Consider the following 83754-nt stretch of genomic DNA (forward strand, 5'->3'; position numbering starts at 1 on the left):
CGTGCTCGCCATGCTCGCCCTCGTCGGACTCCAGCTGATCGCTGTCCAGTACCTCCAGTTGGTGCTGCACCTGAGCCCGCTGGCGACCGGGCTGCGGATGCTGCCGCTGGTGTTCTCCGCGATGGCCGCCGGACTCACCGGCTCCAAGCTGTTGCAGGCCCTCGGCCCGCGGGTGATGGTCGTCGGCGGTTTCGCCCTCACCGCGATCGCGGTGGTCTCGCTGACCGCGCTGGGCAGCGAGGACCACTTCTGGCAGCTGTCCCTCGGCTTCGTGCTGCTCGGTTTCGGCTTCCAGTCCACGCTGTTCGGGGCGTACGAGTCGATGCTCAGCGAGGCGCCGGCCGCCCAGGCCGGCGGTGCGGCGGCGCTCGGCGAGACCGCCTACCAATTGGGCGCCGGGATCGGGGTGGCGCTGCTCGGCAGCGTGATGAACGCCGCCTACGCGCCGGGCCTGAACCGCGTCGCCGGGGTCTCCGACCGGGCCTCCCACTCGGCCTCGCACTCGCTCGGCGAGGCGTACAAGGTCGCCGCCGGCCTCGGGGAGCATGCCCGGCAGGCGCTCCGGGTGGCCGCCCGGGACGCCTTCATCCACGGCTTGCGGGTCACCCTCCTCGCCAGCGCGGTGCTGCTGCTGGTCGGTGCGGGGATCGCGTTGCGGCTGCCGCGCCGGGCCGCGGAGTCCGCGGAGCGGGCCGATGCCGAGGCCGCTTCCGAGGAGGGGGCTGCGGCTGCTTCCGAGGAGGGCGCTGTGGCCGCCGGGTGCGAGGGGGCGTCGGCCTCCGCGAGCACCGGTCGTTGATCCGGGGCGGGTTCGCGGTCCGTCGCCCGGCGGGGGACCCTTGCCCGGGCGGTGCCGGGACCGTACCGTCGGACGCGCGTAACTACCACTGCTAGTTTTTCGCGCGAGCGCTGAATCCGCCGGAGGACCCGCCATGCCCGCAACGCCGTCCCCGCTCCCGCCCTTCGACCCCGATGACCCGCTGGGCCTCGACGACCTGCTCACCGACGAGGACCGCGCGGTCCGCGCCACCGTCCGCCAATGGGCCGCCGACCGGGTCCTGCCGCACGTCGCCGACTGGTACGAGCGCGGCGAGCTCCCCGGTATCCGCGAACTCGCCCGGGAACTGGGCGCGCTCGGCGCCCTGGGCATGTCCCTGACCGGCTACGGCTGCGCCGGCGCCTCGCACGTCCAGTACGGACTCGCCTGCCTGGAACTGGAGGCCGCCGACTCCGGCATCCGCTCGCTGGTCTCCGTCCAGGGCTCGCTGGCCATGTACGCGATCTGGCGCTTCGGTTCGGAGGAGCAGAAGCAGCAGTGGCTGCCGCGGATGGCCTCCGGCGAGGTCATCGGCTGCTTCGGACTGACCGAGCCGGACCACGGCTCCGACCCGGCGAGCATGCGGACGTACGCCAAGCGGGACGGCTCCGACTGGGTGCTGACCGGCCGCAAGATGTGGATCACCAACGGGTCGGTGGCCGGCGTCGCGGTGGTCTGGGCCCGCACGGACGAAGGCGTCCGCGGCTTCGTCGTCCCCACCGACCGCCCCGGTTTCGCCGCCCCCGAGATCAAGCACAAGTGGTCGCTGCGTGCCTCGGTCACCAGCGAACTGGTCCTGGACGAGGTGCGGCTGCCCGCCGACGCGGTGCTGCCGGAGGCCCGCGGGCTGGGCGCCCCGCTGGCGTGCCTGGGGCAGGCCCGCTACGGGATCGTCTGGGGCTCGATGGGGGCGGCGCGCGCCTGCTTCGAGGCGGCGCTCGACTACGCGCGGACCCGCGAGCAGTTCGGCCGGCCCATCGGCGGCTTCCAGCTCACCCAGGCCAAACTGGCCGACATGGCGCTGGAGCTCCACAAGGGGCTGCTGCTCGCGCACCACCTGGGGCGGCGGTTCGACGCCCGCACCCTGCTGCCGGAGCAGATCAGCTTCGGCAAGCTCAACAACGTCCGCGAGGCGATCGACATCTGCCGCACCGCCCGGACCATTCTCGGCGCCAACGGGATCTCGCTCGAATACCCCGTCATGCGGCACGCCACCAACTTGGAGTCGGTGCTGACCTACGAGGGCACCGCGGAGATGCACCAGTTGGTGCTGGGCAAGGCGCTCACCGGACTGGATGCCTTCCGGTGAGCGGTCGACTCACCTCTGAGGGTCGCCGTCCCCGGGGGACGCGGTAACCGACTGCGGTTGCGCCGCGGGCCGGCCCCTGGTCGGAAGGGACGCCCGCGGCCCCCTCAACTCTGGTTGAAGAAGCCGCCGTTGCGTGGGCCGCGGGTCTCGCCGGTGACGACCTTGTAGTCGGCGGGGGTGAGCAGGAACACCCGGGTGGCGACCCGCTCGATGGAGCCGCGCAGGCCGAAGGTGAGGCCGGCGGCGAAGTCCACCACCCGCTTGGCGTCGGAGGACTCCATGGCCGTCAGGTTGACGATCACCGGGACGCCGTCCCGGAAGAGTTCGCCGATGCCGCGTGCGTCGCGGAAGGAGGCCGGGGTGATCGTGGCGATGCGGGTGCCCTGGTGCTCGGCGGCCTCGTCGGCTACCCGGACCCGGGGGTCGGTCACCCAGGGGTTGCCACCCGAGTCGGCGGACTCGGGCCCCTCGGCGTAGTCATCGTCGTAGTAGCGCTCGTCATCGTTGTCGTCGACGAGGCCCAGCCAGGCGCTCGCCTTGCGTACCGATCCCATTGACGCCTCCTCTCACCCGCGGCGTGTGCGTTCCGTTCGCCCTATCGTCGTCCATGAGGGCGAGGGTGTGCCAAGCGGATAGCGGCCGCACGGGGGGTTCGTGACATATCTGGTGCAAAGAGGGTGGTGCGCCGTCAGCCCGCGTGCCCTGGCGGTGAACTGACAGTACGAAAGGCATCACGGTCGGTACCCGTATCGGTGATGTCGACAAGTTGACGGCGTCGGAGGGATTCGACTGCGGAGTAGGTTCGGGCGTGGGACCAGGGCATATGTCCGGGGTCTGGGCAACGCTGCGCGATATAGCCCGATGATCGGGTGACTGACCCAACGGAGTGTCGTTGACACCGGAACAGAAAAACCTCTGTTCCTCTACATTCACTCCGAAAGATCAGCACGTGACTACACCGATCACGGAGGAGCGCATCCCGCGCCTCCGCAGGGCGTTCACGGCGACGGTCGTGGCGCCCCGCACCATCCGCGCCAAGCTCATCCGCATCCTCGCGGTGGCCCTGGTGATACTCCTGGCGCTCCTGGGCTACTCCGCCGCCCGACAGCTCGGCGACTACGAGAACGCCAGCACCACCGCAGCCGACGCCCACCTCTCCGACGCGCTCCAGGGCTTCATCCACGAACACCAGAAAGAGCGCGGCCTGACCACCGGCTACGTGGGCGGGATCGCCGAGTTCCACGACCGGATGCTGGCGCAACGCAAGCTCACCGACCAGGCGCTGGCCCAGGTGCAGCAGGAGTTGGCGGACCGCCAGGACAGCGCCGCCGAGGCTGTGCGCCAGGGCCTGGGCCGGGTCGACGCCCTCCAGGGCATCCGGACCGCGGCGGACCGCGGCACCGGGCAGGTCGAGCGCACCTACGACTACTTCACCGCCACCAACACCGCGCTGAACCGCATCGGGGCCGGGCTGGTCGAGGTCCGGGACGCCCAGCTGCGGGCCGACTACCAGGCGCTGCAAGTCCTCGGCACCGCCAAGGAGTTCACCGGCCAGGAGCGGGCCATCGTGCTCGGCTCGCTGCACGCCGGGCGGTTCATCGGCGACGACTACACCCGCTTCATGACCACCCGGTCCGGGCGGCTGGCCTCGCTGGAGGAGTTCCCGGAGTGGGCCAGTCCCCGCCAGGAGCGCCGGGTGCAGGACGCACTGGCGACGCCGTCCGCCCGGGAACTGTTCGGCTACGAGAAGCAGATCGTCGCCGGGCGGGGCACCCTGCCGAGGGACGGGCAGGTGCCGCCGGCCGCGTGGTACGACTCCGCCACCGCCACCATCAACGGGCTGCGCACCGTCCAGATCGCCCTCGGCGCGGACATCAAGGACCGCGCGACCGTATTGGAGAGCGACGCCGCAGGGACCCTGGCGCTGTTCGCGGCGCTCGCGGTCGGTTCGGTGCTCGCCCTGGGGACGCTGGCCGTGGGCGCGGCCCGTTCGGTCGCCGGGCCGCTGGGCTCGCTGACCCGGCAGGCCCGGGAGGTCGCCGGGGAGCGGCTGCCGGCCGCCGTGGCCCGGGTCCAGAACGAGTCCGGCAAGCCGGAGCCGCTGCGACCGCTGACCGTGCCGCGCGGCGCGGGCACCGAGGTCCAGCAGATGGCCGACGCCTTCGACCAGGTGCAGAGGGTCGCCTACGACCTCGCCACCGAGCAGGCCGTACTGCGCCGCAACGCCACCGAGTCGCTGGTCAACCTCGGCCGCCGCAACCAGAACCTGGTCCGCCGGCAGATCAGCTTCATCAACAAGCTGGAGCACGAGGACGCCGACCCGACGACGCTCGCCAACCTCTTCGAGCTGGACCACCTCGCCACCCGGATGCGGCGCAACGCCGAGAGCCTGCTGGTGCTCGCCGGCGAGGCCAGCCCGCGGACCTGGGCCACTCCGCTGTCCGTCACGGACGTGGTCCGGGCGGCGCTCTCCGAGGTCGAGGACTACCGCCGGGTCAAGCTGCGCCGGGTCGACGCCGCCTTCCTCAGCGGCACGGTGGTCTCGGAGATCTCCCACCTGCTCGCCGAGCTGATCGAGAACGCGCTGAGCTTCTCGCCGCCGGACACCGACGTGGAGGTCGAGGGCCGCCGCACCAGCGCCGGCTACCTCGTCGCGATCGTGGACCACGGCACCGGCATGGACGCCCAGGCGATGGCCGAGGCCAACGTCCGGCTCTCCGGGGCCGCCAGCTTCATGGCCGAACCCACCCGGTTCCTCGGCCACTTCGTGGTCGGCGCACTGGCCCGCAAGTGCGGGATCGAGGTCCGCCTCGGGGAGGCGCCGGCCGCCGGCACCGTCGCCCGGGTGCTCATCCCGGCCGCGCACCTCGCGGAGTCGGCCGCGGCGCCGGTGGTCCCCGCCGTACCGGAGAGGCCGGCGCGGGCCAAGGCGAAGGTGAAGGAGAAGGAGAGCGCGGTGCCGGACGAGCACGCCACGGCGGCGGACGGTGGTGCGGACGCCGCACGGCCGGACGCCGCACGGCCGGGTACTGCACGGCCCGTGGCGGGCGGCGAGCGGTCCGCGCCGCTGCCCCGGCCCCGGGAGGCGGGGGCGGAACGGGAGTCCGGGGCCGCCGCGCCGGCCGGGCCGCGCGGGGCCTCGGCGGCCCGCACCCGCAACGGACTGGTCAAGCGGGCCAAGCGCAGCGCCATCCAGTCGGCGGTCGAGGAGGCGGCGGCGCCGCGTTGGCAGCAGGAGGCCGCATCGACGCCGGACCGTTCGCCCGACGAGGTCTCCGGCATGCTCGCCACCCTCCGCAGCGCCCATATGCGCGGCGGGATCAGCGTGGAGAAGGAGCGCGAGCGGGCCACGGAGCGGGAGCGGGGGGCCGGCGGCCGGGGTGTGCCGGGCCGCGGGCAGGACGAGCAGGCGGAGCGGGCGGAGCAGGCCGCGACGAAGGGGGACCAGAAGTGAGCGTCGATCTCCACAACGATTCGCAGACCTTCAACTGGCTGCTGGCCAACTTCGTCCGCAAGACGGACGGGGTGCGGGACGCGGTGGCGGTCTCCTCGGACGGCCTGCTGGTCGCCGTGTCGGAGGGGCTGAACCGGACCGACGCGGACCATCTGGCCGCGGTGGTCTCGGGACTGTCGAGCCTGGCCCGCAGCGCCTCGCGGCGCTACGAGTTCGACGGCGTCAAGCTCATCATGATCGAGATGGGCCGCGGTTTCCTGCTGGTCTCGGCGATCCGGGACGGCAGCTGCCTGGGCGTGCTCGCCGACTCGACCGGTGAACTGGGGCTGGTCGGCTACGAGATGGCGGTCCTGGCCGAGCGGGCCGGGGATCTGCTGAACCCGACGCTGATCGCGGATCTGCGGCAGGTACTGCCGCGATGAGCGAGGAAGCCGAGGAGGACGCGCTGTTCGTCCGGCCGTTCATCATGACCGGTGGGCGGGCCGAGCCGATGCACGACGGCCTGCGGCTGGAGACGCTGGTCGTGGCGGTGCCCGAACCTCCGCCGGCGACGCTGGAGTTCGAGCGCCGTCGGATCGTGACGCTGTGCGCGCAGCCGACGACGGTGGCCGAGGTGGCCGCCGGGATCGGGGTGCCGCTGGGCGTCGCCAAGGTGCTCATCGCCGACCTCGTCGTCGGTGGACTGCTGGTCTGTCAACAACCCAAGGAGCTGCCGCTCCATGTCCTGGAGAGGATCAGGGACCATGTCAGGGCGCTCTGAGAAGGCCGCACCGCTCGCCGTGAAGATCGTCATCAGTGGTGGGCTGGGCGTCGGCAAGACGACGTTGATCGGTGCGATCTCCGAGATCGAGCCGCTGGACACCGAGGCCGCCATCACCCAGGTCTCGGTCGGGGTGGACTCGCTCGTCGGCGTGGAGAACAAGACCACCACCACGGTGGCGTTGGACTTCGGCCGGATCACCCTCGACCCGTCGATCGTGCTGTACCTCTTCGGTACGCCCGGCCAGGACCGTTTCTCGTTTCTCTGGGACGACCTGGTGGAGGGCGCGCTGGGGTCGATCGTGCTGGTCGACACCCGGCGCATCGAGGACTCCTTCCCGGCGCTGGACTTCTTCGAGGAGCGCGGGATGCCGTTCGTGCTGGCGGTCAACCACTTCGACGGTGCGCAGCAGTTCGCGCTGGAGGAGGTCCGGGAGGCGCTGGGCATCGACGGCGCGGTGCCGGTGATCGCCTGTGACGCCCGGGAGCGGGCGTCGGTGCGCGATGTGCTGGCGGCGTTGATGGATCAGGTCGTGCTGCGCCACGCGGCCGGCGGTGTGCCCCGGGTGGGGGCGCTGGCCCGCTGAGCGCTGGCGGGCCGTGCGGGGCGGGTGGGCGCGGAGGTCCCCCGGCTGACGGCCGGGGGAGGGCCGCCCGCCCCTTGGGTGTCCGTGGCCGGTGTGGCGGACCGTCCGGTCAGCGGATTTCCGGCGGGCTGATCCGGGAGGTCGCCAGGGCCGAGGGGCCGGTGCCCCACTTCTTCAGGATCCGGTCGTACGTCCCGTCCTTCTTCAGTCGGTTGACCGCGGCCTGGAAGGCGGGGGCCAGCGGTGTGCCCTTCTTGAAGGCGAAACCGACGTCCAGGCGTTTGAACTCATTGAGGAAGCGCAGCCCCGGCTGCTGAGTGACGGCGTAGCGCAGCCCGTTGATGGTGCTCATCACCACGTCGCTGCGGCCCTGTTGGAGCGAGATCCACAGGGCGCCCTGGTCGGCGTAGGTCTTGACGTCGTAGGGCTGCTTCCCGGCGTCCTTGCACAGGTGCGCCTTCTCCTCCAGCGTGGTCTCGAAGGTGGTGCCGGCGCCGGTGGCCACCGTCAGGCCGCACAGCTGGGTCAGTGCGGTGATCTTCTTCAGTGGGCTGTCCCGGCGGGCCGCGAAGCCCTGGCCGTCGTTGATGTAGGTGACGAAGTCGAGGGTCTTGCGGCGTTCGTCGGTGACGCCGAAGTTGCCGGTTCCCACGTCGTACTTGCCGCTGCCCAGCGCCGGCAGGATCGCCTCGAAGCTGGCCACCTCCCGGGTGAGTTTGAGGCCGAGGACCTTGCCGACCGCGTCCGCGAAGTCGATGTCCTGGCCGGCCAGGGTCTTGCCGTCGGGCAGGTAGGTGGCGCCGGGTGGGGTGCCGACGCTGCTGGCCAGGGCGAGGGTGCCGCGGGCGCGGACATCGGCGGGCAGCAGCCGGGCGGCGGCCGGGTCCTTCCGTACGGCGGAGACCACGTCGGTGGTGGGGACCTCGGCGTTCGCGGCCGGTCCGGCGTCCTGGGTGCCGGAGGCCGTGCCGTCCGCGCCGCAGCCGGTGACCGCCAGGGCCGCGGTGGCCAGGAGCGCGGCGGTGCGCAGCGCGGTGCGGGAGGTACGGGTGGTGGTCATGGGCGCGGGATCTCCAGGTGCTTCTCGAACGGCAGCGGGCCGATCGACTCCGGGTCGGCGGTCAGGTCGAACAGGGGGCGGTAACCCGCCGCGAGGTAGAGGTGTTTGGCCTCCGGCTGGCGGGGGCCGGTGGTGAGGTGGATCCGGGTGTAGCCGCGGCCGGCGGCGTGCTGCTCCAGGGCGGTCAGGACGCGGCGGGCCAGTCCGCGGCGTCGGTGCGCGTGGTGCGTCCAGATCCGTTTGAGCTCGGCGGTGTCCGGGGCGTAGCGGCGGTAGGCGCCGCCGGCGATCGGGCTGCCGTCCTCCAGGAGCAGCAGGAACGCGCCCCCGGGCGGGGCGAATTCCGCGGCCGGGTACTCCTGGTCGAGGTCGACGGGCCGGCCGTACCGGGTGGTGTATTCGTGGGTCAGCTCGTCCAACAGGGGGCGGGCGAGCGGGTCGGTGACGGTGGTGTGATGGATCGTCAGGCGGCCCGCACGGGGCGGCCGTGGCGCGGCGGTCATCGGGCGCCTCCGTGGTCAGTGGCAGCGCTCGACGGCGTACGAGCGTGCCGGATGAACAAAGGGGGGCGAAGACGGGGGAAAGGGTAGAGCGAGGGAGGGGTGCGCCGGGAGGCGGCGCGGGTGTGAAGGCGCGCGGCGGGAAGGAAGGAGAACCGCGGAATCGGCCCGGCCTGGAGCGGCGGGCCTCAGGGGCAGGGGGTCAGCTCAACAGGAGGACGACCACACGCGACCGAAGTCGATGTGGTCCCGGGTGACCAGCCGCTGCCATGGATGCATACGGCTAAGTGGAACAGGCATCCGTTTCCGCGTCAACCGCGAAGTGATCCATCGCTCAGAGTGCGACCGGCGGGCCGGACGCCCTTGACAGCGAGCCGTGTTGACCCCATAGCCTCAAGGGCCGGTCGTGCTGAGGGGCGCGGCCCGTATCTGCCTGTGTGAAGGCGCTCGACTCCCGTGATCGATCTGACGCGTATCCACGGAGCCTTCGCATGCCTTCCGACACCCTCGACGCCCCTGCCGTGTCCGCGGCGCCGCCCGCCGAGCCGGCGCCGCCCGCCCCGCGCATCGTGCCGCGCCGCCGCTTCGGCCAGTGGACGACCGCCGCCGTCCTCCTCGTCCTGCTGGTACTGGCCCTCGCCTCCGTCGTCCGCAACCGCGCCTTCCAATGGGACGTGGTCGCCGACTACTTCCTGACCTCCGCCGTACTGCGCGGCCTGGGCCTGACGCTCTGGCTGACCGTCGTGGTGATGGTGCTGGGCTTCGCGCTGGGCACCCTGCTCGCGGTCCTGCGGCTGTCCGGCAACCCCGTGCTGCGCGGCATCGGTTGGGGCTACGTCTGGCTGTTCCGGTCGATGCCGATCCTGGTGCAGCTGTTGTTCTGGTTCAACATCGGGGCGCTGTACCCGGTCGTCCTCGGCGTCAAGACCGTCAATCTGCTCTCGCCGGTCGCCGTCGCGGTCATCGGACTGACCCTGCACGAGGCCGCGTACGCCGCCGAGGTGGTTCGCGGCGGCATCCTCTCCGTCGACAAGGGCCAGTTGGAGGCCGCCCAGGCGCTGGGGCTGGGGGCCGGGCGGCGGTTGCGCCGGATCGTGCTGCCGCAGGCGATGCGGTCGATCGTGCCGCCGGCCGGGAACATGCTGATCGGCACCCTCAAGGGCACCTCCATCGTCAGCGTCATCGCCGTCCAGGACCTGCTCTACTCCGTCCAGTTGGTCTACCACCGCACCTACCAGGTCATCCCGCTGCTGCTGGTGGCGACCCTCTGGTACGTCCTGGTCACCTCGGTCCTCAGCGTCGGCCAGCACTTCATCGAGCGGCATTACGCCCGCGGGACGGCCGGTGCCCGGTGAGCCCGGCCGCGCGGAACCGGGTCCGGCCGTCCGTGGTCATCGTGGGCGCCGGCCCGCGGGGCACCGGAGTGCTGGAGCGGATCGCCGCCAACGCCCCCGAGCTGTACGGCGACGCGCCCCTCGACCTGCACCTGGTCGATCCGCATCCGCCCGGCGGCGGCCGGATCTGGCGCCGTGCGCAGTCCCCGCTGCTGTGGATGAACTCCATGGCCGAGGACGTCACCATGTTCACCGACGAGACCGTCGAACAGGCCGGTCCGGTGCGGCCCGGTCCCTCGCTCGCCGAGTGGGCCCGCGCGGTGCGGGACGGGCGGCTGGCCGCCCCGTCCGGTCTCGCCGACGACGTGGCGGCGCTGGGCCCGACGGACTTCGCCGGGCGGCGGCTCCAGAGCGGCTACCTCCGCTGGGTCTACGAGGACGCGGTGGCCGCGCTGCCGCCGCGGGTCACCGTGCACGAGCACCGGGGGACCGCGCTGCGGGTCTCCGGGCCGCGCGAGGGGCGGCAGCAGGTGTGGTTGGCGGGCCGCCCCGCACCGCTTCCGGCAGACCTGGTGGTGCTGACGTTGGGTCACCTGGAATCCCAACCGCGGTCGGAAGAAAGGGAGTTGACGGATTTCGCGGACCGGAGCGGGCTGACGTATCTGCCGCCGGCGTTCACCGCCGACAGCGACCTGAGCGCGCTGCGGCCCGGCGAACCGGTCCTGGTGCGCGGCTTCGGGCTGGCCTTCGTCGACCTGATGGTGCTGCTGACCGAGGGGCGCGGCGGGACGTACACCACCGGCGGCGACGGGGAGCTGACCTACCACCCCTCCGGCCGGGAACCGGTGCTGCACGTCGGGTCCCGGCGCGGCGTCCCCTACCACTCCAAGATCGGCTACCCGCCGTCCGGCGCACGGCCGCCGCTGCCGCGGTTCTTCGGCCCCGCCGAGGTCGACGCACTGCTCGCCCGGCCCGGGGGGATCGACTTCCAAAGGGACGTCCGGCCGCTGATCGACAAGGAGTTGGGCTTCGCCCACTACCACCGGCTGTTCACCGCGCACGCCGCGCGCACCCGGATGGCGTGGCCGGACTTCGAGGAGAAGTACGCCGCCGCCGACCCCGGCAGCGCCGCCCTCCAGGCCCTGGTCTCCGCCGCCGTCCCCGACCCGGCCGACCGGCTCGACCTGGAGGCGCTGGACCACCCGTTGGACGGGATCCGCTACGCCGACGGCGCGGCCCTCCAGGCGGGGCTGCGCGGCCATGTCGAGGCCGACCTGGCCCGCCGCCACGACCCCGCACACAGCCCCGACCTGGCGGTCTTCCTCGCGCTACTGTCGGTCTACGGCCAGCTGATCCGGCTCGGCGACCACGGGCCCTGGTGGCACGGCTTCTTCAGCTTCCTCGCCTCCGGGCCGCCCGGGCCCCGGCTGCGGCAGCTGCTGGCGCTCTCCCGGGCCGGGGTGGTGCGCTTCCTGGGCGCGGGGCTCACCGTCACCGCCGACGAGGCCCGCGGGGTGTTCCGGGCCGGGTCCGCCAGCCTGCCGGGGGAGTGGACCGAGGCCCGGGCCCTGGTGGAGGCGCGGTTGCCGGAACCGACCGTGGCCCGCACCCGGGACCGACTGCTCGCCGCGCTGCACGCCGACGGCGCCCGCGCCACGGCCGGCGGCCTGCTGGCCGTCGACCCCGCCGACGGCCGGATCCTGGACCTGGCCGGCCGCCCGCACCCGCGCCGGTTCGCCCTCGGCCCGTACACCGACGCCCGCGGCAGCGGTGCCTTCACCCGCCCCCGCACCAACGCGCCCGCCTTCCGGCAGAACGACGCGAGCGCGCGAGCCCTGCTCACCTTCCTCCGTGACCGCACCGCCCCACCGGTACCGGTCCCCGCACTCACCCCGAGGACTGACGATGCCGCTGACCAGTGATTCCGCCGTCACCCGTGAGCCCCCCGCCGGATCCGCCGCGGCCGGCCGCCCCGTCCCACAGGGCGCCGGACCACCGGAGGCGGACGACCCGACGGCCCTGAAGATCGTCCCGGTACGCCACCCCTGGCGCTGGGCGGGGGTCGCGGTGACCGCGGTGCTGCTCGCCCAGTTCGCGCACGGCCTGATCACCAACCCGGCATGGCAGTGGGGGGTGTTCGCGCGGTTCTTCGCCAACGGCACGATCCTGAAGGCGGTCTGGGTCACCCTCCAACTGACCGTCTACGGCACCGCCCTCGGCTTCGCGCTGGGCCTGGTGCTGGCCCTGATGCGGCTGTCCGCCAGCCCGTTCCTGCGCTGGGTGGCGTTCGGCTACATCTGGGCGTTCCGCTCCATCCCGCTCATCGTCCAGCTGCTGTTCTGGTTCAACCTCGCCTACCTCTACCGGCGGCTGGACTTCGGGATCCCGTTCGGCCCCGGCTTCTTCCACTTCGACACCATGGGACTGGTCGGTGCGATGGGCGCGGCGGTCCTCGGGCTGGCGCTGCACCAGGCCGCCTACGCCGCCGAGATCGTCCGGGCCGGCGTACAGGCCGTGGACGCCGGCCAGTTGGAGGCCGCCGCCGCGCTCGGGCTGCCCCGGCTGCGCCGACTCCGCCGGATCGTGCTGCCACAGGCGATGCGCTCGATCCTGCCGAACGCCACCAACGAGGTGATCTCGCTCTTCAAGGGCACCTCGATCGTCTCCGTGATGGCGATCGGCGAACTCTTCTACCAGGTCCAGGTCATCTACGGACGGAACGGCCAAGTGGTGCCCCTGCTGATGGTCGCCACCGCCTGGTACATCCTCCTCACCACCGTGCTCTCCGTCCTTCAGTACTACGTCGAACGTCACTACGCCAAGGGGGTCGCGCGATGAGCGCCATGGTGGAAATCCGGTCCGTCCACAAGAGTTTCGGCGCCACCGAGGTGCTGCGCGGCATCGATCTTCAGGTCGCGGCCGGCGAGGTGACGGTGGTGCTCGGGCCGTCCGGTTCGGGCAAGTCGACGCTGTTGCGCACCATCAACCACCTGGAGAAGGTCGACAGCGGCTGGATCAGCGTCGGCGGGGCGCTGGTGGGCTATCGGAGGTCCGGCGACCGGCTGTACGAGCTGCGGGAACGGGAGGTCCTCAAACAGCGCACCGGCATCGGCTTCGTCTTCCAGAACTTCAACCTCTTCCCGCACCTGACGGTGTTGGAGAACCTCGTCGAGGCCCCGATCGCCGTACAGCGCCGCCCGCGCAAGGAGGCCGAGGCCGCTGCCCGCCGCCTGCTCACCCGGGTCGGCCTGACGGAGAAGGCGGACGCCTACCCCAAGCAACTCTCCGGCGGCCAGCAGCAGCGGGTCGCCATCGCCCGGGCGCTGGCCCTGGAGCCCACCCTGCTGCTCTTCGACGAACCGACCTCGGCGCTCGACCCCGAGCTGGTCGGCGAAGTCCTCGACGTCATCCGGGACTTGGCGCACCAGGGCACCACCATGATCGTCGTCACCCATGAGATCGGCTTCGCCCGAGAGGTCGCCGACACCGTCGTCTTCATGGACGGCGGGCGGATCGTCGAGCAGGGCCCGCCCGGGCAGGTGCTCGACCACCCGCGCCACGAGCGCACCCGGTCCTTCCTCTCCAAGGTGCTGTGACCGTGCCCGCCGCGCCCACCGAGCGCCCTGGGTACGCCGCACCCGCCGCCCCCGCCATCCGCGTACCGCCCGTACCGCCCGTACCGCTGTCGAGGAGACACCCCGTGATCCGCCGTACGCTCGCCGCCGCCCTCGCCCTCGCCGCCGGCTCCGTCCTGCTCACCGCCTGCGGCTCCGGCGATGCGGCGAGCACGGAGGTCAGCGCCGGGAACCACGGCCCGAAGATCAATATCGGCCCCGAGCAGCACCGCATCCGCGGGACCAAGGACCCCAAGAGCGCCGCGCTGGTGCCCGCCCGGGTCCGGGAGACCGGCGAACTGCGGATCGGCGTGGGCGCCGAGAGCAGCCCCCCGCTGAGCTTCTACGCGACCGACGACAAGACCCTCATCGGCGTCGAGGAGGACCTGGCCACCCTCGTCGCCGACACCCTCGGACTGAAGCCGCACTTCGAGCCGCTGTCCTGGGAGAACCTCTTCGTCGGCCTGGACAGCGGCAAACTCGACGCGGTCTTCAGCAACGTCACCGTCACCGAGGAGCGCAAGGACAAGTACGACTTCGCCACCTACCGGCTCGACCAGCTGGGGATGGAGGTCAAGAAGGGCAGCGGCTGGAAGGTCCGCGGCGCCCAGGACGTCGCGGGGAAGACCATCGCGGTGAGCTCCGGCACCAACCAGGAGAAGATCCTGCTCGACTGGAGCAGGACGGACGAGAAGGCCGGCCGCAAACCGGTGGACATCAAGTACTTCCAGAAGCCCTCGGACGTCTACCTCGCGCTCCAATCGGGCCGGATCGACGGCTACTTCGGCCCCAACCCGTCCGTCGCCTACCACGTCGGCGTCGCCGGCCAGACCGAGATCGCCGGCACCTTCTCCGGTGGCGGCGCCCACCTCCAGGGCGAGATCGCCGCCACCACCCGGAAGGGCAGCGGCCTGGTCACGTCGTACGCCGCGGCCCTGACGAAGGTCATCGACGACGGCCGCTACGCCAAGGTGCTGGCCCGCTGGGGGCTGACCGGCGAGGCCGTCGCGACCTCGCGGATCAACCCGCCCGGCCTGCCCAGGACCGCCAACTGACCCGGCGCCCCGGCCCCGTACCGCACAGGAAGGCCCACCCCATGCCCGAACCCCACCACCCGCTGCGGCTGGCCGTCGCGCTGGACACCCCGCAGGTCCCGCCCCGCTACGACGCCGCCCACCACACCGCCCTCGCCCGGCTCGCCGAACGCGGCACCCTGGACTTCGTCACCCTCGGCGACCGCTTCGGCGGTCCCGGCCCGGACGCGCTCGCGGTGCTCGCCCGGATCGCGCCCGCCACCGAACGGATCGGGCTGGTCCCCACGGTGACCACCACCCACACCGAGCCGTTCCACGTCTCCACCGCCGTGGCCACCCTGGACTGGGTCAGCCGCGGCCGGGCCGGTTGGACGGTGGAGGTGTCCACCACCGAGGCCGAGGCCGCGCTCGTCGGGCGGCGTCCGGCCGCCCCGGCCGCCGAGGTCTGGCCCGAGGCCGATGAGGTCGCCGACGTCGCCGGGCGGCTGTGGGACAGCTGGGAGGACGACGCGGAGATCCGCGACCTGGCCACCGGCCGCTTCGTCGACCGCGACAAGCTGCACCACGTCGACTTCACCGGCCGCGCCTTCTCGGTCCGGGGGCCGTCCATCGTGCCCCGGCCGCCGCAGGGCCGTCCGGTGACCGTCGTCGAGGTGACCGGGGACACCGGCGAGCCGGACGACGGAGGTCCCCTCGGCCTCGGCGGAGCCGAGAAGGTGGCGGCGGCCCGCCGGGAGGTGGCCGCCGCCCGGGCCGATGTCGCACTGGTCCGGGCCGAGGACCCGCAGACCGCCGGCGCCGCCCGCGCCGAACTGCACGCCCGCGCCCTGGCCCACGGCCGCGACCCCGGCCGGCTGCTGGTGCTGGCCTCGCTGCCGGTCGAGCTGCACTCCCCGGCCGACGCGGCCGGACTCGCCGACCTGCTCGGCGACTGGTTCGCCCAGGGCGCGGCCGACGGTTTCCACCTGCGCCCCGCCGACCCCGACCGGGACCTGACCCGACTCGTCGAGGGCACCGTCCCGCTCCTGCGGGAACGCGGACTGCTCCGCCGCTCCTACGAGGGCACCACCCTGCGCGCGCACCTCGGTCTGCCGCGCCCCGCCAGCATCTACGCCCGCGCCCGGGAGGCCAGTCGATGAGCCCGGAACCCCGTCCCCGCAAGCAGATCCACCTCGCCGCGCACTTCCCCGGCGTCAACAACACCACCGTCTGGGCTGTCCCGCCCGCCAGCCCGACCACCACCCCTGGCCGAGACGCTGCGCGTCACCCCTCTCTCGGCAGCCAGATCGACTTCGCCTCCTTCGTGCACCTGGCGCGCACCGCGGAGCGCGGCCTGTTCGACTTCTTCTTCCTGGCCGAGGGGCTGCGGCTGCGCGAGCACAAGGGGCGGATCCACGACCTCGACGTGCTCGGCCGGCCCGAGTCGCTCACCGTGCTGAGCGCCCTGGCGGCGGTCACCGAACGCCTGGGCCTGGCCGGCACGGTCAGCGCCACCTTCAACGAGCCCTACGAACTCGCCCGCCGGCTCGCCTCGCTGGACCATCTCAGCGGCGGCCGGGCGGCCTGGAACGTCGTCACCACCTCCGACGCCTTCACCGGGGAGAACTTCCGGCGCGGCGGCTACCTCGACCGCGCCGACCGCTACACCCGCGCCGCCGAATTCCTCGCCACCGCACGGGAGTTGTGGGACTCCAGACCGATCGGCGAGCCACCGCGCCCGGTCGACCACCGCGGCCGGCACTTCACCGTCCGGGGCGAGTTCGGCGTCCCGCGCAGCCCGCAGGGCCACCCCGTCGTCATCCAGGCCGGGGACTCCGCCGAGGGACGGGAGTTCGCCGCCTCCGCCGCCGACGTGATCTTCACCCGGCACAGCGGACTGGAGGCCGGCCGGGCCTTCTACGCGGACGTCAAGCGCCGGCTCCCCGCGTACCGGCGGCGGCCCGCCGACCTCAAGATCATGCCGGGGGTCACCTTCGTCCTCGGCGACACCCCGGCCGAGGCCCAGGAGCAGGCCGCCGAGATCCGCCGGCAGCAGGTCTCCCCGCAGAGCGCACTGCTCGCGCTGGAGCAGGTGTGGGGAGTGGACCTGTCCTCCTACGACCCCGACGGGCCGCTGCCGGACATCGACCCGGACCCCGACGGCGAGCTGGCCCAGGGCCGGGTCCGGATCGCCGACCCGAAGGCGGTCGCCGACAGGTGGCGGGAACTCTCCCGCGCCAAGGGGCTGTCCATCCGGGAGACCGTCATCGAGACCACCGGGCGGCAGTCCTTCGTCGGCACCCCGGAGAGCGTCGCCCGCGAGATGGATGCCTTCGTGCAGAGCGACGCCGCCGACGGTTTCATCCTCGTGCCGCACCTCACGCCCGGCGGGCTCGACCCGTTCGTGGCGCGGGTCGTCCCGCTGCTCCAGGAGCGCGGCGTGTACCGCACGGAATACACCGGGAACACCCTGCGCTCCCATTTGGAACTGCCGGATCCGGTCCGCCCCACACGGAAGGACTGAGCTGACCAGCAGCACCCTCCCCAGCCGGACGCCGTCGAGGCGCGGCAGGAGTGGCCGGAGCGACCGGAGCGGCGCGGCGGGCACCGGGTCGTGGCCACCCGGCCGTCGTCACCTGACCGTGGTGACCGGGCCGTCGTCACCTGGCCGTGGTCACCCGGCCGTATGGTCCGCCCGCGCCAGGCCAGGGCGCGGGCGCCAACGGCGAAGGTCCCCTCCCCGTGCGGGGAGGGGACCTTCTGGTGGAGCGCCCGGCAGGCCTTGCACCTGCATTTCCCACCGGATGGTGGACGTCTTTCCATGATCATATCGGATCGGCGAGGCCGCTTCGCACACCTGACCACCGGGAGCGGGCCGGCTACGGTGCCGGGGCGCAGCCGACCGTCGAGTCCGGGTGCCCTGCCGCGATCTTGGCCAGGGCGTCCTTCTCGGCGCGGTCGGCGGTGAGGGCCCAGCGGAGTTTCGTCGAGGCCCGGTCGGTGGTGTAGGCGCAGGTGGCGTCCTTGGGGCGAGGGGGCCGGAGTTGACGGTGGCGAGAAGGACCGCCGGAGTGCGGACACGGCGTCCACCGCGCTGAAGTCGCCGACCATCTCGCCCTACCGCCAAAGGTGTCCTCGCCCGAAGCAGCCACGGCGCGCCCTGCGCGAGACGCACGCGTATGCACTACCTCATGTCGCATGGACCTCACAGCCCTGGCAGAGATCACCCACGACGCCGACCGCAAGCGCCCGGCCCCGGGAGCTTCCACGGATCGCCGTCGCGTTCTTCGACTCGTTGCGGTTCCCCTGATGGCCGCCCTGTTCTCGCTCGGAGCGACCTCCGTTGCCTCCGCGGACACCGGCGCCGACCAAGGCGGGGGCTACGAAACGAACCTTGGCGCCTTGGTCGGGATCGGGATCTGAAAGAGCCTCAGCTCAGTCAGCTCGGTCGGCGCCATCGGTGGAACCGTTCTGCCGGTGCGTCGCCGAACTACCGCCACAATCCGGTCCGTTCCTCCCTGTGGGCCGGTCGCGCCTCCGTGCTAAGTGGGGAAGGGCGAGGGGACTGGGGCGGCGCGTCGGGGGCGCGCGGCGGGGTGGTGTGCGGGGTGTGGGATCGGGGCGGCCCTCTTGCGCCGCGGGGGTCGGGCGCCGGACACTCCCGCTCAGCGAGCGTTTGTCAGGGGCACGCAAAGACCGCGGGGGGTCTCCCCGCATGCGCCCGCGTGCCCTTCGGCTGCGCCTCACGGGCCGCCCGCCGGCGGCCCCCGATCCCCCTCGGAGGAATCAGTGAGGAACGAGCGCACCACCCCCCGTAGCGGCGTGGCGAGACGCACCCGGCTGATCGCCGTGGCGTCCGGACTGGTGGCCGTCGGCGCCATCGCCCTCCCGACCGCCGCCGGCGCCCAGACCCCCGCCCCCGTCACGACGTTCAGCGCCGCCCAGCTCACCGCCGCGGGCAACGCGGTCCGCACCGCGGACGTCGCGGGCACCGCCTGGCGGGTCGACCCGGCGACCCACACCCTGGTCGTCACCGCCGACAGCACCGTCTCCAAGGCCCAGATCGCCAAGATCCAGCAGGCCGCGGGGAGCAACGCCGGCGCGGTCCGGATCGAGCGCACCGCGGGCAGGATCCGCAAGCTGATCTCCGGCGGCGACGCCATCTACGCGCCCAGCTGGCGTTGTTCGCTCGGCTTCAACGTGCGCAGCGGCAGCACCTATTACTTCCTGACGGCCGGTCACTGCACCGAAGGCAAGCCGCCCTGGTACACCAACTCCTCCGACACCACCAGCATCGGGCCGACCACCGGCTCCAGCTTCCCCGGCAACGACTACGGCATCGTGAAGTACACCAACGCCTCGGTGGCGCACGCCGGTACGGTCGGCAGCCAGGACATCACCAGCGCCGGGAACCCCACGGTCGGCCAGACGGTCACCCGTCGCGGCTCCACCACCGGCACCCACAGCGGCAAGGTCACCGCCCTGAACGCCACGGTGAACTACGGCAGCGGCGACATCGTCTCCGGCCTCATCCGGACCACGGTCTGCGCCGAGCCCGGTGACAGCGGCGGTCCCCTCTACGCGGGCACCAAGGCGCTGGGCCTGACCTCCGGCGGCAGCGGCGACTGCACCAGCGGCGGCACCACCTTCTTCCAGCCCGTCATCGAGGCGCTCAGCGCGTACGGCGTGAGCGTCTACTGACCGGCTGAGGCCGATCGGTCGCGATGGCAGGAGGGTCCCCGCCGACCGGCCGGCGGGGGCCCGACAGCGGGCCCGCCGCGAGCCTCGACCGGCCTGCGGGCCGGGCCTACCATGGAGGCAAAAGCGACTGAACGCGACGTATCCGTACACGACCCGTACGCGTCGCAACGGCACACGTCAGGGAGCCGTGATGGTCGGAGAACTGGTAGCGGCCGGGGTGGCGCTGGCCTCCGCGGGAACGGTCTATGTGATGGCCGCGGCGCGCGTGGTCAAGCAGTACGAACGCGGTGTGGTGCTCCGGCTGGGGCGGCTGACGTCCCCGGTGCGCGGTCCGGGCTTCACCATGATCATCCCGGCCGTCGACCGGATGCGTAAGGTCAACATGCAGATCGTCACGATGCCGGTGCCCGCCCAGGAGGGCATCACCCGGGACAACGTCACGGTCCGGGTGGACGCGGTGGTCTACTTCAAGGTCGTCGACGCCGCCGACGCCATCGTCGAGGTGGAGGACTACCGCTTCGCGGTCTCCCAGATGGCCCAGACCTCGCTGCGGTCGATCATCGGCAAGAGCGAGCTGGACGACCTGCTGTCGAACCGCGAGAAGCTCAATCAGGGCCTGGAGCTGATGATGGACTCCCCGGCCATCGGCTGGGGAGTGAGCGTCGACCGGGTCGAGATCAAGGACGTCTCGCTGCCGGAGACGATGAAGCGCTCGATGGCCCGCCAGGCGGAGGCCACCCGGGACCGCCGGGCCCGGGTGATCAACGCCGATGCCGAGCTCCAGGCGTCCCGGAAGCTGGCCGAGGCCGCCGCGGCCATGTCCGACCAGCCCGCGGCGCTGCAACTGCGGCTGCTGCAGACCGTGGTGGCGGTCGCCGCCGAGAAGAACTCCACCCTCGTCCTGCCCTTCCCCGTGGAGCTGCTGCGGTTCCTGGAGCGCTCCGGCCTCCAGGCCGAGGCGCAGACCGTACAGGTGGAAGCGGAGACCCAACGGGCCCGTGCGCAGCGGGCGGCCAGCGGTGACGCCGGCCCGCCGCCGGCCCCGGCCCAGCCCCCGGCTGCGGCCCCGACTCCGGCCCCGGTGGAGAACGGCCACGTCAGCGACGTCCTTCCGGCGCTGGAGGACCTCCCGGAGGCCGAGCGCCTCGGGTAGCGGCCCGCTGTAACACCGTCACAGACGCCCGTCGTACCGCGGTACGACGGGCGTCTGTCGCTGCCCGTCGCTGCCCGCCGTCCGTGCGGCCGGCGCCGGGCCCGCGGCCGGGCGTGGAATTCCGGGGACGTTTTCCGGACAGCCGTGGCCCTCACACTTCGGGCGCCGCCGACCGCTGCGCGTGCCCTCTGATGTCCGCACTCAGGACTCCGGTGCGCGCATATCGGCGTGAACGACATGTGGTGAAAACGTGAACTCCCGTACCTGAGACCGGAACCCGGTCTTGTGCACGAGTGGGACGGGTGGGAATACTCGGCTCAGTTGGCATGGACGCGACTCCCCGCGGTGGCTGCCACGGGGCCGACCCGTCTGTGCTCGGTACCTCACACCTCGCTCTTGGGCCCGCATGACTCCCCACAGTCCGGGCCCATCCCCCCACGGGAGGCTCTGAGTTGACGCACCGACGCATACCCCACCGCCGCGCGATGCTGGCCAGCGCGGGCGCGCTCGCGCTCGCCGCCACCGCGACCGTCACCCTCGCCAACGCCCATGCGGCTCCGGCCCCTTCGGTGGCCAAGCTCTCGCCGGCCGCCGCGACCACCCTGGCGTCCCAGTTCAAGACCGGTACGGCCGGCGCGTTCTACGACGCCACGGCGCAGAAGCTGGTCGTCAACGTCGTGGACGAGACGTCCGCCGCGACCGTCCGGGCCAAGGGCGCTGAGGCCAGAATCGTCAAGCACTCGATGGCCCAGCTCGACGCGGCCCGGCGGACGCTGACCGCCAAGGCGACCATCCCCGGCACCGCCTGGGCGATGGACCCCAGGGCCAACAAGGTCGTGGTGACCGCCGACCGCACGGTCAAGGGCGCCAAGCTGGACCGGCTCACCCAGGTCGCCAAGGGCCTCGGTGACACCGTCGAAATCCGCCACAGCAAGGGCGAGTTCAAGCCCCTCATCGCCGGCGGCGACGCGATCTGGGGCAGTAGTGCCCGCTGCTCGCTCGGCTTCAACGTGGTCAAGGACGGCCAGCCGTACATCCTGACCGCCGGCCACTGCGGCAACGCCGTCCAGGAGTGGTCCGACCAGCAGGGCGGTCAGACGATCGCGACCACCGAGACGTCCAAGTTCCCGGGCAACGACTACTCGATCGCCAAGTACACCGGCAGCACCGACCACCCCAGCGAGGTCGACCTCTACAACGGCAGCACCCAGAAGATCACCAAGGCCGCGGACGCCACCGTCGGCGAGAAGGTGAAGCGCAGTGGCAGTACCACCCAGGTGCACGACGGCACCGTCAAGGCGCTGAACGCCAGCGTCAACTACCAGGAGGGCACGGTCGACGGGCTGATCCAGACCGACGTCTGCGCCGAGCCCGGTGACAGCGGCGGCGCCCTCTTCGACGGCGAGAGCGCCCTCGGCCTCACCTCCGGCGGCAGTGGCGACTGCACCAGCGGTGGCGAGACCTTCTTCCAGCCGGTTCCGGCCGCCCTCCAGGCGACCGGCGCACAGATCGGCTGACCCCCGCCGACCGGCCCCCGGCCGACGGCAGACACCGGCCCCCGGACGCGCTCCTCGTCCGGGGGCCGGTTTCCGCCGTCGGCCGGGGCCGCCCTGCCGCCACGCTCCTGAGGTCACCTCGGGAAGCGTTCGGGGGCGGGTCAGAACTCGAAGACCGAGCCCTTGCCGCCCGCCATCGCGCAGGGGTTGGCGAAGACGTGCGTGTAGTCGACTCTGCGGCCCTGCCAGACGCCGTCCGCGGTGACCAGGATCGGGTCCCACTCCTTCGTACACAGCCGGTCGCCGGCCGCCGCGTTCTGGGTCACCGCGTCGAAGTTGCCGGCGACCGCGCGGAGTTGGGCGCAGGCGGACTTCGGGGCCGGGTGGCTGCCGGAGGCCCCCGGCATACAGCTGAGCGTCACCGCGCGATCCACCGTGGCGGTCGCCCAGGTCTCGCCCTGACCAACCGTCAGTACCAGCTCGGAGGCGGCGTAGAGGCCGCCGGTCCGGGCGGGCTTGGCCGGTGCGGCGACGGCCTGCGCGGTGGTGGACAGCGCGCCCAGAACCAGCGCCGTACCGATCGCTATCGCCCCAGTGATGTACCGCATGACGAACACTCCCTTGCTCGTAGGTGCAGATGCCGGACGGGAGTCTGGCCCAACCGCATCTCAAACGCACGCGGTCCGATCACTTTCGGTCGATAGGTGAAAGCTGAGGGTAATGGCGCGAATGCGCCCGGCGGCGGGGGAGCGGGGTGCTCGGGGGTGGTGTGCGGCCAGCGGGGATGGGGGTCCTCCGGTGGCGCCAGGGGCGCCCCGGGGAGAGGGGATCCGGCCGCCGACCGGCCGTTCGGGCGGGCTTCGATCTCCGGCGATTGGCCGAAGGGCGGGGCCTTTCCGGCCCGGCGATCCTGGTCTGCCGGGCGGCGGGGCTAGGCCCTGTCGTCGCCGCGGAGGTCGCCCGTGCTGTCGTGGTCCGTGCTGTCACGGTCAGTACCGTCGTGGTCCGTGCCGCCGGGGTGCCCGTCCAGGTCGGGCAGTCCCGCGGTGAGCGCCCGCATGCCGCGGGCGACCAGCTCCGCGGGGCCGTGCGGGCCGTCCGCTCGCTCGTCGCCCGCGGCCCACTCCTCGACCGCGACCCGCATCGCGGTGTTCGCGGCGGCCGCGGCCAGCCGCACCTCCAGCCGTCCGGCGCCGGTGAGCCGCGCCAGTACCGCCCGCAGCTCCTCCTCGGAGTCGTGGTGGACGCGGTGCCAGACCGCGCGCAGCGCCGGGTCGCCGGGCATCGCCCGCAGCAGCCCGCGGGTCCAGCGCAGGGCCTCCGCGGCCGCTTCGTCGGTGGGGGTCAGGGCCCGGCGGGCGGCCTGCTCCAGTGCCGCCCGGGCCGGCGGTGCGTCCGGGTCGGCGGTGGTGGCGGCCAGGTCGTCGATCCACTGCCGGACGCCGACCGCGAGCAGTGGGGCCACCGCGTCCTCCTTGGTCCGGAAGTACCGGTAGAAGGTGCGCAGGGCGACCCCTGAGGTGCGGGCGATCTCGTCGGCGGTGACCCCGGGGCCGCGCTCCGCGAACAGGGCCGCCGCGGTGCGGGCGATCTCCAGTTGGGTCTCGGCCTTGCGGCGCTCGGTGAGGGAGGGACGCGCGGGGGTGGGCGCGGCTGTGGTGCGCGGTGCGGTGGGCATGGGCCCAGCTTACGGAGCGCAGTGGCGCATCGGCATGACATGCGAATATGGCACATCGTGCCAAGTGGGCGTACGGTGCGGACAGAGCCCCAAGAGGCACGTCGCCCCCAAGGGGCACTTCACGAACGGAGCAGGATCATGAACCGCTTTGACGGACGCCGCGCACTGATCACCGGAGCCGGCTCGGGCATCGGCCAGGCCACCGCCCACCGGATCCTCGCCGAGGGCGGCCGGGTCGTCGCGGTGGACGTCGACGAGGCGGGCCTGGCGGCCACCGCCGAGCGGGCCGCCGCGGACGGCACCGCCGACCGCCTGGAGACCGCGCGGCTGGACATCTCGGACGAGGCCGCGGTGCGGTCCGGCGTGGCCGCCGCGGTGGCGCACCTCGGCGGACTGGACGTCCTGGTCAACGCGGCCGGCATCCTGCGCTCCGCACACACCCACGCGACCACGCTGGACTTCTTCAACAGGGTCATCTCGGTCAACCTGACCGGCACCTTCCTGATGATCCGCGAGTCGCTGCCGGCCCTGCTGGCGGGCCAGACGCCGGTGATCGTCAACTTCAGCTCCACCTCCGCGTCGTTCGCCCACCCGTACATGGCGGCGTACGCGGCCAGCAAGGGCGGCATCCAGTCGATGACCCACGCCATCGCCAGCGAGTACAGCAAGCAGGGGCTGCGCGCGGTGTGCGTGGCGCCGGGCTCCATCGCCAGCAACATGACCACCGGCCGCGGCCCGGGGCTGCCGGAGGACGCCGACATGAGCCTGTTCGTGAAGCTCGCCCCGGCCCTCGGCCAGGGCTTCGCCGGCCCGGAGACGGTCGCCGGCGTGATCGCGATGCTCGCCTCGGAGGACGGCGCGTTCGTCACCGGCACGGAGATCCGCATCGACGGCGGTACGCACATGTGACGGACCGGCGACGGCCGGAAACCGACGGTCCGTAGGGATCACCCGCGGGCCGGCGGCCACGAGAATGAGGGACGGCGCCCCGTGCGTGCCGCGTCGGGAGGGGCGTGGCAGGCGCGGGGCGCCGTCGTCCGTGCGGGGCGCTCAGGCCGGCAGGCGTTCCCCGTCGCCGGCCGTCCCGTTGCCGGCCGTTCCGTCGTCGGTCGGCTCGTCGGCCGTCCGGCGCAGCGACGCCAGGACGACGGTGACCAGCGCGCCGCCCACCGCCCAGGCGGAGAGCACCAACAGCGGTCCGGTCAGGGCCCGGCCCCGGAAGTAGGCGATCGAGCGCGCCGCCCAGGTGCCGGCGCCCGGTGGCAGCGCGGGGCCGATCGCCCGCCAGAACGGCGGCAGTAGTGGATACGGGTAGGCGCCGCCCGCGCTCGGGTTGCCGAACACCACGATCACCAGGATCGCCAGGCCGATGCCGATGATGCCCAGCAGTCCCTGGAAGGCCAGGGTGGTGGCGCCCACCGCGAAGACGGTCAGCGCGCCCAGCCCCCACAGTCCGAAGAGGCTGCCGGGCAGCGCGCCGAGGACCGGGCCGACCACGATCGCCCCGGCCAGCCCGGCGGCGATCGCGTAGAGCGCCAGCGCGGCCAGCCGGATGACCGCCCGCTGCCGGTTGGCCGGGCGCGCCCCGGCGCTGATCGCCAGGATCGCGGCGCACAGATAGCCGCCGACGCACCACCCCACGACCAGGTAGAAGGACGACAGGCTGCGGCCGTCGCCGGCGTCGGCCGGGATCACGTCCTCGGTGCGGACGGTCCGCCGTTGCTGCTTCTCGGCCGCCGTCACGACCAGTTCGACCGCCTGCGAGAGCGAGGCGCCGCCGCCGCTGGCGACCAGCAGCCGGTCGGTCGTACCGCGCGGATCGACGATCAGCGCGGCGTCGAGGGTGCGGTCGTCGATCTGGCGCCGGGCGGCCCCTTCGGAGGCCACCGGGCGCGGGTCCAGTGGTGCGCCGGGCAGCCGGTCGAGCTTGTTCACCAGTTCCCCGCGGACCTGGGCGGGAGCGACCACGGCGAGGGGCACCCGGTCCGGCTTCGGGCGGTGGAAGGCGCCGGCGTACGACGTGATGAACGCGACCATCAGGCCCAGCACCCCGATCACCAGGAGCGCCGCCCGGGCCGTCACCGCGCTCCGCACTTCCTGGGCGAAGGTGAGGCCGGTGCCGTCGTCGGTCGTGGCCATGCGCCGCTCCGTTCTGGGGTTCACAGCTCTTCCAGGGGCTTTATATCCCTTTTGGGCGATATCTTCCGACCGGTGCGCCCCCTGGGCGTGTGTTCGTACGGATGTTCGAAAGAAGCGTTATGGTGGAGGAAGCGAAACAAGGGACGCGAATACAGCCGGGGGGCGTATGAGGTGCAGGAGGTGCGGATGCCCGGGTTCACGCATCTGCACACCGCTTCGGGCTTCTCGCTGCGCTACGGCGCCTCCCACCCGGAGCGACTGGCCGAGCGCGCCGCCGCACGCGGGATGGACGCCCTCGCACTGACCGACCGGGACGGGCTCTTCGGCGCCGTCCGGTTCGCCAAGGCCGCCGCCGCGGCCGGCATCCGCCCGCTGTTCGGCGCCGAACTGGCCGTCGCGGAACGGGAACCGGCGTCCCGACCCACCGTCCGCCACCGCACCCCGGTGCGCGGCGGCGCCTTTCTCGACGAGTCCGCCGCCCGCGCCGTCTTCCTGGCCCGGGACGGCGCCGCCGGCTGGGCCGCCCTGTGCCGACTGGTCTCGGCCGCCCACGCGGACCGCGGCGCGGGGCCCGTCCTCCCCTGGAGCGCCCTGGAGTCCCTCACCGGCGGGCTGACCGTCCTGCTCGGACCGGACTCCGAGGTCGGCCGGGCGCTGGCCGCCGGCCGCCCGGACCGCGCCGCGAAGCTCCTCGCCCCCTGGCGCGAGCGGTACGGCGACGCGCTGTGCCTGGAAGCCGTCGACCACGGGCGCCCCGGCAGTGGTCCCGGCTCCCTCCGGCTGGCCGCCCGCACCCTCGGCTTCGCCGTCGACCAGGGCGTCCGCGCCGTCCTGACCAACGCGGTCCGCTACGCCGACCCCGGCCAGGGCCCGGTCGCCGACGTCCTGGACTCCGCCCGCCGCCTGATACCGGTGGACCGGCGCCGCCCCGAGACCTGGGACAGCGGCGAACGCTGGCTCAAGGACACCGCCGCGATGGGCCGCACCGCCGAGCGGATCGCCGAGGCGGCCGGCTTCCGCCGCGACCTGGCCCACCGACTGCTCGCCATGACCGAGGAGACCGCCGGGGAGTGCCGGGTGGACCCCCGGGGCGACATCGGGCTCGGCCGGATCCACTTCCCCGAACCGTCCCTGGTCGGCGCCGAACACCGCACCGCCGCCCGGGTGCTGCGCTCCCGCTGCGCCGCCGGGATGGTGCTGCGCGGCTACGACCGCGACCGCACCCACTGGGCCCGGCTCCACGACGAACTGCACACCATCGAGCGGCTCGGCTACCCCTCGTACTTCCTGACGGTCGCCCAAGTCGTCGACGACGTACGGAAGAGGGGGATCCGGGTCGCGGCCCGCGGGTCCGGCGCCGGGTCCCTGGTCAACCACCTGCTGGGCATCGCCCACGCCGACCCGGTCGAACACGGGCTGCTGATGGAGCGGTTCCTGTCCGGGCGGCGGGCCGCGCTGCCGGACATCGACATCGATGTCGAGTCGGCCCGCCGGCTGGAGGTCTACCACGCGATCTTCGACCGCTTCGGCGCCGAGCGGGTGGCGGCCGTCTCGATGCCCGAGACCTACCGCGTCCGGCACGCCGTACGGGACGTGGGCGCCGCCCTCGGCATGGACCCGGCGCGGGTGGACCATCTGGCCAAGGCGTTCCCGCACATCAGGGCCCGGGACGCCCGCGCCGCGCTGGCCGAACTGCCCGAGCTGCGCGGGGTGCGGGAGGGCGCCGACGAACGGCTGTGGCAGCTGGTCGAGGCGCTGGACGCGCTGCCCCGCGGGATGGCCATGCACCCGTGCGGGGTGCTGCTCTCCGACGCCACCCTGCTGGACCGCACCCCCGTCGTGCCCACCAGTGGCGAGGGGTTGCCGATGTCCCAGTTCGACAAGGACGACGTGGAGGACCTGGGGCTGCTCAAACTCGACGTGTTGGGCGTGCGGATGCAGTCCGCGATGGCCCACGCGGTCGCCGAGATCGGCCGGACCACCGGGGTCCGCCTCGACCTGGACGACCCGGCGCAGGTGCCGCCCGGCGACCCGGCCACCTACGGCCTGATCCGCTCGACCGAGACGCTGGGCTGCTTCCAGATCGAGTCGCCCGGCCAGCGCGACCTGGTCGGCCGGCTCCAGCCCGCCACCTTCCACGACCTGGTCGTCGACATCTCCCTCTTCCGGCCGGGGCCGGTCGCCGCCGACATGGTGCGGCCCTTCATCGACGCCCGGCACGGCCGCAAGGCGGTCCGCTACCCCCATCCCGACCTGGAGGAACCGCTGCGCGAAACCTACGGGGTGGTGGTGTTCCACGAGCAGATCATCGAGATCCTGCGGATCATGACCGGATGCCATCGGGACGAGGCGGACGAGCAGCGGCGCGCCCTGTCGGACCCGGAGGCCCAGGGCCGGGTGCGCGACTGGTTCGCCCGACGGGCCGGCCACCGCGGCTACGCCCCCGACGTCATCGCGCACACCTGGGAGATCGTGGAGGCGTTCGGCGCGTACGGCTTCTGCAAGGCGCACGCCGTCGCGTTCGCGGTGCCCACCTACCAGTCCGCCTGGCTCAAGGCGCACCACCCGGCGGCCTTCTACGCCGGGCTGCTCACCCACGACCCCGGGATGTACCCCAAGCGGCTGCTGCTCGCGGACGCCCGGCGGCGCGGGGTGCCGGTGCTGCCGCTGGACGTGAACCGGTCGGCGGTCACCCACCGGATCGAACTGGTGTCCGATGTGGAGGGTGCTCCGGGCATCTGGGGGCTGCGACTGGCCCTCTCCGACGTGTACGGAATGAGCCAGGCCGAGGCCCGGCGGATCGCGGACGGCCAGCCCTACCGCTCGCTCCGGGACCTCTGGCAGCGGGCCCGGCCGAGCCGCCCGGTGGCCGACCGCCTCGCCCGGGTCGGCGCCCTGGACGCCTTCGGCGCCAACCGGCGGGACCTGCTGCTGTACCTCACCGAACTGCACCACCACGGGCGGACCGCCCCCGGCGGCCAGTTGACGCTCCTCATGGGCGACCAGGGGACGGGGGGCCCTCCCTGTGCATGGGGGTCCCCCCGCCCGAACGAAGCGGAGAGTGGGGGAGGAGTCGAGAACTCGGGGGAGGCCGAACCGGTCGAGCCGGCCGGCCTGCCCGACCTCAGCGACGTGGAGCGGCTCAGCGCCGAGTTGGGCATCCTCGGCATGGACGCCTCCCGCCATCTGATGGCCGACCACCGGGAGTTCCTCACCGAGTTGGGCGCGGTGCCGGCCCGGCTGCTGCGCGACGCCCGGCACGGCGAGACGGTGCTGGTCGCCGGCGCCAAGGCAGCCACCCAGACCCCGCCGATCCGCTCCGGTCGCCGGGTCATCTTCACCACCCTCGACGACAGCACCGGCCTGGTCGACTGCGCCTTCTTCGACGACAGCCACGAGGCGTGCGCCCGGACCGTCTTCCACTCGTGGCTGCTGCTGGTGCGCGGTACGGTCCAGCGGCGCGGTCCGCGCAGCCTCAGCGTGGTCGGCAGCGCCGCCTGGAACCTCGCCGAACTGGCCGAACTCCGCCGCGCGGGCGGCCTGGAGGCGGTCACCGCCCGGCTCGCCGCCGCCCAGGAACCTGACGGCTCCCCGCCGGACGGAACCCCGGCGGACCGCACCCCGCCGGCCGCGCCCACCCGCGAGCCCGAGCCCTCCGCCGCAGGCCCCGGCCCCGGCCGCACCATCCGCCTGGAGACCGGCTACGAGATGCACCCGTGGGCGGACCTCCAGCCGCCCGGCGAACGCGCCGCCACCGGCCGCAAGCTGTGGCACGCCAGCCCCGGGAGCGCCGGATGAGCCCAGCACCGAAGCCCCCTGCCACCCCGCCGCCCCCGGCCGGTGCCCGGCGGCCGCCCGGCACGCTGTACGTCCGCTTCCGGACCGCCGACGGCGAGCCGGTCAACGCCCGGCAGTACGAGCAACTGCTTTGTCTGCTCGGCCAGTTCACTCCGGTCATCCAGGCGTTGCCGCCGGACGCCGCGCTCGCCGACGTCCGCGGCGCACTGCGCTACTTCGACCGGGACGCGGCGGGCATCGCCGCGCTGATCCGGCTGCGCGCACTGGCCTGGCACGGCGTGCGGTGCACCATCGGCGTCGGCGGCAACCCGCAACTGGCCCGGGTCGCGGCCCAGGACGCCCCGCCCGGCGGGATCCGCTCCGTGCCCGCCGACCCCCGGTCCGTCGCCGCCTTCCTCGACCGCCGCCCGGCCTCCGCGCTGTACGGCGTCGGGCCCGCGGCGGCCCGCGCGCTGTCCGCCTACGGGCTCGACAGCGTCGGCCGGATCGCCGCCGCCCCGCCCGCCACCCTCCAGCGGATCCTGGGCGCCCGGACCGGCCGGATGGTCTCCGAACGGGCCCGGGGCATCGACCCCACCCCCGTCACCCCCAACGCGGCCGCCCGCTCGCTCGCCGCCGAACACCGCTTCGCCCACGACGAACTGGACCCGGACCGGCGCCGCCGGGTGCTGCTCTCGCTCGCCGACGGACTCGGCGCCCGGCTGCGGGCGAGCGGACAGGCGGCCCGCGCGCTGACCCTCACCGTCCGCTACGCCGACCGCTCCACCACGACCCGCACCCGGCGACTGGACGCGCCGACCGCACACGGCCCCGCGCTGACCGCGGCGGCCTATGCGCTGCACACCGCACTCGGCCTCCAGCGGGCCCGGGTGCGTGCGCTGGCGCTGCGGGCCGAGGACCTGTGCCGCGCCGAACGCGCCGCGCGCCAGCTGACCTTCGACCCCACCGACGACAAGGCCCACCGCATCGAAGCGGCCGTCGACCGGGCCCGGGCCCGCTTCGGCACCACGGCGGTACGCCCCGCGGCGGCGCTCGGACCGGCGGCCCCGGGCCCGGCCCGGCCGTCCCGCCCCGCGCGCCCGTAACGCCGCCCGACGCACCGCGGGTGCCACGCTCCTCCAGCACCGCCGGCCGCCGGGGGCCTCAAGTCCCTTGACCGTATGTGCCCTTGAGGGCAGTGCGTCCGGCTGCCTTCCCCCTGCACGCAACCGGCGTTGCGCACCCGGTCGTGCGGTGCGGATCGGGTGCGGTTTCCTTCACCGTCACGCCACTGGTACGCCCTGCTTACCCGCTCGTAACTTACTTGGCAGTCACCACGTTGGCCCTTGCGATCCGGATCGCAGGTGACCGGCTCACGAAGCACTTCGGAAGCCCCTCACCCCCGCAAGGAGCATCGTATGAAGCTGCGTTGGTCAAGACTGTGCGCAGTCCTCCCGGCGGCCGCCCTGGCCCTCGGACTCATCACGGCAACCCCCGCGGCGGCGTCCCCCACCGTCAGCAGCGGCTGGAACGACTTCTCGTGCAAGCCCTCCAACGCCCACCCCTTCCCCGTCGTCCTCGTCCACGGCACCTTCGGCAACGCCGTCGACAACTGGGTCGGCCTCGCCCCCTACTTGGTCGCCCGCGGCTACTGCGTCTTCTCCCTGGACTACGGCCAACTGCCCGGCGTCCCGCTCTTCTACGGGCTCGGCCCGATCGACGCCTCGGCAGGGCAACTCGCCACGTACGTCGACCGGGTGCGGGCCGCGACCGGCGCGGACAAGGTGGACCTCGTCGGTCACTCACAGGGCGGCATGATGCCCCGGGTCTACCTGAAGTTCCACGGCGGCGCCGACAAGGTGCACACGCTGGTCGGGCTGGCCCCCGACAACCACGGCACCACCCTCAGCGGCCTGACCACACTGCTGGACCTCTTCCCCGGCGCCAAGCAGTACCTCGACAAACTCACCCCGGGACTGACCGACCAGGCCACCGGATCCGACCTCCTGGCCCGCCTCAACGCCGGCGGCGACACCCTCCCCGGCATCCACTACACCGTCATCGCGACCAAGTACGACGAGGTCGTGACGCCCTACACCTCGGGCTTCCTCAACGGCCCCGACGTCCACAACGTCGTGCTCCAGGACCTGTGCGCGCTCGACCTCTCCGAGCACGTGGCCATCGGGACCGTCGACCGGATCGCCTTCCACGAGACGGCCAACGCACTCGACCCGGCGCACGCCACCCCGACCACCTGCGCCTCCGCCGCGAGTTGAGCGCCGGCCCGGCCCGCGGTCGGCGCGCGGGCCGGGCCCCGGGCCGGGTGCACCCGTCAGCGGTTCAGCGGGTGCCCCGGCCCGTCCGGCGCAGCGTCAGGAAACCGCCGGACGCGCCCGCCAGCACCACCGGGATCAGCAGCAGCCACCCGGAGAAGGCGAGCACCCCCGCGGTCAGCACGGAACTGGCCAGCCCGCCGTACCAGAGCGGGGTACGCCGTGGCAGCAGCACCAGCGCGGCGGCCAGTCCCGCCAGGGTCACCGCGGCCAGGCAGGTGGCGGTGGCTCGCATCAGCAGGCCCAGGTCGGCGGCGCCGGACGCGGCCGGCACCGCGAGGGCCGCCGCCACCGCGCCCAGCACCGCCAGCGACCGGCGCGGCACCTCGCCCGGCGCGCCGCCCTTGGCCAGCCAGCGGGGCGCGGCACCGTCCCGGCCGAGCGCCGCGCCGAGCCGGGAGGCCCCGGCCAGGTAGGAGTTGACCGCCCCGAAGGTGAGGAACAGCGCCGCCGCGGCCGCCACCGGGCGGGCGGCGGTGCCCACGCTCTGGGCGAGCAGCGCGGTCAGCGGGGTGTCGGTGCGCGCCGCGGCCGGCCCCAGGGCCCCGATGGTGGTGACCGCCAGCCCCAGGTAGAGCACGGTGATCACGGCGAGCGTACGGCGGGTCACCCGCGGCAGGTCCCGCGCCGGATCGGCGAACTCACCGGAGAGGTGGCTGGCCGCCTCCCACCCGGCGAACGCGAAGAACAGCACCGAGGCCGCCGACCCCACCGACGCCCAACCGCCGGGCAGGAAGGGCGTGAAGTGGGCCGCGGACACCCGCGGCGCGGCGGCCAGCACCGCGCACAGCAGCACCGCCGCCAGCACCCCGCCGAGCAGCAGTTGCACCCGGCCCGACATCCGCAGCCCGACCGCGTTGGAGACCAGCGCCCCCACGAGCACCGCCGCGCCGACCGCGGCCGCCCCGACCGCGCCCCAGCCGGCCGCGTCGGCCACGTACTTCCCGCCGATCCAGGCGGCCGAGACCACCCCCAGCGGCACCGCCCCGTAGAACCACCACCCGACCACCGCCGCGGCCCGCGGCCCGATCGCCCGGTGCACATACGTGGCGACGCCCCCGCCGTCGGGGAACCGCGCGCCCAGCGCCGCGAACGACGCGGCCACCGGCACACACATGGCCAGCAGCACGACCCAGGCCAGCAGCGAGGCGGGACCGGCCGCGGCGGCGGCCAGCGACGGCAGCGTCAGCACACCGGGACCCAGCACGGCGCCGGCACACAGCGCGGTACCACTGCCGACACCCAGCCGCCGTACATCCGGCCGTGCAGGAGCGGGAAGAGATGTTTCTTGTACGGACACAGCCGCAGACGCTAATCGGAGCTTTGCCTTTATTGGCCATGTGCCGAACCAAATTCGGTCGTGCCCCGCATCATGGGGTCATGGACGACATTGATTCGGCGATTGTCCGGGAACTCCAGCGCGATGCACGGCAGACCAACCGCGAACTGGCCGGCAAACTGAACATCGCCCCCTCCACCTGTCTGGAGCGGGTCCGCGCACTGCGCGCCCGCGGGGTGATCACCGGCTACCGCGCGACCGTGGACCTACGCGCCCTCAACCGCCCCGTACAGGCGCTGCTGACGGTCCGGATCCGGCCCATGAACCGCGAGGTGATCGAGCGGTTCAAGGCGTTCCTGACCTCCCTGCCCGAGGTCCTCAACGTCTACGTCGTCGCGGGCGGCGACGACTTCCTGGTGCACGTCGCGGTCCCGGACGTGGACCGGCTGCACGCCCTGCTGATGGACCGGATCTTCAAGCGCCGTGAAGTCGTCGACTGCCGCAGCTCGGTGATCTACCAGCACGTCGCCAACGACATCATCGAGCCGCTGCCGCCCGAGCGGTCCTGACGGGACCGGCGGGCGGCAGCGGTGGACGACGACCCGGCCGCGGCGGACCGTGCGGCTCAGTCCTGCTGGCGGGCGGCCTTGCGGCGGGCGGCCGTGAACAACACTCCGGCGCCCAGGGCGAGCACCGCGGCGCCCCCGATGGCCAGCGGGGCGGTGGAGCCGTCGCCACCCGTCTCGGCCAGGCGCCTGCCGTCGACCGGCGCCGCCGCACCGTCCGGGTGCGCACCGACCGCGCCGGAAGCGGCGTCCGGCGACGGGGCCCGGCCGCCGGCCGGCGCCGCCGCGGCCGGCTGGTCGTGACCGCCGCCCATGGCGTGGTCGTGGTGGCTCATGTCCATCGAGGACTTGTCGGCACCCGCCGCGATCTGGCGGTCGGTCGGCGCAGAGGCCGTCGGTGCGGGCGCCGAGGGGCTCCCGGCGCCGCCGCTGTCCTTGCCGAAGACCACGTCGGAGCAGGTGTAGAAGGCTTCCGGGCTGTCCGAGCGCTGCCAGATGCTGTAGATGAGGTGGCGGCCGGACCGGGCGGGCACCGTGCCGTCGAAGACGTACTCGCCGTTGGTCAGCGTCGGGTTGGTGACCTTCGCGAACGGCTGGGCTTCCAGGTCGGACCACTTCAGCGGCTTCGTCGGGTCGTAGCCGTCCTTGGTGAGGTACAGCTCGAACGCGCCCTTGTGCGGGGCGGTCGCCTTGTAGTGGAAGGTGTGCTTGCCGGCCTTCATCGCGGTGGACGGCCAGTCGGCGCGCGGCAGGTCCAGGCCCTTGTACTCGTCGTTGCCGGCGCTGCACAGCTTGCCGTCCGGGATCCGCTCCTTGGACTTCCCGCCGGCGTTGCCGTCCCGGACGCCGTTCCAGTCGTACAACGCCTGGGCCCCGCCGGCCTGCACGGCGGCCTTGCACGCCGCGGACCGCGGGTGCTCGGGGCCCTCCGCGTAGCAGGCCGAGACCCGGCTGACCGGGTCCGACATCGACCCGTGCGCGGCGGCCGGGGTCGCAGTGAGCACGGTGAGCGCCATGGGGGCGACGCCGAGCAGCGCGATCCCGGTGGCCTTGCGGCGAGCGGTCATCGTGGGGGTCTCCTTCATCGGGTGCTTCGGTTTCGGGTGCTTCGGATTCGAGTGCTTCGGATTCGGGCGCGCGGCGCACCGGGTGGGGTGCGCCGCGCGGACGGGGGGGGCCGGCGGGGGTGGGGGGTCGGGCGCGTCCGGAACCGGTGCCGCCCCCCGATGAACGGCACCGACGGGCCCGCGAACCCGCCTTGCGAAACTGACGCTAGCCGCCCTGAGCAGCGGATTTGAGGCCCGACGGCCGATCCGGCGGATCCTTATGGTCGCGTTAAGGAGTGCCTAAGCGGGACCACAGGAAAGGCCCTACGGGAGCCACTAGTTGAGGCGCTAATCGTCCGTGACAGTCCATGGAAGTCCACTCCGATTCGCCGGAGCTGGCTCTCCTTTTGGCTCCCAGGCCACTCAGTTCTGGCTCCCCGGCAACATGCCGTGAGCCGCCGCAACGAGCGCCGTCGACCCTATAGACCGCTGCGCATACATGGAGGCGCCATGACGCTCGCCCGTTACGCTGGTACGCACCACCAGAGAATGGAGGGTGCCCCCCGAATGGGACCCAAGACGGCCAAGGCTTACGAGGCGCTGCGGGCAATGCTTGCTTCTGGCGAGTACGCGCCAGGCGACAAGCTGCCCTCTGAGCGAAATCTCGTTGAACGGTTCGGCATTGGGCGAACCGCGCTTCGACAGGTTCTGGCACGGCTGGTTGCAGAGGGATCGCTGGAGGTGCGCGGCCGAAGCGGCTACCGGATCCCGGGGGCCGTGAGCGTGAAAGCGCCTGAGGGGCTGGAGCCGTGGCAGATCCACGGTGAGCGGGACATCTACGACAATGAGTGGGTCAAGCTACAGCTCTGGGATGTCGAACCTCCCGGAGTGGAGCGCTTCGAGCACCACGTAGTGCGGCTCCAGCACGTCGCCATCACGGCTGTCCTGGACGATCAGGACCGCGTGCTCATGCTGTGGCGCTACCGCTTCGTCCCGCAGCAGTGGGGCTGGGAACTTCCCGGCGGGATCGTGGACGCTGGCGAGGATCCGGCTGAGACGGCGCGGCGGGAGGTCGAGGAGGAGACCGGCTGGCGCCCGGAGTCCGTAGAGCACGTCGTCACCTATCAGCCCATGGTGGGCATGGTCGACTCACCTCATGAGATCTATGTGGGGCACGGTGCCTCACGGGTCGGGGACCCCACGGACTTGGAGGAGGCCGGCCATGTCGAGTGGGTTCCGCTCGCGGACATCCCGGGTCTGATGGCCCGCGGGCAGCTGATGGGGTCCGGGACTCTCGTCGCCCTGCTCCACATCCTGGCGAGCCGCCAGAAGCCGCGCCCTAGAGCTTCGCGCTGAGGAGATCAACGCGGCGACGCTGGCGGACCGATCCAGTGCGGTTCGCCAGCAGCCGGGCCTGCCGTACCTGGGAGTGCGCCTCTTCGTACTCGGCCCGTGCCAGATGGGCGTGCGCAAGATCAATGTGCAACCCTGCCTGAGCGCGCACGAACGTCGGATCCACCAGCGCCAGCGCGTCGTACAGGCTGTTCACGGCCCCGCCGTCGCCCAGCATCGCCAGGACGTGCCCGCGCCAACGAGCGAGATGCCCGCTGTTGAGGAAGACGCTTGGGAAATCAGGGTCACGGTCTTCCGGGCCAGAAGGGATGATCGCGGCTGCGGCGTCAAGTGCCCGGCGAGCGTCGTCGGGCATGTCAGCGTGGGCGCACAGCTCCGCCTCCGCCGCGTACAGCCACGCCTGGAGGCGTGGAGACCCTGCCCGGCCGAGCAAGCGCTGCGCTTCACGAACAAGGTCCGCCCCGAGGGCAGGTCGGCCAGCCTCCATGAGGACGTATGCCTGCTCCGCTGTGGCATGTGCGAGGTGCATCGGCGCTTCTGCATCGCGGGCGGCGCGCTTCGCCAGTTCGTAGTGTCGCCACGCTCGATCCACCGCGCCGACGTCAATGGCCTGCCATGCGGCGCAGGTCGATGCCCCCACAAGCTCAAGCGCAACGGGACGACGTGCGCTGGGAAGCACGGCAAAAGTTAGAGCCTCTTCGAGGGCTGCCAGGTGTCCCGCCATTTGATCGACCAGTGCCGACGCGCCCCGCTGACGGTCCATGGTGCGCAGTAGCTCAGTTTGGTCGTTGAACGCCTTCACCATGGACTCGCTGACGCTTTGGGCCGAGTCGATCCTGCTCAGAAGTTCGTCATACCCGTCGGCCATCGCCGGTGCGAGCGCGGTCGGGGAATCCCTCAGTTCTGCATCCGTGACTCCGAGAAGTCGCCGGAGGATCGTCGCGTAGCGGTCCGAAATGGTGCGCCGACCGTTCTCCCACTCAGATACGTAGACCCGCAGACTTGCGGTCGAGGCAACGTCGATGACGTGCCGTCGGGCGAACTGTTCGATCTCGCGGACCAGCCGCTCTTGAGACCATCCGTGCGCCGTGCGCACGTTCCTAAGTCCTGTGCCCACAGGTAACCACCTAGCCATAGCTCCGGTTGCCGTTTACTCCAGGATGCCTTACGTCGTCGCAGGTCAACAGGGGTTAACAGCAGTGTAGTTAACCCCTGTTGGCTACCGGCACCCCCTCTCTGGAGGGTCTCCTGGAAATGCACCAGGGCGGTGACGCTGACTCAACTCAGCGAATCGCCTTGACTCTGGTGCGCACCAGATGCCAACCTTCTGGTGCGCACCAGAAGGCGGGCGAGTCCCGGCCTCAGTGTGCGCGTTGGCCCTCGTTTGGCCAGCGTGACAGCACGATCCGCACCACAGAACGACTGCAGTTGTCGCTGCTTACATGCAGCGGCCGGGGTTGATAGCACCACCAAATCCCCCGGCCGGCGACGACTGTCGCACGTGGACATCGCTGATGCGCTGTCCGCTCGTCAGGACACCGGGATGCCCGTGTGCCCTGTCAGGCGGAGAGCGCACCCGCACCCCTCTCGTCGCTATTCGAGGAGTCCTCATGCCTGTTGCTGCTACTCGCCAGGGCCCTGCCAGCACCCGCACCAAGGGGGAGCGCCCGCGGCGCACCCGCACCAAGAACGTGTCCCACCTCCCCGTCCTTCAGGTCAGCACCCTTCCCGCCCAGGAACTCGACCTGGAGCCCGGCGGGGAGCGCCTGATCTGCCCCGACTGCCAAACCTGGTGCCCGATCACCGGCCTTGGTCAGCCGAAGCTCGTTCCCCACACTCGCGTCGGAGAGTCGAAGGCTCCGCGCTGCAAGGGCACCAACCGACGTGTGGCCCTCGACGTGACCGTGGAGGACTGGCGCGTGGAGATGGACGGCATGGTTCGGGACGCCGCGTCCCGGCGCTCTGCCCGCCAGTTCCACAAGCCGCTGCCGGCCCCGGCCACACCGATCCACCGGATGAACCAGCCTCACCGGCCCACCGCCGATGAGGCACTCGCCACCTACGGCGCCCACCGCAAGCAGTGCGCGACCTGCACCGGCCGCGGTGGCTGTGTAACCGGCATCGGCCTGGCCCGCGACTACGCCCGGCTGAAGCGCCAGGAGGAGGCCAAGCGGCTCCAGACCCGGTCGAGGACAGACCAGTGGGCGGCGGTCACTCCGGCCGCGCAGACCGCCGCGATCCAGCGGGTCCGCGACGAACTCACCGCCACGCTCCAGCAGCTCAACGCCAAGCTCGACCGGTTCGAGCGGGCACAGCTCGACCTGCGCATCACCGAGCTGGCCGACACGCTGTGGTGGCGCCTGTAAAAACTCGCAGCACGAACGACCACGGCCCTGGTCACCCTCCGCTGAGGGTGACCAGGGCCGTGGCTGCTCGTACCGAGCGCCAAGTAGGCGCGGGCCCCAGGGCTGCAACCCCTGAGGCCCGCCACAGGCACACCTAGTGAGAGGCACACCTGTGTTGACGCACATCTTCGCACCCCCGCCTGCCACTTCGCCGGACGGTCAGGAACAACCGAGCCAGCCGGACGAGTTCCTGCGCCGTGCCCGGCAGGCCGACACGCAGCAGGCCGGGGGTGGTTCCCGGTGAGCGACATCGCTGAGCAGCAGGCAGCCGATGCGCTCGCCCAGCAGCGCATCGAGTCGGCCCAGAGGGCCGCCAAGGCAGCCGAAGACGCCAAGCAGCAGGCCGCGGTGCTGCGGGGCGAGGCCCAGTGAAGGAGCCCGAGCCGCAGCACGACCGCGCTCCCGACACCACCGACGAGATGCCACCGCTGCCCCAGCGTGAACCCGGCGGTTCCCTGTAGCCCCGGTCGTGCCCAGCCCGATAGCCAGGGCCCGCATCACGCACCACGCGGCGATGCGGGCCATGGCTCGCCACGGCGTCCACCACCCGGTGGCCCGCGCTCTGCTCGCCGCGGCGGCTGGCGCTGCCGCAGGCGCGTACGCGGCGGGCCACCGGGTCCTCGACATCCACACGACACCTCGATGAAAGGGCGCCGCTGATGCCTGACGCTTCAACGTTCGCCGCTACCTTCGCCGCCTTGTACGTCGCTCACAGCGTGGGTGACCACTGGGTGCAGACCTCGTGCCAGTCCGCCGACAAGGGTCGCCCCGGCTGGGTCGGTCGGCTGGCCGGCGCCCGGCACGTCGCCACCCTGACCGCCACCAAGCTGGCCTTACTCCTCCCCGTCGCCGCCATGCTCGGCCTGCGCCTCTCGACCCTGGGCCTGGGGCTGGGGCTGGGGCTGGATGCGGCGACGCACTGGTGGGCCGACCGCCGCAGCACCCTCGCGTGGCTCGCCAAGGTCACCGGCAAGGCCGAGTTCTACGGGCTGGGCACCGCAGCGCACCCCGCGCACCCGGTCACCGCCAAGGGCGCCCCGGCCGCGCACCTGGGAACTGGCGCCTACGCGCTGGATCAGTCCTTCCACCACCTGTGGCTGCTGATCGCAGCCGTCCTGATCACCACCATCTGACCCCGAACGGCAAGCGGCCCCGGGATTGCCCCCCGGAGCCGCTCTTGGGCCGCCTACCTGAAGGGATCACGACCCGTGAATGCCCACCGTACTGCCCGCAAGAGTGGTCCCTCACTGAGGGACCTGCGGACCATCACCCGCGAAATGCCCGTCATCACCGCACAGGTCGAGGTGCTGGACGCGCAGATCGCCCTGCTGAACCGGCCCCAGTCCAAGCAGGCCGTGCGCGAGCTGCGGCACGCCGAGGCGCGGCTGCTCAAGGCTCGCCGCGAAGCGGCCAACGGCCCCCGCCGCACCGGGAAGTCGCCGGTGCGCGTCGAGCTGGGAACGGCGGTGGCCGCATGAACGCGCTGGCCATGTCCGACCTCGCGGCGCCGGTGCAGGCGCTGGACGTGCTGGTCGCGGCGTCCCCCGACCTGCCCGCCGTGAACGTGACGATCTCCCGGATCTACCCGGATCGGTTGGAGCTGTCCTGCCACGACGGTTTCACCGTCTTCGAAGCCTGGCGCGAAGCCCTGGCGATTCCGCCCGAGGCGGTCACACACGACGAGCTGGACAAGGACACGCGGACGCTGGAAGCCGACATCGACTTCGCCGGCGTCCGCCTGCGCCTGATCGGCTACAGCTGCAACCACCGCCAGATCGAGATCCACAAGGCGGTGGCCTGATGCACAGCGCTCCTTCTCGCCGCCCTCTGACCACGACCCAACGCTGGGTTCTGGGAGCTGCGTTCGCCCCGATGCTCGCCACAGGCGTCGCCGGCGGGATCGGCACGTTCAGCAACATCTCCGGCATCTACGGCAACGGCACCGCAGTAGGTGCGGTAGCCGCCGGTGAAGGCGCCACCGCGGTCCTGGCGCTGGTCCTGCTGGGCCAGACGCTGCTGGGCCAGCCCTCTCCGCTGATCTTCCGCGTAGGGCTGTGGGCGCTGCCGATCGCGGCGTCGGCGATGTCGGCCATGGCCGCACCCGACTCCAGCCGCACGGTGATTTACGCGCTCACGCCGATGGGCATGTGCGTGTCGGCCGAGGGCATGGCGTTCTTGGCCCGGCGCATCGTCGTCCACCAGGACGGCCGGGACGTCGAGGCCGACCGCAAGGCCGCCGCGGTGGTGCAGGCGCTGGCGTATCACCGTGCTCGCGCGGCGAATCACCCCGACGCGGACCTGCGGGCCAAGTCGGAGCGGGAGTCGTGGAAGCTGGCCCGGAAGGTCGGCACCGGTGACACGACGCTCGCTTCGCGGCTGTTGGAGGTTCAGCGGGAGCGCGTCACGGTCGGCGCCGACGCTGCCATCGCCGACATGTTCACCGTCACGGCGCCCGCCACGCCCGTGACGGAAACCGTCGTGCCCGTGACGCCGAGCCTCACCACCGCGAGCGCTCCGCCCGCATTGGAGAGCGCCTCCACGGGCGACCGTGACGCTGAAGGCACGCAGGTCAACGCGCAGGACACGCCCTCGGAGCCGCTCGCCGTCACGGGGACGGAGCAGACCGTGACGCCCGTGACGCCCCCCGTGACGGAGGACCGGTCCGATGTCACGGCCGCGACGCTGGAGGAGCTCGCGGCGGTGGCAGGCGTGCCCACGCCCGTGCCGGGGGAGCGGCTGACCGATGAGCAGCTCGTGGTGGTGCTGCGGCACCTGCGCTACCGCGACGATCCCCCGCTGTCCTACCGCCAGGCCGGGGCGGACTTCCGTGACGCCGGATACGTCGGCAGCGAGCAACGCGTGCGCAAGGCGTGGGGCGCGCTGATGTCCCACGAGGAAGCCGACACGGCCCGAGACGTCGAAGTCGGCGAGACCGAGAAGGACCAGTAGTCCGGCACCACCAGTGACGGTCAGCCCGCCCGGCGGGCTGACCGTTGCTGCGACTGCCGGAAGTCGACACAGGCACCGCAGACCCGGCGAGCAGCCGGTGAGTGACCCGACCGCGCGGCCATACCCGCGTCCGGTGAGCAGATCCGCCAGCAGACCCGGTGAGCGCTGCCACAACCCGACACACCAGCAGCCGATTTCACACACCCACACCTGACATCGCCCAGGAGAAACCCATGTCCATCAGCACCCACACCACCTGGCCCGAGGGCCTCATCGCCCGCTACCTCACCGTCGGCGGCGCCACTGTCGACGTCAGCCACGACACGCTCTACCTCGCCGACACCGAGCCGAACGTCACCACTGCCAGCTGTGAAGGCGCCGGCTGCGAGGCCTACCACAACGAGGAGTGGGGGCAGTACGCCTACCGCTTCAACAACGGCAGCAGCGCGGCCGACGAGCAGGCCGGCAAGTGGGCCCAGGCCCACGCCGAGAAGTGCCGCGCGATGCCGCGCCCGGATCAGCCCTGATGGCGCGTACGAGGTTTTGGGACCCGGACGGGGCCCGCTACGGCATCCCCACCTACCCCTACCAGCTCGCCCCTGACGGGCTGGCCACCCGCCGACAGCTCCGCGCCCGCGGACTGCGGCCCGGCGGCCAGCCCGTCGCCGCGCAAATCCTGTGGCGCTCCCGCCGCACGCGCAGCGGGGTGCGGGTCGCCTACCTCTACCGTCTCGATCTCGCCCGCCCTGTCCGGCCGATGACGCCGGCCAAGTGGGCTGCCTTGGAGCGGGCGTTGGCCGCGCGCCGTAGGTGCCCCTGCTGTCGGCGGGATGCGGGCTACACCCTCCCCACCTCACTTGGCACCTGCCTGCCCTGCGCGGAGTCCCCCGCGCTCGCCGCCTGAACGGAGACCTCTTCATGTCCCGCAAGACCGTCTCTCGCCTCGTCGTGACCGTCAGCGCGGTGCTGGGGGTGGCCAACGCCGTCTCCATCGGCTCCAAGCTGGCCGCCTACGACGTCCCGCTGTCGCTGATCGTCTCGTGCGCGCTGGCCTGCCTCGCCACGACCGTGTGGGTCGTCGAACTCCTCACCAGGGCGTTCGCCTCGACGACATACCGGTGCCCGGACCCGGCCTGCTCCTTCACGGTCCGCGTCCAGCACGTCGACGCCGCGGAGAACCGCCGCTGGCAGGAGACCGCCGCCGAGCACCCCACCCACCTCTACCGCGTCTGAACGCCCGCCTACCTGCAGAGAGGACTTTCATGCACTCCGAGAACGGCCCCGAAGCGGCCCAGGGAAAGCGTCTGGTGCCCTTCCACTACGTCCTGACCGGCCAGAGCCACCGCGGTGAGATCGGCACGGTTGGCGGCGTTGTGGAGATCGACGTGAACCATCAGGACGCCTCCCGCGGCGCTGGTTTCACCTATGCCCGTGAGCTGCTGTGCAAGGAGATGGGCGGGGTTTCCGCGATCTTGTTCTTCTCCTTCGAGCGCAACGCGCTCTGACGTCCCGTCATCCGGCCACCGGCGCCTCGACCTCGCTTCCTAGGGCCATGTCGAGGCGCCGGTGCACTCCGAAGGAGCGTTATCAGTGTCTGACACTGCTACTGAAGTCACCAGCACCGGCCCGGCCACCTCCGCGTCGGCCGAGGGGGCGGTGTTGGAGGGCACCCCGGTCCCGATCGAATTCACTCTCACCCAGGCCCCGGCCGAGGTCACCACGCCGTCGCAGGAGCGACCGGCACGGCGCCTGCGGGCGCTTCCCGTCGCGTTGTTCGGGGCGGAGGCGTTGTCGACGGGGTCGGCGGCTGTGTACTCGGCGGCCGGTGTGACCGGCACGCTGACCGCGGCCGGCGTCACCGTGGGCGCCGTTGCTCTGGCGGGAGCAGGCGTGGCCGCCGCCCGCTCCCGCCGCAACCGCCGAGGCCCCTCCCGCACCTCCGGGTTCGGTGCTGGCGGGCTGGGCCGTGGGCGTTGGGGTGGCGGCCGTACGGGGGCTGCCGGCAGCATCGGCCTGGGCCACGCTGCCGGTGCGGGCTCCCGCGGCCGTACCGGGTACCGCCCGGGTCGTGCCGGGGGATATGCGGCGGGGGCCGGTTCGTGGTCTCCTTCTGCCCGGCCTGGCGCTCACGGTGGCCGGTCCGGCACCGGCGCCGCCGCTTTCGGGTCCTCGCCGCACACCTCAGCGGCCACGGCTGGTGCCCGGCATCGTCCCAGCTCACCTCACCTCCGCTCGCCCCGGACCGGTTCCGGTTCGGCCGCGGGCGGTGTCGGCGGCGGGAGCGCAACCACCGGCGCAGGCTCCCGCTGGTCGGCCCGACCGGGTGCGCGGGGTGCTGGCGGCGGGGTGTCCCTGTCGAAGCCTGCGGGTGGGGCGCGGTCGACGCTGTCAGCGGCTGCCGGCCGCGCCGCACGGGCAGCCCAGCGCCACGCGGTGGCAGCGGGCGGTAGGGCCGCGCAGTTGTGGGAGTCGCCGACGGCGCAGTCGGCGCGGGAGCGGATCCGCCAGGCCCGCCGGGACCTGGCCAAGAGGGGGAAGGCGGCCGTGCCGTTCCTGCTGCGCGCCGCCCGCGCCGGACTCCTGGCCGGGGCGGCCGGAGCGCTGGCCGCGGTGCCGGGGCTGCTGCTGAAGGGCGTGGCGGCCACCGCTGGTGGCCTGCTGCGCTTCTTCGGCCTGGCGCCCCGCACCGGCAATGCCTGGGGGTCACGCTTCGCTCGCTGGGGCCCGAAGGCCGCAAAGCGGGTGTTCACCAAGCTCATGGCGTCGGCGAAGGCCAAGTACGCCGACGCGGTCAAGGGCGACGTCCTGACCGACTTCCCCGAGCCCGGCCGCCGCACCACCAGCGCCGGCGGGTTCGGCTGGTCGACCGACCATTTCGGAGGGAATCTGGTGTCCGTCTTCACCCGTCAGACCGAAGCGGTGCGCGCGGCATACGCCCGCTACGAGCCACCGATGATGCTGGCGGTCGCCGCCGAATACTGGGGGCTGGCGGAGGGGCTGACCTCGACGGGGGAGGCGATCCGGCAGCTGGCGGTGAACACCGCTGACAAGTACCCGGCAGACAAGCGCATGGCCGACCAGGTCGCGCAGGTCTACTCCCTGCTGCACCAGGCCGCGCAGAAGGCCGCCGAGGTCGGCCCGATCTTCGCCAAGGTCCACGAACACGACCTGCGGCGCCACGAGGAGCCGCGGCCGGGCGAGCACATGTGGAACATCCTCGAACGCCGCCAGGACGGCGGCTTCGACCAGCGCCAACCGTCCCACTTCGTCGCGGTCACCCAGGACGTCGCGCACGTCTACTCCCGCTACGAGCCCGGCCACATGCGCCAGGTCGCCGCCGAGTTCGAGGGCATCCCCACCGGGATTGAGCACATCGCCGCGACCGTCCAGCTCCTCCAGGTCCGCAGCAACGAGCGGTACCCCGTGAACAAGGCGGTCGTCGACGCCCTCGCCGACGTCCACATCCTCCTGCTCAAAGCCGCCTCCGCGGCGCAGGAGTTGATGCCGTCCTTCCGGCGCCTGCACGCCCCCGACATCGCCCGCCACGAAGCCCCCCGCAACGGCGAAGAGGGCGAAGCCATGTGGGACGTCTAGCCCCGCCGCCCACCACCGACCACCACCCCGGCCGTTTCGTGCGGCCGGCACCCTGGAGGACATCCATGAACTGGCTTGAGATCGTCTGCCGCATTCTCCTGCCGACGCTGCTTGGAGCGCTTGCAGTGTGGGCCGGTATCACCCGAATCCCCTGGACACCGCCCACCGACGAGGACTGAAGGACTCGTCACCGGCGGACAACGGGGCCTGCTCCCCCTCCCGGCTCATGAGGCACCGCAGCGCCCCTCCCGCATCTCCCTGCTCCCGTGGGCCGGACACACCGTGTGTCCGGCCCGCGCCTTTTCCCCTGCGCCTTTGAGGAGTTCACGATGGCTCGCAGTGCGCCTGCCCTGGACTGGGCCTGGCACCTGACCCCCGCCACCGCCGCCGCCGTGGTGGCCGGTGGCGCCTACAGCATCGCCGCCGTCGGCCAGACCAGCGGCCTTCCCGCCTCCTACGCCCTGCTCGTCGGCGCGGCCGGCGCCGCAGCACAAGGCGGAGCCGACCTCTACCAGCGCCGCCCCCGCGGCCACCTGGTCGCCCGCTGCACCGCATGGCTGACCGTCGGCGGCTGGACCGCCGCCACCTTGGCCACCGGCACCGCCCTGACCTGGACTTCGACCGGCTGGTGGGCGGCCGGCACAGCGGCCGGGGTGACCCTCGCGCACGGCCTGGTCCGCGCCGAGGAGACCGCCAAGGCCCAGCGCGCCTCCCGGCGCCTGCAGAAGTGGGCCAACACCCACGCCAAGGAGTGGCACGAGCGCCTGGCCCGTCTGTTCCGGCTGGAGGGACACGAGGTCGAGGGCGTCAAACCGTGGAAGTCCGACGTCGGCTACACCGTCCGCGTCCGCATGCCCTCCGACACCCCCGAACTCCCCGCCGACGCCATGCGCAAGCTCTCCGCTGATCTGCGGCTGCCCAAGGGCGGCAGCATCCAGATCCTCGACGGCGAAGTGCACGGCGAGGTCCACATCCGGGTGACCGCCAAGGACGTCCTGGCCGAGACCATCGACTTCCCCGAGGATCTGTCGGCCACCAGCATCTACCAGCGCCTGGAACTGGGCCTGCTGCCCGATGCCGAGCCCGCCAGCATGCCGATGGCCGACACCTGCGCCCTGGAGATCGGCCAGACCGGCTCCGGCAAGTCGAACCTGATCAACGTCACCAACGTCCAACTGCTGCGCACCGTAGATGCGGTGGCGTGGCACCTGGACGTCACCGGCGCCGGCATCAGCCTGCCCTGGCTGCGCTCCTGGGCCGTGGACGGCACCAGCCCGGTGCCGCTGATCGACTGGACCGCCGACACCGTCGAAGAGGCGCACATCATGCTCGATGTCGCCATCGCCGCCATCAACACCCGCAAGATGGCCTACCAGGACCTGATGCACGAGGTCGACGACGACAAGATCCCCGTCAGCCCCGACGTCCCCGCCATCATCCTCGTCGTCGACGAGATCGCCGAGCTGCCGCACGACCTGCTCGCCAAACTCGACACGGTGGTGAACACCGGCCGCGCCGCCCGGGTGCGGACGGTGATCTCCGGGCTGCGGGCCACCCAGGACGTCATCACCGCCGCCATGAAGAAGCAGAGCAGGGCCCGCATCGGCATGCGCGTCTCCGACCCCGAGGAACTGCACCACCTCTTCCCCAGCGGCGGATCCCGCCTGAACCCCAAGGCAGCCGCCCACAAGGGCTCCGGCCACATCGGCGCCCCCGACGAGGACGACGTCGATGGCGATGCGCAGCCGTTCAAGTGCTACCGGATCAAGCCGAAGGTCATCAACGCCATCGCCCCCAAGCTCGCCGACCGCCGCCCCACCGTGGACGCGGTCAGCCTCGACACCGAGCCGGGCCGCTACTACGCCAGCCGCTGGGGCCGCATCCTGCCCCGCCTCTACAAGAACAAGCAGCTCCACGCAGCCACCCACCCCTACACACAGCTCGATGTTCTCTGGCCGCCGTTGGACGAGATCACCGGGACCCCCGTCACGACCAAGGGCAAGCCCCGCACCACCGCACCCACCCCGACCACCACACCCGCGAGCGCGGGCGGCAGTGAGAGCGCTCCGGTCCGGCCGGCACGGTTCGGGTCGCAGGCCCTGGCCGCGCTGCTGGCAGCCCCCGCAGCCGCGACCGCGCCAACGCCGGCGCCGACCGAGTCGAGTGAGGGGGAGGTGATCCGGGCGGAGTTCGGCCGGGTCGTCCAGCAAGCCGGAGCCCCGGCCGACCGGCCCAACCCCGTCCCGCAGCTGCTGACCGACGCGCACAACGCGGTCGTCGCCGCGGGCGGGCGGATGTTCACCGCCGACCTGGCCACCAAGCTCGACATGGAACCCCTCGTCCTCGGCAGCGAACTGGGCAAGCTCCTGCGCGACGTCGGCATCGAGCGCCCGGGCAAGGGCAGCGTGCGCATCGGCAAGGGCGAACCCAAGTCCGGCTACCTCTCCGAGACCCTCGCCGCCGCCATCCGCGCCTACGCCACCAACAACACGCAGTAACCATCACGGGGTGTGGGGGCCTCCCACAGACCTGCCCCCACACCCCTCCCACAAGCCCCCACAGTGCTGTGGGACTCCCACACGCCTGTGGGAGTCCCTGACCTGCGTGTGGGGGCGTGGGACTCCCACAAAAAACAAGCCCCAACCGCCCTCCAGGTCCGCCCCAGAGGCGTTTGAGGCGCTTCTCCCCGCGAACTGTGGGACTCCCACACGCACTCCCCGACACAACTACAGAAGGTGACAGTCGTGATCCTGCCGATCAGCGCCCTGGTCCTGTCCGCCGTCCTCACGATCGTGATGCTGCGCACCCGCTACCTCCGACTCGGCGGCGCCTTCACCGCCGCATGCCTGGGCTACTTCCTCGCCGCCAGCGGCGCCGCCCCCGCCATCAACACCTTCTTCACCAGCATCACCGCCGGCATCGCCTCCCTGACCCACTCCTTCGGATAGGACCCGCCATGCCCCTCACCCCGATGACGTCGGCCGAAATCTCCGAACTCCTCGACCACACCGACATCTGCCGCCTCCTCGACAAAGACACCACCCGCCTCCTCGACGCCTCCAACACCGCGACCCACGCCGCCCCTTCGACGCCCGTGTGCCAGCACCAGCCCGGCCCGGCAGAGATCGAGGCCATCTGGCACCACATCCGTGCACAACAGCCCGTAGTTCTCCCCCCGGCAGTCCCGCAGCAGGCACAGGGGTCGGTCCGGCTGGATGCTCCGCCGGTCGCGCAGCCGATTCCGACCTGGGCCAAGAGCACAGCCCTGCTGGCGCCGACCGTCGGCGGCGGAATCGCCCTGGCCGCGGTCGGCCTCTCCGCCGCGGCCCCCGGGCTTGTGGCCGTGAGCCACCTCCTCTGGTCGGCGGTCGCCGCCATCGCCGCTGGCGGAGTGTTCGCCGCGGTTCTCATCGGCCGCGTCCGGGCCCGCATCACCGCTTCACCACGCGAGATGCAGCGCCCGCACATCACCCAGCACATCACCTCAACCGGCCTCTTCGGCCGCGCCAACGGCACCATCAACCACCGCTGAGGAGATCACTCATGGCCATGGGCGAAGTCCCGATCACGATCACCGGCAACCTCACCGCCGACCCCGAGCTGAAGTTCACCAACTCCGGCGCCGCCCTTGTGAAATTCACCGTCGCCTCCACCCCCCGCACCTACGACAAGAACAGCGGCCAGTGGACGGACGGCACGGCCGCCTTCTTCCGCTGCGCCGCATGGCGCCAGCTCGCCGAGCACATCGCCGACAGCCTCACCAAGGGCTCGCGCGTCGTCCTCTCCGGCCGGATCCGCCAGCACAACTGGCAGACCGAGCAAGGTGAGAACCGCTCGATGCTCGCCGTCGAGGTCGACGACATCGGCCCCAGCCTGCAGTTCGCCACCGCCACCGTCCAGCGCACCCAGCGCCCCACCCCGGCCGCAGCCGACAGCGACCCCTGGGCCGGAGGACTCGCCAAGCCCGCCCCCAACAGCCCGGGACCCGCTACGCCGCCGGCACTCGACGACAAGCCCCCGTTCTGACCCCCAGGACGCAGCAGGGCGGCCCGCGTCTCGCCAAAGCCTCGGGCCGCCCTGTCTCCTCATCCTCTGCATGAGACCAAGGAGGTCTCCAGCATGACGCATGCCCCCCGGTCGACGCTGCTCGCCGCAGCACTGACCGCCGCTGAGCGCGGCTGGGCCGTGTTCCCCCTCCGCCCCGGCGACAAGCGCCCCGCCCTCCACGGACAGTCCCGTTGCCCCCTCACCGGCCCGTGTGCCGCCGGGCATCTGAAGTGGGAGCAGCGCGCCACCACCGACTTGGCCCGGGTCCGGGCCGCATGGTCCGCCGGTCCGTACAACATCGGTATCGCCACGGGCCCTTCCGGGCTGCTCGTCGTCGACCTCGACGTGCCGAAGGACAGCAAGAAGGACGCGCCTTGCGGCGCGACGACCTTCATGGCGCTCTGCGAGCGCGCCGGCCAACCCATGCCCGCCACCTACATGGTGCGGACGGCAAGCGGCGGCCAACACCTGTACTTCACCGCGCCGTCTGGTGTCCGGCTGCCCAACACTGCCGGGGCCCTGGGGCCGCTGGTGGACACTCGGGCCTGCGGCGGGTACGTCGTCGCCGCGGGCAGCACCACCCCGACCGGACGCTACGAAGCGACCAGCGATGCTGCGGTGGCCCCGCTACCAGCGTGGCTGCTTCGACTGCTCCAGCCTGCGCCCACCCGCCCCGTGGCACCCCTGCAGCTGCCTGCTGTGAGCGGGAGTCGGGCAGCGCTGGCCGCACTGGACGCGGAGTGCGCGGTGGTTTCCGCGGCGCCGGACAAGCAGCGCAACAACGTGCTCAACCGGTGCGCCTTCAAAGTGGGGCGGTTCGTCGCATGGGGCGACCTCCCCCGGCATGTGGCAGAGGATGCCTTCCAAGCGGCTGGAGAGGCGCGGGGACTCACCGCTGCGGAGTGCCGCGCCACGATCCGCAGCGCCCTGGACAGCTCCATCCGCACAGCCCGACCCCGGGATGCAGCATGAGCGCCCCGCCCCATCCCCCCTTGGAAGGCCACCCGGCCACGGCCCGGCCGCACCCCGCCGAACCGGCCCGCACCACGACCGGCCCTAGCGCGCCGAGGGACGTCGCCCGAAGGGCGTCCTCTCTTCGTTCTGACCCGCACCCGACCGGCGACGGGCGCTACCCCGTCGCCTGGCTGCACATCACCGCACCCCGCGGAGCCGTACCCACCGCCACCTCCAAGTGCTGCTGCGGCCGGGACCGCAGCGCGGTCGGCCGCACCAAGGTGCTCGCCCTGATCGAAGACCACGAAGCCCACCGCGATGCCTGCCCTTGGCGCCATCCCGCGGCCCGCGAGACAAGGAAAGCCTCATGACCGACCCCATCGACGGCGCCGCCCTGCTGGACGAAGTCGAGCGCTTCCACCGCCGCTTCAACCGCTTCCCGCGCGAAGCCGCCTACGCCGCCGTCGCCCTATGGGACGCCCACACCCACCTCTTCGACTGCTTCGACAGCACACCAAGGCTGGCGTTCCTCTCCCCAGAACCCGGCAGCGGCAAGAGCCGGGCCCTGGAAATCACCGAGACCCTCACGCCCCGGCCCTTGATGACCGTCAACCCCTCCGCCAACGCCCTCTTCCGCGTCGTCTCCGCCGACGAAGGCCGACCGACGATCCTCTTCGACGAGATCGACACCATCTACGGCCCCAAGGCCAGCGGCAACGAGGAACTCCGTGCCTTCCTCAACTCCGGCTACCGCCGCGGCGCCAGCAGCCTGCGCTGCGTCGGTGACGGCTCCAACCAGACCGCCACCCCCTTCCCGAGCTTCTGCGCGGTCGCCATGGCCGGCCTGGGTTCCCTGCCGGACACGATCCTGACCCGCTCGGTCATCATCCGCATGCGCAAGCGCGCCCCCAACGAGAAGGTCGAGCCCTATCGGCAGCGGATCCACGAAAAGGAAGGTCACGCCCTGCGCGAGCGTCTCGCCGCCTGGGCCGACCAGGTCCGCGACCAGGTCACCGACGCATGGCCCGAGTTGCCGGAAGGCATCTCCGACCGGCCCGCCGACGTGTGGGAGCCCCTGCTCGCCGTCGCCGAAGCTGCCGGCGGCACCTGGCCGGAGCGGGCCCGCGCCGCCTGCGTCGAACTAGTCGCAGCTGCCAAGGACGACGACGCGGCCTCTATCGGAGTCCGCCTGCTCACCGACCTACGCGACCACGTCTTCCGCGGCGCCGACCGTATGCCCACTGCCGCCATCCTCGCCATCCTCCACACCCTGGAAGACGCCCCCTGGGGCGACATGAACGGCCGCCCCCTGGCGAGCCGCGGCCTGGCCAAGATGCTCGGCGACTACGTCACCGCCGACAACAAGCCCGTCAAGCCCCGCTCCGTCCGCACCTCCAGCGGCGTCCCCAAGGGCTACTACGCGGAAGACCTCGCCGACGCGTGGCTGCGTTACTGCCCGCCCCCTTCCCCCACGTCCGCTACGTCCGCTACATCCGCTACACCGCAGGTCACAGAGGGTTTCGATGTAGCGGATACGAGTCGTGTAGCGGATAGCTCCGCTACACCCCACCTGACCGTCGCCCGCACCGCGTAGCGGAACCTATCCGCTACATCCCACGCATCCGCTACACAAAACAGGCCCCTGACCTGCGGTGTAGCGGATGTAGCGGATGTAGCGGACCTCCCAGAAGGGGGACAGAGAGCCCCGCGGCCAAACAGAAGGGTCGTGCCCATGGCCACCGCTGCTGAACTTGTGCAACCGCGCCTCTACGAGATCAAGGACGCCGCAAGGCTGTGCGGAATCGGACGCTCAACGGCGTGCGAGGAGATCCGGCTTGGCCGACTCCGCACCGTCCGCATCGGCCGGCGCCGACTCGTACCGCTCCAGTACATCGACGACTACGTCGCCCTGCTGATGCGTGAATCCGAAGCTTCCGACTGAAAGCACGACGCCAAACGAGGCCACGTCCCTGCCGGGGCGTGGCCCCGTTTCATTTCTGAAGGAGACATCTACATGACCGAAGAGAAGCGTAGCCGGGCAGGAAACGGCGACGACTCCATCTACTGGGACAAATCCAAGAACCGCTACATCGGGGCGATTTCTCTCGGCCATACACCTGCTGGTAAGAGGAATCGGCCGAAGGTGTCAGGGAAGACCAAGACTGAAGTGCGTGCCAAGCTGCGAGAGAAGCGCAAGGAGCTCGACGCGGGGGTAAACTCCAGCGCCACCCATACCGTTGAGAAGGCCGTTCGAGCTTGGCTTTCTCACGGACTGAGGGGGTGCGACAAAGGATCGATCAGCACGTACACCAGCATGGCAGAGCATCACGTAATTGCTGATCTAGGGAAAGCTCGCTTGAGGGATCTCACAGTCGACAGCGTCGATTACTGGTTGGATGAAAAATCCATGTCCCTCGCGAAGAGCTCTATGGAGATGATCCTCTCGATTTTGCGGCGCTCGATCACGCATGCGCAGCGCCGTGATTTGATCCTGAGGAATGTGGCAGAGCTCGTTGCCTTGCCTGAAGGGCTGCCGGGGCGTCCGAGTAAATCTCTGACCTTGGAGCAGGCTAAGTCGCTTCTCACTACGCAGCGGGATACCTGGGTGCACGTCTACGTGGCGGTTTCACTGTTGGTTGGAATTCGAACTGAAGAGGTGCGTCCGCTCACCTGGAATCGGGTCCATCTACGCCCCAGTGGTGGAGTCGCTCCACACATTGAGGTCTGGAGGTCGGTGCGTCGACACGGTGAGACTAAGACCGTGAAAAGCCGGCGCACCTTGGCTATGCCGCGGCAACTGGTGGAGACCCTGGAGAGCTACCAGGTTGCGCAGCAGAAGCGTCGGGAGAGTCTCGGCCTTCCATGGACAGAAACCGACTTCGTCTTTGGGACGAGCAGCGGTGAACAGCGAACGGCGGAGAATGTGCGGCGAAGCTTCCGTGGGTTGCTGAAAGAAGCAGGTTTCCCTGACCCGAAGCAGTGGACCCCTAGGGAACTTCGCCACAGCTTCGTCTCGATCCTCTCGGATCACGGGATTCCGTTGGAGAAGATCGCTCGGCTCGTCGGGCACAGCACGTCGCAGACGACGGAGAAGGTGTATCGGAAGCAGATCCGCCCTGTGATCACGGACGGAGCCGAGGCCATGGACGAGATCTTCTCTAAGGACGCGAGCCCCGGTACCGGCTGAGGCTGTGCTGGCGTGGCCCCCTGTTTGGCTCCCCCGCTACCGGCCCGCCCAGCTTGTAGCCGCAATCACAGCTCTGACCTGCGGTGCAGGGGCCGATGCGCGGGAGCCCTCTTAGGGAGTGCCTAAGCGGGGGCACAGGAACGCGGGCCGGAAAGGGGCATTCGGGGCCCGGGGGAGGGGAGTTGGGGCAGCCGCCGGGGGTGCGCGGGGGTGTACGGAGCGCCTGCCGGTGCTCGGCGGTGCTCCGGCTCACCGGCCGGTGTCGGTGAGCGGGGCCGCCGGGTCGTCGAGGTCGGCCAGGTCGTCGACGAGTGCCCCGAAGACCTCCGCCGGCGGGGCACCGGAGACGGCGTCCAGCGGGAGTTCGGCCCAGATGACCTTGCCGTGCGGGGTGTAACGGGCGCCCCAGCGGAGGGCGTAGCGGGCGATCAGGAACAGCCCGCGGCCGCCCTCATCGGTCGTCCGGGCGTGCCGTAGGTGCGGTGCCGTGCTGCTGCCGTCGGAGACCTCGCAGATCAGCGCCTCCGCCCGGATCATCCGCAGCCCGATCGGCCCGGACGCGTGCCGGATGGCGTTGGTGACCAGTTCGCTGACGATCAGTTCGGTGGAGAACTCCAGCCCCGTCAGCCCCCATTGGGCCAGCTGGTCGGCGGCGGACCGGCGGGCCCCGCCGACCGCCGAGGGTTCCGCGGGGACGTCCCAGGTGGCCAGCTGCTCCTGCGGCAGGGTCCGGGTGCGGGCCAGGAGCAGCGCCACGTCGTCCACCGGCCGGGTGCCGGGCAGGCTGCTGATGACCCTCTCGCAGATCTCCTCCAGCGGGGCCTGCGGATCGGCCAGCGCGGTCCGCAGCCGGGTGATCCCGCCGTCCAGGTCGAGGGCCTTCCCCAGCAGCAGCCCGTTGGTGTAGAGCGCCAGCAAACTCCCCTCGGGCAGCGGCAGTTCGACGGACTCGAAGGGCATCCCGCCCAGCCCCAGCGGTGGCCCGGTCGGCAGCTCCAGCAGTTGGCAGCCGCCCGCCGGGCTGACCAGCAGCGGCGCGGGGTGCCCGGCCCGGGCCAGCGCGCAGCAGCAGCCGACCGGGTCGTAGACCGCGTACAGACAGGTCGCCCCGATCACCCCGTCGTCGCCGTGTGCGTCGTGCGCGACCCGGTTGACCATGTCGTCCAGGTGGGCCAGCACCTCCTCCGGGGACAGGTCCAGATCGGCCAGTGCCTGCACGGCGGCCCGCAGCCGGCCCATCGTGGCCGCGGCGTGCACCCCGTGCCCGACCACGTCGCCGACCACCAGCGCCACCCGCGCCCCGGACAGCGGGATCACGTCGAACCAGTCACCGCCCACCCCGGACCGCGAATCGGCGGGCAGATAGCGGTACGCCGCGTCCACCGCGCTCTGCGCGGGCAGGCCGCGCGGCAGCAGACTGCGCTGGAGGGTGAGTGCCGCGGCGTGCTCCCGGGTGTACCGGCGGGCGTTGTCGATGGAGATCGCCGCACGGGTGACGAACTCCTCGGCCAGGACCAGGTCGTCGGGCTGGAACGGGCCGGTGGGCCGCCAGCGGGCGAACGCCGCCGCGCCCAGGAAATTGCCCCGGGCCCGCAGCGGCACCACCATCAGCGAGTGGAAGCCGAGCGCGCGCAGTCGCCCGGCCCGCACCGGGTCGTCGGCCGCCCAGTCGGCACGGTCCAGGTCCAGGGTCGGGACCAGCACCGACTCGCCCTCGGTCAGGCTCAGTACCACCGGCGCCGACGGGGGGTAGGCGGTCCGCTCCCCGACCGCGATCACCGCCTCCGGGCAGCCCTCCCGCACGGACTGCTGCCCGGCCCGGCGCATGGTGAACAGGTCGGCGGGCTCGACCGGTCCGGGGGCGGGCTCCTCACCGGTGAGCATCGCGTCGAGCAGATCGACGGTGACGAAGTCGGCGAGGTCCGGCACCGCCACGTCCGCCAGCTCCTGGGCGGTCTGCCAGACGTCGAGGGAGCCGCCGATCCGCTCCCCGGCGCGGTTGAGCAGCGCCATCCGCTGCCGGGCGCGGTAGCTTTCGGTGACGTCGAGGACCATGTAGCAGATGCCGAGCACCTGGCCGGACTCGTCCTCCAGCCGGAAGAAGGACGTCGAGTAGGCGTGCTCGCGCTGCGGGTCGGACCGGGGGTGCCCGAGGTACTCGTAGCCGAGGGACGGGACCCCGGTCTGCAGCACCCGCCGCATCTCCGCCTCGACGGACTCCACCGCCACGTTCGGCAGCACCTCTTTGAGCCGCTTCCCCAGCCGTTCGGCGCGCGGGGTGCCACCCATCCGTTCCAGCGCGTCGTTCAGCCAGACGTACCGCAGCTCGGGGTCGAGCATGGCCACCCCGATCGGGGACATCCGGAGGATCCCGTCCAGCAGGGAGCGGCCCGCCCCCGACCAGGGCGTCCGCGCCATCTCGGCGGCCAGCACCAGCCGCGCGGCCGGATCCTGGCCGGCCAGCACCGGCAGCACCCGCACCTCCAGGTCGAGTCGGTGCCCCGCGCGGTCGCGGACCGCGACCAGCCCGCTCCAGCCGCCCTCCGCCGCGAGCCGGTGCCGCCAGGCCCGCTCCCCGGGCACCGCACGGGCGTCCGCCGCGACGAGCAACTCCGCCAGCGGCCGGCCGAGCGCCCGGGCCGCCGGATGACCGAGCAGCCGCTCGGCGCCCGTGGTCCAGCCCCGTACCACGCCCGTCCGATCGGCCAACACCACGGCGGTCCGGGTGAGGTCGAAGGCTCCGTCGCCAGGAAGGCGGTTGCTCGGGGAGGCGCTCATACAAGACCGATCCACTGCCGGCTCCACACCCTGCGAAGGCCCGCGTCACCGGGCTACCACCGCGTACCACCAGCGCCTCCCACGGTACTCCCGGAACCTGCCGGGACGCTTGCGCTGCGGCCCGGGCCACCGGGCCACCGAGCCACCGGGCCCCACCGTCGGCACGGCCGTCACCGACCGTTGTCAGTGCCTGCTGGCACCCTCGCGGTATGAGCACCAACGCCCCCGCCGACCCGGCGGAACCGCTTCCGTCCGCCCCACCCGCCGCGTACTGGGACGCCGCCGCCGCGACCTACGACGCCGAGCCCGACCACGGCCTCCGCGATCCGGCCGTCCGCGCCGCCTGGGCCGCCCGCCTGCGCACCTGGCTGCCCTCCGCGCCCTCCGACGTCCTCGACCTGGGCTGCGGCACCGGCAGCCTGGCGCTGCTCGCCACCGAGCAGGGCCACCGGGTCACCGGGGTCGACCGCTCCCCGGCCATGCTCGCCCGCGCCCGGACGAAGCTCGCCGGGCGGGCCGCCACGTTCGTCGTCGGCGATGCCGCCCAACCACCCGTGGGCGAGCGGCAGTTCGACGTCGTCCTGGTGCGCCACGTCCTGTGGACCCTGCCGGACCCGGCGGCCGTCCTCCGTCACTGGGCGGGTCTGCTCGCCCCCGGCGGTCGACTGGTGCTGGTCGAGGGCCGCTGGGGCGAGTCCGCCCCCGTGGGCCTGACGCCTGCCGAACTCACCGCACTGACCGCCCCCTTGGCCGCCCACGCGGAGCTCTTCCCGCTCTCCGACGACCCGACGCTATGGGGCCGACCGGTGCGCGACGAGCGGTATGCGCTGATCGTTCGGGTGGGGGCGGAGCGGGCCGTCGCCCCGCCGCGCCACAGCGAAGTCGCCGACGTCCACGCCGCCCCGGGCCGCGCGGTCCCTCTGGACGCCGGGGCCGCCCTGAACGCCGGGGCCGGCGATCCCCCGTGACGCCGGCCCGGCGCCCGCTCCCCGGCCCCTGCCCCGCTCACCCCCGCCCCAACTCCCTTACGTGCCGCACCTCCCCGCCGCACCGTCGATAGCCGAAGGCGCGGTTGATGGCCAGCATGGCGGCGTTGGCGGCGTTGGTGGAGTCGGTGGTGGCGTTGACGGCGAAGGCTTCGGTGCAGCCGGCCTCGCGGGCGCGGTGCAGGGCGTCGGTCTTGGCGAGCTTGGCCAGGCCCCGGCCGCGGAAGGCGCGGCGGCAGCCGGTCATGGTGGTCAGGTAGCGGCCCCGGTTGTCGGTGGCGGCCAGGGTGTAGGCGGCGACCTCGCCGTCGACGGTGACCACGGTGGTGAGGCCCAGGTCGATATCGGGGTTCTCCCAGGTGGTGCGGAGCCAGTCCGAGTAGGTGACGGCGTCGGCGGCGACCTCGCCCGGTTCGTCCGCCATGGCCTCCGCGTCCGCCTCGTACAGGGGGCGCGGATCGGCCCCGAAGTCCGCGCCGGTGCACAGGCGGACGCCGGGCGGGAGGGCGGCGGGCAGTGGGGGGAGTGCGGCGTGTGCGAGAGCGAGGCGGAGGAAACCGGCCCGGCGGGTGGGGCGGTAGCCGTGCCGGGCGGCGAAGGCCAGCGAACCGGGTTCGTCCACCGTCCGGGCGTGGAGGCGGGTGGCGCCGGCCGCGGTCAGATGCGCCTCGGCGTCTGCCAGGAGGGCGCTGCCGGCGCCCCGGCCCCGGTGGTCGGGGTGGACGATCGGGGTGGCCGCGCTCTGCCCCGGCAGGCCGCGCTCGTGCAGCAGTCCGGCATTGATCTGGCCGATCACCCGGCCGTCGTGTGCGGCGACGAGCGACCGCAGCCGTTGCGCCGGGGGAGCGGAGGTGACCTGCCAGGCGACGCCCTGTGGAGTCGCGAGCAGGTAGGGCAGGGCGGCCCGCCGCAGGTCGGCGACGGCCTTGGCGTCGGAGGGGCGGAAGTCGCGCACGGTGAGCGTCATGGTGGCGGACGGTACGCCGGTGCGGTCCGTTCCGCCGCCCGGTTTCCCGGTGGTGGCGGGCGGTCGGGGCGGCTTTCCCCCTGTCCGGCAAGGGGTTTGGCGGGGTGCGTCCGGTGCGCGGTAGGGGCGTGGCTCATTCCGGACGGTCACCCAGATGTATAGGTGGCCCCTGCAACTATCCGGGCGTACGGTGATCGCGCAGGCCGCCGCCGGGAACGCGCGGCCCGCCGTACCCCGAAGGAGGAGCCGCGAGCATGTGCGGAATCACCGGATGGATCTCCTACGACAACGACCTGACCACCCAGCGCCCCGTCCTTGAGGCGATGACCCGGACCATGGCCTGCCGCGGTCCGGACGCCGACGGCATATGGCTCGCCCCGCACGCCGCGTTCGGGCACCGCCGGCTCGCCGTCATCGACATCGACGGCGGCAGGCAACCGATGAGCGTCGAGCAGGGCGGCCGCACCCTGATCGTCACGACCTACAGCGGCGAGGTCTACAACTACCGGGAACTCCGGGCCGAGTTGGAGCAACTGGGCCACGCCTTCCGGACGAACAGCGACACCGAGGTCGTGCTGCACGCCTACCTCCAGTGGGGCGAGGCGTTCGTCCAGCGCCTCAACGGCATGTACGCCTTCGCGCTCTGGGACCCGCGCACCGAACAACTCCTGCTGGTCCGCGACCGGATGGGCATCAAACCGCTCTACTACTACCCGACCCGCGACGGCGTCCTGTTCGGCTCGGAGCCCAAGGCGGTGCACGCCCACCCGGACGTCCGCCCGGCCGTCGACGCCGAGGGCCTCGCCGAGCTGATCACCTTCACCAAGACGCCCGGCCACGCCGTCTACAAGGGCCTGCACGAGGTCCGCCCCGGCCATGTGGTCCGCATCGACCGCAACGGCGTCCACGTCAGCCGCTACTGGGCCCTCGAAGCCCGCGAGCACACCGACGACCTCGACACCACCGTCGCCCGGGTCCGCGAGCTGCTCGACGACATCGTCGCCCGCCAGCTGATCGCCGACGTCCCGCTGTGCACCCTGCTCTCCGGCGGCCTGGACTCCTCGGCCATCACCGCGCTCGCCGCCAAGGCGCTGGGCGCCCAGGGCAGCGGCCCGGTCCGCTCGTTCGCCGTCGACTTCACCGGCTACACCGAGAACTTCAAGCCCGACGACCTGCGCGGCACCCCCGACGGCCCGTACGCGCACGCCCTGGCCGAGCACGTCCGCTCCGACCACCACGACATCATGCTGGACACCGCCGCCCTGATGGACCCGGCCCACCGCGCCGCGGTCCTGGCCGCCCGCGACCTGCCCAACGGGTTCGGTGACGGCGACACCTCGCTCTACCTGCTGTTCAAGGCGGTCCGCGAGCAGTCCACGGTCGCCCTCTCCGGCGAGTCGGCGGACGAGGTCTTCGGCGGCTACCGCTGGTTCCACGACCCGGAGTCCGTCAACGCCGACACCTTCCCCTGGGTTGCCGCGGGCGTCTCCGGCCGGTTCTCCGGCGGCAACGCGGTCCGCGAGGCACTGTTCGACCGCGCCCTGCTCAAGCGGCTCGACCTGCCCGGCTACGAACACCGCCGCTACCGCGAGGCGCTCACCGAAGTCCCCTACCTGGACAGCGACACCGGCCACCAGCGCCGGATGCGCGAGGTCAGCTACCTGCACCTGACCCGCTTCGTGCAGATCCTCCTGGACCGAAAGGACCGCGCCAGCATGGCCGTCGGCCTGGAGGTCCGGGTCCCGTTCTGCGACCACCGCCTGGTCGACTACGTCTTCAACACCCCGTGGGCGATGAAGACGTTCGACGGCCGGGAGAAGTCGCTGCTGCGCGCCGCCACCCGCGACGTCCTGCCCGACGTGGTCGCCGACCGCGTCAAGAGCCCCTACCCCAGCACCCAGGACCCGGGCTACAACGAGGCGCTGCGCAGCGAGCTCAGGGAACTGGTCACCGACCGCGACGCCCCCGTCCGCCCGCTCCTGGACTCCGGGGTGCTCGCCGAGGCCACCGCCGCCGGCGCCGACCACGACATCCGCCCCGGTGCCGAACTCGTCCTCGGCATGGACACCTGGCTGCGCACCACCGGCACCACCCTGGAGCTGTAGCCCGCGGTCGTCCACCTCCGGACACGGTGGCCGCTCCTGACGCACAATGGATGCGACAAAACCGCGCACCCCGCGCCGACGGATCCGCGCATCCCGCGGACCCGCCGCCCGCGTCACCACCAGCACCAGGAGCGCCACCGTGTCCCCGCAGACCCTGACGATCACCATCGACCCGGCGGCGGCAGAGGCCCCGTTCGAGCAGGTCCGCACGCAGATCGCCGACCAGGCCCGGACCGGCACCCTGCCGGTCGGCCACAAACTCCCCACCGTCCGCGGCCTCGCCGAGGAACTGGGCCTGGCCGCCAACACCGTCGCCAAGGCGTACCGTGCCCTGGAAACCGACGGGGTGATCGAGACCCGCGGCCGCAACGGCAGCTTCGTCGCCGCGGCCGGTGACGCCGCCGACAAGGAGGCCGCCGCGGCCGCCGCCACCTACGCCCACCGCGCCCAGCGCCTCGGCCTGGACCGCGCCGCCGCGCTCGCCGCCGTCACCGACGCGCTGCGCGCCACGTACGACACCGGTGACTGACGGAACCGGCACCCGACCAGGCGACCGGGCCCCGACCAGGCGGTCCGGCCCCCGCCCAGCCCCGGAGGAGACCATGCCCAATCGGCTCGCCCTCGTCCGACGCCCAGGCCCCCGCCTCGCCGAGGGCCTGGTCACCCACATGGATCGGCAGCCGGTGGACTCCGCGCTGGCCCTGCGCCAGTGGGAGGCGTACGTCCAGGCGCTGCGCGACCACGGCTGGCGGACCACCGAGGTGGCCCCCGCCGACGACTGCCCCGACGCGGTCTTCGTCGAGGACACCATGGTCGTCTTCCGCAACGTCGCCCTGCTCGCCCGCTCCGGCGCCGACTCCCGCCGCCCCGAGCTCCCGGCCGCCCGCGAGGCCGCCGAGGCGCTCGGCTGCTCCCTCAACGCGGTCCGCGCCCCGGGCACGCTCGACGGCGGCGACGTCCTCAAGATCGGGGACACCGTGTACGTGGGCCGCGGCTGCCGCACCAACGCCGAGGGGGTCCGCCAACTCCGGGCCGCCTTCGAACCGTTGGGCGCCCGGGTCGTCGCGGTACCGATCCGGCGGGTGCTGCACCTCAAATCGGCGGTCACCGCCCTCCCGGACGGCACCGTCATCGGCTACCTGCCCCTGGTCGAGGACCCGTCGGTCTTCCCGCAGTTCCGGCCCGTCCTGGAGGAGTCCGGCGCACACGTCGTCCTCCTGGGCGGCGACGCGCTCCTGATGGCCGCCTCCGCACCCCGGAGCGCCCAGCTGTTCACCCGGCTCGGCTACCGCCCGGTCCTCGTCGACATCAGCGAGTTCGAAAAGCGGGAGGGCTGCGTCACCTGCCTGTCGGTACGCTTCCGCGACCTGACGGAGCACGCCCGGGGCACCTGAGGGAGCGTCATCCCGGGGCCGCCGTAGGGGCATCCTTGCCGTATGAGCAACCTCGACCTCAGACCCACGCCCACCCGTTGCGGCGGCAACCGCCACACCGGCCCGGTACGCGAGCTCCAGGCCGGCAAGCAGGTCCCGCTCGGCGAGAGCACCGTGGTCCGTCGCCTCCTGCCAAACCTCGGCCGCCGTATGGTCGGCGCCTGGTGCTTCGTGGACCACTACGGCCCCGACAACATCGCCGACGAACCCGGTATGCAGGTCCCCCCGCACCCGCACATGGGCCTACAGACCGTCAGCTGGCTGCGCGCGGGCGAGGTCCTGCACCGCGACAGCCTGGGCTCCCTCCAGACCGTCCGCCCCGGCGAACTGGGCCTGATGACCGCGGGCCGCGCCATCGCCCACTCCGAGGAGTCCCCGCGCCCGCACCCCGCCGTCCTGCACGGCGCCCAGCTCTGGGTGGCCCTGCCCGCCGCCCACCGCGCCACCGCCCCGGCCTTCGAGCACCACGCCGACCTGCCCGTCGTCACCGGGGGCGGCGGCCTCCGCGCCACCGTCATCCTCGGTGAACTGGCCGGCGCCGCCTCGCCCGGCACCGCCTACACCCCGCTGGTCGGCGCCGACCTCACCCTCGCGCCGGGCACCGACGCCCGGCTCCCCCTCGACCCGGACTTCGAGTACGCCGCACTGACCATCTCGGGCGCCCCCGAGGTCGACGGCGTCCCGCTGACCCCCGGCTCGCTGCTCTACCTCGGCTGCGGCCGCACCGACCTGCCGCTGCGCGCCACCGAAGCCAGCGACCTGCTCCTCCTCGGCGGCGAACCCTTCGAGGAGGAGATCGTCATGTGGTGGAACTTCGTCGGGCGCACCGGCGACGAGATCGCCGCCGCCCGGGCGGCGTGGAACGCCGGCGGTGACGGCTTCGGCACCGTCCACGGATACGCCGGTGACCGGCTGCTCGCCCCGGAACTCCCGCCGGTACCGCTCAAACCGCGGGGCCGGGCGCGCTGACCCGACCGGCGCCCGGTGGTCGGCCGTCACCGGCAGCCCGTAACGGTGTTACAGATACAACCCCGAGGTCGTGCCCTGGGGCTGGGACGGCAGTGCGGCGGGGCGGGTGCCGCGGCGGAGGGCGTAGAGCTCGGCCAGGGTGGCGCCGTCGCGGCCGATGCCCTCCTCGGTGCCGAGCCAGTCGACGGCCTCGGGGCGGGTCAGCGGTCCGACCTCGATGCGGGCCAGACAGCGGCCGGGGCGGACCACCGCCGGGTGCATCCGCTCCAGGTCCTCGTTGGTGGTGACGCCGACCAGGACGTTGCGGCCCTGACCGAGGAGCCCGTCGGTGAGGTTGAGCAGTCGGGACAGCGCCTGGCCCGCGGTGTGCTTGGCCTCGCCGCGGATCAGTTCGTCGCAGTCCTCCAGCAGGAGCAGCCGCCATCGGCTCTTGCCGGCGTCGTCGTCCTCCCCGATGGCGATGTCCATCAAGTAGCCGACGTCGGTGAAGAGCCGCTCCGGGTCCAGTACGCAGTCCACCTGGCACCAGTCCCGCCAGGAGCGGGCGAGCGTGCGCAGCGCGGAGGTCTTGCCGGTGCCGGGCGGGCCGTGCAGCAACAGCAGCCGGCCGGCGATCTCCTGGGGCGACACCGTCATCAGCCGGTCCATCGCGGTGGCCACCGGCGCGGTGTAGTTGGCCCGGACCTCCTCCCAGGTCCCGGCGCTGATCTGTCGGGTGGTGCGGTGCGGGCCGCGGCGCGGGGAGAAGTACCAGAAGCCCATCGGGACGTTCTCCGGCTGCGGTTCCGGTGCGTCCTCGGCGCCGTCCGCGGCCTGTCCGAGCACCTTCTCGGCGAGTTCGTCCGTGACCGCGGTGACCGTCACGTCGGCGCCGCGGTTCCAGCGGGAGACCAGCAGGGTGAAACCGTCGCCCTCGGCGAGGGTGGCGCTGCGGTCGTCGTCCCGGGCCGAGCGCAGGATCCGCACCCCGGGCGGCAGCAGCGTCAGCCCGGACTTCACCCGGTCCACGGTGCGGCTCCGGGCGTGGGGCTGCTCGCCGTTGGCGAACCGGCCCAGGAAGAGCGCGTCGACGACGTCGGCCGGGGAGTCGCTGTCGTCCATGGTCAGCCGGAGCGGCAGGGATTCCTCGGTGCGGGAGGTCGGGACCTGATCGGCACACATGGCGCCATGATCCGCCACACCGACCGGTCGCGCACAAGGAATATCCGGGGGCGCGTCGGCCGTCCGGACCGGGGTGGTGTTCTGCGGGCGGTCCGCGGGCGGTCTGCGGGCGGTCCGCTGACGGTACGTGCGCCGGAACGCGCCCTGTTCGCGCCCGCCGGGCCCGCCCTAGGGTGGTCCGCCGTGCGACGTCGTGGTGAGGTACGTCAGGGACGGCCGGACGGGTCGGAGCGGGCGGCCGGCGGGCGCCTGCGGGGGCGCCGGGGGACGGCCTTCGGAGTGGCGGTCGTGGTCGGGGTGGCGGCGCTGGCGCTGCTGCTGGTGATGTGCGGGGCGGGGGGCGAATCCGGGGCGCAGTCCCGGGCGAGAACGGCATCCACCGATGGGACCCGCACCGGCTGACCCCACCCTGATTCCCGCCCTGACGGAGCGTCAGTGCGGGGCGCCCACAGACGGCGCAATGGCCCGGCGCCGCGACGGTCGTCCGGAGACTGTCACCAGGCCGATCCGAGGTGCCCGGTGGAAGGAGACGGTCCGTGGAGCCGCCGCGCGGAGCTGCCCTGACGGTGGTCATGGTGTGTCTGACCGTGGTGACCGGGGTGCTCGACGCCGCCAGTTTCCTGACCCTCGGTCATGTCTTCACCGCGACCCAGACCGGCAATCTGCTCTTCCTCGGCTTCGGCATCGCCGGGCAGGGCGGGCTGCCGGTGGCGGCCACGGTCGTGTCGCTCGGCGCGTTCCTGGTCGGGGCCGCGCTCGGAGCCCGACTGGAGTCCACCCTGGCCGCCCGGGGGCGCCCGTGGTTCCCGGTCGCCCTGCTGGTCGAGGCGGCGCTGCTGGCCGGCGCGGCGGGGGCGGGCTGGGCGACCGGCCCGGCCCGCGAACTGTCGGACGGTCAGCGCTATGCGGCCATCGCCCTGATGGCGGTGGCGATGGGGATGCGCAACGTCACCGCGATGCGGGTGGCCGCGCCGGACTTCAGCACGACGGTGGAGACCCGCGCGCTGACGGCCCTGGTGAGCGGTTCCGTGGTGGGCGGCGACCGGCGGCTGGGCTACGGCAGCCGCGCCGTGCCCCGCCGGAGCAGCTCGGTGGGCGCGATGCTCGTGGGCGGGCTGTTGGGGGCGTGGCTGATCGGGCTGGGCACCCGTACGTCACTGGTGGTGCTGCTGGCGGCGGTGACCGTCGGGGCCACCGCCCTCCTCGTCCCCGGGCTCGCCCACGGGCGGAACGCCGACGGCTGACCGGCCAGCCGTCGGCGTCCGCACCCGCCGGTCCCCTCGTGGGGTTCCGCTACCGGGTGGCCCTCAGAGGGCGGTTCCCCTCAGGGGACGAGCTTCCTACGGGACGAGCTTCAGCAGCTTGTTGGGCGAGCCGCTGCCGGGGCTGGTCACGACCCCGGAGGTGGCGCCGTTCACCAGGGCCGTGGCGACCTGGGCCGGAGTGGCCGTCGGGTGCCCGGCGAGGTAGACCGCGGCGGCGCCCGCGACGTGCGGGGTGGCCATCGAGGTCCCGGAGATGGTGTTGGTGGCGGTGTCGCTGGTGTTCCAGGCACTGGTGATGCTGCTGCCGGGCGCGAAGAGGTCCACCCGGGAGCCGTAGTTGGAGTACGAGGCGCGGGCGTCGGTCGAGGTCGTCGCGCCGACGGTGAGCGCCTCGGGGACCCGCGCGGGGGAGTAGTTCTGCGCGTTGTCCCCCGAATTACCGGCCGCGATGGCGTAGGTCACGCCGCTCTTGATGGAGTTCTGCACGGCGGTGTCGAGTGCCGCGTCCGGGCCGCCGCCCAGCGAGACGTTCGCCGCCGACGGGCCCTTGTGGTTCTTGGTGACCCAGTCGATGCCCGCGACCACCTGGGCGGTGGTGCCGGAACCGGAGTTGTCCAGCACCCGCACGGCGACGATCTTCGCCTTCTTGGCGACGCCGTACGAGCTGCCGGCGATGTTCGCCGCGACGTGGGTGCCGTGGCCGTTGCCGTCCTGGGCGACGTTGTCGTTGTCGATCGCGTCGTAGCCGTTCACGGCCCGGCCGCCGAACTCCTGGTGGGAGATCCGGACGCCGGTGTCGATGACGTACACGGTGGCGCCGGAGCCGGCGGTGGCGGGGTAGGTGTACTTCTTGTCCAGCGGCAGCTTCGCCTGGTCGATCCGGTCCAGGCCCCAGGACGGCGGGTTGTTCTGGGTGTCCAGGGCGTGCACGGTGCGGTCCTGGTAGACGTGGTCGACGGCGGGGTCGGCCGCCAGCCGTCTCGCCTGGGCCTCGGACAGGGTGGCGGCATAGCCGTTGAGCGCGGCCGTGTAGGTGCGCTTGACGGTGCCTCCGTAGGCGGATATCACGCTGCGGCCGTCCGCCGACGCGGCCTTGAGGCCGGCGCTCGGCTTGAGCGTGACGAGGTAGCTGCCGTGCACCGCGTCCGCGGCACCGGCGCCGACGACGGTGCCTTGGGCGGATGCCGCCTGGGCGGGCAGGGCCAGGGCGCCGAGGGTGGCGGCGGCCGCGGCCGCGGTGACCGCCGCGGCGATCCGCAGGGTGGTGGCACGCCGGCGGGCGGCGTGGGGGGTGGTGGAACGCATCACTGCCATCGCGAGGGAGTCCTCCTCATCGGTGGCGCGCCGTGGTGCGCGCGCAGGTGGGACGTACGGGGTCGTACGCAATCGGTCGTTCTGCGAAAGTCCGTGACCGATCGTCAAAAGGTTCGATGAGTCGCCCGCAGGTATCAAGACTCCCAACGGGATGTCATATGCACGTCATGGAAAGGCAATGACGATGCAGTGATGAACCTGACAGATCGGCAGATTAGCCGTGAACTCTGTACGACTTTTGGCATGGACACTACCGACCACGCGGGGCTCCTGGTACGACGGATCGCGCAGAGATCCTGCTATGGGAGGTTCCATGAGAGTGTCCCGTTTCGCGGCATTGACATCCGCGTTCTTTGTTGCTTCGTCGCTCGCGCTCACCGGCGCCGGCGCCGCCGCGGCAGCCCAACTCACCACCGCCGGGGGCTATGTGGCCCTCGGCGACTCCTACTCGGCCGGCGTCGGCGCCGGCAGTTACGACAGCGGCAGCGGTGCGTGCAAACGCAGCACCAAGGCGTATCCGGCCCTCTGGGCGGCCGCGCACTCCCCCTCGTCGTTCGCCTTCACCGCTTGTTCAGGGGCCCGTACGGGTGATGTCGTCAGCGGCCAGCTCGGCCCCCTCGGCTCCGCCACGAGCTTGGTCAGCATCACCATCGGCGGCAACGACGCCGGATTCGCCGACACCATGACGACCTGTGCCCTCCAGGGCGAGAGCGCCTGCCTCGCCCGGATCGCCCAGGCCCGCACCTACATCGACAACACCCTCCCCGGCAAGCTCGACACCGTGTACGCGGCGATCGCCGACAAGGCCCCGTCCGCCCACGTCGTCGCCCTCGGGTACCCGCACTTCTACAAGCTCAACGGTGTCTGCGTCGCCGGCCTCACCGAAAAGTCCCGGGCGGCCATAGACGCCGCCGCCGACGACATCAACGGCGTCATCGCCAAGCGGGCCGCCGACCACGGCTTCGCCTTCGCCGATGTCAATTCGACCTTCGCCGGCCATGAGCTGTGCTCCGGCAGCCCGTGGTTGCACAGCGTGACCTATCCCGTCGACGAGTCCTACCACCCCACCGCCGCCGGCCAAGCCAGCGGCTACCTCCCGGTGTTCGGCTCCGCTGCGTGATCTTCCGTGCACAGGGCGCGGAGGAGGGTGCCCCCACCTCCGCGCCCCGCCCGCCCGGGCGCCCCGCACGGTCCCTCAACTCGCCCTGGCACGCGCGCTGTACGTGACATTCCGTATGGTGTTCGTCAACGTCAAGGCATGGCAGGTGAATCCGTTGACCGGTCTGCACGCGTGTCCTCCAAGAGAGATAGGGTTACCCTGCCCGTTGGCCGGGTGCCCTCGTACGGGTGGGGAGAGTCATGGAACAGATAACAGTGCGCAGCAGGGCGCGGGTCCCTGCCATCACATGCGGGAGCAGTGCGACCAGCACGCGGCTCGATCGCCATCTCGCGGTGCTCGGCGGTCCCGCCATCCCGCAGCGCGACGTGGAGGGGGCCACCTCGCTGATGCAGGAGCTCACCGCGCGTGACCACACGCGCATGAGGAAGAGCCGCGGCCACCGGGTGTCGCTGTTCGCACCGCTGCGCAGGCTCCGTCGTTCGCTTTTCGGCGGCCACGGCTGAGTCGCACCTGAAGCGGCACCACGGCTCAGGCGTCCCCACCGTCCCGGCCGGGCACGACACTGCCGCCCGGTGCCTCCTTCTCACCACCCGTCACCTCGTGGCGGGTGGTTCCTCGTGTGCCCGGACCCGTACCGCCCCGCGGTGGCTCACAGCAGCGCGAACTGCCCGTCCGGCCCTTCCTCCTGGTGGTCCAACACGGACGCCGGCCGGGCCGCCGCAGCCGGCGCCGGCAGCACCCCCGCGGCCCGCAGCTCCGCCGCCCCCAGCCGCGGACCCGTCTCCACCGCCCGCGCCAACTCCACTGCCTCCGGCGCGAGTTCGGCCAGCAAGGCCAGGACGGTGACCAGCTCCAGCAGCTCCGAGGTCCACTCCTGCGGCCAGACGGTGGGCCGCAGCGCCGCCAGGGAACCGCGCTCGGCGGACTCGGCACCGGCGGCCGGGGCCCCGGCGCGCCGCGCGAACCACTCCTCCACCACCCGTACGCCCCCGGCGTGGAACTCCCAGGCACCCGCCGGCACCGGTGCGATCCGCCCGCTGCCGAGCAGTAGCGCCTCGTCGTCGGGGGCGTAGTCGAGGGTCTCCGGCAGTCCACGGGCCGGTAGGGCGGCCCGTACGTAGGGCCGCCGGCCGCCGGGCAACCGCGGCTGCCCGGAAGGCCCGTCCGGGCCGTCCCCCTGGTACGCACCCCAGGTGCCCAGCCACAGCAGCCGGGTGCCCAGCGCCACCCCGCGGTCCCAGAGTGCCGGGTCGGCGGTGAGCGGCACCGCGGTGCCGTCGGGGGAGTGCGTGGCGGTGGCGGCGATCCAGGCGAGCAGGTCGGTCGGGCGGACCGGGCGGTCCAGGCGGTGGGTGAGGAGCTCCGCCAGGCCGGGGGCGAGGTTGGGCTCGACGCCGCCGGGCCGGCGGTAGAGCGGGTGGATCCGGCCGGGGCGCCCGGCGGGGGAGCGTCCGTCGGGCAGGAGCGCGGAGCAGACCACCGCAGGCCCGGAGGTCTGCGGGACGTGGCCCAACTCCACCAGGAACAGCTGGTGTTGGTCGGCCACGCGCCACAGTTCGGGGCGGGCCGCGTCGATCAGTCGGTGGTCGGGCAGCAGCCACTGCCGGTCGAACGGGCCGTGCAGGACCCGTACCGGCTCCGGGCACGGGCCGGCCGTCCGGGCCAGTCGCGCGGTCGGGGTGGCCTGCCCGGGGAGCTGGCCGACCGCGGAGTGCAGGGTGCGGGCCCGGGACGGGCGGAACAGCCGTGCGCGGACGGCCGGGTCCACGGCGTCGGCGAGCGCCTTCCAACGGGCGCGCAGGGTGGCCGGATCCGGCCCCATCACCCAGGAGCGGCCCAGCCGCAGCGGCGCCACGGACCATGGCATCAGATCGGACAGCCGTGGCGCGTCCAGCCCTGGCGCGCCCTGCTTCGCCGTCACGCGGAGCCCCTCCCGGACCGTTGGTTGCCTCCGCATGGTAGCGGCGGGCGCGGTGCCCGTTCACTGGGCCCGCCACCGCCGGCCGGGCCGCGGCCGCCCGCCGAAGCGGGGCCTCCGGCGGACGAACGCGGTCTTCCGCTTGCCGATCTTGGCGGAGTACGGTCCTGGCCGTACGTCTGCCGAGGGAGGACCGCCATGACGGACACCTTCCCCACGCCTGAACGGCGCGGGGGGATCCCCGGACCCGCGCACGACAGATGCGGGGGGACCCCCGTCGGGACCCGGGTCGGCGCCCGCCTGGACCGGCTGCCGCCGTCCCGGTGGCACCGCCGGATCACCGCCGTCGTCGGCATCGGCGCCTTCTTCGACCTGTACGAGATCTTCCTGGGCGGGGTGCTCGCCGCGGTCCTGGCCGAGCGGTGGGGGCTGGGGCACGCCGCGAAGTCCTGGGTGATCGCCGCCGGGTTCCTGGGCATGTTCGTCGGCGCCAATGTGCTGTCGGTGCTCGCCGACCGGCTCGGCCGGCGCCGGATGTTCCTGGTCAACCTGGGCGGCTACGCGCTCTTCTCGCTGGCCGCGGCGTGCGCGCCGGACCTCGGCTGGCTGCTCGTACTGCGCTTCCTGTCCGGACTCGGGCTCGGTGCCGAACTCGTCCTGGTCGATACCTATTTGGCGGAGTTCCTGCCGCGGGCGGTCCGCGGGCGCTACCTCGCCCACGCCTACACCCTCGGGTTCGTCGGCGTCCCGGTGGCGGCACTGCTGGGCGCCCGCCTGGTGGCCGGGCACCAGGTGCTGGGCGTGGACGGCTGGCGCTGGCTGCTGGTCGCCGGTGCGCTGGGGGCCGCCTTCATCCAGCTGATGCGTCGTCAACTACCCGAGTCGCCACGGTGGTTGAGCGTGCACGGGCGCGAGGAGGAGGCCGACCGGATCGTCGCCGGTATCGAGCGGCGGGTGGCGGCGGAGACCGGCGGCAGCCTGCCGTCCGTCCCGGACACCACCGACCCCCCGGAGCGGAAGGTGCCGTTGCGGGAGATGTTCCGCGGCGACCACCGGCGCCGGACGCTCATGTGGTGGATCTTCCAGGTGCTCCAGACCGTCGGCTACTACGGTTTCGGCTCGCTGGCGCCCGTGGTGCTCACGGCCAAGGGGTACACCGTCACCGACTCGCTGCTGTACGCGGCGCTGAGCTACTGCGGATATCCGATCGGTTCCGCGCTGTCCGTCCCGCTGATCGACCGGATCGAGCGCCGGACGCTGATCATCGCCTCCGCGCTCGGCATCGCCGCCTGCGGCCTGGCCTTCGGCTTCGCCACCGCCACCTGGGCGATCGTCGCCTTCGGCTTCCTGCTGACGGTGTGCAGCAACGTCTTCTCCAACGCCTTCCACGTCTACCAGACCGAGATCTTCCCGACCGGCCTGCGCAGCAGCGCGATCGGCATCGCCTACTCGCTGTCCCGGCTCACCTCGGTCGTGCTGCCGTTCGTCGCGCTGAGGGTGCTGACCGACCTCGGCGCGGCCGCCGTCTTCGGCGGCTCCGCGGTGCTGTTGGTGCTGCTCTGCCTGGATGTCGCGTTGCTGGGGCCGCGCAGTACGGGGCGGAGCCTGGAGCGGATCTGAACCGGGAGCGGGACCTGCGGTGCGGCGGCCGTCTCCGGGCGGGCCCCGCGCCGCCACGGCTCAGTGCGCGTCCAGCGTCACCGTGAAGGAGAACCGGTCGCCCCGGTAGTGGATCTGGGCGACGTCGAGCACCTGCCCGGACTCGTCGTAGGTGACGCCGGTGTAGTGCAGGATCGGGCTGAGCAGCGGCACATGCAGCAGGCGGGCCGTCTCGGGGTCGGCCAGCCGCGCCTCGACGATGTCGGTGATCCGCCCGATGCGGATGCCCACCGCGTCCCGCAGCACCTTCGTCATCGGCCACCGCTCCAGGTCTGCGAGGTCGATCCGGGCGGCCACGTCGGGGCGTACGAAATTGCGCGCGTGGTTGGTCGGTTCCTCCGTCGCCTCGTCGCTGCGCAATCGCCGAAAACCGGCTACCTCCGCCATATCCGGAAAATATTCGGACAGTTCGGAGGGAATCGGTACCGGGCCGTGTTCCAGGAGGACGGTGTGCATCCCCGACTGCTGGGCCACGATCGCGTCCACCGACCCGAGCAGTCGCACCGGTGCGCCGCGCCGCGCGTGCGGCTCGATGAACGTGCCCCGGCGCCGGTGCCGACTGATCAGGCCCTCCTCCTCCAGCTCCTTGAGCGCCTGACGCATCGTCAGCACGCTGACGCCGTAGTGCGCGGCGAGTTGGTCCTCCGTGGGCAGCCGGAGCGGCGCCTCGGGGGAGCGGCCCAATATGGAGGCGCGGAGGGACTGCGAGACCTGGTACCACAGCGGCAACTTGCGGTTCAGGGCGAGCGAGTCGGGAGCGAAGGTGGTCACGATACGGTCCCCGGTCTGCGGAGCTGGTCCCGGTGCTACGGGCGGAAGTGGCGCTGGAGACCCTGCCATACGTCGTCGTAGCCGCGCTGGAGGTGTCCGGCGTCCCGGGCCTGCTCGGTGAGGGTTAGCGGCCAGCGGGTCTCGAACATGAAGGCCAGTCCGTCGCTGATCTTCTGCGGGGCGAGTTCGGCGGCGCTGGCGCGGTCGAAGGTCTCCTGGTCCGGGCCGTGCGCCGACATCATGTTGTGCAGCGAGCCGCCGCCCGGGACGAAACCGCCCGGCCCGGCCGTCTTCGCGTCGTAGGCGCCCTCGATCAGGCCCATGTACTCGGTCATCACGTTGCGGTGGAAGTACGGCGGCCGGAAGGTGTCCTCGCCGACCAGCCAGCGCGGGGCGAACACCACGAAGTCGACCCCGGCCAGCCCCGGGGTGTCCGAGGGCGAGGTCAGCACGGTGAAGATCGACGGGTCCGGGTGGTCGTAGCTGATCGAGCCGATGACGTTGAAGCGGCGCAGGTCGTAGACGTACGGGACGTGGTTGCCGTGCCAGGCGACCACGTCCAGCGGCGAGTGGTCGTAGGTCGCGGTCCAGAGGTGGCCGCAGAACTTGTTGACCACCTCGACCGGTCCCTCGACGTCCTCGTAGGCGGCGGTCGGGGCGAGGAAGTCCCGGGCGTTGGCCAGGCCGTTGGCGCCGATCGGGCCGAGGTCGGGCAGCACGAAGGGTTGGCCGTAGTTCTCGCAGACGTAGCCGCGAGCTGTCGGGCTCTGCCCGTCGGAGGCGGCGTCCAGCAGCTCGACCCGGAAGCGGACCCCGCGCGGGATCAGCGCCACGTGGCCCGGCTCGACCCGCAGCAGACCGAACTCGGTGCGCAGCAGCAGCCCGCCGCGCTCCGGCACGATCAGCAGCTCGCCGTCCGCGTTGCCGAACACCCGCCGGTCCATGGAGGCGTTGACGTGGTAGAGGTGCACCGCCATGCCGGCGCGCTGGGTGGCGTCGCCGTTGCCGCCCAGGGTCCACAGGCCGTCGATGAAGTCGGTGGGGTCGGTGGGCTCGGGGAGCGGGTTCCAGCGCAGCCGGTTGGGGTCGGGCAGGCACTCGGTGAACGGCGCGGAGCGGATCTCGCCGCGGTTGGCGCGGGCGAACGGCGGGTGCGCGGCCGACGGCCGGATGCGGTAGAGCCAGGACCGGCGGTTGTGGCGGCGCGGTTCGGTGAACGCGGAGCCGCTGAGCTGTTCGGCGTAGAGCCCGAGGGGGGCCCGCTGGGGGGAGTTGCGGCCCACCGGCAGGGCGCCGGGGACCGCCTCCGAGCTGTGCTCGTTGCCGAAGCCGGAGGAGTAGACGAGCCCCTCGGCCGTCTTCCTCGCCCGCTCGTTGTCCGTACCTGTCATCACACGCTCCCGCCGCTCACCGAACAAGACGTCCACGGAATCCAAGGCACCACGGCCCCGAGGGGGGCCTCGGGGAATCCTATGCAAGACCTTAGGATTGATGAGGGGGTCCGTCAACGATGGGGGTACCTCCCTGGGTATGAGGGTCCCCCCGCTCGAACGAAGCCGAGAGTGGGGGGAAGCCGAGGACTTGGGGGAATCCCGGCCGCGGTGGCCGGATCACCCCGCTCGGCCATCCCCGGTCCGTACGGCGGGCAAGATGACCGTGTGCAGCCTTCGAAGCCCCCGCCCGCCTCGCCGTCCACCCCCGCCCCGCAAACCACCCCGGCCCCCGCCACCCTGCCCGCCACTCCCGCCCCGGCCCTGCTCCGCCGTGCGCCCGTCCAACGCCGCAGCGCCCAGCGCCTGGCCCGGATCCTCGACGCCTGCGCCGAGCTGCTGGACGAGACCGGGTACGAGGACCTGAGCACCCGCGCGGTGGCCGGCCGCGCCGGGGTCCCGATCGGCTCGGTCTACCGCTTCTTCCCCAACAAGCGCGCCATGGCCGAGGCGCTCGCCCGGCGCAACCTCGACGCCTACGCGGACCGGATCAGCGCCCGGCTGGGCGCCTCGGACCAGCCACCGGGCTGGCGCGCCGCGATGGACGTGGTGATCGACGAGTACCTGGCCATGAAGCGGACGCTGCCGGGCTTCGCCCTGGTGGAGTTCACCGTCCCGGCCCCGCGCGAGTCCCGGCAGGCCAACTACGAGGTCGCCGACCGGCTGCTGCACCTGCTCGCCGAGCGGCTCGGCCTGGACCCCGCCGACGCCCGGCTGCGCACCGCCTTCCTGGTCGGCGTGGAGACCGCCGATGCGCTGCTCCAGCTCGCCTTCCGCACCGATCCGGTGGGCGATCCGGCGATCGTCACGGAGACCAAGGAACTGCTGCGGGCCTATCTGGCGCGCTATCTGGACGGGACGGGGGGCGGCGCCGGGGAGGGCGCGGTGGGCGGTGCGGTGGACGGGACTGCGGAGATCGCCGGGGCTGTGGGGGCCGCGGAGGCCGGTCCGGTGGGTCCGGCGGGCGGTGTGGCCGGTTCCGGTGGTGGCGAGCCGTAACGGCGGCGGGCCCGGACCCGATGCGGACCGGGCGGGTGCGCGGTGCCGCTGGCGGCCACGAAACTACCGGCGCTAGTTTGGATGGTGTCCCCCTAGGAAGTGCCCCAGGGCGCCCCTAGGGTGCCGATCACGACCAGCCGGCCCGGGAGGACCACACGTGAAGCACCACGAGGCGATGTACATCGGCGGACGCTGGCGGCCCGCCGCGGGCAGCGGCACGATCGAGGTCGTCAACCCGGCCGACGAGCAGGTCATCGGCACCGTCCCGGCCGGTTCCGCGCAGGACGTGGACGCCGCGGTGCGGGCCGCCCGGTCGGCCCTGCCCGGTTGGGCCGCCACCCCGCCCGCCGCACGCGCCGAGCGACTGGCCGCGCTGCGCGACCAACTCGCCGACCGCACCGAGGAGATCGCGCGGACCGTCACCGCCGAACTCGGCGCGCCGCTCGCCTTCAGCCGGACCGTGCACGCCGGCTTGCCGGTCGCGGTCTGCGGCTCGTACGCCGACCTCGCCCGCACGCACGCCTTCGAGGAGACCCTCGGCACCTCCACCGTGCTGCACGAACCGGTCGGTGTGGTGGGTGCGATCACCCCGTGGAACTACCCGCTGCACCAGGTCGTCGCCAAAGTGGCCCCGGCGCTGGCGGCGGGCTGCACGGTCGTCCTCAAGCCCGCCGAGGACACTCCGCTGGTGGCCCAGCTGTTCGCCGAGTGCGTCGAGGCGGCCGGGATACCCGGCGGGGTCGTCAACCTCGTCACCGGTCTCGGCCCGGTCGCGGGCCGGGCGCTCGTCGAGCACGACGGCGTCGACCTGGTCTCCTTCACCGGCTCGACCGCGGTGGGCCGGACCATCGGCGCGCTCGCCGGCGGCGCGGTCAAGCGGGTGGCCCTGGAGCTGGGCGGCAAGTCCGCCAACGTCATCCTGCCCGGTGCGGACCTCGGCCGGGCGGTGGCGGTCGGCGTCGCCAACGTCATGGCCAACTCCGGCCAGACGTGCAGCGCCTGGACCCGGATGCTGGTGCACCGGGACCAGTACGACGAGGCCGTCGCGCTGGCCGCCGCCGCGGCCGCGAAGTACGTCCCCGGTGAGCGGATCGGCCCGCTGGTCAGCGCCCGCCAACGGGACCGGGTGGTCGGCTACCTCGAACGCGGCGTCGCCGAGGGCGCGAAGCTTGTGGTGGGCGGCCCGCGGACATCCGACGGGCCCGGCTTCTACGTCAACCCCACCGTCTTCGCCGAGGTCACCCCGGAGATGACCCTCGCCCAGGAGGAGATCTTCGGCCCGGTCCTCACGGTCCTGCGCTACGAGGACGAGGACGACGCGGTACGGATCGCCAACGGCACCGTCTACGGCCTGGCCGGCGCGGTCTGGGCCGGCGACGACGCCACGGCGGCGGCCTTCGCCCGCCGCCTGGAAACCGGCCAGGTCGACATCAACGGCGGCCGGTTCAACCCGCTCGCCCCGTTCGGCGGGTACAAGCAGTCCGGGGTCGGCCGGGAGCTGGGGCCGCACGGTCTGGCCGAGTACCTCCAGACCAAGTCCCTTCAGTTCTGAGCCGCCCGCCCCGCGCCCCCTCCCGCCCGCCCGGCCGTCCTATCGCCGCCCCCGTCCCGCCCCGAGGAGATCCCGTGGTCCGCGCCGCCGTCCTGCCCGCCGTAAACGCCCCGTTGAAGATCACCGAGATCGAGCTGCCGGAGCCAGGCCCCGGCCAGGTCCGGATCAAGCTCGCCGCCGCCGGTGTCTGCCACTCCGACCTGTCACTGTCCAACGGGACGCTGCGCCAGCCCGCCCCGGCCGTGCTCGGGCACGAGGGCGCGGGCACCGTCAGCGCGGTGGGCCCGGACGTGACCGGCGTGGCGGTCGGCGACCGGGTGGTCCTCAACTGGGCGCCGTCCTGCGGCGACTGCCACTTCTGCGGGCTGGCCGAACCTTGGCTGTGTGCCGACGCCGGTCGGGCCGCCGGCGCCCCGTACGCCACCCTCGGCAGAGACGGCAGCGCGCTCTACCCGGGGCTGGGCACCGCCGCGTTCGCCGAGGAGACCGTGGTGCCGGCGCACGCCGCGCTGCCGCTGCCGGCCGGGGTGCCGCTGGTCGACGCGGCCCTGCTCGGCTGCGCGGTGCTCACCGGGTGGGGCGCCGTCCACCACAGTGCCCGGGTCCGGGCGGGGGAATCGGTACTGGTCGTCGGCGTCGGCGGCGTGGGGCTGGCGACCCTCCAGGCGGCGCGGATCGCCGGGGCCGGCCCGATCGTGGCGGTGGACGTCTCGCCGGCGAAGGAGGAGTTGGCCCACGCGGCCGGTGCCACCGACTTCCTGGTCGCCGACGGTCCGGCGTTCTTCGAGAAGGAGGGCGCCAAGCGGGTCCGGGCGCTCACCGGCGGCGTCGGCGCCGATGTCGCCGTGGAGTGCGTGGGCCGTGCGGAGACCATCCGGGCGGCCTGGTCGGCCACCCGTCGCGGCGGCCGGACGACGGTGGTGGGCATCGGCGGCAAGGACCAGCAGGTCACCTTCTCCGCCCTGGAGTTGTTCTACTTCGGCCGGACGCTCTCCGGCTGCGTCTACGGCAACAGCGATCCGGCCCGCGACCTCCCGGTGATCGCCGAGCACGTCCGCTCCGGCGCGCTCGACCTCTCCGCGCTGGTCACCGACCGGATCGGACTGGACGGGATCCCGGCCGCGTTCGAGGCGATGCTCGCCGGGAAGGGCGGCCGGGCGCTGGTGGTGTTCTGAGGTCTCCGGCGGCGGCCGGCCCCGCGCCGGTCGCCGCCGGTCCGTCAGCCCGTGGCCCGGCGCAGCCGCGGGAAGGCCGGCGCGGCCACCAGGAACACCAGCGACACCAGCACGAACGGCCAGGTGAAGGCGTGCCCGCCGGACGGCGCGAAGAGCGCGCCGAGCGCCGGGCTCAGCACGGTGGAGGTGACCGCGCCGACCAAGGCGTACCCCACGCTCCAGGCGTCCGTGATCAGGAAGACCCCGCCCAGGGCCATGGCGACCAGCACCGCGTCGTAGCCCATCAGGCCCTGGCGCACCTGGTCGGCGGGGGCGCCGAGCGCCCACGACGTCAGGATCCCGACGGCGCTGCCGGCGCAGGCCAGGGCGCCCAGCCGGCGGTCGGCGACGAAGATGCCGACGAGGAAGATCAGGCCGACGTACCACTGCGGCATCAGGAAGATCTCACCGATGTTGGTGAAGAAGGCGTGCCACAGGTCGGTGAGGCTCAGCGCGGTGGGCCCGGACGCGGTCCTGGGCAGTGCGGCGAGGCCGTCCGCCAGGTGCCACACGTGCCGGAAGCCGGGCGCGGCGACGGTCAGCGCGCTGGCCGCCAGGCAGAACGGCAGGGTGAAGGTGGGCAGGCCCCAGGTGCCCAGCACCCGCGCGGTGGCCGCGGTGACGACCGTGACCGCGGCGCTGGCGGCGACCGCGACCAGCAGGGTGGAGAGGTGGTCGGCGTTGAGGAAGACCGCGCAGGCGACCCCGACCAGGCAGGAGTTGAAGCCTTCGAGTCCGGCCGTGACCCGGCTGCGCTCCACGCCCAGCAGGTGCGCGGTGCCGGTGCCGACGGCCGCGCCTATCAGGCCGTAGAGGCCGTACTGCCAGCCCGCGACGAACAGTGCGATCGAGAACACCACTCCGGCCAACGCGCTGGGCAGGAAGTCGACCTGTGCCTGGCCGCGCAGCACCTCCGTGGCGAACCGGCCCCAGCGGGTCGCTAACACGTCGTAACTCTTCGCCGCCGGAGCCTTGTTGGCCGTACTCGACTGGGGCATTTCCGCCTCCCGCGGGACGCACCTTGTCCCTGCCCGCCAGGGACTGATGCACTCTACATCTGTGTCCTGAAATCGACGCCGGGAGGTGCCAGTTCCGGGTGATGCAACGTCAGCCCGTCGACCAGCGCCCGCAGCCCGGCCTCGAACGCGCCGTCGTCCACGCGGCGCTGGTGCTCGGCCAGGAGGTGCGCCTGCCCGAGGTGCGGGTAGTCGGCCGGGTCGTAGGCGCCGGGGTCGTCCACGAAGCCGCGGGCGAACGAGCCGAGCGCGGAGCCGGCGACGAAGTACCGCACCATCGCGCAGACCTTGGTGGCCAGGGCGGGCGGCCAGCCGGCCTCGACCATGCCGCCGAACGCCGCGTCGGCCATCTTCAGCCCGGCCGGCCGGCGGCCCGGGCCCTGGGCGAGGAACGGCACGATGTGCGGATGGGCGGCCAGCGCCGCGCGGTAGGAGCGGGCCCAGTCGAGCAGGCCGGCCCGCCAGTCGGCGCCGCTCACCAGGGTCGAGACGTCGACCTGGGCGATGACCGTGTCGGCCACCGCGTCGAGGATCTCGTCCTTGGTCGTGAAGTGGTTGTAGAGGGAGGGGCCGCTCACGCCCAGTTCCGCCGCCAACCGCCTGGTGGAGAGCGCCGTGAGCCCCTCCGCGTCGATCAGTGCCAGCGCGGTGGTGACGATGCGTTCGCGGCTCAGCAGGGGCTTGCGGGGTCGGGCCATGCCGCACATAGTAGGGGCTGTTCGCTAAAAACTAGCAGTGCTAATTAACTGTCTCCGCACTCCCGTTCCCGCCGAGAAGGGGCCCGAGATGAACCTGGAGCTCACGCCCGAGCAGACCGCCGTACGCCGGCTCGCGGCAGACTTCACCGACCGCGAGATCGCCCCGCACGCCACCGCCTGGGACCGCGCCGAACAGGTCGACCCGGGCATCGTCCGCAAACTCGGCGACCTCGGTTTCCTGGGGCTGACCATCCCCGAGGAGTACGGCGGCTCCGGCGGTGACCACCTCGCGTACGCGCTGGTCACCGAGGAGTTGGGGCGCGGCGACTCCGCGGTCCGCGGCATCGTCTCGGTCTCGCTCGGGCTGGTCGCCAAGACCCTCGCCGCATGGGGCGACGAGGAGCAGAAGCGGGCGTGGCTGCCCCGGCTCACGTCCGGCGCGGCGCTCGGCTGCTTCGGCCTGACCGAGCCCGGCACCGGCTCCGACGCGGCGTCCCTGACCACCCGCGCGGTCCGGGACGGCGCGGGCGGCGACTGGGTCGTCGACGGCAGCAAGATGTTCATCACCAACGGCACCTGGGCCGACCTGGTCCTGCTCTTCGCCCGGACCGGCGGCGCCCCCGGCCACAAGGGGATCAGCGCCTTCCTGATACCGACCGACACCCCGGGCCTGACCCGCCGCGCCATCCACGGCAAGCTCGGACTGCGCGGCCAGGCCACCGCCGAGCTGGTACTGGAGGGCGTGCGGGTGCCCGCCGGCGCCCTGCTGGGGCCCGAGGGCAAGGGCTTCTCGGTCGCCATGTCCGCGCTGGCCAAGGGGCGGATGTCGGTCGCCGCCGGCTGCATCGGCATCGCCCAGGCCGCGCTGGACGCCGCGCTCGGATACGCCGGTCAGCGCGAACAGTTCGGCGCCCCGATCGCCGGGCGTCAGCTCGTCCAGGAGCTGATCAGCGACATCGCGGTGGACGCGGACGCGGCGCGGCTGCTGACCTGGCGGGTGGCCGATCTGATCGACCGGGGCGAGCCGTTCGCCACCGAGGCGTCCAAGGCCAAGCTCTTCGCCTCCGAGGCCGCGGTGCGCGCCGCGAGCAACGCACTCCAGGTCTTCGGCGGTTACGGCTACATCGACGAGTACCCGGTCGGCAAGCTGCTGCGCGACGCCCGGGTGATGACGCTCTACGAGGGCACCAGCCAGATCCAGAAGCTCCTGATCGGCCGCGCCCTGACCGGCGTCTCGGCCTTCTGAACCGCCCGGCCGCCGCCCGCCGACGCGCCCGGTCCGTCCCCCGGACGGGACCTAAGCGCTTGCTCAGTGGCGCGGTATGGTGTTCGATCCGACAGGGGAAGACCCTGTCGGATCGAGGAGCGGGGAGCGCGATGGGTGCGGCCGAGCGGGCGGCGGAGGAGAGCGACGAGTGGTCCGGGGTGTCCCCGGATGCCGCGCGGCGGCTGGTCAGCGCGGCCGTCCAGGCGTTCGCCGAGCGCGGCTACCACGCCACCACCACCCGCGACATCGCCGGCCGCGCCGGGATGAGCCCGGCCGCGCTCTACATCCACTACAAGACCAAGGAGGAACTGCTCTACCGCATCAGCGGCATCGGCCACGAGAAGGCGCTGCGCATCATGGCCGCCGCCGCCGAGGCCGGGGGCAGCGCCACCGACCGGCTCCACGACGCGGTGCGCACCTTCGCCCGCTGGCACGCCGAACACCACACCACCGCCCGGGTCATCCAGTACGAGCTCCAGGCGCTCAGCGCGGACCACTACGCCGAGATCGCCGGGCTGCGCCGCCGCACCGACCGGCTGCTCCGGCAGATCATCGAGGACGGCGCGGAGAGCGGGGAGTTCCGGGTGGACGACGTCCCCGGCACCACCCTGGCCGTGCTGTCGCTCTGCGTGGACGTCGCCCGCTGGTTCTCCGCCGAGGGTCCGCGGACGCCCGACGAGGTCGGCGCCCTCTACGCCGACCTCGTCCTGCGGATGGTGGGCGGGGCCTCCTGACGGCCCCCGCGCCGACTACAGGTGGAACCGGCTGACCGACTCCGCCACGCACACCGGCTTCTCGCCGCCCTCCCGCTCGACCGTCACGGTCATGGTGAGCTGCACCCCGCCGGTCACCTCGGCCACCTCCGCGATCCGGGCCCGGGCCCGCAGCCGCGAGCCGACCGGGACGGTGGCCGGGAACCGCACCTTGTTGGTGCCGTAGTTGATGCCCATCTTCACGTTGTCCACCCGCAGCAACTGCGGGACCAGGACCGGCAGGAGCGACAGCGTCAGATAGCCGTGCGCGATGGTCGTGCCGAACGGTCCGGCCGCGGCCTTCTCCTGGTCGACGTGGATCCACTGGTGGTCGCCGGTGGCCTCCGCGAACAGGTCGATCCGCTTCTGGTCGACCTCCAGCCAGTCGCTGGGGCCCAACTCCTCACCGACCGCCGCCCGCAGCTCCTCGACCGACCCGAACACCCGGGGCTCTGCCATCCTCGTCCGCCTCCTCAGCCGTGTTACTAAGCGCTTGCTCAGCATGCGAGGGTGGGCGCCCGCTGTCAACGCCCCGGCCGGAGACCGCCCGGGGAACCACCGGACAGGCCGTAGGGTTGCCGACGTGCCCCAGCTTCCGTTCAAGGTCCACGAGCTCTCCGTCGGCCAGCTCTCCGCGCGCAGCGGCGCGGCCGTCTCCGCACTGCACTTCTACGAGTCCAAGGGACTGATCAGCAGCACCCGCACGGCCGGCAACCAGCGCCGCTACACCCGGGAGACGCTGCGCCGGGTCGCCTTCGTACGGGCCGCGCAGCGGGTCGGGATCCCGCTCGCGGTGATCCGGGACGCCCTGGCGGAGCTGCCGGACGAGCGCACCCCCAACCGCGCGGACTGGGCCCGGCTCTCCGAGGTCTGGCGCACCGAACTCGACGAGCGGATCAGCCAGCTCGTCGAGCTGCGCGACCGGCTGACCGACTGCATCGGCTGCGGCTGCCTCTCCATGGAGAAGTGCGCGCTGTCCAACCCCTACGACAACCTCGGCGAACAGGGGCCCGGCGCCCGCCGGCTCCGGGTCGACCGTCGCGTTGCGGACCCGGCCTCGACCCGCGCACCGAAGGGCGCCGCCGCCGATGCCGATTCCACGGCCGGCACCTGCACCCCGGACGCGTGGACCTGCGCGCCCGGGGAGCGCGACGACCGGCCCTGAGGCCGGTCCGGTGGATCGGGGCCGGGGCCGCGCGGTGCGCCCCGGCCCGTTCGCTCACCAGACGGGCGGCTTGCGGTGGGCCCAGGGGCGGGCCGCCTCCAGCTGTGCGGAGAGCGCGATCAAGGTGGCCTCGTCGCCGTAGCGGCCGGCCAGCATCACGCCGATCGGCAGCCCCTCGGCGTTCCAGTGCAGCGGGACGTTGACCGCGGGCTGGCCGGTGACGTTGTAGAAGGCGCTGAACGGAGTGAAGCGGCCGACGGCGGCGAACTCGGCCTGCGGATCGGCGTCGTTGCGCAGTGCGCCGACCGGGGGCGGTGGCGCGGCCACGGTGGGGGAGAGGAGCACGTCGTAGCCGGTGCCGGGCGGCATCAGGCCGTCGGCGAGGTCCTGGGCGAGCATCCGGAAGGCGTGCAGGGAGCTGGCGAAGGCGGTGCCGGAGACCTCCCGGCCGCGGGCCCGCAGATAGCGGGTGAGCGGCATCAGCAGCTCCTCGCCGTCCGGCGGGACGGGGCGGTTGGCGGCCATCACCGACCAGACCCGGGTGAACGCGTGCAGGATCCGGTCATCGGTCGGGAACGACAACTCCTCGGTCTCGTGGCCGAGTTGACCGAGCAGTGCGGTGGTCTCCGCGACCGCGGCGCGGCAGTCGGGGTGCACCTCGACGTCCGGGAGCGGCGGCTGGGCGAGCACCCCGATCCGCAGCCGGCCCGGGTCCCGGCGGACCTGGCCGACGAAGGTCTCGCCGGGCGGCAGGGCCGGCGCGGCGTACGGGTCGCCGGGCAGGGTGCCCGCCATCACGTCGAGCAGTACGGCCGCGTCGGCGACCGTACGGGCCAGCGGACCGGACGTGCTCAGGCCCGTCACGTCGTGCAGCAGGGGGCCGGCGCTGATCCGGCCGCGGCTGGGCTTGATGCCGTAGAGCCCGCACGCCGACGCCGGGATGCGGATCGACCCGCCGCCGTCGCTGCCGTGCGCGACCGGCGCCAGCCCGCCGGCCACCGCCGCGGCCGCGCCGCCGCTGGAGCCGCCCGCCGAGCGCGTGGTGTCCCAGGGGGTGCGGGCGGGCGGGGCGAGGGCGTTCTCGGTGTAGCAGGGCAGCCCGAACTCGGGGGTGTTGGTCTTCCCCAGCAGGATCGTGCCGGCCCGGCGCAGTGCGGTGACGACGTGGTCGTCGGCGTCCGGGACGTGGTCGGCCAGCGCGGCCGAGCCCATCGTGCAGCGCACCCCGGCGACGCGGTTGAGGTCCTTCACGGGCACCGGGACACCGTGCAGCGGCGGGAGCGCCCGACCCTCGCGACGGGCCGCGACGGCCTCGCTCTCGGCCTCCGCGGCCTGCTTGCGGGCGAGCTCCGGGGTGCGGGTGAGGAAGGCGCCCAGGGTGTCGTCCAGCCGGTCGATACGCGCGAGGTAGTGCTCGGTGAGCTCGACCGGGGACAGTTCCCCCGACCGGATCTCCGCGGCCTGTTCCAGCGCGGTCAGATCGTGCAGTTCGGCCATGGACGTCCACCCTCTCGTCGGGACCCGTGCGGCCCGGGTGCCGCACGCGCGGTACGGGCCGGCGCGCGTGCCCTCCGGCGATCAGCCCATGAACAGTTGTTTCAGTTTGCCGGTCGGCTCGTAAAGGCTGTAGCCGAACGGGTCGCTGCGCTTGGCTGCCTTCCCACGTTGCTGGGTTTCTCGCCGTTGCGCCTGGCGGCGGGCGGGTCCGCTGCGCGGGGCTGTTGGGTGCGGTGCCGGGCCTGCGGGGGTGGTGTGCAGGACTGCTGCGCTTTACGTCCTGCACACCACCCCCTCCGGCCCGTCCCCTCCCGTTGGGGGTGGGGAAGACGGGTGGGTGGCTGGTTGAGGCGGGTGGGCTGGTGGCCGGTCACCACTCAGTGATCGGGCCCGCAGTGGCCCACTAGGGCGTACCCTCGCTCATCTTTTTCCCACCCCTCAACGGGAGGGGTCGGGGCTGTGGGGTGGGGGTGTGCCGGACGTAAAGCGAAGCAGTCCGGCACACCCCCACCCCACAGCCCCGGCACCGCGGCCGAACAGCCCCGCGCAGCGGC

Annotated in this window: 79 protein-coding genes and 1 pseudogene (1 of these 80 running past the window's edge); 59 read left to right on the forward strand and 21 right to left on the reverse strand. The window is 72.6% G+C overall.

Translation table 11 applies throughout. The annotated features are described in order from the left end of the window. Positions 1–799, forward strand: the end of a protein-coding gene (locus tag ACFVT2_RS19455; RefSeq protein ID WP_390019205.1) for an MFS transporter. The gene continues 869 nt to the left of window position 1, outside the view; 799 of the gene's 1668 nt are visible here — the last part of the coding sequence; its start codon lies beyond the left edge, outside the window; it ends in the stop codon at positions 797–799. Positions 800–932: 133 nt separating this feature from the next. Beyond that, on the forward strand, positions 933–2126 hold the full coding sequence (locus ACFVT2_RS19460; protein WP_390019207.1) for an acyl-CoA dehydrogenase family protein: 1194 nt from the start codon (positions 933–935) through the stop codon (positions 2124–2126). A gap of 104 nt (positions 2127–2230) precedes the next feature. On the opposite strand, the gene ACFVT2_RS19465 is transcribed toward ACFVT2_RS19460, so the two are convergent. Beyond that, positions 2231–2680 (reverse strand): cell division protein SepF, encoded by a 450-nt coding sequence (locus ACFVT2_RS19465; RefSeq protein WP_390019209.1) that lies wholly within the window; start codon positions 2678–2680, stop codon positions 2231–2233. Positions 2681–3075: 395 nt separating this feature from the next. Between ACFVT2_RS19465 and ACFVT2_RS19470 the strand changes: the two genes are divergently transcribed. From ACFVT2_RS19470 to ACFVT2_RS19485, 4 genes are read left to right on the forward strand one after another with little or no spacing between them, the layout of a single operon-like run. Continuing rightward, a complete protein-coding gene (locus ACFVT2_RS19470) occupies positions 3076–5580 on the forward strand; it encodes a nitrate- and nitrite sensing domain-containing protein (RefSeq protein ID WP_390019211.1) in 2505 nt (834 codons plus the stop codon). Beyond that, complete coding sequence (locus ACFVT2_RS19475) at positions 5577–6002, forward strand: roadblock/LC7 domain-containing protein (protein WP_100607090.1); 426 nt, start codon at positions 5577–5579, stop codon at positions 6000–6002. Before ACFVT2_RS19470 ends, ACFVT2_RS19475 begins: the two co-directional genes overlap by 4 nt. Further along, positions 5999–6340 carry a DUF742 domain-containing protein gene (locus ACFVT2_RS19480; RefSeq protein ID WP_390019214.1) on the forward strand — a complete coding sequence of 114 codons (342 nt, stop codon included), beginning with the start codon at positions 5999–6001 and terminating at the stop codon, positions 6338–6340. The genes ACFVT2_RS19475 and ACFVT2_RS19480 overlap by 4 nt, the downstream gene beginning before the upstream one ends. Then, positions 6324–6926: an ATP/GTP-binding protein gene (locus ACFVT2_RS19485; protein WP_390019217.1), complete on the forward strand. Its 603-nt coding sequence runs from the start codon at positions 6324–6326 to the stop codon at positions 6924–6926. Before ACFVT2_RS19480 ends, ACFVT2_RS19485 begins: the two co-directional genes overlap by 17 nt. A 109-nt stretch (positions 6927–7035) precedes the next feature. Here ACFVT2_RS19485 and ACFVT2_RS19490 read toward each other — a convergent pair whose 3' ends face one another. Both ACFVT2_RS19490 and ACFVT2_RS19495 read right to left on the reverse strand, forming a co-directional pair. Beyond that, positions 7036–7986, reverse strand: coding sequence for an ABC transporter substrate-binding protein (locus tag ACFVT2_RS19490; protein ID WP_390019220.1), 951 nt, complete (start codon positions 7984–7986; stop codon positions 7036–7038). After that, a complete protein-coding gene (locus ACFVT2_RS19495) occupies positions 7983–8489 on the reverse strand; it encodes a GNAT family N-acetyltransferase (RefSeq protein WP_390019223.1) in 507 nt (168 codons plus the stop codon). The genes ACFVT2_RS19490 and ACFVT2_RS19495 overlap by 4 nt, the downstream gene beginning before the upstream one ends. 488 nt (positions 8490–8977) lie before the next feature. Here ACFVT2_RS19495 and ACFVT2_RS19500 point away from each other — a divergent pair, with 488 nt between their 5' ends. The 7 genes from ACFVT2_RS19500 (at position 8978) to ACFVT2_RS19530 (ending at position 16971) form a co-directional block, all read left to right on the forward strand. After that, positions 8978–9841, forward strand: a complete 864-nt coding sequence (locus tag ACFVT2_RS19500) for an amino acid ABC transporter permease (protein ID WP_390019225.1) — start codon at positions 8978–8980, stop codon at positions 9839–9841. Then, the gene (locus ACFVT2_RS19505) at positions 9838–11742 is read left to right on the forward strand and encodes an FAD/NAD(P)-binding protein (RefSeq protein ID WP_390019228.1); all 1905 of its coding nucleotides are present in this window, start codon (positions 9838–9840) and stop codon (positions 11740–11742) included. Before ACFVT2_RS19500 ends, ACFVT2_RS19505 begins: the two co-directional genes overlap by 4 nt. Continuing rightward, positions 11726–12658 carry an amino acid ABC transporter permease gene (locus ACFVT2_RS19510; RefSeq protein ID WP_390019230.1) on the forward strand — a complete coding sequence of 311 codons (933 nt, stop codon included), beginning with the start codon at positions 11726–11728 and terminating at the stop codon, positions 12656–12658. Before ACFVT2_RS19505 ends, ACFVT2_RS19510 begins: the two co-directional genes overlap by 17 nt. Next, positions 12655–13416 carry an amino acid ABC transporter ATP-binding protein gene (locus ACFVT2_RS19515; protein ID WP_390019232.1) on the forward strand — a complete coding sequence of 254 codons (762 nt, stop codon included), beginning with the start codon at positions 12655–12657 and terminating at the stop codon, positions 13414–13416. The genes ACFVT2_RS19510 and ACFVT2_RS19515 overlap by 4 nt, the downstream gene beginning before the upstream one ends. Before the next feature lie 104 nt (positions 13417–13520). Continuing rightward, the gene (locus ACFVT2_RS19520) at positions 13521–14489 is read left to right on the forward strand and encodes an ABC transporter substrate-binding protein (RefSeq protein ID WP_390019235.1); all 969 of its coding nucleotides are present in this window, start codon (positions 13521–13523) and stop codon (positions 14487–14489) included. A gap of 41 nt (positions 14490–14530) precedes the next feature. After that, positions 14531–15607 carry an LLM class flavin-dependent oxidoreductase gene (locus ACFVT2_RS19525; protein WP_390019237.1) on the forward strand — a complete coding sequence of 359 codons (1077 nt, stop codon included), beginning with the start codon at positions 14531–14533 and terminating at the stop codon, positions 15605–15607. Further along, a complete protein-coding gene (locus tag ACFVT2_RS19530) occupies positions 15604–16971 on the forward strand; it encodes an LLM class flavin-dependent oxidoreductase (protein ID WP_390019240.1) in 1368 nt (455 codons plus the stop codon). The genes ACFVT2_RS19525 and ACFVT2_RS19530 overlap by 4 nt, the downstream gene beginning before the upstream one ends. A 355-nt stretch (positions 16972–17326) precedes the next feature. Here ACFVT2_RS19530 and ACFVT2_RS19535 read toward each other — a convergent pair whose 3' ends face one another. After that, positions 17327–17599, reverse strand: a complete 273-nt coding sequence (locus ACFVT2_RS19535) for a hypothetical protein (RefSeq protein WP_390019242.1) — start codon at positions 17597–17599, stop codon at positions 17327–17329. 46 nt (positions 17600–17645) lie between these two features. Between ACFVT2_RS19535 and ACFVT2_RS19540 the strand changes: the two genes are divergently transcribed. The 4 genes from ACFVT2_RS19540 (at position 17646) to ACFVT2_RS19555 (ending at position 21818) form a co-directional block, all read left to right on the forward strand. Then, a complete protein-coding gene (locus ACFVT2_RS19540; protein ID WP_390019244.1) occupies positions 17646–17870 on the forward strand; it encodes a hypothetical protein in 225 nt (74 codons plus the stop codon). Between the two features lie 366 nt (positions 17871–18236). Beyond that, the gene (locus tag ACFVT2_RS19545) at positions 18237–19148 is read left to right on the forward strand and encodes a S1 family peptidase (RefSeq protein WP_390019246.1); all 912 of its coding nucleotides are present in this window, start codon (positions 18237–18239) and stop codon (positions 19146–19148) included. A gap of 190 nt (positions 19149–19338) precedes the next feature. Then, positions 19339–20301, forward strand: a complete 963-nt coding sequence (locus ACFVT2_RS19550; protein WP_390019249.1) for a slipin family protein — start codon at positions 19339–19341, stop codon at positions 20299–20301. 485 nt (positions 20302–20786) lie between these two features. Continuing rightward, positions 20787–21818: a S1 family peptidase gene (locus ACFVT2_RS19555; RefSeq protein ID WP_390019399.1), complete on the forward strand. Its 1032-nt coding sequence runs from the start codon at positions 20787–20789 to the stop codon at positions 21816–21818. A gap of 140 nt (positions 21819–21958) precedes the next feature. Here the strand turns inward: ACFVT2_RS19555 and ACFVT2_RS19560 are convergent, their stop codons facing one another. Together ACFVT2_RS19560 and ACFVT2_RS19565 are read right to left on the reverse strand one after the other, a co-directional pair. Continuing rightward, positions 21959–22405 carry an SSI family serine proteinase inhibitor gene (locus ACFVT2_RS19560; RefSeq protein WP_390019251.1) on the reverse strand — a complete coding sequence of 149 codons (447 nt, stop codon included), beginning with the start codon at positions 22403–22405 and terminating at the stop codon, positions 21959–21961. 323 nt (positions 22406–22728) lie between these two features. Next, positions 22729–23475, reverse strand: a complete 747-nt coding sequence (locus tag ACFVT2_RS19565) for a TetR/AcrR family transcriptional regulator (protein WP_390019254.1) — start codon at positions 23473–23475, stop codon at positions 22729–22731. A gap of 138 nt (positions 23476–23613) precedes the next feature. Here ACFVT2_RS19565 and ACFVT2_RS19570 point away from each other — a divergent pair, with 138 nt between their 5' ends. Further along, complete coding sequence (locus ACFVT2_RS19570; protein ID WP_390019256.1) at positions 23614–24384, forward strand: SDR family NAD(P)-dependent oxidoreductase; 771 nt, start codon at positions 23614–23616, stop codon at positions 24382–24384. Positions 24385–24525: 141 nt separating this feature from the next. Here ACFVT2_RS19570 and ACFVT2_RS19575 read toward each other — a convergent pair whose 3' ends face one another. Next, a complete protein-coding gene (locus ACFVT2_RS19575) occupies positions 24526–25614 on the reverse strand; it encodes a DUF3533 domain-containing protein (protein WP_390019259.1) in 1089 nt (362 codons plus the stop codon). Between the two features lie 186 nt (positions 25615–25800). On the opposite strand from ACFVT2_RS19575, the gene ACFVT2_RS19580 reads away from it, so the two are divergent. The 3 genes from ACFVT2_RS19580 (at position 25801) to ACFVT2_RS19590 (ending at position 31667) form a co-directional block, all read left to right on the forward strand. After that, positions 25801–29412 (forward strand): DNA polymerase III subunit alpha, encoded by a 3612-nt coding sequence (locus tag ACFVT2_RS19580; RefSeq protein ID WP_390019261.1) that lies wholly within the window; start codon positions 25801–25803, stop codon positions 29410–29412. Next, positions 29409–30497: a hypothetical protein gene (locus ACFVT2_RS19585; protein ID WP_390019264.1), complete on the forward strand. Its 1089-nt coding sequence runs from the start codon at positions 29409–29411 to the stop codon at positions 30495–30497. The genes ACFVT2_RS19580 and ACFVT2_RS19585 overlap by 4 nt, the downstream gene beginning before the upstream one ends. A 312-nt stretch (positions 30498–30809) precedes the next feature. Next, entirely contained in the window at positions 30810–31667 is an 858-nt protein-coding gene (locus tag ACFVT2_RS19590; protein WP_390019266.1) for an esterase/lipase family protein, read from the forward strand. A gap of 64 nt (positions 31668–31731) precedes the next feature. Here ACFVT2_RS19590 and ACFVT2_RS19595 read toward each other — a convergent pair whose 3' ends face one another. After that, a complete protein-coding gene (locus ACFVT2_RS19595; protein WP_390019268.1) occupies positions 31732–33024 on the reverse strand; it encodes an APC family permease in 1293 nt (430 codons plus the stop codon). An 80-nt stretch (positions 33025–33104) separates the two neighbouring features. Here ACFVT2_RS19595 and ACFVT2_RS19600 point away from each other — a divergent pair, with 80 nt between their 5' ends. Beyond that, on the forward strand, positions 33105–33572 hold the full coding sequence (locus ACFVT2_RS19600; protein ID WP_390019271.1) for an Lrp/AsnC family transcriptional regulator: 468 nt from the start codon (positions 33105–33107) through the stop codon (positions 33570–33572). A 56-nt stretch (positions 33573–33628) separates the two neighbouring features. Here ACFVT2_RS19600 and ACFVT2_RS19605 read toward each other — a convergent pair whose 3' ends face one another. Next, positions 33629–34636, reverse strand: a complete 1008-nt coding sequence (locus ACFVT2_RS19605; RefSeq protein WP_390019273.1) for a lytic polysaccharide monooxygenase — start codon at positions 34634–34636, stop codon at positions 33629–33631. A 546-nt stretch (positions 34637–35182) separates the two neighbouring features. On the opposite strand from ACFVT2_RS19605, the gene ACFVT2_RS19610 reads away from it, so the two are divergent. Further along, positions 35183–35971, forward strand: a complete 789-nt coding sequence (locus ACFVT2_RS19610) for an NUDIX domain-containing protein (RefSeq protein WP_390019401.1) — start codon at positions 35183–35185, stop codon at positions 35969–35971. Here the strand turns inward: ACFVT2_RS19610 and ACFVT2_RS19615 are convergent. Further along, positions 35955–37085 (reverse strand): helix-turn-helix transcriptional regulator, encoded by a 1131-nt coding sequence (locus ACFVT2_RS19615; protein ID WP_390019275.1) that lies wholly within the window; start codon positions 37083–37085, stop codon positions 35955–35957. The two genes, ACFVT2_RS19610 and ACFVT2_RS19615, sit on opposite strands and share 17 nt — an antisense overlap. Before the next feature lie 493 nt (positions 37086–37578). On the opposite strand from ACFVT2_RS19615, the gene ACFVT2_RS19620 reads away from it, so the two are divergent. From ACFVT2_RS19620 to xerC, 20 genes are all read left to right on the forward strand, one after another. After that, a complete protein-coding gene (locus tag ACFVT2_RS19620) occupies positions 37579–38334 on the forward strand; it encodes a hypothetical protein (protein WP_390019277.1) in 756 nt (251 codons plus the stop codon). 279 nt (positions 38335–38613) lie between these two features. Then, positions 38614–38745, forward strand: a complete 132-nt coding sequence (locus ACFVT2_RS19625) for a hypothetical protein (RefSeq protein ID WP_390019279.1) — start codon at positions 38614–38616, stop codon at positions 38743–38745. 287 nt (positions 38746–39032) lie between these two features. Beyond that, positions 39033–39506 (forward strand): transcriptional regulator, encoded by a 474-nt coding sequence (locus ACFVT2_RS19630; RefSeq protein ID WP_390019281.1) that lies wholly within the window; start codon positions 39033–39035, stop codon positions 39504–39506. A 75-nt stretch (positions 39507–39581) separates the two neighbouring features. Beyond that, positions 39582–39851 (forward strand): DUF6284 family protein, encoded by a 270-nt coding sequence (locus tag ACFVT2_RS19635; protein WP_390019284.1) that lies wholly within the window; start codon positions 39582–39584, stop codon positions 39849–39851. Further along, positions 39848–40174 (forward strand): hypothetical protein, encoded by a 327-nt coding sequence (locus ACFVT2_RS19640; RefSeq protein WP_390019286.1) that lies wholly within the window; start codon positions 39848–39850, stop codon positions 40172–40174. The genes ACFVT2_RS19635 and ACFVT2_RS19640 overlap by 4 nt, the downstream gene beginning before the upstream one ends. Before the next feature lie 71 nt (positions 40175–40245). Next, a complete protein-coding gene (locus ACFVT2_RS19645) occupies positions 40246–41322 on the forward strand; it encodes a hypothetical protein (RefSeq protein ID WP_390019288.1) in 1077 nt (358 codons plus the stop codon). A gap of 233 nt (positions 41323–41555) precedes the next feature. Next, on the forward strand, positions 41556–41849 hold the full coding sequence (locus ACFVT2_RS19650) for a hypothetical protein (protein WP_390019291.1): 294 nt from the start codon (positions 41556–41558) through the stop codon (positions 41847–41849). Beyond that, positions 41849–42226 carry an RRQRL motif-containing zinc-binding protein gene (locus ACFVT2_RS19655; protein ID WP_390019294.1) on the forward strand — a complete coding sequence of 126 codons (378 nt, stop codon included), beginning with the start codon at positions 41849–41851 and terminating at the stop codon, positions 42224–42226. The genes ACFVT2_RS19650 and ACFVT2_RS19655 overlap by 1 nt, the downstream gene beginning before the upstream one ends. A gap of 14 nt (positions 42227–42240) precedes the next feature. Next, positions 42241–42555 carry a hypothetical protein gene (locus ACFVT2_RS19660; RefSeq protein WP_390019297.1) on the forward strand — a complete coding sequence of 105 codons (315 nt, stop codon included), beginning with the start codon at positions 42241–42243 and terminating at the stop codon, positions 42553–42555. Between the two features lie 29 nt (positions 42556–42584). Then, on the forward strand, positions 42585–42827 hold the full coding sequence (locus ACFVT2_RS19665; RefSeq protein WP_390019299.1) for a hypothetical protein: 243 nt from the start codon (positions 42585–42587) through the stop codon (positions 42825–42827). A gap of 928 nt (positions 42828–43755) precedes the next feature. Beyond that, positions 43756–44916, forward strand: a complete 1161-nt coding sequence (locus ACFVT2_RS19670) for a hypothetical protein (RefSeq protein WP_390019301.1) — start codon at positions 43756–43758, stop codon at positions 44914–44916. A 329-nt stretch (positions 44917–45245) separates the two neighbouring features. Continuing rightward, complete coding sequence (locus tag ACFVT2_RS19675; protein WP_390019304.1) at positions 45246–47414, forward strand: hypothetical protein; 2169 nt, start codon at positions 45246–45248, stop codon at positions 47412–47414. A 246-nt stretch (positions 47415–47660) separates the two neighbouring features. Beyond that, complete coding sequence (locus ACFVT2_RS19680) at positions 47661–47864, forward strand: hypothetical protein (RefSeq protein WP_390019306.1); 204 nt, start codon at positions 47661–47663, stop codon at positions 47862–47864. A gap of 8 nt (positions 47865–47872) precedes the next feature. Further along, positions 47873–48448, forward strand: a complete 576-nt coding sequence (locus tag ACFVT2_RS19685; RefSeq protein ID WP_390019307.1) for a hypothetical protein — start codon at positions 47873–47875, stop codon at positions 48446–48448. A gap of 11 nt (positions 48449–48459) precedes the next feature. Then, positions 48460–48942, forward strand: a complete 483-nt coding sequence (gene ssb, locus ACFVT2_RS19690; RefSeq protein WP_390019310.1) for a single-stranded DNA-binding protein — start codon at positions 48460–48462, stop codon at positions 48940–48942. Positions 48943–49035: 93 nt separating this feature from the next. Next, a complete protein-coding gene (locus ACFVT2_RS19695; protein ID WP_390019312.1) occupies positions 49036–49935 on the forward strand; it encodes a bifunctional DNA primase/polymerase in 900 nt (299 codons plus the stop codon). Then, complete coding sequence (locus tag ACFVT2_RS19700) at positions 49932–50288, forward strand: hypothetical protein (RefSeq protein WP_390019315.1); 357 nt, start codon at positions 49932–49934, stop codon at positions 50286–50288. The genes ACFVT2_RS19695 and ACFVT2_RS19700 overlap by 4 nt, the downstream gene beginning before the upstream one ends. Beyond that, entirely contained in the window at positions 50285–51511 is a 1227-nt protein-coding gene (locus tag ACFVT2_RS19705; RefSeq protein WP_390019318.1) for a DUF3631 domain-containing protein, read from the forward strand. Before ACFVT2_RS19700 ends, ACFVT2_RS19705 begins: the two co-directional genes overlap by 4 nt. A gap of 138 nt (positions 51512–51649) precedes the next feature. Then, on the forward strand, positions 51650–51859 hold the full coding sequence (locus ACFVT2_RS19710) for a helix-turn-helix domain-containing protein (RefSeq protein ID WP_390019320.1): 210 nt from the start codon (positions 51650–51652) through the stop codon (positions 51857–51859). 72 nt (positions 51860–51931) lie between these two features. Continuing rightward, the gene (xerC, locus tag ACFVT2_RS19715) at positions 51932–53104 is read left to right on the forward strand and encodes a tyrosine recombinase XerC (protein WP_390019322.1); all 1173 of its coding nucleotides are present in this window, start codon (positions 51932–51934) and stop codon (positions 53102–53104) included. 249 nt (positions 53105–53353) lie between these two features. On the opposite strand, the gene ACFVT2_RS19720 is transcribed toward xerC, so the two are convergent. After that, on the reverse strand, positions 53354–55882 hold the full coding sequence (locus ACFVT2_RS19720; RefSeq protein WP_390019325.1) for a SpoIIE family protein phosphatase: 2529 nt from the start codon (positions 55880–55882) through the stop codon (positions 53354–53356). A 209-nt stretch (positions 55883–56091) separates the two neighbouring features. On the opposite strand from ACFVT2_RS19720, the gene ACFVT2_RS19725 reads away from it, so the two are divergent. After that, positions 56092–56850, forward strand: a complete 759-nt coding sequence (locus ACFVT2_RS19725; RefSeq protein ID WP_390019327.1) for a class I SAM-dependent methyltransferase — start codon at positions 56092–56094, stop codon at positions 56848–56850. Between the two features lie 37 nt (positions 56851–56887). On the opposite strand, the gene ACFVT2_RS19730 is transcribed toward ACFVT2_RS19725, so the two are convergent. Continuing rightward, positions 56888–57835 carry a GNAT family N-acetyltransferase gene (locus ACFVT2_RS19730; protein ID WP_390019330.1) on the reverse strand — a complete coding sequence of 316 codons (948 nt, stop codon included), beginning with the start codon at positions 57833–57835 and terminating at the stop codon, positions 56888–56890. Between the two features lie 254 nt (positions 57836–58089). Here ACFVT2_RS19730 and asnB point away from each other — a divergent pair, with 254 nt between their 5' ends. From asnB to ACFVT2_RS19750, 4 genes are all read left to right on the forward strand, one after another. Beyond that, positions 58090–59940 (forward strand): asparagine synthase (glutamine-hydrolyzing), encoded by a 1851-nt coding sequence (gene asnB / locus ACFVT2_RS19735; RefSeq protein WP_390019332.1) that lies wholly within the window; start codon positions 58090–58092, stop codon positions 59938–59940. 139 nt (positions 59941–60079) lie between these two features. Continuing rightward, positions 60080–60469: a GntR family transcriptional regulator gene (locus ACFVT2_RS19740; protein ID WP_390019334.1), complete on the forward strand. Its 390-nt coding sequence runs from the start codon at positions 60080–60082 to the stop codon at positions 60467–60469. 73 nt (positions 60470–60542) lie between these two features. Further along, on the forward strand, positions 60543–61334 hold the full coding sequence (gene ddaH / locus ACFVT2_RS19745; protein ID WP_390019337.1) for a dimethylargininase: 792 nt from the start codon (positions 60543–60545) through the stop codon (positions 61332–61334). Between the two features lie 42 nt (positions 61335–61376). Continuing rightward, positions 61377–62342: a pirin family protein gene (locus tag ACFVT2_RS19750; RefSeq protein ID WP_390019339.1), complete on the forward strand. Its 966-nt coding sequence runs from the start codon at positions 61377–61379 to the stop codon at positions 62340–62342. Between the two features lie 48 nt (positions 62343–62390). Here the strand turns inward: ACFVT2_RS19750 and ACFVT2_RS19755 are convergent, their stop codons facing one another. Continuing rightward, positions 62391–63503 (reverse strand): DUF5925 domain-containing protein, encoded by a 1113-nt coding sequence (locus tag ACFVT2_RS19755; protein WP_390019341.1) that lies wholly within the window; start codon positions 63501–63503, stop codon positions 62391–62393. 183 nt (positions 63504–63686) lie between these two features. On the opposite strand from ACFVT2_RS19755, the gene ACFVT2_RS19760 reads away from it, so the two are divergent. After that, on the forward strand, positions 63687–63905 hold the full coding sequence (locus ACFVT2_RS19760; RefSeq protein WP_390019344.1) for a hypothetical protein: 219 nt from the start codon (positions 63687–63689) through the stop codon (positions 63903–63905). Between the two features lie 134 nt (positions 63906–64039). Beyond that, a complete protein-coding gene (locus ACFVT2_RS19765; RefSeq protein ID WP_390019346.1) occupies positions 64040–64747 on the forward strand; it encodes a YoaK family protein in 708 nt (235 codons plus the stop codon). Between the two features lie 96 nt (positions 64748–64843). Here the strand turns inward: ACFVT2_RS19765 and ACFVT2_RS19770 are convergent, their stop codons facing one another. After that, positions 64844–66082 (reverse strand): S8 family peptidase, encoded by a 1239-nt coding sequence (locus ACFVT2_RS19770; RefSeq protein WP_390019348.1) that lies wholly within the window; start codon positions 66080–66082, stop codon positions 64844–64846. A gap of 313 nt (positions 66083–66395) precedes the next feature. Between ACFVT2_RS19770 and ACFVT2_RS19775 the strand changes: the two genes are divergently transcribed. Further along, on the forward strand, positions 66396–67202 hold the full coding sequence (locus ACFVT2_RS19775) for an SGNH/GDSL hydrolase family protein (protein ID WP_390019350.1): 807 nt from the start codon (positions 66396–66398) through the stop codon (positions 67200–67202). Positions 67203–67441: 239 nt separating this feature from the next. Continuing rightward, positions 67442–67705, forward strand: coding sequence for a hypothetical protein (locus ACFVT2_RS19780; RefSeq protein ID WP_390019353.1), 264 nt, complete (start codon positions 67442–67444; stop codon positions 67703–67705). 146 nt (positions 67706–67851) lie between these two features. On the opposite strand, the gene ACFVT2_RS19785 is transcribed toward ACFVT2_RS19780, so the two are convergent. Further along, the gene (locus tag ACFVT2_RS19785; protein ID WP_390019355.1) at positions 67852–69123 is read right to left on the reverse strand and encodes a type ISP restriction/modification enzyme; all 1272 of its coding nucleotides are present in this window, start codon (positions 69121–69123) and stop codon (positions 67852–67854) included. 195 nt (positions 69124–69318) lie between these two features. Between ACFVT2_RS19785 and ACFVT2_RS19790 the strand changes: the two genes are divergently transcribed. After that, a complete protein-coding gene (locus ACFVT2_RS19790; RefSeq protein ID WP_390019358.1) occupies positions 69319–70740 on the forward strand; it encodes an MFS transporter in 1422 nt (473 codons plus the stop codon). Positions 70741–70800: 60 nt separating this feature from the next. Here the strand turns inward: ACFVT2_RS19790 and ACFVT2_RS19795 are convergent, their stop codons facing one another. Beyond that, complete coding sequence (locus ACFVT2_RS19795; RefSeq protein WP_390019361.1) at positions 70801–71550, reverse strand: GntR family transcriptional regulator; 750 nt, start codon at positions 71548–71550, stop codon at positions 70801–70803. 35 nt (positions 71551–71585) lie between these two features. Then, positions 71586–72941, reverse strand: a complete 1356-nt coding sequence (gene hmgA, locus ACFVT2_RS19800; protein WP_390019364.1) for a homogentisate 1,2-dioxygenase — start codon at positions 72939–72941, stop codon at positions 71586–71588. A 339-nt stretch (positions 72942–73280) separates the two neighbouring features. On the opposite strand from hmgA, the pseudogene ACFVT2_RS19805 reads away from it, so the two are divergent. The 3 genes and pseudogenes from ACFVT2_RS19805 to ACFVT2_RS19815 all read left to right on the forward strand — a co-directional run. Continuing rightward, a pseudogene (locus ACFVT2_RS19805) lies at positions 73281–73895 on the forward strand (TetR/AcrR family transcriptional regulator); the annotation flags it as partial. Between the two features lie 301 nt (positions 73896–74196). After that, positions 74197–75591, forward strand: a complete 1395-nt coding sequence (locus ACFVT2_RS19810; protein ID WP_390019366.1) for an aldehyde dehydrogenase family protein — start codon at positions 74197–74199, stop codon at positions 75589–75591. Positions 75592–75665: 74 nt separating this feature from the next. Next, positions 75666–76766 (forward strand): Zn-dependent alcohol dehydrogenase, encoded by a 1101-nt coding sequence (locus ACFVT2_RS19815; RefSeq protein ID WP_390019369.1) that lies wholly within the window; start codon positions 75666–75668, stop codon positions 76764–76766. A 44-nt stretch (positions 76767–76810) separates the two neighbouring features. Here ACFVT2_RS19815 and ACFVT2_RS19820 read toward each other — a convergent pair whose 3' ends face one another. Both ACFVT2_RS19820 and ACFVT2_RS19825 read right to left on the reverse strand, forming a co-directional pair. Further along, positions 76811–77803 (reverse strand): urea transporter, encoded by a 993-nt coding sequence (locus ACFVT2_RS19820; protein WP_390019371.1) that lies wholly within the window; start codon positions 77801–77803, stop codon positions 76811–76813. Positions 77804–77856: 53 nt separating this feature from the next. Then, a complete protein-coding gene (locus tag ACFVT2_RS19825; protein ID WP_390019373.1) occupies positions 77857–78519 on the reverse strand; it encodes a TetR/AcrR family transcriptional regulator in 663 nt (220 codons plus the stop codon). A gap of 88 nt (positions 78520–78607) precedes the next feature. Between ACFVT2_RS19825 and ACFVT2_RS19830 the strand changes: the two genes are divergently transcribed. Both ACFVT2_RS19830 and ACFVT2_RS19835 read left to right on the forward strand, forming a co-directional pair. Continuing rightward, positions 78608–79765, forward strand: coding sequence for an acyl-CoA dehydrogenase family protein (locus ACFVT2_RS19830; protein WP_390019376.1), 1158 nt, complete (start codon positions 78608–78610; stop codon positions 79763–79765). A gap of 131 nt (positions 79766–79896) precedes the next feature. Beyond that, the gene (locus ACFVT2_RS19835) at positions 79897–80520 is read left to right on the forward strand and encodes a TetR/AcrR family transcriptional regulator (RefSeq protein WP_390019378.1); all 624 of its coding nucleotides are present in this window, start codon (positions 79897–79899) and stop codon (positions 80518–80520) included. Positions 80521–80535: 15 nt separating this feature from the next. Here ACFVT2_RS19835 and ACFVT2_RS19840 read toward each other — a convergent pair whose 3' ends face one another. Then, on the reverse strand, positions 80536–80997 hold the full coding sequence (locus ACFVT2_RS19840) for a MaoC family dehydratase (RefSeq protein WP_390019381.1): 462 nt from the start codon (positions 80995–80997) through the stop codon (positions 80536–80538). A gap of 124 nt (positions 80998–81121) precedes the next feature. Here ACFVT2_RS19840 and soxR point away from each other — a divergent pair, with 124 nt between their 5' ends. After that, positions 81122–81703, forward strand: coding sequence for a redox-sensitive transcriptional activator SoxR (gene soxR, locus ACFVT2_RS19845; RefSeq protein WP_390019384.1), 582 nt, complete (start codon positions 81122–81124; stop codon positions 81701–81703). 54 nt (positions 81704–81757) lie between these two features. Here the strand turns inward: soxR and ACFVT2_RS19850 are convergent, their stop codons facing one another. Continuing rightward, the gene (locus ACFVT2_RS19850; RefSeq protein WP_390019387.1) at positions 81758–83200 is read right to left on the reverse strand and encodes an amidase; all 1443 of its coding nucleotides are present in this window, start codon (positions 83198–83200) and stop codon (positions 81758–81760) included. Positions 83201–83754: the final 554 nt, after the last annotated feature.

It is taken from the genome of Streptomyces sp. NPDC058000, assembly GCF_042886435.1.
In the GTDB taxonomy this organism is placed as follows: Bacteria; Actinomycetota; Actinomycetes; order Streptomycetales; family Streptomycetaceae; genus Streptomyces.

Coding starts and splice junctions, on each gene's coding strand:
- ACFVT2_RS19780 (WP_390019353.1), top strand. CDS start 67,442: ATGGAACAGATAACAGTGCGCAGCAGGGCGCGGGTCCCTGCCATCACA.
- ACFVT2_RS19510 (WP_390019230.1), top strand. CDS start 11,726: ATGCCGCTGACCAGTGATTCCGCCGTCACCCGTGAGCCCCCCGCCGGA.
- ACFVT2_RS19660 (WP_390019297.1), top strand. CDS start 42,241: ATGTCCCGCAAGACCGTCTCTCGCCTCGTCGTGACCGTCAGCGCGGTG.
- ACFVT2_RS19480 (WP_390019214.1), top strand. CDS start 5,999: ATGAGCGAGGAAGCCGAGGAGGACGCGCTGTTCGTCCGGCCGTTCATC.
- hmgA (WP_390019364.1), bottom strand. CDS start 72,941: ATGACAGGTACGGACAACGAGCGGGCGAGGAAGACGGCCGAGGGGCTC.
- ACFVT2_RS19850 (WP_390019387.1), bottom strand. CDS start 83,200: ATGGCCGAACTGCACGATCTGACCGCGCTGGAACAGGCCGCGGAGATC.
- ACFVT2_RS19495 (WP_390019223.1), bottom strand. CDS start 8,489: ATGACCGCCGCGCCACGGCCGCCCCGTGCGGGCCGCCTGACGATCCAT.
- xerC (WP_390019322.1), top strand. CDS start 51,932: ATGACCGAAGAGAAGCGTAGCCGGGCAGGAAACGGCGACGACTCCATC.
- ACFVT2_RS19675 (WP_390019304.1), top strand. CDS start 45,246: ATGGCTCGCAGTGCGCCTGCCCTGGACTGGGCCTGGCACCTGACCCCC.
- ACFVT2_RS19825 (WP_390019373.1), bottom strand. CDS start 78,519: ATGGCCCGACCCCGCAAGCCCCTGCTGAGCCGCGAACGCATCGTCACC.
- ACFVT2_RS19640 (WP_390019286.1), top strand. CDS start 39,848: ATGAACGCGCTGGCCATGTCCGACCTCGCGGCGCCGGTGCAGGCGCTG.
- ACFVT2_RS19575 (WP_390019259.1), bottom strand. CDS start 25,614: ATGGCCACGACCGACGACGGCACCGGCCTCACCTTCGCCCAGGAAGTG.
- ACFVT2_RS19530 (WP_390019240.1), top strand. CDS start 15,604: ATGAGCCCGGAACCCCGTCCCCGCAAGCAGATCCACCTCGCCGCGCAC.
- ACFVT2_RS19560 (WP_390019251.1), bottom strand. CDS start 22,405: ATGCGGTACATCACTGGGGCGATAGCGATCGGTACGGCGCTGGTTCTG.
- ACFVT2_RS19540 (WP_390019244.1), top strand. CDS start 17,646: ATGGACCTCACAGCCCTGGCAGAGATCACCCACGACGCCGACCGCAAG.
- ACFVT2_RS19565 (WP_390019254.1), bottom strand. CDS start 23,475: ATGCCCACCGCACCGCGCACCACAGCCGCGCCCACCCCCGCGCGTCCC.
- ACFVT2_RS19650 (WP_390019291.1), top strand. CDS start 41,556: ATGTCCATCAGCACCCACACCACCTGGCCCGAGGGCCTCATCGCCCGC.
- ACFVT2_RS19550 (WP_390019249.1), top strand. CDS start 19,339: ATGGTCGGAGAACTGGTAGCGGCCGGGGTGGCGCTGGCCTCCGCGGGA.
- ssb (WP_390019310.1), top strand. CDS start 48,460: ATGGCCATGGGCGAAGTCCCGATCACGATCACCGGCAACCTCACCGCC.
- ACFVT2_RS19720 (WP_390019325.1), bottom strand. CDS start 55,882: ATGAGCGCCTCCCCGAGCAACCGCCTTCCTGGCGACGGAGCCTTCGAC.
- ACFVT2_RS19710 (WP_390019320.1), top strand. CDS start 51,650: ATGGCCACCGCTGCTGAACTTGTGCAACCGCGCCTCTACGAGATCAAG.
- ACFVT2_RS19570 (WP_390019256.1), top strand. CDS start 23,614: ATGAACCGCTTTGACGGACGCCGCGCACTGATCACCGGAGCCGGCTCG.
- ddaH (WP_390019337.1), top strand. CDS start 60,543: ATGCCCAATCGGCTCGCCCTCGTCCGACGCCCAGGCCCCCGCCTCGCC.
- ACFVT2_RS19525 (WP_390019237.1), top strand. CDS start 14,531: ATGCCCGAACCCCACCACCCGCTGCGGCTGGCCGTCGCGCTGGACACC.
- ACFVT2_RS19755 (WP_390019341.1), bottom strand. CDS start 63,503: ATGTGTGCCGATCAGGTCCCGACCTCCCGCACCGAGGAATCCCTGCCG.
- ACFVT2_RS19700 (WP_390019315.1), top strand. CDS start 49,932: ATGAGCGCCCCGCCCCATCCCCCCTTGGAAGGCCACCCGGCCACGGCC.
- ACFVT2_RS19620 (WP_390019277.1), top strand. CDS start 37,579: ATGCCTGTTGCTGCTACTCGCCAGGGCCCTGCCAGCACCCGCACCAAG.
- ACFVT2_RS19705 (WP_390019318.1), top strand. CDS start 50,285: ATGACCGACCCCATCGACGGCGCCGCCCTGCTGGACGAAGTCGAGCGC.
- ACFVT2_RS19750 (WP_390019339.1), top strand. CDS start 61,377: ATGAGCAACCTCGACCTCAGACCCACGCCCACCCGTTGCGGCGGCAAC.
- ACFVT2_RS19665 (WP_390019299.1), top strand. CDS start 42,585: ATGCACTCCGAGAACGGCCCCGAAGCGGCCCAGGGAAAGCGTCTGGTG.
- ACFVT2_RS19605 (WP_390019273.1), bottom strand. CDS start 34,636: ATGACCGCTCGCCGCAAGGCCACCGGGATCGCGCTGCTCGGCGTCGCC.
- ACFVT2_RS19460 (WP_390019207.1), top strand. CDS start 933: ATGCCCGCAACGCCGTCCCCGCTCCCGCCCTTCGACCCCGATGACCCG.
- ACFVT2_RS19580 (WP_390019261.1), top strand. CDS start 25,801: ATGCCCGGGTTCACGCATCTGCACACCGCTTCGGGCTTCTCGCTGCGC.
- ACFVT2_RS19835 (WP_390019378.1), top strand. CDS start 79,897: ATGGGTGCGGCCGAGCGGGCGGCGGAGGAGAGCGACGAGTGGTCCGGG.
- ACFVT2_RS19695 (WP_390019312.1), top strand. CDS start 49,036: ATGACGCATGCCCCCCGGTCGACGCTGCTCGCCGCAGCACTGACCGCC.
- ACFVT2_RS19725 (WP_390019327.1), top strand. CDS start 56,092: ATGAGCACCAACGCCCCCGCCGACCCGGCGGAACCGCTTCCGTCCGCC.
- asnB (WP_390019332.1), top strand. CDS start 58,090: ATGTGCGGAATCACCGGATGGATCTCCTACGACAACGACCTGACCACC.
- ACFVT2_RS19590 (WP_390019266.1), top strand. CDS start 30,810: ATGAAGCTGCGTTGGTCAAGACTGTGCGCAGTCCTCCCGGCGGCCGCC.
- ACFVT2_RS19645 (WP_390019288.1), top strand. CDS start 40,246: ATGCTCGCCACAGGCGTCGCCGGCGGGATCGGCACGTTCAGCAACATC.
- ACFVT2_RS19820 (WP_390019371.1), bottom strand. CDS start 77,803: ATGCCCCAGTCGAGTACGGCCAACAAGGCTCCGGCGGCGAAGAGTTAC.
- ACFVT2_RS19465 (WP_390019209.1), bottom strand. CDS start 2,680: ATGGGATCGGTACGCAAGGCGAGCGCCTGGCTGGGCCTCGTCGACGAC.
- ACFVT2_RS19555 (WP_390019399.1), top strand. CDS start 20,787: ATGCTGGCCAGCGCGGGCGCGCTCGCGCTCGCCGCCACCGCGACCGTC.
- ACFVT2_RS19500 (WP_390019225.1), top strand. CDS start 8,978: ATGCCTTCCGACACCCTCGACGCCCCTGCCGTGTCCGCGGCGCCGCCC.
- ACFVT2_RS19585 (WP_390019264.1), top strand. CDS start 29,409: ATGAGCCCAGCACCGAAGCCCCCTGCCACCCCGCCGCCCCCGGCCGGT.
- ACFVT2_RS19655 (WP_390019294.1), top strand. CDS start 41,849: ATGGCGCGTACGAGGTTTTGGGACCCGGACGGGGCCCGCTACGGCATC.
- ACFVT2_RS19685 (WP_390019307.1), top strand. CDS start 47,873: ATGCCCCTCACCCCGATGACGTCGGCCGAAATCTCCGAACTCCTCGAC.
- ACFVT2_RS19775 (WP_390019350.1), top strand. CDS start 66,396: ATGAGAGTGTCCCGTTTCGCGGCATTGACATCCGCGTTCTTTGTTGCT.
- ACFVT2_RS19630 (WP_390019281.1), top strand. CDS start 39,033: ATGCCTGACGCTTCAACGTTCGCCGCTACCTTCGCCGCCTTGTACGTC.
- ACFVT2_RS19790 (WP_390019358.1), top strand. CDS start 69,319: ATGACGGACACCTTCCCCACGCCTGAACGGCGCGGGGGGATCCCCGGA.
- ACFVT2_RS19830 (WP_390019376.1), top strand. CDS start 78,608: ATGAACCTGGAGCTCACGCCCGAGCAGACCGCCGTACGCCGGCTCGCG.
- ACFVT2_RS19610 (WP_390019401.1), top strand. CDS start 35,183: ATGGGACCCAAGACGGCCAAGGCTTACGAGGCGCTGCGGGCAATGCTT.
- ACFVT2_RS19770 (WP_390019348.1), bottom strand. CDS start 66,082: ATGGCAGTGATGCGTTCCACCACCCCCCACGCCGCCCGCCGGCGTGCC.
- ACFVT2_RS19515 (WP_390019232.1), top strand. CDS start 12,655: ATGAGCGCCATGGTGGAAATCCGGTCCGTCCACAAGAGTTTCGGCGCC.
- ACFVT2_RS19485 (WP_390019217.1), top strand. CDS start 6,324: ATGTCAGGGCGCTCTGAGAAGGCCGCACCGCTCGCCGTGAAGATCGTC.
- ACFVT2_RS19840 (WP_390019381.1), bottom strand. CDS start 80,997: ATGGCAGAGCCCCGGGTGTTCGGGTCGGTCGAGGAGCTGCGGGCGGCG.
- ACFVT2_RS19730 (WP_390019330.1), bottom strand. CDS start 57,835: ATGACGCTCACCGTGCGCGACTTCCGCCCCTCCGACGCCAAGGCCGTC.
- ACFVT2_RS19490 (WP_390019220.1), bottom strand. CDS start 7,986: ATGACCACCACCCGTACCTCCCGCACCGCGCTGCGCACCGCCGCGCTC.
- ACFVT2_RS19600 (WP_390019271.1), top strand. CDS start 33,105: ATGGACGACATTGATTCGGCGATTGTCCGGGAACTCCAGCGCGATGCA.